The following is a 98,374-nucleotide window of genomic DNA, read 5'->3' on the forward strand; positions in this document are numbered from 1 at the left end:
TTAATTATTTCATTTGTTTTAATATTTGTTGCACGACCAATAGCAGTCTTTTTATCATTAATTAGAATGAAATATTCTTTCAAAGAGAAAATATTTATTTCGTGGGCTGGTTTACGTGGAGCAGTTCCAATTGTATTAGCTACCTTTCCTATTGTGGCAGGTACTGAAAATGCTTCACTATTCTTTAACGTCACCTTTTTCGTCGTCTTAACCTCCGCACTTGTACAGGGGTCTTCAATCAATTTTATTGCTGAAAAATTAGGATTAATGGGACCTGTTAAAGACACACCACACCATTCGATTGAATTAATATCGATTGCAAAAGCGAATGCTGAGATGATTCAATTCCAAGCTAACCGTGATAATGCTGTTGTGGGTCGAAAATTAAAAGATATTGAATTTCCTAAAAAGGCCACAATAAGCGCAATCGTTCGCGGCGATAGGCTAATAACGCCTTATGGCGACACAGAAATCAAACCAGGCGACTTCTTATATATTCTAGTGTCTAGAAAATATAAAGAAGAACTTAGAAAAATGTTAAATGAAAAGAAAGCAGAACCAAAACAACCCAAGGACAAATGATGTCCTTGGATTTATTTTGTCACGGCATACATTTTTAAATTCCTATGTTCACCTTTTACAAAATAACGTTTATGCAAAGTTCCTTCATACGTCATACCAACTTTTTGCATAACACGTTCGGATTGTGTATTTTCTTCCAAACAAAGAGCTTGAATTCTAATTAAATTCATTTTCTCAAAGCCAAATTGGATTAAAGCTTGAACCACTTCAGGTACGATCCCTTCCCCCCAATAATCTGGTGATAATACATACCCAACTTCTGCTGCATGATGGTCTTTTTGCCACCACACAAAGTCTGCTGTACCAATGAGCTTACCGTTTTGTTTATATTCAATTCCCCATGGCGCCACTTTATTTTCTTCATAACGGTTAATTGCGAATCAACAAATTGTAGAGTGTCTTCAATTGTTTTATGTGCTTCCCAAGTCACATTGTCTGAAACTCTACGTTGACTAGCATATTCAAATATATCTTGGGCATCTTCGTATGTAAGTTTTCGCAACCTTACTCTTTCTGTTTCTAATTGTGGAAATGGGCTAAATAAATCGTTCACGAATCAATCCTCCCTTTTATATAAAAAAATTGAGCTATGAACACGGTGTTCACAGCTCTTCAAACGCACTATGTGATTAGGGGGAAATAACCTTTTCAGACTCTTTCTAATTATTAGAATAACACGAGACATAGGGAGTTCATATTACACACCTATTAAATGAATATTACAAAATCATGTCAGGTAAAAATGTAAAAAGCTAAGGCAATAAAGCTTGCAACAATCACAACGGTATAGATGATTAATAGTGAAGGAATATTTTTCTTAAGTGATGATGTCTCATATTCCCAAGAACGTTTTAATTCATCCTTAGCTGTATTGCCTTCTTGTTCATACTTCTTCATTTTATCATTTTCTGACTTCCCTATTAGTAAGGTGCCAACTAATGTTAGTACAAATAATAATCCAATAATAAAATAAATAGCCGTCGACATGTTAATCCCTCCACTTTTATTTTACTACAAAATGATCTTACTGAATAGCCTTCCATATGTTACAAATACTAATTTAAAAAGTGCAACATGAAACGGAGGATTACAATGACACAACAACAATTTCCAGACCAGTCTCACTCAATTTGGTTTGAAGACACATCTATTCCAACTTTTGAACCTTTAACAGAGGATATAACAACAGATGTGGTTATTGTGGGGGGTGGTATTACTGGTATTACAGCCGCCTACCTTCTTTCCCAGCAAAACATTAAGGTGACACTGCTTGAAGCAACTTCACTATTAAACGGCACAACTGGCCATACGACCGCAAAAGTTACGGCTCAACATGAAATTATCTACCAAGATTTGATTAACAAGATGGGCTATAATACTGCTAGACTTTATTATGAAGCTAATACGGATGCTTTGAAGCTAATTGAAGAGCTTGTTAAGAATTATCAAATTGATTGTGACTTTGAGAAACAAGATGCTTACCTATTCTCAACGTCAGGTGAGTATAAAAACAAATTAGAAAAAGAGTATCAAGCTTACGAAAACCTTAATATTAAAGGGAATCTAGAAACAGAAATACCATTTAATATCTCAATTGAGAATGCCCTTTCGATGAAGAATCAGGCTCAGTTCCACCCTCTCAAATATTTATCGCATTTAGTAAAGCTAATCCAGGAAAAGGGTGGCCAATTTTATGAGCAAACAGTGGCTGTCGACGTGGAAGATGCGCACGGGGCGTCCGTCGTGGTTACAAGAGACGGTTTTCGTGTGAAAGCCAATTACGTCTTAGCCTGTTCACACTTCCCTTTTTATGAAGGAACAGGGCTTTATTCCACTCGCATGTATGCAAGTCGTTCATATGTGTTAGCTGTGAAAGCGAATAAGCCTTATCCTGGCGGTATGTATTTAAGTGTTGATAAGCCTGAGCATACCATTCGTAAAGCCACTTACAATGGTGAAGAAGTTTATATAATTGGTGGGGAAGATCACAAAACAGGACAAGGGCAAGGAATGATGGAGCATTATAAGGCGTTAAAAAGATTTTGTAATGACATTTTTACTGAAAATGAATATGAAGTTCTCCATCGATGGTCAGCTCAAGACCTAATAACATTAGATAAGATTCCTTATGTCGGTGCAATCACTAAAAAACGCCAAAACGTGCTCATTGCAACGGGATATCGTAAATGGGGGATGACGAGCGGAACAAATGCAGCCAAATTAATGAGCGATATGGTTTTAGGTGAGATGAACCCGTATAAGGATATTTTCTCCCCTTCACGCTTTTCGCCAGATCCAAGCTTAAAGAAATTTTTCATGGAAAACATAGATATGGCGAAGCACCTAATTAAAGGAAAAATGGAAGTGCCACGAACAAAAATTGAAGACCTAGAACATGATGAAGGTGCTGTCATTCGTATAGATGGCGAACGTAAAGGGGCCTATAAAGATGAAGAAGGACAAGTTCATATTGTCGATACGACTTGCACCCATGCAGGTTGTGAAGTTAATTGGAATGAGTCTGAGCGATCGTGGGATTGCCCATGTCATGGCTCCCGCTTCTCATACACTGGGGAAGTATTAGAAGGGCCTGCTGAAACTCCATTACAAAAGCATGATTTTCATATGGCTGATGATTTTAAGTTTAATGATAAGCGATCTGGTTATTAAATTATTAAGGAGGTATCAAATTGACATACATTAAAGATTACAAAAACGATCAAAACTTAGAAAATGACATTAAGAAATTGTTAGGTAATGGAGTGGATCAAGAAGATATCTACGTGTTAGCACATGATGATGATCACACAGAAGATTTAGCACACAAGACAAGAACTCACAGTATTGAACTTTCTCAAAATGAGGGGTTTGATAAAAAAGGTGACGAATTAAGAGCCAAGTTAGAAGAAGTAGGTGTAACAGAAGAGGCAGCCGATCAATACGAAGCGATGCTGGATCAAGGGAAAATTTTATTAATTGTGAGAGAAGATCGTAACTTTGATGAATTGCTTGATTAAGTTTTTCACTTCTAGATATGTTTTAAAAAATAATCACGTGGTAAACAACTAATGAAACATATTTAAAATGAGTGAACAACAATGCCATTTGTAAAAGAGTATACTAATGATGAACAACTTGTTAATGATGTGCAAAAGCTTAAGAAAAACGGAATAGACAACACTGAAATGTATGTATTATCTCATGATGATGATCGTACTGAGCGCATTGCGAGCAATGCTAGAGCGAATACAATTGGATTTAGCGAGCAAGATATGAAGAACTTCTTAAACAATATGTTCAATAAAAAAGGTGATGAATTAAGAACGAAGCTACAAGAAATGGGCTTAAGTGAAGATGAAGCTGAAGAATACGAAGAAGATATGGATGAAGGTAAAGTGTTGTTAATTGTCAATAGCCAAAAGGCTGTCTCGACAATTTTACAATAAATTGTAACTTACTCCTCCCCCTAAATTTGGACCCCATTGAAAAATGGGGTCCATTTTTTAATAGCTGAGAAATAATAGTGCTTTTCTTAATAGCACTGGAACGAGTCAATTCTTCTCAAGTCTATTCCGTAATAAACCCAGAAGAATCCAGTCCAACGATACCCTGACACGGAGCGTCTGCCTACATACGTTGGATAGAACCAGAAACGTTGACGATTATCTAACCATACATATGTGTAACGATACAAACAGCCACGAATCGAACCTGGATCTACTGCTTGAACGCCAAATTGTCCCCCTTGGCCACCACCTTGTTGTGGTGTGAACGATGGCGGTGGCCCTTGAGGTGGTCCACTTGGTCCTTGCCCTGGTCCACCTGGGCCACCGGGTCCTGGCTGGAAACCACCACCAGGTCCTCCCCCTGGTCCTCCGGGTCCAAAGCCTGGTGGAAAACCTCCAGGTGGACCTCCTTGACCTGGGGTTATACGTGGATCCCCTCCGTACATTAAAGAATTCGTTTCATCAGGCTGTCTATAAGGATTCTGTCCATTATAACCGTACAAATTTATACCCCTCTCTATAAAACGTCCTCACACCTTCATAGTATGTTAATGCCTAGAGCTTAGGTGTCTGTCCACCAAGTGAAAAGCACAAGTGCCTAGATTGGAACGGGCAGAATAGGGATATATTTAGCCAAGCTGACTGTGCTTCAGTCGACCAGAACGCTTCAACTATTAAAAATTCTCAAGTGAAAAGTCATTTTTTTCTATTTCTTTTATTGGTATTATGTTAAATAATGAGGAGGAAAAGATAAGACATAAATTTTTATTGTAACCCGTTACTTAACACAAGATTTAATTCAAGAATGGATTAATTTCAAAGGGGAAAAACAATAATGAAGAATTCTATATTACACATGTTTTGGGGATTTATAATTGTATTAATTGACACTCGCATTGAAACATTTGACGTATTACTTGATCCGGTTGGTTACCTTTTTATATATATTGGGCTAATCCAAGTAAGCAACATATCTCAACGAGCTAAAACCGGTTTAACCGTTGCTTTTATCTTAATCATCATGTCGATACCTGCAATTGTCATGGATCCTAATACAATCATTTTTGGATTCTGGAAGTTTTACTTTTTAGCTGTTAATATATTAGATGTTGTTTTAGTTTATTACATTTTCTTAGTATTGATTGAGTTAGTAGAATCACATAAAGAATTCGAACTAAAAATTCGCACCGAGAAGATAATGAAGGCTTATTTGGCGATTATTCTTACTGTTATATTTTTAAACACTTTTAGTCTTAATTTCAGCTTGTTCATCTGGCTGTTTGCGTTACTGGGTATTGTGGGATTAATTACTCACATCGTGTTCTTAGTATTACTCTTTAAATTTAGAAACTTAGGTGATCAACTTGAGAAGAATACCATGGAAGGATGATTTTGCAAGTGAATAAAGCAGTATTTTTAGATAGAGATGGCGTTATTAACGAGGTCAAAACGGATCGTGTTAAATTCGTTAATCGAAAAGAAGATTTGTATTTTTTAGAAGGTGTAGCCGAAGCGATTCAAAAATTAAATGAAGCTGACTTTAAAGTATTTGTCGTGACCAATCAAGGCGGCGTCGGATTAGGTTACATGACAGAAGAAGAACTAGACAGTATTCATGAACATATGGCCAAGGAACTTGCTAAACAAGGTGCACAAATCAATGAAATTATGGCTTGTACTCATGCTCCACACGAAAATTGTTACTGCCGTAAGCCAGGCTCACAAATGCTTCTTGATTTATTAGACGACTACGACATCGACATTATGAAAAGTTATATGGTCGGTGACCGTGAACCCGATATTGAAGCTGGTAATGCAGTTGGGATTAAGAGCTTAATGGTAGTGAACACTCATCCAGAAGCATATAAGTGTTTTAACAATTTAAGCGAAGCCGTTGAATGGATTTTAGAAGATGAAAAAGCTTGAGGCCGAGGTCTCAAGCTTTTTGTTTAGCTGCAGGTTTTTAAGATATACCTGCATGTTTCTATGTTTTAGCTGCAAGTTTTTCCGATTTACCTGTAGGTTTTTTTAATTTACCTGCAGGTTCTCAACATTTATCAACATGTTTAGCTAATTTACCTGCAAGTTTACATATTCTCAGGAGCACTGATTCCTAGTAATCGAAGCCCCTCTTTAATCACAACACCTGTTGAATTTACTAATGCCAACCGATCTTCTAAATACTCATCTTCACTCAATATTTTGACCTTCCCATAGTATTTATTAAATGCTTGAGACAGATCAATTAAATATTTTGCAATGACAGATGGCTCGTATGTGTTATAACTCTTAAGTACAGCCTCCGAGAACTGATGTAAGAGTTTCACGACTTGCCAAGATTCATCATCTTCTAGCCCAAAGTTAATCTTGGGGCTCGCAGACGTTTTACTTAATATTGACTGTGCGCGAGCGTGAGTGTATTGAACATATGGTCCGGTATTGCCCTCGAATCTCAACATGTCTTCAAGCGAGAATTCAACATTGTTCAAACGATCATTTTTTAAATCGTGGAAAATGACTGCACCTACTCCAACCTGTTGAGCAACCTCCTCCTTGTTACCTAAGTTTGGATTTTTATCTTCTATGTTCTGTTTAGCTAATTCAATGGCTTCTTTTATTACCTCATCAAGTAACACGACTTTCCCTTTACGAGTCGACATCTTCTTACCGTCTTTTAAAATAAATCCAAATGGCACGTGATGCATATGGTCTGCCCATGAATAACCCATCTTCTTAAGGACTAAAAATAATTGTTTGAAATGTAATGACTGCTCATGGCCAACCACATAGATCGCTTGCTCAAATTGGTAGTGTTGTTGTCTGTAGATAGCAGCCGTTAAATCTCTAGTCGTGTAGAGAGTCGCACCGTCTCGTTTTTTGATTAAAGATGGCGGCAAATCATAGTCATCAAGACTGACGACTTCCGCTCCATCTGATTCGGTCAATAAACTTTGATTTTTTAACAACTTAATCGTATCGTCCATTTTATCATTATAAAAAGCTTCGCCATTAAAGGAATCAAACTCCACTCCTAACAAATGATAGATTTTCTGAAATTCTTTCAAAGACTCTTCTCTAAACCATTTCCAAAGTTGGATTGCTTCTCCATCGCCATCTTCTAACTTTTTGAACCATGCTCGACCTTCATCTTCAAGTTCAGGATGGCTTTCCGCTTCTTCATGAAATTTTACGTAAAGCTTTAATAGTTCTTCAATTGGGTTTTCACGGACTGTGCCCTCATCTCCCCATATCTTGTAAGCATGAATGAGTTTTCCAAATTGCGTGCCCCAATCACCGAGGTGGTTGATTTTAACGGATGTATAGCCTATCTTTTCAACGATCAATGCTAAAGACTGCCCAATAACAGTAGACCTTAGATGACCCATAGAAAATGGTTTGGCGATATTTGGTGACGAGAAATCCAATACAATCTTCTTCCCTTCACCAATAGACTGTTTCCCATAGTCTGGTCCTTGCTTCAATATGTCAGTTAATACTGCCTGACTTCCGTGTTTTCGATTAATAAAGACGTTGACATACGGTCCTACTGCTTGAACATGACTAAAACTGCTATGACTTATTTGATTAGCAATTTGCTTTGCAATGTCTTGTGGCGATTTACGCAATAGCTTTGCTAATGCAAAACAAGGAAATGCAAAGTCTCCGTGTTTTTCTACCTTTGGCTTTTCTATTAATCCAGAAACATCTTCAACTGACAAATGCTCATGGACTAACTTATGAATTTCTTCAATCATTACTTGTTTAAGTAGCATCTTAATCCCCCTCTAAATATAAAAAAATCGCCTCTTAATCATTAAGAGACGAGTTGTCGCGGTACCACTCTTTTTGTCCATCACAAAGATGAACCAACTTTAACTTGATAACGGGGCTAATCCCCGGCTCACCCTACTATTTTCAGGTTACTCCTCAGAAGTGCGGTTCACTTAAGTTTCGCTGCTAGGCTCACACCATCCCTAACTCGCTATAAACTACACCTAAATTACTCTCTTCCTCATCGGATGTATGTTTTTCAATATATTATCACAACCGGGTCTAAAATCAACCTTTTAATTCAAAGTACTCTCTTTGCAACAAGCTCATGATATAGATATCATGCCATTCACCATGTCTGAAAAATGCTTCTCTAAGCTTCCCTTCAACTTGGAACCCGAACTTTTCATACATTTGGAATGCTTTTTGGTTAAATGAGAATACTTTCAAACTTACTCTATGTAAATTTAATTCATTAAATGCATAGTTCAATAATAACTTGAACGCTTCCTTTCCGTACCCTTGACCCCAATAATCTTTCTCTCCAATCAATAATAGAACTTCCGCATGGCGCTGCCTGAAGTTCAGCCCAACAAGCGATATGTTCCCAATTTCTTGTTGGCTTTCTTGATCAACAATGATAAAACTTTTCCCCTCTTTGATTTTATCGTAAAACTCTTCAAGTTCATCATGATTGTACAAATCAAGCGAGGATCTCATGTTGGTAAACACTTCGACATCATTGTGCCATTTGTAAAGTGTTTTTATGTCATCTTTAGAAAGTTTACGTAAATAAATACGATCCGTATTGAATATCATGGTTTTCACTCCAATTTAGTCGTGTTGCTAAAAGTTTAACATAGCCCTTTTACTATTATTGATCTTAATCATTTTTTTAACAAAAAAATTACGACCAAAGACTGAGGAAATTTCAACCTTCTTGCCAATGGATAAAATGACCTCACGTAATATACTAAAAGTAACAAAGGAGGCATTCATATGCATTTAGACTACCAATATTTATTGGATGAACATAAAAAAGAATTAACTAAAACGAACCTTGAGGGATGGAAGTTTTCAAAAGTACCTAAGCAATATAATTTGAATAGACAGAAGGACTTCTGTTTCTCTTTAGGAAGAGATTGGTGTATTACGATTCGGTATTCATAGATTGTCTAGTAAAACGCCAAAAGTGTCTAGTAAACCCATGATTTTGTCTAGTAAAAACACCCGCTTCACTGAAATAACAGTAAGCGGGTGTTCCCTTGTTCTACTCTCTTTATTTATTTACCAATGAACATTTGTGTCCAGTAAGTTTTTCCGTTTGCTTCGACGTAGCCAACGCCAATGTGTGTGAAGTCACTGCTTAAGATGTTTTTACGGTGGCCGTCACTGTTCATCCAACCGTTCATCACTTGCTCTGGAGACGTTTGACCCATCGCAATATTTTCACCTGCAGTACGGTAGTCAATTCCGAATTGTTGCATCATATCAAATGGTGAACCATAAGTTGGTGATGTGTGGCTGAAGTAGTTATTCTGAGCCATGTCACGTGACTTTTCGCGTGCCACATCACTAAGTTCAGATGATGCTTCTAGTGGTTGTAAACCATGCTTTTGTCTTTCTTGGTTTACTAATTCGACAACTTGCTGTTCAAACGCTTGTAAGTCTGAAGCTTGTTGTGGTTCTTGTTGTTCTTGCGCTGGTTGTTCAACCTGCTCTTCTTGTTGTGGTTGCTCAACTGGTTGTTCTTGTTGAGGTTCCTCTTGTTCAGCTGGCTGTTCTTGCTTTGGAGCCTCTTCTTTAGGCTCTTCTGGCTGCTCTTGTTTAGGAGCTTCTTCTTTAGGCTCAGCTGGTTGTTGAGGCTGTTCCTGCTCTACTGGCTGCTGCTCTTGAGCTTTATTCCAGTATTCGTTAACAAAATCATTCCAGTTAAATTCAGCATCTTGCTGGACCCACATAGAGAATGGAATTGTAAACGTATATGCTTCACTTGATCCTTGACTATCTGCTTGGCTACTTGCGGCTACTTGTCCAGTAGCTAAAATAATTGACATAATGACTGTAATTAATACAGCCGTAATTGGTCTTAACATTTTCAAGGTATTACCTCCTTAGATGTCTTGACCCCCACACGCACATTATAACAACTCATAATAGTTTTTTAAGAGTTAATATATGCCAGCCTAAAAAAATGGCTTTACAGTCGTAATTATAAGCGTGAATTTTCTAGCAAATAATAAATTTATCTAGTGAAAATATCAAAGACTGACCATCACGATTAGTAACAGTCAGTCTCATTTAATTCGTATTTTAAGCCGTTCGTCTTTAGTTTTACTTGGCTCTTTTTCTTCTTTCAGTAAATCTCTTATCTCCACTAACACCTCATGGTTTGGGTGCGGGGCTTCTTCTAGTTTTACTGTTTCTTTCCCTCGTATGTAATTAAATAGTTTGATAAACATATAAATCGAAAAAGTGATGATGAAAAAATCTAATGCTGATTGAATAAATGACCCGTATCTAATAATCGTTCCATCAATATTTAGCACTAGAAACTTTAAGCTCGTCCCTCCTGCTATAATGCCTAATACAGGAGCCAAGATATCACTGACAAGTGAATCAACAATTTTACTAAAAGCTGTGCCTATAATGACGGCGATAGCTAATTCTATGACATTACCTCGCAAGGCAAACTTTTTGAATTCCTTCCACATGATGGTCACCCTTTCGTTGTTAGATTATATTCATTTGAGTGACGATATATTATGTGTATGGTGAGATTTTTTATAAATGAAAAAGATGATTAAGAATAATGCAACAGCAATTGCTTCAAGAGAGACTATGTACCAAGGATACGGGCCTAGAAAGTCTATAATACTAGCATTACTAGGTTGGTTTGCCAAAAACATATAGTTGGAACCAAGCCATTGATTAACCCAATAGACTACAAAAGCTATGGCATTAAGAATTAGAAAAGCTTTAATCACTGATCGAAAAGTTAGAGCTAACCGCTCCACCCAAAGCATATAAAAACACGACAACACAATGACAATATGTGCGATAAAAAATTGAAAAAACCTAAGATGAGGGAATCCAAAGAACAATTCTGGAGTGATGATCGCAATCGCAGCTCCAGTCATGCTTATAAAAAAGGCCACTTCAAAAACGTTATTGCTCTTTGTGATGAGCATCCAAACACATAAATAAAGTGAAATTGAACACAACTGTAAAGGCAGATTAATGGTAATGTCCCATCTGTCATGGATGATAAACCAGACATGGAAAATGGCTTCACTTAGAATTAGTAGTGTAATTAAAATAAATTTTACTGAACGACGAAACTGATTTCTAATTTCTTCTCGAAAAAAATATAAGCCCATTATTAGTACAACAGTTATGATCAACATCATAATATGCTCAAAAGTAAACATTTCAAATGGATACACTTCACGATTGAAGCTGTATAATTCCCCCATCTTACCTCTCCCTTTTTACCGCTTATCGATCATCTGTGCCTCTCTTAATCTGACTGGTTTGATAAGCAATCTCAAAAATGGATAATAAAATTGCAAACCAAAAGATACCGCTTGCAAACGAAACACCTGGGTTATCAACGGTTCCAATTAACGAGAAGATGATAACCATTGCAACTATGATGACTGTACTCCACACTTGCCAATTCCGAATATGTTCTAATGATTTTTCTTTATACTTCTTGTAATTAAGACTATAAACAATGAAACCTGCAAAGATCCACGCTAAAATATTATGCGGAAACCCACTGACAAAATGATCTACAATGAGTAATACCGCTATACCTACGAGTATCATGTAATCTATTTTCTTGAAATCCATCGAAAATCCTCCTTTTCACTTGTATAAGAACAGCCGAACCACATTCATTGTGATCCGGCTGTTAACTACTTCCCGATAAACATTTGAGTCCAATAATAGGTGCCATTATCTTTAATAAACCCAACACCAATATGGGTGAAACTATCTTGTAAAATATTTTTGCGATGACCTTCACTGTTCATCCAGCCATCCATAACTTGTTCTGGGCTTCGTTGTCCCATGGCGATGTTCTCACCAGCAGCCATGTATCGAAGCCCAAATTCTTGCATCATATCAAAAGGAGATCCATAAGTTGGGGATTCGTGACTGAAATAATCATTGTCAGCCATATCTTGTGATTTAGCACGAGCAACATGACTCACATCTACCGAAAACTCAAGTGGCTCTAAATCATGCTTAGCACGTTCTTCATTCACTAGCTCATGTACCCGACGCTCAAACTCATGAACATGGTCGGCATCACGATCGGTTCCATCCACTTCATCCCCTTGGAACACGGGAACAACGTCAACATTTTCATCGCCTTCTAAATACAATGCAAGCATTGTAGCAGCACGATTTAGCCCGTTAACAGCTTTTTCAGTTACATCCGCCCAATCTACATTGGTAACTAGATGTTGAACACGATTACTGACTTCTTCTATACCTGATGCCTCTTCAGAAACGGCTACATCTTGATTGTCATCTGTAAACATGGACTCAGGTAAAGAATTTATGATAAAACCAATGACCAATAATACAATGGCATATTTAATTAGCTTAAACATCTCTTATGCCTCCTCATAGGAGCTATTCTATTTAATTATAAGACCGATTAACTACATTTTAAACAAAAAACTCTTTCCATAAACCTTTTCCCGATTATAAAGCGACTTAACCTGACATATTTTGCAAAAAGAAGGATTTTTAGCATTCGTAAAGAAACAGTAATGTAATAAGAATTAAAGAAGGTGATGGTATGCCAAACGTCTGGACCCATATATTATTTTGTGAGGATGTTATGGAATATGTTCCAATTAGTTCCAGGATTCGTAAGCACCAACATTATTTCAACTTAGGCGCGCAAGGACCTGATCCATTCTTCTATCATGACCCTTGGCCTTGGACAAAAAGCTCTCCTATTAATGATTTAGGGCTGCTTATGCATCGCAACAAGTGTGGTGTGGTATTACAAGATATGATTGAAGGCGCAAAAGTCGGAACAGACGAAACGAAAGCATATACATTAGGGTTTATCACTCACCACGTTTTAGACCGTGTTACACACCCTTATATTCACTATCGATCAGGATATGACGGCTACAATCATCAAAAATTAGAGACGATTATTGATACACTCATGATGTGGAATTTTAGAAACCTAAAAACCTGGAAGAATCCTGTAAATGATCGGATTGATGTAGGACTACATCTGAATTCATATTTATCTGTGATGATGGAAAAAGTTTTAGCAGATCACTTTGGAGATGATGTTCGCCTTACAGAGGGATTCTTTCAAAAATCTTATCAAGATATGAAACTTGTATTGAGGATTGTCTACGACCCGCGTGGTTGGAAAACGAAACTATTATCTAAGGCGATTCCGCCAATTTCACATAGACCGATTACTGAAGTAACTGATTATTTAAATGAACGAAATGACATATGGCATCATTCAGCAACACAAGAACCAAGTACAGAGAGTTTTATCGATTTATATAAAAATGCTCGGGATGAAGCCGTAACACTTACCAATGCCATTTTACAGTATTGGGAAAAACCAGTTGAAGAAGTTCGAGTAACAGTGCTTGAATTACTTGGAGATATTTCATATGACACTGGCAGGCCATTATCAGAAGGACATGAAAATAAATATGCTGAGCCGATAGTGTAAAAAAATAGTTTGTACTCTGATTCGTTTGACAAACACAACTCTGTATTTCGCTTACACTTATGGCCTTTCTTAGACACACTACTATATGTGGACAACAACAGCGAATTATTTTGACCTAGCTAAAAGTAGAAGCTGAATGTTAAGATATAAAGCAATCTCAACATTCAGCTTTTTTTTATTTCACCTGAACTTTAACAAAATCGCGCGGATCCTCTAATGCCTTAGCTTCTCGCTCGCCTTTTTCAATATTAACAAACTGCAAGAGCACAATACCTATGATAAAGAAAACAATGAGTGAAAGGATGCCCAAACGACTATTGTCGGTTAAGCCTGCTGTAATCCCAAATACGGCCGGACCAATAATTGCCGCAAACTTAGATGTTATACCATAGAACCCAAAGAATTCAGCATGTTTATTATGCGGAATCATTCTAGCAAAAATTGAACGACTCAGAGCCTGAGCCCCGCCTTGAACGGTACCTACACACACAGCAAGTAAGTAAAAGTGTAAAGCACTGGTCATGAAATAGCCTAAAATAACAATAATTACGTAAACCCCAAGAGCTAACGTTAACGCTTTTTTTGCAGTGATCCATTTGGCTAGCTTCGAGAAAAATAATGTACATGGAATCCCGACAAACTGAGTAATTAATAACGCTGCAATTAGATCATTTGTGCCAATTCCAATTGTTGAGCCATAGAACGTCGCCATACGAATAATAGTTGAGATTCCATCAGAGAACATCCAAAACGCGATAATAAAAATTAATAATTGCTTATAGTATTTAAGGGTTTTAAATGTTTCACCGATCCGGCTGAAGCCAATGACAATGTATGGTTTAGACCTTTCTTCAAGCTTTGTGCCAACCTTCTCTTCCTTCAAGTTTTTAAATAAAGGAATGGAGAAAATAAACCACCAGATACCGACCGTTACAAATGACACTTGAGTCGCTTCTTTACTACTTGGGAACCCAAACCACTCGTATTTCATAATCATAACGAGGTTGATAGCGAGTAGGATTCCACCACCTATGTAACCAAATGCATATGCCTTAGTGGACACTCGATCCATGTCCTCTTTTTTCGCAACGTGGGGCAAAAAGGCATCATAAAAAACGTTACCGCTAGAGAATCCGATTGAAGCGATGATAAATAGTAAGGAAGCTAAAAGGTAATTCCCTTCATTAACGGTAAACAGTAACACGCTTCCACCCATCCCCATGAAGGCGAAAAACCTTAAGAACTTCATCTTGGCAGCTGAGTAATCAGCAATGGCTCCTAAGATCGGTGCCATAACTGCTACGATTAAAACGGCAACTGATTGGGTAAAAGAATAGTAGCTCGTAGCAGTCCCTTCAGACAAACCGGAAGCTGCTACACTATTATAAAATATCGGAAATACTGCAGCCATAATGGTCGTTGCAAATGCTGAGTTTGCCCAATCATACATCATCCAACTGCGTTGTAGTTTTGTATCCATGACATCACTCTTTTCACTTTTTCTTTAAGCATATCAAAATTTTCTAATTAAATTCCACATATTTCAGAAAATTTACAATATATAAAGGAGATAACTATGGCAGAAGATAAACAAACACAAGCATACAACAGAAGACAAATGGTCGGATTAATATTAGGTCCTATTCTCTTTATCGTCGTTTTACAATTTTTATCGTTCGATGGAATGTCATCTGAAGCCCAAGCAATTTTAGCAAGCACGTTATGGATTGCCACATGGTGGGTAACGGAAGCTATTCCTATCGCTGCAACGGCCCTCTTACCTATTATTTTATTCCCCTTAACAGGTGGATTAGAACTTGGTGATACGACCTCCGCATACGGGGATGACATCATTTTCTTATTTATGGGTGGTTTCATTATTGCACTAGCGATGGAGCGTTGGAATCTTCATAAGCGAATTGCTTTGACCATTATTAACATTGTAGGGACAAGCTTAAATCGTTTAATTTTAGGTTTTATGATTGCAACGGCCTTTTTATCAATGTGGATTTCGAATACGGCAACGGCGATGATGATGATTCCAATTGGTTCTGCCATTATATATAAAATGAAAGAATCGGCAGAAAGTAAATCTAGCGACGTCAGTCAAAGCGAAACTAAGGAATTTTCCAAAGCTCTCATGTTGTCAATTGCATATAGTGCTTCCATTGGCGGTTTAGGAACGCTGATAGGAACACCACCAAATGCCTTATTTGCAGGGGTTGTCGATAATCTATTTGATGTGACCATCTCATTTGCTACTTGGATGTTGTTCGGTGTACCAATTGTCATTGTGTTGTTGACGATAGCTTGGTTTTACTTAGTGAAAGTGGCATTTCGATTAGATATTGATGAATTCCCAGGCGGAAAAAGCGTGATTAATGAAGAGATGAAAGAAATCGGCGGGATGTCTACTGAAGAAAAAATTGTTCTGACTGTATTCTCGTTCACAGCACTAGCTTGGATTACGCGCTCATTCATTCTTGAGGATTTATTGCCAGGCATAGATGATGCGGTAATTGCAATTGCCGGTGCATTAATCTTATTTTTAATTCCAGCTAAAAATAATAAAGGCGAGTTCATCATGGATTGGGAAACAGCTAAACGTCTTCCGTGGGGTATTCTACTCCTGTTCGGTGGTGGACTAGCCATTGCAGCCGGATTCAGTGACACAGGCTTAGCCCAATGGATCGGTGAACAAATGACCGGCCTTCAAGGGTTAAACTTCGTCTTTATTGTGGCCATCATTACAGCTATAGTCATTTTATTAACAGAAATTTCATCCAACACAGCCACTGCAACGATGCTACTACCAATTATGGCATCATTAGCAGCAGCCATTAACGTTCACCCATACAGCTTAATGATCGCAGGTGCCCTCGCTGCTTCTTGTGCGTTCATGTTACCTGTTGCAACACCACCAAACGCCGTTGTATTCGGTTCTGGTTACTTAAAAATCGAAGACATGGCGAAAGCCGGTATCTGGTTGAACGTCGTTTCTGTCATTATTATTACGGTTGCGATTTACTTGTTACTTCCAATTACCTTTGGTTTAGACTTATTTAACTATCCATTCTAGTTGGGGCACCAACCTGCAGGTAAATTCGTTAAACATGCAGCTATTTCTCAGAAACCTGCAGGTATTTTCGAAAAACTTGCAGATAAAACCCAAAAACATGAAGCTAAATCATAAATACCTGCAGGTAACGCTTTAAAGCCTGCAGGTAAATTTTATTTCAGTTTAAGTTGATATTTATAATGACCATCAGTTAGTCCAACTAGTTCAAAGCCATACTTTTTATAAAAATCATTCAACTTTATATTATCCGCGACACAATCTAATTTGAGAAAATCTTCTTCGCTCACATTGTTGTAAATCCAATCCAACATACTATTCCCCAACCCTTTATTCATATATTCAGGATTAATGGCAAGTCTATGTAGATAAAGCGAATTAGATGAGTCTTCTCCCCAAATAAATATGCTTGTCCCAACCACCTTGGTTAGGTAATAGGGTAAATGTTCCAATTAAACCCACGTCATTCATAATAATATAGGTTTCTTCGTTAGAAATCGCTTGTGCAATCTCTTGGTCATCTCCACCTTCTAACAGAAAACCCCACTGGTCAATACCATTGTCTTTCAACCATTGAGCAACCTCTTTTAGCATCTTAATCACTTCATCGCTATCTTTCTCTTGAGCAATTTTGATTTCAAATTCTTCTAAGTTCATTTAGTGCCCCCCTATTGTTTATAACCTTTCACAACGGCTAAAATCTCAGAAACCCCATCGCAATACTTGCATTAAGCATACCAAATACAGTCCAAATTAATAGCGATCCATCGTTACCTGTAAATAGAGTGACTATGAAAAATAACAAACATGCAGTAAAAATTAATGCGCCAAAGGCAAACAGAAATCCTACCATAAAATCCCCCACAAGTGACTTTTTCTACATTTTTACCATAAAAAACCAAAAAAATGTCTGCAAACTCGGGTTATCAAATTTGCAGCCAACTTTAAACTTATGCTTGTTTCTGTACACTCACATACATTTTCTGGTAGGCTTCAGATTCATCTTTTAAGCCCATCTCTAAATATGTTTTAGACAGCCATTTTAATGGTTTCGCCGCATCGGGTTTTAGTTCAGACTCCATGCTGAAGCATTCTAACGCTTGGTCCCATTGTTCGAATTCGAAGTATAATTCACCTAACGGCTGCATGCTTTCCAAATCCTCACTCATATTAAACATTTTGTCAAATTGTTCAATCGCTTTCGTTTTGCCACATAGTTCTCTAAATGGTCTAATCCAGTCATTCACATCATTCAATTCAGTTGATGCGAGTAATTTGATCAAACATTTAGTTAGTAATGGGTCTGCTTTAGATGGATTGTGTTTTAATAGTTTCAGAATAAAATTTTGTAGGGCTTCTGGTTGCATGTTTAATTCATTAGGGGATATTTCTGACATGGACCTAGTAAGTTGTTCTAAATTATTTGGGGTTAAATCCACTTCTGTTTCAAGCAAGATTAGAGAAATGCGGTCTATTTGTTTTAAATCTAAATACTTTTTTAAGAGGAGTTCTTGTAATGAAGCAAATTTGACTTGTTCAGCTAAACGTTCTAATAGCTGAACGCTCTCATTGTCAGTGAAGTTTTCTTGTAAGGTTTGATGAAGTAAGTCTAATGTAGCTGATGAAGGGGCTTTTTTCATTTGTTCATAAAGTAGCATACTTAATTCTAGAGGACGGTTTTCGGTCATGAGATGTTGCACATACTGATCTTGACATGTCTCAATTTCATGGAACATAATTTTCTCCGCCTCAATTAAATCTTGGCTGAACAGTTCACTATCTCTGTCTCGATACATTTTAGCAAAATCCTTATAAATCAAATCACTAGATAAAGATTTGACTAGACTGTGCTTCGGTGCGAAATCCTTTAAGATTCTGATTAGCTGGTAAGCTGTAAATAACTGTCCACCTCGACGGTCTTCATAAAACATATCTTTAATTTCTTCAAAAAGTTGTTTTTTCGAAATAAAGGATTCAAAAAATGTTAGGATATAGGCTTTTTCTGTTTTAGAATAATGTTGATTTAATTTGCGGAGTAGTTGCTTATTATTAATGATTTTTGCTGAATGGTTTGAAGTTAGAAGGTGATTCATAAAAGGATGTGGAGATTGATAAACATGACCATGCTTAAAGGCTGTTTCAATGAAGGAATGTCGACGTAGCTTGGTTACTTTTTTCGCAGTTAAAAATTCACCTTTATAAAAGAAAAGGTAATATAAGTCGTGTTCATCACTAATCGCCTCAACGATTTGTGCACGCACGTAGTTTGCCATCCGTTCTGCTCGAAGTCTCAATGACTTATTCTTGGCATCTTGAATCGTGAATTGGTTTTCAATCATATCAACCCTCCTAGTTATTACTACTTTATCATAATTATATGTCTAAATGTGTAAAATGATTAACTTTCACTTAAATTTATAAAAGAGGAACCTAAATTGATTCCTCGTTATTTTAACTTGGTAATGGACTTAAATGCTCATGAATTAATAACCAACGATTTGATTTTTTAACAAAAACATTGGTCGCTCTTCCACGCCCACTCGCATATTTATTATTAACGTAACCTTCATAAAAATATGTATAAGTACAAGTTATGGATTGTTCAGATTTAAAGATCCAATTAACATCATGTGCTTCATAGTTCTCATCTTTAACTGTGTTCCAAGCGTTCTCAAAGTAATCTTGAATTTCTCTAACTGTTTTGCAAGTCTTATCAGTAAAGAAGTAGACAGCGTCTGGATGAAGAATCTTTTCAATTTCTTTAAAATCGTGAGAATTAGTAGCTTTAATATAAGTATCTAAAATGTTCATCATACCTCTCCTTTACATTTGAACTGACTTCATTTGTTGGTAAATTTCTTTTTTAAATTGTAAAAATTCCTCCGTCAACAATAGCTCTTCTTGCCTTGGACGTTCAAACGGAACTTTATATTCTTCTAAGACGGTAGCTGGTCTCGGAGACAGAATTATGATTCGGTCTGATAAAAAGATCGCCTCCTCGATATTATGCGTAACAAATAAAATTGACCGCGTGTTCTCCTCCCACATTGATAGTAACCATTTTTGCATATCTGTTCTAGTAAACTCATCCAATGCTGAGAACGGTTCATCAAGCAAGATTAAGGATTGCGGACTAATCACACTTCTTATGAAAGACGCACGTTGCTTCATGCCACCTGACAGTTCATGCGGGTAAGCACCTTCGTAATCTTTAAGCCCTGCTCTTTCAATCATGTTCTTCGCCAAGTTTATATCTTTTTTACCTGATAACTCTTGTCCTAATAATACGTTATCCAAGATCGTCCTCCACGGGAGCAATGAAGATGTCTGAGGTGTATAGCTAATAGATCCACGTTTACCTTTAATAGATTTACCATTTAATAAAATATCTCCGAAGTTTGGATTGATGAGGCCTCCTATAATCCCAAATAACGTGCTTTTCCCACTACCTGAAGGTCCTAAAACCGAAACAAATTCTCCCTCAGATACAGATAAACTTATACCATCTAATACATGGATGTCTCCAAAGGACTGACTAACGTTTTGTATTTCAAGATGCTTCATTCGCCCCACCCTCTCCAGTTGAACGCCATTTGATGACTCGATTCTCAATCCAATTTATTAATATAAAAAATATTAAACTGAGTGCGACTATAATCATTATTGCAACAAACACTCGATCCGTACGGTAAGATGAAGAAGCCAGTGTCATGTAGTAGCCGATCCCCCGACTTGCACCTAACCATTCGGAAATGACGGCCCCCATGACACTGTACGTTGCAGAAATTTTCAGCCCTGAAAATAACGACGGCAACGCATGAGGCCATTCCAATTTCCAAAATAATTGTTTGCGAGTCGCCCCCGCCATTTGCATATAATGCATGAGGTCCCGGTCAGTTTGTCTAAATCCATCAAGTAGTGAAATCGCAATTGGGAAAAAGCAAACTAGTGTAATAACAATAATTTTTGGTAGCATGCCAAAGCCGAACCAGACAACTAATAAAGGTGCTAAGACAATCACTGGAATATTTTGAGATAAAATAATAAGTGGGTATGTTGACTGTCTTAAGAATGGTACGATGTGTAAGGCGATTGCCACTAAAATACCGATACCACTTCCAATCGCAAAGCCAACAATAATCAACTGAACAGTAGCCCACACATGGTGTGAATATTGAGACCACTCCATTACACCAACTTCTAAAATTTGAGTCGGAGCCGGAAGTAACCAAGTCGGAAGCTCAAATAATTGAACACATATTTCCCAAATGACAAATAGAAGGATGATGACCAATAAAGGCCGCCATCCTTGTTTTATTAATGAAATCATGATTGATACTTCTCCGTTAATTGGCCCATGGTAATACCTTCAGGGTGGTAAGCAATTTTCACCTGAGAAATCACACTAGAGCTTCCCATTTCAATCATTCTTTCATTCATTTGTTGAACGATCGACATTAATTCGGAAAATTCACCCTCCATAGTTGTTTCTAAGGCGCTAACCTGATACTTTACTCCAGACTCATCGATTACCTTTATGGCTTCATCGACATAAGGGATTACATCTTCTCCATTTCGAGTCTTGGGAATGATTTGAATGCTCACCAATGCATTTGCCACTTAAGATTCCTCCTCAGGTAAAAACTCATTTGTAAAGGCTGCTTCAGCATCTAATGGCTCTTCCAGTAACTCGTGATCTAACATCCACTCAGCATAGTTCTCCCAAACCTCAAGCTCTTGAACGCCCCACTGCTCTGCATCATCTTGATACTTTGGAGATAACCATTCTTGGCTTGCCTTGACTAATTCAGGATCTAAATCTGGAACTGCTTCTATTAAAATGTCAGCTGATTCTTCTGGATTATCAATCGCAAACTGATAACCTTTCGCCGCTGCATTCATAAACTTCTGAACTGTTTCTGGGTTGTTTTCAATCATTTCCTCGCCTGTAGCAATCACAGGTGTATAGTAATCTAGCTTTTCACTATAATCAGTTAAATAAACCATATTGATCGATTGTCCTCGTAATTCTGCTTCAATACCTGTCCATCCATAATAAATCCAGGTAAAATCAACATCTCTTTCAACAGCTGTAAAGAAATCCGCATCACCTATATTAACAATCTCAACCTCATTAACATCCGCATCCTCTTGTTGCATAAGCGATGAAAGAACAGCCTCTTCTAAAGGTGCTCCCCAACCACCATATTTCTTACCTTCAAAATCTTTTGGTGAGGTGATCCCTTTTTCTTCAGGGGATGCGAAGCCCGAAGTATTATGTTGAATGACTGCTGCAATTGATACGATTGGTACATCTTGAATTCGAGCTTCTGTGATTCCTTCTTGATAGCTGATGCCAAAGTCTGCTTTACCTGAAGCAATTAGCTGATCTGCACTTGCTTCACCCGGCATGATAATCTCAACATCAAGGCCTTCTTCTTCAAAAAATCCCTGATCCTGTGCGACATAAATTCCTGTGTGGTTTGTATTAGGTGTCCAGTCTAAAACAAAAGTAATGTCTTCTAAGTCTTGGCTTTCACTGTCATTCCCACCGCAAGCTGTTAACATTAATAACAAGATTGTAGCTGCAGTTAATATTTTTTTCATGTAATTGTCCCCCTTATGTATTTCATAACTAGATTAGTTGGAGGGATTTAAGTTATATAATGTCATAAAAAATACCCTAGGTTAACCTAGGGTACACGTGTATTTGTATTATATTCATGTGTTCCCTACGCTGGTGTCAACCAGGTCAGGTTCGAAGGGTCAGTATCTTACGGATACAATCTCAACCAGCAACACCGGTCCCCCTACAACTTAATCTAGTTATGCATTTGTCATATTTAGTATGACAAAACTAAAATACTATTGCAACTCATTTTGGTTAGCTGACAACGCACGATCTGCTTGAATATAGCCTGCTCCATACGTATTTCTATCCCCAAAGCCTTTGGCAGTATCCATGAGTAAGTTTTTAACCTCATCAGGTGTTAACGAAGGGTTATGTTCTAACATAAGAGCCACTACCCCTGCACAAATTGGCGTTGCCATGGAGGTACCTGACATTGTGAAGTAATGCTCGCCAACTCTAGCATTTTTCTGTAGTTTATCGATATAAGAATTTGGAGATCTTAATGAAATAATATCAACGCCCGGTGCAACTACATCTGGCTTCATTTCATTAAAAATCGTTGGTCCTCTACTAGAGAATTCAGCAATACGATCATCTTGAAGATCTACTGTTCCACGGTCATCCATTGCTCCGACCGTTATAACTTTATTGCTTATACCAGGACTTGCAATGGATTGATGATCAGGACCTTCGTTACCAGCAGCTATACAAACAACAATTCCTGCATCCCAAGCAGCCTCAACAATTTGAACCATTGGGTCATCATCTTCGGTTGGATATGAACGACTTGCTGGACTACCAAGTGACATTGAAATAACATCAATCCCTACTGAATCCTTATTCTGAATGCACCATTGAACACCTTCCATGACAGTAGTTAAAGAACCAGACCCCATTTTATCTAGCACTTTCACCCCAATAATATTAGCTTTTGGGGCAGGTGCTTGGTACATACCCTCAGACATCACTCCGTTACCTGCCACATCACCTGCACAGTGGGTTCCGTGTCCGTTATCATCGTACGGTTCTTCTCTTCCCTTTACAAGGTCTACGAATTTTATTATTCTTCCTTCTAAGTCTTGATGGGGGGAAACACCCGTATCAACTACTGCGACATTAACCCCTTCCCCAGTCACATCAGAATCATTTCTAACTAAATCTTTTGCCCCTACTGTGGGTGTTGCAATATCTAATAAAGCTTTAATTTCACGATTGGCGTACACCTTCTTTACAGTGTGACAATGGTTTAGTAAATCAACTAAGGCCGCAGGGGTTAACTTTGCGGTACAACACCCAATTTCTAAGAATTTCTTTTCTATTTTACAACCGAAATGTTGATCTGTAATCTTGTAAATGTTATTCATTTCAGCCTCAAGGTCACAATCCTCATCACGGTTGATTTGGATAATAACGTTATATCGCTTCGTATATTTGAAACATTTCTCTAAATACTTGTGAAGAAAGCAAGGTGTGTACTTGAACGGTCGATACATATGAATAAGTTCGTCTCTTAGTACTCGGTCTAATCTATGAGAATGTTGTCTAACCGTTTGAATCATAGCAAATTGAAACATACTCTCACCTCTTTTAATAGATTCGTTATTAATCTATTAAAAAAATGAGAGATTGTACCGGTAGTTGTACCAGTATAAGCAAAATAAAAAAGCACATTCAATAAAATAGAATGTGCTTTCTAATATTCCTTGTTTACAATGGCCTGCTGTACGTCATAATCTTTAATATGTAGTTCCATCTGTTCTCCTACCGCAAGCCTCGCAAGTTCTGCTCCTAAGTAGGGACCACTAGTTAGCCCAGATGCTCCTAATCCATTAGCTACGAGCAATCCTTTAAATTGCTCAACTGGACCAATGACTGGAAGGAAACCAGGTGTATATGGTCTAAAGCCTACTCTAGTTTCAACGACAGAACTATCATCCAAACCTGGTGCTACCTCCAGAGCTTTCCCAAGCATCTCATGAATCGCTCCAGTGGTATTTCGGTAGTCAAATTCCACCTCGTCAGTACGTGTTGCGCCAACGATTATGCGATTTTCGAATGAGAGCAAGTATGAATTGTTAGGCGGCATCACAACTGGCCAATCACCCGTATTCATATTTGGGTATTCTAAGTGGATAATTTGAGCTCGTTGATGCGTGACTTGAAAAGTTAATCCCAATGGCTCCAACAACTGTTTAGACCAAGCACCACTCGTGTCAATGACTTGATCTGCCACTAGTTTTTCACCATTCACCTCAACACCCATGACCCTGTTTGATTTTGTTAAAATATGCGCCGAGCCTTGAATGAGTTTAGCACCATTCTTTTCAGCAGCCCTTAACAATGAATCACGTATTGCTCGTCCATCTACTCGAGCTCCGCCACTGACATACACCGCGCCGTATTCATCAGATAATAATGGAAAATATGACCTAACTTCTTCTGGTGACAACAACTTAATGTCCCCAATCTCAGGGGCATCTTCTCTTCTTGTCTTAGCTCGCTCGATCATTTTTTCAAGTTTCGTTTGATCTGTATGTAAACTAATCGTCCCGACTCTCTTATATCCAACATCGGTTTCACCATCCTTACTTAACGCGTCAACTAACTCTGGATAGTACCTTGCTCCACCTTTAACCATTCGGTACCATGCTTTATTTCGTCTTTGAGAAAGCCACGGGCATACAATCCCAGCTGCGGCATCAGTGGCTTGGCCTATGTCTTTACGATCAACTATGGTGACGTTAACACCTTTTTTTGCAAGATGATAGGCTGTTGATGACCCTAAAATGCCACCACCTATTACGATTATTGACATATATTTCACTCCATCTATTTCCGAATCTTACCGTCATTATAGTATACGAAGCTTTAGTATCAAACTTTTTTCGATTATAATAATATTTACAGAACATTCCTATGGAGGTAACGTGATGCAACAACTTCAGTTTGAAGAAAAATGGGACAAAACATTATCTAACCAAGATCGCCGAAAGATTGAAGAAGTGTTTGATGAAACTAAGGACCAAAATGACAGCGAACTGGACCCTGTCACCTTATGGCATGCGAACAACCATAAGGACGAGTTACTCGTCACAGCACTCTTACACAATCGTAATGATGAAGCCTTTAAATTAAGCGATATCCACTTAGTTTATAAAACATTGGATGAACCGATTGCTGAAAAAGACTTTGACATTCCCAGGCTTGAGATTCCACCTAAAACTAGCATGCCATGGACGTTCATTTTTCCAAATATAAAAGTTGATGACCCGACATTAGGAGTCCTATCAATTACTTAAGCCAGCCTTTTTCCTTAATTTTAGAAACTGCTTCAACACGGTTCGAGACCTCAAGTTTGTCAAAAATAACAGAGATATAGTTTCGAACCGTACCATAGGTTAAATATAAGTTCTGAGCAATTTCTTTTGTACTTAATCCTTCTGCGATTAGTTTGATGACTTCTGTTTCACGATCTGTTAATGGATTGGGCTCTTCAAAAGCAAGATCAATTAACTCAGGTGCGTATACTTTACGTCCTTTCATAATGGAACGAATCGAACTTGCCAACTCTTCACTAGGGCTGTCTTTCAATAAGTAACCACTCACTTGAGCTTTCCTTGCTCTTTCGAAGTATCCTGATCTTGCAAATGTTGTTAAAATAATTTTTTTACAAGGATGATCCATTAATTCTTCTGCCGCGTCTAAACCTGTTTTAATCGGCATTTCAATATCCATTATGCAAATATCAGGGCTTAACTCACGGACTAATTTAACCACTTCTTCCCCGTTTGACGCTTGTCCAACGACTTCCATATCATCTTCAAGATCTAACAGTGAGCCTAGAGCACCAAGTAACATTTGCTGGTCTTCTGCAATGACGATTCTGATCATGTCGCATCCTCCCTTTTTGCCTGTTGAATTACATTTGGAACATATATTTCTAGCCTAGTTCCTTTATGAGATTTGAGCTTAAACTGACCATTAACAAATTCTAACCGTTCAGATATTCCTCTTAACCCATGACCTTTTGATTGACGCGTTTGGTCGATTCCTTTGCCATTATCCTCTACGGTTAATGTCACTTCATTAGAGGTTTCATTTATTTTTATTAAACAATGACTGGCTTCACTATGTTTCACGACGTTTGTTACAGCTTCTTTTAAACACATACTTAAAACGTCTTCTACTAAGGCTGGTGAATGCTTTAAGTGATGTTCCCCTTCGATTTCTACTTCTATGTCAGCTGCTTCTAATAATTGTTTAACGTGCTCTAACTCTTCAATAAGCTTAGCACCACGCATATCTGACAGCATATCTCGCACTTCTTTTAATGCGGTTCTGGCTGTTTTATTGATATCGGCAATCTCACTTTTTGCTTTTAATGTATCTTTGTCCATTAAACGTTTTGCAAGATCACTCTTCAAACCAATTAGTGAAAGTTTCTGTCCTAAGGTATCATGCAAATCTCGAGCAATACGCTGTCTTTCCTCATAGATTAAAAGCTGTGAGATTTTTTTATTCGCATCAACTAATTGTGCCTCAAGCTTTTGACGTTTCAATCTGTTGTATGTATTAATCGGCAACAATATAACGCCTAATACCGCAACAACGATAAACGGCAGCTGATATTCGAATAATTCTTCCTGATAAACCAAACTAAAGCCAGCAGCCACAATCGTTGTAACGATGTGAACGACATATAGCGTTATAAAACCACCTTTATGTCTAACGTTTCCTATGAAAAATGCTAAAAACAATGCAAAATACACGTATCCATACACTAACGACATCCCGATACTAATTAACATCATAATCGAGACACAAACGTATAAAAACCAACCGTTAGAGAGAAATGACAGTCGATATGCAACGAAGAAAATAATAATTAAAAACGTTCCTAATATCACTTCTAACCATGACGTTGAACGAAATATGAAATAAAAGGGCATTAAGCTAAAGATGATCCAAACATAGATGCTTAGACTTAAGTTTTTCGGAAAGATGTTATACCAATTTTGCATATCGTAAATATCCTCTCTTATTAATTACACTCATTATACCAAAGAAGAAGCCTCCAATTAAAAATTGAAGGCTTCACTTTGTGGTTTTATATGCTTTCTTTATGCTTTAAATTTATGCTTTGACTCGATTGATTGAGTAATGGCTTAATCTCTTTAAAGCTTCTGAACAGTTTATGTTCTTCATCAAACAATCTAAACCTTATCGACTTCAAGCTTGATTTTACCGTAATAGTTGTTGCTTGTTGTAACGGTGGCGTTGACTCATGCGCATCCTCTAAATGGTAGTTCGGAACCTTTGGACTTAAGTGGTGCACATGGTGATAACCAATATTACCTGTAATCCATTGTAAAACTTTTGGAAGTTTATAATATGAACTACCGTCGATCGCTGCTTTAACATAATCCCATTCTTCTTCATCTTCAAAATACGAATCTTCAAATTGGTGCTGCACATAAAATAACCAAATTCCAAGACTTCCTGAGACGAACATAATTGGTAAATGGACCATTAAGAAGTTTTGCCAACCAACTAATAAAATAAGTACCGTCACCAAAAATACAATGGATACATTAGTTAAGTATGTGTTACGAATCTCATTCTTCTTTGCTTCTTTACGATTCATACGGTTTGTGACAAGGAATAAATATAATGGTCCTAGCACAAACATAACAAATGGATTTCGATATAATCGATACTGCAAGCGTTCTAGTTTCGATGCATTGATGTATTCGTTAACTGTCATGATCCAAACATCACCTGTACCACGCTTATCTAAGTTACTACTCGTCGCATGGTGGATTGCATGTTCACGTCTCCATTTCTCATAAGGAAACATTGTAATAATGCCTGTAATCGTCCCAACGATATGGTTTGCTTTACGATTTTTGAAAAAAGATCCATGACCACAATCGTGAAAAATAATAAACGTTCTTACAACAAAACCTGCTGCGACGATCGAGCACGCTAATGATAACCAAAATGATACTGAAAGTGAAGCATAAGCTAAATACCATAAAATAAACACTGGTGGAATCGTATTAATCATTTGCCATACACTGGCTTTTGCATCTGATTGTTCAAACTGTTTCATACTTTTTTTAAGTTGAGCTAATTTTGAATGACTCATAAATAGCCTCCTTGAAACTACTTTTATTACCTAGTACTAATATTAAGGAATACTGAGCACTGAGAGTAGTCATGAACGTCAGTAAATATCCCTTACATTTGTCATATTGACGTCATTGTTGGTAATTTTATTGTTTCAATGGAGCTCTCGTATATGAGTGAATCTGATCAAGTTGTGGCAAACATCATATGAAGATATGACATTTGTCATATTGTCTGTTAATCATTAGAAATTGAGGGGATTTTAGGTTTAATATCTTATACGAACTTAGTTTTTTGGGACATTGTTCAGCGTTTTTAGGACACGTAATTTGTCGAATTCGTGCATGTTACTTGATTTTTAAGACATTGCACCCTCTTTTATGAGCCATTGAGAGACATTAGGGCCTTTTAATGAGCCATTGTTGCGTAGTAAAAAAGCTTTTACGCTAAACGCGCAAAAGCTTTTCATTTAATATAAGTTCGGTGCGACTCGTTTATTCGAAGCTTGCTCATAGCTATAAGCAATCTCGATTAAAGTGGGTTCTGAAAATGCTGTGCCAGTAAAAGTGATTCCGACTGGCTCATTTTTTTCTGTTAAACCGGCTGGTACTGTAATCGAAGGATAGCCTGCCTTCGCAGGGATACCAGCGCCAATATTATTAGGAAATACAATCGCATCTAGCTTATACTCATTCAACGTGGCATCGATTCCTTCTTCTTTAGACAAGCGTTGATCTTCCAGTAGTTCTTTTAAGTAAGCTGGTTCCGTTAACAAACCAGACGTTTTTTGCGCTTCTAAGAACCACTTCTGGCCATACTTCAATGCTTCTTCCTCATGTTGCTTATGGAATTCAATCACATCATCAATAGAACGGACTGGCACATCTTCTGAAACTGTTTTTAGATAAGCATTCAAGCTGTTCTTAAATTCATGTATCATAACACCCAATCCCCAGTTATGTTTCGTTGTCGGGATCGTCACGTCAAATACCTCAGCACCTTGAGCTTCTAGTACATTAATTGCTTCATTCATCAATTGACGTTTTTCTTCATCAATGGCATCAAAATAAGTCTCGCGAGCAATGCCAATTCGCTTACCTTTAAGTCCGTCCACCTTTAAATGTTGGCTCAATTTTCGCCTTAAAAATTCTCGCGCCTTACCAGTCGAAGTATCTTCCAAATCTTCACCTATAATTGCTCGAAAAACATGAACCGCATCTGCCACGCTTTTTGCTAATGGTCCTGCAGTATCCTGTGTATGTGAAATAGGAATGACCCCACTACGGCTCACTGTTCCGACAGTTGGTTTAATACCGACTAACGCGTGTTGACTTGCAGGGCTCAAGATTGAACCTGATGTTTCCGTTCCAATCGATACCGTCGCAAAATTAGCAGCGACTGCTGCCCCTGGTCCAGAACTTGACCCACCAGTGTCTAATTTCCCGGGACCATATGGATTTAACACTTGTCCAGCTCTTGAGCTGTATCCATTAGGCATCCCTTCAGTCATAAAATTCGCCCACTCGGTTAAGTTAGCTTTACCTAATATCACGGCACCTGCTTCACGTAATTTTTTCGCAACAAATGAATCATTTTTAGCGACATGGTCTTTTAAAGCCAAAGATCCAGCCGTCGTATGCATTTTGTCGCCTGTATCGATGTTGTCTTTTAATACGACTGGAATTCCATGTAGTGGCCCACGAGCCCCTGTCTCTTTACGTTCTTCATCTAGTGCCTCTGCTATAAATAAAGCGTCTGGATTAATTTCTGCTATTGAATTAATCCTAGGCCCATCCTGATCATAACGAGCAATTCGTTCAAAATAAGCTAAAACCAATTCTCGTGAGGTTAACTCACCATTTGATAACATTTTTTGCAGCTGATCAATTGAATCATTCAAAAATTCGTTCCCCATTTGTCTCCCCCGATTTATTTGAATATTTTTATTTATTTTGACATAATTAATTTCACTGCACAACGATAAAACATTAAAGGAGCAATAAAAATGATCCATAAACTAGAACTAAAAACTGAACATCTACACCGTTCATTCGACCATTCATACAAACCTATTTTGACTATTAACTCAGGTGATACCGTGCAATTAACGACTCCTGATATTCAATGGGGATACTCTCAATCGAAAGACGAACCTAAAATCACTTTCGATTCTCGAGAACAAGAGGACGTAAAAGGACACCCGATTATTGGACCCGTTGAAATTAAAGGTGCCAAACGTGGGATGGTTCTTGAAATTCGAACGAATGACCTTATTCCGGGGTGGTACGGAACAAACTGGGCTGGAGGCGTAAAAGCCTGGCAAAACGATCAACTCGGTATTACAAATGAAGAAAAAATACAACTCGACTGGAAATTAAATGCAAAAACCATGACAGGGACTACCCAAATTGGTGGTCGCGAATTACACATCGGGCTCAACCCGTTTATGGGATTAATGGGTGTCGCACCTGCCGAACCAGGCTTACATATGACACCTCCTCCTCGCCGTGTTGGAGGTAATATTGATTGCAAAGAACTTGTAAGAGGGAGTAGTCTCTTTCTACCAATTGAAGTGGATGGCGCTCTTTTTTCTGTAGGGGATGGTCACGCTGCTCAAGGTGATGGTGAAGTATCCGGAACGGCTATTGAAGCCCCAATGGACTTAGTCGACCTTACGCTTACAGTGCATGAGAACATGAGCTTAAATATGCCTCGCGCCTGGACGCCATCAGGTTGGATAACATTCGGATTTGATGAAGACTTAAATAAAGCAACCGCTACCGCTTTAGATGAAATGGTTCAGCTCATGCAAAACTTATATAATGTTAAGAAAACTGAAGCGACAGCATTTGCCAGTACTGTTGTGGACTTGAGAATCACACAAGTTGTAAACGGCGTAAAAGGTGCACACGCTGTATTACCACATGGGGCGATTAGATAAAAAATAAAACCTCCAACCTAAGTCGAATTAGGATGGAGGTTAGTTTTTTATCGATCTGTTGCTGGAATATCGTCATACTCATCTGGGTCAATTTCGTAAACGGACCCATCAGCGACACCTTCGACAATACCGTATAAACCTGTTTCTACTGCTTTAACTAGCTGTCCTTTTTTCTTCTGACCGAAAGATTGTGTTTGTCCTGTTACTTCGAATAGGACTGAGCCACTTCCGTTTAATGCAAATGATCCTAGTGCTGTGCCTGGTAAATCTAGATCTTGAGGGTATAACGAGATATTGTTAAAAATAGAATTACCTACACCTTGTAGAGCATCATATGCGGCAACATTTAATTGTTTAGCAAAATCTCCATCGTAAACATCCGTATATTCACTATATTTAGCTCCTTCCTCTGAGCTAGGGTCTGGCACAAATTGACCTGATAGAGATAACGTCACTTCATCTTCCGTGCCTTCAACCAAATACTGACCTTGGTGATGAAGGTCAACGAATACGTCAACTTTGCCAAAATCCTCTTGCGCTTCTTTATAAACATCTCTTACTGTTTGCGCTTCAGGTGTGATAAACCAGCCCGGGCTAGCAGAATCACCTGGGAAGTCACTTGCTTGAGGAACATAGTCTAAATCAGGGTTAAAGTCACGGTTCACATCAAATCCTGGGTTTGATGCATAATCCCAATACCTATTTTGATAAGTATAGTAGTTCCAAGAAGGAGATGCTTCTTCTAACTGTGGAAAGTCTTCTACAACTTCATCCCAAGATAAAATGTTCCCTCTTCGGTTAGCATCAGAGGCATCTGGATTCATCATAGGCATAGCGATGACCGTAAGCTCCTCGCGTAACTGCTGATATTTTGGTGAATTATTCGTTGCTAATTGTTTAAGCATATTCACTAAAGCAACGGTGCCTGTTTTTTCATTTCCATGAATCTCACTTTGAATTAAGACAACTTTATCACCATGTCCAACAGTTGCTTTATAAATTTCAAGTCCTTGATTGGAGTGACCAGCCACTTCAAGCTCCAAATTACCTTGACTCGTCTTTTCAATTTGTTGAAGCTTTTGGGATAATTCATCATGATCTGTGAACCCAGATACAGAATAAACTTGTTGGTCTGGGGTTCCTGGTGACATCGAGGCAGATGCTGCAGTTGGAACTATTAAACTCGTTCCCACCAATACTGAACTACAAAGTAATGCAACACTTTTACGTTTTTTCGACAAACTCATACAATCCCTCCTAAATTTTTTGTGCTAACTAAATTTCTGAGGGTTAACAATTAAAACCTTCAATATTTTGAATATTGAAACAATAGTCTGAGACAAATGAGTCCTAGGTTATATTTTTAAAAATGGTCAACTAAACCATTCGACTTATGATATAGTATTAAAAAGTCATTAGGGGGAATTGTAGTGAACTTGAATCTATTTACTGAACGACTTCAACTAAGACCTTTCACATTAGAAGACACACCACGCGTTTATGAGCTTGCGAAAGACCCTGCTATCGCTGAAACGACACTTAATATACCTAACCCTTATACATTAGAAATTGCCGAAGATTGGATTAAGAAACATGATGAATTAAGGGAAAGTGGTATTTACCCATTTGCTCTGGTCCTCAAAGAAGAGCATGAAGTCATCGGCGCCATGTCCATCCGTGTTGACCAACGGCATAAACGCGGTGAACTAGCCTACTGGATCGGTAAAAACTATTGGGGCAAAGGCTACGCAACGGAAGCTGCTCAAAGGATTGCAGAATTCGGGGTAACTGATCATTTATTACATAAAATTTGGGCTCAAGCACTTACGTTTAACCCCGCTTCGGCTAGAGTCATGCAAAAAATCGGCATGACGAAGGAAGGAACATTGGTTGATCACTTTTACAAAGATGGAAAGTTTTTAAGTGTGGATGTTTATGGAAGGTGTTATTGATTTTTGGCCAAAAATAAAAACCCTTAATGATAAGGGTTTAAAATGGAGCATATCGGGCTCGAACCGATGACCTTCTCACTGCCAGCGAGACGCTCTCCCAGCTGAGCTAATGCCCCTTAACAAGATTTATTATATCAAAATCTTGTTAGGTAGAAAATAGAATTTTAATCTTCTATAAATCGAGCAACTTGACCTCCGCATTCTTTACAACTGCCTTTTAAAACGATACCAAACTTCTCATCTAATACGCTATAATCAACGATCGTTGTTTCGCCACAAGATCGGCAAAACACATTACTTATTAATTTCTTTTGTAGATCTTTAGGAAGACTTCTCCACTTCTTTTCTGCGTTAAAATCTGATACTGACAATATATAGCCCCCAATCTAGTTAAAGTGTAACATACAAATCGACATGATATGATAAGATTATACTTTTTCTGACAAAAATCTATTATTTTCCTGAGGTGATAACATGTTCGACCAACATACTGTAGAGCTAATAAGAACTCGTGCTCGAGACACTGAACAAAAAGGAGAACTACCACAAGAAGTGCTAGAAATTATATATGACAAGCAGCTTTTTAAGTTGTATGTTCCTGATGAGTTAAACGGGCGGATGACGTCGTTCACAGAAGCTATTAAGGTGTTCGAAGAGGCTGCATGGATTGATGGGAGTTTTGGTTGGTTAGTTCAAATTGGATCTGGTGCCGGTTTCTTTGTCACAACGATGGAACCAGATTGGGCTCGTGAGGTGTTTAGTAAACGTGAAGTCTATATCGCAGGAAGCGATCGTGCATCTGGGGAGGCCGTGCCCGTTGATGGAGGCTTTTTGGTGACAGGGAAATGGAAGTTTTGTAGTGGTTCAAAGCATGCAACAGCTTTCACCGCCAATGCTCACATTAAAGGTGCTAACGTGACACGCGCTTTTACCTTTTTACCAGAACAAGTGGAAGTGATTGAAGACTGGGATGCGTTCGGACTAAAAGGTACGAATAGTCATACGTTCAAGGTAGACGATGTTTTTGTCCCTAACAATCGGACGTTTGATGTGTTAAAACCTCACTTTCATTATGACGACCATGTTTATCATTATCCCTTCCTGCCATTTGCGGCTGCGAATATTGCCGCTACCACAATTGGCATTGCGAGGCACTTTTTTGATGAAGCAAAATCACAAATAAAAAGTAAAAAAGAATTATGGAATCAGTATGAGCCAGGTCGCTTTGATAATGTGATGAACAAAATCTTAGAAATGGAGAAGCCTTTTATTGAAGCTGTTGAAAAATTCTATTCCTCAATAGAACACTCTTGGGATCAACATGTGAATGGTGAATTGGTTTCCGATCTGGATTTGATTGATATCGAGGATGCTTGTAAAACTGTCGCAGAACATGCTGTTCATGGTGCACAGGTTATTTATCGTTATCTTGGCATGGGGGCGATTATGGAGAGCTCGGACATTAACCGAATTTACCGTGACTTGCATACAGCGTCACAGCACAAATTATTGATTTAATAGAAAAGCATCAAATCGCACTTCACGATTTGATGCTTCTTTTTAAAATCCCTTTTTTTGGTGCGCAAAAGGGATTTTAGTTTAGTTCACATCACGGGTTATGAACTTTTTGAACGGGTTCCCGGACTTTATGAACGGGTTTTCAAACTTTATGAACGGGTTTCCATACTTTTTGAACGGGTTTTCAAACTTTATGAACGTATCTTCACAACTTATAAACGGGTTTTAGCAAATTATGAACGTAACTCATCAATCAGACTTTATCCTTCTCAAACAACACAATCAGCCCCGGAAGTAAAATACCTCTTATGATGAAGGTGTCGATCAAAATTCCCACCGCGACGATAAAACCAAAGACGAATAGCAACTGAATGGGTTGCGTCATTAAAACTGCGAAGGTGGCTGCTAATATTAACCCTGCTGACGAAATCACGCCGCCCGTATTGGCAACGGCTAATTCGATTGCCTTTTTCACTGAGTGTTTCTCACGTTCCTCTTGGAATCGGGAAACGAGCATGATGTTGTAATCTATGCCTAGTGCAACTAAGAACACGAAGGCGTACAACGGAACTCGGTTACTAATCGTATCAATATCAAAGAATAATTCTGTCAAGAACATACCAAGTCCAAGTGCTGCTAAGAACGAGACTAAGATCGTGCCCATCATATAAATTGGCATTTTGAATGAACGGGTCAAGACCACTAACATACCAAAAATTAGAACCGTCTCTAGAATTACAATCACAATGACATCTCGGTTATTCACTTGGCGATCGTCTACAACTCTAGCGGTCTCACCTGAAAAATATACGTCTCCTTCCACACCAACAGCAGATAAAATGTCGTCAGATTCATTTATTGTTTGTTCCAACGCATCAATAGACTCTGTCTCGTATGGATTTTCAGAATAAGTTAAAGTAAAGCTGATGACTTCTCCATCTTCTGCCATTCCATCAACTCTAACGTTGTTCACTAACGGTTGAGTGCTTAATTCATCAACAAACGATTGCTGTTGCTCTTCGGTAATCGCTTCGTTACCTTCAATTAAAACCGTTGTTGGAGCTAATTGTCCTGGGTCAAAATTGTTCTCTAGCACTTCATATCCTTCACGCGATGGCATATCTTCTGGGAACGAATTTAACGTGTTAAATTCGTACTGTAAATTAAACATATTTAGCGCTGAAATCACTAAGAAAATCCCTACTGCTAAGACTGAAATGACTGGTCGTTTAACAACCCCACGTCCGATTTTACTCCATATTGAGTTACTTTTTAGTTTCTCATCCCCAACTTGAGGAATTTTTGGCCAGAATGAACGGCGACCAAATAATGTAAACAATGCTGGTACTAGTGTGATTGATGCTATCATAATAATTGCCAATGCCGTTGCAAAGGTTGGAGCAAAGTTACGATAGTCACCTGATTCTGCAAAAAACAACACAAGCATGGCTGCTAATACAGTTCCACCAGAGAAAAACACTGGTATCCCTGTGTGTCTCATCGCCAAACGCATCGCATCAAATTTATTTTCATGCTCTTTCAGTTCTTCACGATACCTTGAAAACACAAATAATGAGTAATCAATAACTGCCGCAAATAATAAGATTGACATAATTGATGTGGTTTGTGACGTTAAGGCGAGTCCATTTGCCCCCATAATACCAAGCGTCTGCATGATTGCTTCATACACAAAGGCAGCTGCAAGTAATGGGATTAACGCTAATAATGGTGAACGATAAATTACCACAAGTAATATTAGAATAATTCCAACCGTTGAAAAAATTAATACTAAGTCAGCTCTAGAGAACAAATCGACTGAGTCAACGGAGATCCCAGCAGGGCCTGTTATGTAAAGTGTCAAATCGGTTTCGTTGTTTACAATTTCGTATACTTGTTCATTTGCAACTTTGAGGTCATCTGCCTCTAGAGTAGATTCATATGTCATAGGAATAAATGCAGTTGATTGATCGTCTGATAAAAATTGTCCTGTTGCTTGAGGTGGCATTTGATCAAATGGAACAATATCTTTAAAGCCTTCAATTTCTTGGCTTCTAATTTGATCTACTACATTTGATAACTCTTCTTGATCCAATTCGCCATTTCCTTCAAACACTAATAGAGCCAAGATGCCATCATCATCTGAGAAATATTCATCTACTTTCTTTTCAGCAATGACAGACTGTTGATCTTCAGGTAGAGCTTGAATGCTTGGCACTTCATAATCTTTTGGGTTCGGTGCAAACACAGCTAATAACATTGTTGCAACAACCCATATAGCAAGCGTGATCCATACGCCTTTTTTAGTTACGACTCGATCTGTAATATACTGCAAGAAATTTTTCACTTACTAGTCTCCCTCCTTAGAAAAGCGCAAAAGCCCGTTTAACCACGCAGTGACTGGACCGACTAAACTGAGATAAAGGAAACACGGCGAGCATTGCGAGTCGATGTTGACTTATCGCAGGTTTAGACGGGAAGTCACCCAGTGGTTGGGCGCATTGTGCTAGACAATGCTTCGTACCGTAGTCTTTCAAAACTCAAATTAAAAATTTAATACCTTCTTACCACAAGTAAAATGACACTAATGTCACTTTATAAAAAAATAAAATGACACAACTGTCACTTTCATTATCTATTATGAAAAACAGCGTGTCAATTTAAGTCTTTGAACATTCCGTGGCGAATAATCTCCTTAATCGATTCAACCCATTGATTATGGGGTACACCGAAGTGATTGGGAATTGCAATTGATTGAAAGACAAACCCTAAAACAAGAGAATCTGGTAGTTCTTCTTTTACCTTACCCTGTTTCTTCCCCAACTTAACCATGTCTTGCAAATTTTGATACATTTCAATGTGAAGTGCTTCTAACTTCTCATGATTCTGTTTTGCTTGTTCACTATTTTGAACAGGAATGTGTTGACCCATCTCTATTAATTGTTGTAGTTCATGGTTACGAAACATAAGGTCCAATACGAAATCTAGCTGATCTTCAAATTTTTGATACTGTTCAATCTTCGTTAAGTCCTCTAAATACCTATTCATTTCATACAACATATATTCCGTTACAAGGTCTTCTTTGTTTTCAAAATACTTATAAATTGTACCTCTTGAAACGTGTAAATGCTCAGCTAATAAACTGAAGGAAAAACCTTTATAGCCGTGGTCTAACAGGAGACGTCTGGTCATTTGGAATAGTTCTTCTGTTGTAAATTTCTTTTGGCGTGCCATCTCATCACCTCACGACTATTATACCATTTTTGCGTTAAACCAATTGTCCACTTGTTTGGTAAAGTTCGGGTCCCTCCAAGCAACAATCGCATCCATTTCGCCTAACTTTATTATAAATTCTTGAAAAAAAGCATCACCTATAAAGTAGGCTAAACGTGTGTGGCCATACGTTTGCCCACCGTTAATTGAAAACCACTCTTTAAAAAGGTCTCTAGTTGATACGTTCTTGTAATCTTCATAAAAGCTTTGAATAATCTCGCTTTTGTTTTCATTGAAAAATAATAGGCGTTTCTCACCATTATCATTATAAGAAAAGTATGTAGTCGGCTTTAATCCAGGAACAATTTGTCTCGACAGATGGGTCGCAACCCCTTCTGCAAAAATCCAATTTAACGGACTTTCCCATTGGACATTTTTCCAATCGATTCCTTTCTGATCAGAAATAATTTGATGAGCAGCATGACCAAACTCATGAGCCACGATGACTTTTAGATGATTTTCAACAGGTGATAATCTTTCTAAAGAAAAGCTCACATCCGGAATATACTGTCTATGTGTGTAAGCATTCGAACCATAACATCCAACGAACAAGTTCACGTTCACAGGAAAATCAACACTGTACAGCTCCTGGTAACGTGAATTCACCTCAGAAATGATTGGTTTAATTCGTTGATGGACTATTTTAATGGAGCTTAACGATTGTGGGTATTTTTTAATCGATTGTTCGTGTCTTTCCGTTGTGTTTTTAGCGTGATATGTAAAATAGTAATCAAAAATCTCAGGGTATTCTTGGTGATATTTTTCCATAAAACTTAAAGTCGGTTCATAGTTTTCAAGGAAAAAGTTAACCGTATCAATAACTTTCATCGCCTTCCCCTCCTTTGTTTAACATACCCCTATCTCACAAAACTTTCAAATAATTTTAACGAATTTATTTTTGACAAACGGAAATTTTTCTTGTAAATTATCAATGTACGAACAATTTATTTAATTTTGCTTTAAATATTCGTTTTTAGGAGAGATATCCATGGAAAATGTTTTCGATTATGAAGATGTACAACTAATTCCCGCAAAATGCATTGTTGAAAGTCGTTCGCAATGTGATGCATCAGTGGAGTTTGGCGGACATCATTTTAAATTACCGGTTGTACCAGCAAATATGCAGACGATTATTGATGAGAACATCGCAACTTACTTAGCTGAAAATGGCTATTTCTATATTATGCACCGCTTCGAACCAGAGAAGCGCATACAATTTATCCAAGACATGCAAGAACGTATGTTAATTGCCTCAATTAGTGTTGGCGTAAAACCAGAAGAATTCGAATTCGTTAACCAGTTAAAAGAAAAAGGTTTAACACCTGACTTCATTACGATTGATATCGCTCATGGCCATTCTGATTCTGTTATTAATATGATCAAACATATTAAACAACAGTTACCAGGAAGCTTCGTGATTGCTGGTAATGTTGGAACACCAGAAGCTGTTCGTGAACTAGAGAATGCTGGGGCTGACGCAACAAAAGTTGGGATTGGTCCAGGGAAAGTTTGTATCACCAAACTAAAAACAGGTTTTGGTACAGGTGGCTGGCAGTTAGCTGCAATCCGACTATGTGCAAAAGCTGCCTCTAAACCAATCATTGCAGACGGCGGCATTCGTACGCATGGTGATATCGCAAAATCCATTCGTTTCGGAGCATCAATGGTTATGATTGGGTCATTATTTGCAGGCCACGAGGAATCACCTGGAGAAACGGTTGAAATTGACGGTAAGCTTTATAAAGAATATTTCGGGTCAGCTTCAGAATTTCAAAAAGGTGAGAAGAAAAACGTTGAAGGTAAAAAAGAATGGGTTAAACACCGTGGACACTTGCAGGATACGTTAACGGAAATGGAACAAGATTTACAATCAGCCATTTCTTACGCTGGTGGCACACAACTAAACGCTATCCGCCATGTCGATTACGTCATAGTTAAGAATTCAATCTTTAACGGAGATAAGGTTTACTAATATAAAACCAAGCCTTATATAGAAGGTAATAGTTTGTAAAAAACGAATTTAATAGTGGTTCGCATAGTCAAAATGCGAAGACTCCAGCAGGAACAGCACGAGCTGAAAATCACACCATACGAATGGGAAATGAGTTTGGGGAAGTTGAAGCCGTGCCTGCGGAAAGCGAAGCATTTTGACTTAGCTGAAATTTAAAAAGATACTTTAAAATCCTGCGGCAACAACCGCAGGATTTTGTCTCAATCATCTTTTTTCAATTTTTTATTTGCCTCAATCTCACCGATCCCTAACTCTTTACCTTCTCTAAATATCGCTTTGATAAAGCTAATGGTCATGAGTAGCATGATGACCGAAAATGGCAGAGCGGCGACGATCATCGTATTTTCGAGCGCTTGTAAACCGCCTGTATATAATAACGCAAGCGCTGTTGCGGACAGCAGTGCACCCCAAACGATTTTCACTCGTTGTCCAGGTTGATGAGAGCCACCTGTTGTCATCATTCCTAATACGAACGTTCCAGAATCGGCTGATGTAATAAAAAACGTTCCGATTAATGTCATCGCTACAATCGATGCCACTAAGCCTAACGGGAAGTTAGAAAAAACTCCGAATAAGGCTTCTTCTGTTGCTAGCTCAGAGATCACATCAACTCCATTATGCTCTAATGAAATCGCCGTTCCTCCGAATGTCGAGAACCAAAGGAACCCTATTAAAGAAGGTAAAATTAACACCGTAAATACAAACTCTCGAATAGTACGACCTTTTGATACACGGGCAATGAATATTCCCACAAATGGAGACCACGCAATCCACCAAGCCCAATAGAATACGGTCCACCCATTAATCCACTCACGTAATTCTTCATCAAGCGGAGCAATTCTGAAACTCATAGCAGGTAAGTTTTGTACATAAGTACCGATTGAGTTTGTAAATATGTTTAAAATAAATAACGTCGGTCCTACAATAAACATTAACAAGAATAATAATACCGCCAAAATCATGTTCACATTACTTAGAATTTTGATCCCTTTACCCAAACCAGTCCAAGCTGAAATCATAAATAGTACCGTTACAATTGATATAATAATCAGTTGCATCCAGAAATTTGTCGGCATATCAAATAAGAACGATAAACCACCATTAATCTGAACGGCACCAAACCCTAAAGTTGTCGCAACCCCAATAACCGTTGCGATTACAGCAAGTACATCTATTAGTCTGCCGAAATTACCTTCCATACTTTTTCCAAAAAGAGGATGAAGCGTAGCACTAATTAAACCCATTTTATCGTGCCTAAAGTTAAAATAAGCGAGCACTAGAGCAACAATGCCATAAATAGCCCAAGCATGAATGCCCCAATGGAAGAATGTGAACCTCATCGCATCTTTGATCGCTTGGTCTGTCCCGGTCTCTAAAGTTGGTGAACTGACCGCATAGTGACTAATTGGCTCAGCTGCTCCCCAGAAAACAAGCCCAATCCCCATTCCGGCACTAAACAACATGGCTATCCAAGTTGGTCTTGAGAATTCAGGCTTTTCCCCTGGCTTACCTAAGCGAATTTTCCCTAATGGTGTAATTAAAAATACTAAACAAACAAGCACGAAAAACGTCACAACAATTAAATAATACCAACCGAACGCATCTGCAATAAAACCCTGAACATTTGTTGTGGTTTCCTCTAACCAATCCGGCCAGACCATACCGACAATCACTAATATAAGCAAAACCCCTGCTGAGAACTTAAACACAGGTGTTAATTTACTTAACATAAAAAAGCCCCTTTCATGATGACTATGTTTTTATTATCTATAGGACTCTTCTATTTATTCCAAAATTAAAAAGAAAAGCATTGCTTCAAACACAATGCTTTTTTTAGATTAAATTTAATTGTTTCAAACCATTATAAATTCCATCTTCATCGACTCTCGTCGTTATATATTTAGCTGTATGTTTCACTTGATCCATGCCGTTTCCCATCGCAAAACTGTGTTCGATTTGCTTAAGCATCTCTAAGTCGTTCAAAGCATCACCAAACGCAACTTGTCGTTCAGTTGGAGTGCCAAGGTGTTCAATGACTTTTTCTATCCCTTCAGCTTTTGAACCACCAGCAGGCAAGATATCAACCGACACTCGATGCCACCTAATAAAATCAAATTCTTTAAACTCATCAATATAAGGCCGCTCTTCCCCTTTAACACAGAACAATAGCGACTGATATAATTCGCGACTAATATAATCAGGGTCATGACTTGGGTACTGGTCAATTTTTAATGTTGAAATGCTTTCTGTGATAAAGTCATGCTCTGGCACGTTCGCCTTCATATCTTCTGCATCCATAAAAACAACAGGGTGTTCGTTCTCAAGTGCCTTTTTAGTCAATGATTCAAGCGCTTTTTGATCTAAAGGATTTTTATAAATGACCTCTCCATTTAAAACGACGTATTGACCGTTATAGCTAACATACGTATCAATCCCTAACTCTTCACGCAAGTTTTTAAACATAAATGGAGCTCGTCCAGTTGCGATGGCTGCTTCGTGTCCATTTGCTTGTAATTGTTTGATCGCCTCTTTTGCACTAGCCGGTAACTTTTTATGTTGATCTAATAAGGTTCCATCTATATCAAAAAACACAATATGCTGATCCATCTAATCCTTCCTTTCTCTATAGAATGATACCATTTAACCGTATAAAATGTAACGAAAAATGTTAAGATGGTAATAGTGCAAAAAGTTAGGGTGAGTGAGAGATGTTAACGAAATTAGAAGTTGCCAATATGTTTTCTAATCAAATATATAATCGGGGTAAACGTTACTATAATCAAGGTGCCGTAAGAAATCTTGAGTTTAATCCCGAAGATAATACCTGGGAAGCCACGGTATTTGGTTCAAAGACCTATTTAGTAGATATAAAAATTTATAAAGAGGGAGTCGCTTTTACTTGTTCATGCCCTGCTTATGATACGTATGAGGAATGCAAGCATGCTGTGGCCGTCCTTCTGAAAATTACAGATAAAATTAGCCCTCAACAAGAAATGAAAAAATTAACTCAAAAACAACACCTATACCAAACTTTAATAGGAAATAATGATTACTCACAACATCTGGACCATTCCAGTATCTTAATTGATGCTTTTGCTGATTCTTTAACATCTGAGCATCAGTCACAGCATCTCGATATTCTTGAAACGGAGTATACATTAATGTTAAATCAAAAGCTCTGGTTAGGGTATCAATTCTCGGTCGAGATGAAAGTCGGGGTTGGTCGTAAATACGTGGTAAAAAACTTAAAACGGTTTATCGAAAGTGTCTTCAAACAAGAAGAACACATGTTTACGCCCAAGTTTTCTTATTTACCGGACCAACATAAATTCATTGGCAGTGACGCTAAAATCATTAATCTATTAATAGATATTTACCGAAATGATGAATTTTATGATACAAGATTTAATCAACCATCGTCACCTAAAGCCATGGCCATTCCTCCTGCCTTCGCGGATCAGCTTCTACCTTTACTAGCGGATGCAGGGGCACAGTTTAAAGATGACATGAGGAGTTTCTATGATTTTGAATACTATAAAAACCTTGAGCCATTTAACTTTCAATTAAACCATACTGCTGAAGGGTATGAGCTCAATCTGAGTCATCTATCCTATTCAAACCATATCAAGAACTATGATTTGATTCAGTTAGATAACTCTCTATATAAACTAACTGAACAACAAAAAGAAGTGGTAGACCGTTCTTATCGACATATCCAAGGACTGGATCGAGTTCGTATAAAACCACAACAAATAGACACATTCATTTCAAAAGTACTACCTAATTTAGAACAGGTTGGGAAAGTTGAACTGTCTGAAAAAGTTTCAAATTCTATTGTTAAACCAACCCTTAGGACAACCATGCATTTAGATTGGGATGGGTTACGTTTGACCGCACAAGTGACGTATCACTATAACAATATTGCCATCGACCCTATGAAACCAGAAAGTGAACAGAAACCTAAGGACAAAATACTAGTACGTGACCATGCTCAAGAACAACGAGTCATGCGCGTGATTGAATTTGCCGGATTTAAGTACAATGGTGACGAGCTTTATTTAGATACTGAATTAGATGTGTTCAGCTTTTTATATGAACAATTGCCTGAGATTGAAGATGAGGTTGATGTTTACCTAACGCAGGCTGTGAAAAATCTTTTATTTGAAGAAGTGGAATTCCCTACGATTAATGTGGATTACGATTCCGATCAAAATTATTTAGAAGTTAATTTTGATATTGGTGACATTGACCAAGAAGAGATTAGCCATTTATTGCAATCAGTCATTGAAAAAAAGCGCTATTACCGCCTTCCTAATGGTTCTTTTGTGCCACTACAGGATGAATCGTTGACACAAATGACGCATTTACTTCAAGATCTTGATTTAAAACCTAGAGATGTCGAAAGTGGTTCGGTGCAGCTTCCTTCATATCGTGGGTTACAGCTAGAAGATGCAGTCTCTCAAGGCATGAAGAAGAAGTACAATGAAGCTTTCCAACAATTGATTGATGATATAAAAACACCTAGTGAAGCGACGACTCCTTTACCAGATGGTTTAAATGCTGACCTTCGTGACTATCAGAAAACAGGCTTTCAATGGTTGTCGTCATTGAGCCGATATGGTTTTGGCGGGATTTTAGCAGACGACATGGGGCTAGGAAAAACGTTACAAAGTATCGCCTTTTTGCTATCTCAACGCGAAAAGAACCCAGAGGCTAATCCTGCTTTGGTCGTCTCACCTGCATCACTCGTATATAACTGGCAAGCTGAGTTTGATAAGTTTGCTCCGACCATGAACGTTAAAATTATAAGCGGGACAGCAGCTGAGCGAAAGCTACTTTTAGAAGATTTAGAAGGGGTAGATGTTGCAATTACATCATACCCACTCATTCGCCAAGACAGTGAAGCTTACGAAGAGTTACAGTTTTCTACATTGATTTTGGATGAAGCTCAGGCCATTAAAAACCATTTAACGAAACAAGCGAAAGCCGTTAGGTCGATTCGAGCTAGAGAGCGCTTTGCGTTAAGTGGCACACCAATCGAAAATTCGCTTGATGAGCTTTGGTCTATTTTTGACGTGATTCTTCCCAAGTTTTTCCCTAATAAGAAAGACTTTAAGAATTTATCGCAAGAGCGCATTTCCAAAATGAGTCGACCGTTTATTTTGCGCCGCGTAAAGCAAGATGTGTTAAAAGAGTTGCCGGATAAAATTGAGTCAGTTCAGTATTCGGAGCTAACAAAACTTCAAAAAGAGCTCTATCTTGGTTATTTGGATAAAATTAAAAACGAAACGGCAGATGCAATATCTGAAGGCTTACAAAAGAACCGCATGAAGATCTTAGCTGGACTCACTAGACTGCGTCAGTTATGCTGTCACCCATCATTGTTCATTGAGGGTTATGAAGGCGAGTCTGGTAAAATGAATCAACTGTTAGACATGGTCGAGAGTGCTAGAGAAAATGGTCACCGTATATTGATTTTCTCCCAGTTTGCAAGCATGCTGAAATTACTGAGAAACGAATTTGAGGAACAAGGAATTGATGTCTTTTATTTAGATGGTCAAACACCTTCTAAAGACCGAGTTGAGTTGGTCAATCGCTTTAACGAAGGTGAAAAAGAAATTTTCCTTATCTCATTAAAAGCTGGTGGTACAGGGCTGAACTTAACTGGTGCGGATACCGTCATTTTATACGACCTATGGTGGAACCCAGCAGTTGAGGAACAAGCCGCTGGACGCGCCCATCGAATCGGACAGAAGAATGTCGTCCAGGTGCATCGTCTAATTACGAAAGGAACGATTGAGGAGAAGATCTACTCCTTACAACAACGTAAACGTGAGTTGATCGAAAATGTCATCCAACCAGGCGAAACGATGTTTAGTAGCTTGAACGAAGATGAAATTAGGGAATTGTTGAGTATCTAGCGAAGATATCGACCCCTTTTTGGGATTTATCGACCCCTTTTTCGAAAATATCAACCACGAAATTTGTCGACGAGGTAAAAAACGCTAATTTATCGACCCCAAAATGAAATTTATCGAACCTTTTATATAAGAAAAGCTATTGCGAACGAGTCGCAATAGCTTTTTTAGTTATGTCTAAATATTGCAAAGCGCTTTCGGTGGACGCTTTCCGCGGGCACGGCTTCAACTTCCTAAAACTCTCTCACGTTCGTTTTAGGGGATTTTCAGCTCGTGCTGTTCCCGCTGGAGTCGCCACCTTCGCTCATTTCAATTCAACAACACTTTGTCTATAATATTGTTAAATCTTAAATTTAGATGCGGTTTCTTGTAATTCAACGGCCATGTCCGCTAAGACGGAGCTTGCGGATGTGACCTCTTCGACAGAAGCTGTCTGCTCCTCAGCAGCACTCGCAACTTCTTGTGCTAAGCCTGATGTGTTTTCAGTATAATTATTAAGCTCTTCCATCGTTTGAACGAGTGAACCATTTCGTTCTTCAATATGGCTGATCGACTCATTCACTTCTTTCATACGAGATGATACTTGCATAACGGCTGCTGAAATTTCATTAAACGACTGTCCTGCTTGGTTAACTAAAGTGCGACCTTCATCCACTGAAATGACGCCTTGTTCAACAGACTCAACCGCTTCTTTAGTTTGATTACGGATTTCATAAATAATTTTCGAAATCTCAACCGTTGAATTCGTCGATTGTTCAGCTAGCTTTCTGACTTCATCTGCGACAACCGCAAACCCTTTACCATGCTCACCAGCACGCGCCGCTTCAATCGCTGCGTTTAGTGCTAATAAGTTCGTTTGTTCTGAGATATCGTTAATCATTTTAATAATATCCTCAATCTCATTCGAACGTTGATCAAGCTCCTTAATCACACCACCTATGTTTGAAACATTAGAGCTAATGTTTTCCATTTGGCTTACAGCTTGATTCACAACCTGCTCACCTTCTGCAGCTTTGTCTGACGTTTCAACAGAAGATTGAGTAACACGTTCCGTACGTTTAGAGATTTCATTAATGTTCTCTGAAATCTCGGATACAAAATTCCTTGAACGATTAACATTTTCAACTTGTTTTTCGTTCCCGCTTGAAACTTCTTGAATCGAACTTGAAATTTGTTCTGAAGCTGTCGTCGTTTCATCAGCGTTAGCACTTAATTCCTCTGATGATGCCGCAACTTGTTCAGATGTTTCAATCACATTAGAAATCAAGTTCCTCATATTTTCAACCATTTGATTATAACTCTCAGCAAGTTCACCAAGCTCATCCTTACTGTTCACATCAACAGGTTGAGTTAAATCACCGTTCGCGACACTCGATAACCCATCACGTACAGCGCGCAGTCTTTTTGTAATATAGCGTACAAAGAAAATCACCGCTAAAGTTCCAATGACAATTGCAATAGCTGAGATGATTATAGTTGTTGTTAAAGTCTGATTTCGTAACTCTGTAGCCAACGCACTCATTTCAAAATCGATTCCATAAACACCAATAACGTCACCCTGCGAGTCAGATACAGTCGTCGCAAGTGTGATCACGGACCCTCCTGTTACAGCATCAAGGTAAGGCTCTGTCCAATAAACTTCCCCTGGTTCTTCATTCGCGCCTGTAAACCACCCACGTGTAGTTGCATCAAACTCTGATAAGTCCGACTCACTTGATGGAACTGACGAAAAATAAATCGCTCCATCCGGTGTAGCTAAATAAGAATTTAATATGTACTGATGATTAGAAACTTTTTGAGACAAAAACTCTTCATAAAACTCAACCAATTCCGGTTCATTCGCACCCGGTAAATGATCGTAGGTCTGATCTGTCTCTACACCTGCTTGGTTTTCGTACTGCATTTCTTCTGCTTGGGCTATGTCTCTCAAGATTATTTCATACTCATCAAATGTTTGTTTGAACTCACGATCCGTTTGTTCTAACACGTGTTTTGGTATAATCGACTTCTCTAAAACTGACGTCTGACTGTAATTAATTACACCGACAATGACTAGAGGAATAATCAATAACAACAGCATCATTACAATTAATTTTGTTTTAATAGATTGAAAAAATTTCAATATAACCCCTCCCCCTCAATAAATATCTTTATATCTTTATATATTTATTTATCGGATAGAAATTATAATCATTAAGTGAAAATAGTAGATTTATTAGTACTTAAATAAGGATTGTTTTAATCCGATATTATTAACAGGTATATAAAATTTAACAGTACTAAAATGACGTTGATAACTTATCATTGTAAAAGTGTATATGGAGAGGATAATATTGGAAGTGAAAGGGATTAAAGGGTTAAAAAGTGCAATATGGTATTTTAAATATAAGCTATTTCGTGAGTAAGAATATCATAAGTTAGGTGGATGGCTGTTTACGTTAGTGTTTTTTATGTTCATGAACGGTATGATAACATTATGGAATATATCAATTTTCTGGCAATATGATTTTGAGAAAATTATTGTAGACTGGAATATTAATAAAAGTGAGTATTATTATTTAATGTTAAATGAATATGCATATCTAACCCTTATAACTATATTAATCATCCTATTCTTGAAAAGGGTTAGATACGCACCTATACTATTTATTAGTTATGAAATATTAACCATTATAGAAAGGATTAATTACTATTACATATTTGAAGATAATTACTTATTAAGAATGTCTTTTGTGTTCCTAATTTTTAGTTTAGTTATAAAAGCAAGCTGGATTCTTTATTTCATTTTTTCAAATAGAGTGAAGGTCTATTTTAGTTAAAACCCTTACTATTTAGAAGCTTTTAGCTAAAGTAACCAAGGTCCATTAATGATATAAAGTTAAGGGACTTAAATTTATTCTAAGTCCCTTTGTGTATTGATGTCTAATGAAGTTCTAACCTGGGATTCTCTTAAAGTAATTCTTCTGCTAATAATCGATAGACATTTAAACGCTTCTCTTGTGAGTGCGGGATGCTGACAATCATCGCTTCATCAAATCCGTACTTCTCTTTTTCCTCTTGAAGTTGTTGGGCAACGTCTTTCGCTGAACCGACTAAATGCAGCTTACGAGCTTCTTGAATGCGTATGCGGTCCATCTCGGTTAATGGATATTCCTGAGCCTCTTCTGGGGTGATGTTTTGTGAGATCTCACCCTTCATGAGTTTCAGTCTTGAGATATCCTGTGGACCCGCTTCAAATTCAGCCTCTTCTTCCGTCTCAGCAACCGTCACCATGTACGACACGTTGATTTCTGGATTCTCCATAAACTCAGTCGGGATAAAATTCACTCGATACGTATCTAAAATCTCTTTTGATAATTCACCATTAAAAAACTGAGCAAACGAGTAACCAACACCGATTTCACCAGCCTTCATCGCGCTATTGCCACTCGAACCTAACAACCACGCTTCAGGTAACTGTATACCTGTTGGGGCCGCCATTGTACGGCTATAAAGTTCTTCACTAGGTACTTGATCACTAATGTATTGAAGAGCTGTCTCAAATTTCTCGTACATATTATTGAGCATCGGCTGGCGGCCTTCAGACATCGCATACATACTGAAATGATCTCCACCCGGTGCTCGGCCGACACCAAAATCAATTCGTCCTGGTGAAAAGGCACTTAATGTTTTAAATACTTCTGCTAACTTTAGCGGCGAATAATGCATCATCATCACACCACCTGTCCCAAGACGAATTCGATCCGTTTTGGCTGCTATATGTGCAGTTGTAATCTCAGGAGCTGAACTTGCTAGAGCATTGGTGCCATGGTGTTCAGCCATCCACATTCTGTAATAGCCTAACTCTTCACCTAATTGAGCCAATTCCTCAGCATTCTTCAAAGCTTGTTCTGCTGTATTCCCTTTTGTCACTGGTGCTTGATCTAATATGCTTAACCTCATTTATATATCTCCTTACTTTAAATTCACTCATTACTTTTTTATAGTAAATCAATTATTGGGATGAAGTCTAATCATGAGTTTTATCTGTTTAATTTTGACAAGAAATAAGTTATAGTAATTTACGTTGAATAAAAATTAGAAACAGAGGTTTACCTATGACAGATCAACAATCATTAACACCACTGAAAACCTTATTGTTCGCGTTTCACGCAACAAATACGATTATTATCAGTTATTTACCTGTTTATTTGGAAGGAAAAGGGTTAACAGGCTCACAAATTGGCTGGGTTCTAGCAGTCGGCCCACTCGCCTCCATATTGGCTCAACCTTTTTGGGGATATTTAAGTGATAAATATAAAACTGTTAAGAAAATCCTGTTAATATGTGTATTTGGATTAATTATCTTTAGCTCAATATTCTTAAGTATGTCTCACTTCTTATGGATTATGTTTGTTGGGTTTTTCTTCTATTTCTTCGCCACACCAGTGGGAGCATTAGGTGATAGCTTAGCGCAAAGGAGAGCCGATGAAGTAGGAGTATCATTTGGTACCATTAGAACATGGGGGTCAGTCGGTTTTGCAACCTCATCCCTTGTTATTGGACTAGTCTTAACCTATACAGGCGTAGAGTACATGATATGGCCATACCTTGCTTTCGCGTTTATTGCCTTATATGTCACGTTTAGGGTTAAAGATGTTGAAGTTTCAAAAGAACCAGTTAGTTTTGAGGACTTCAAACGACTTGTTTCCAATAAACCGTTTGTGATTTTCTTATTTTTTATGATGTTCCTGACCATTTCGCACCGTGCGAATGATAGTTTTATCGGACTTTACATTAATCAGCTCGGCGGGACGAACTTCGTCATTGGGTCTGCATGGTTCATTGGGGTCATCAGTGAAGCCATCGTGTTCGCGACAGCCGGATGGTGGTTTAGAAAATATCACACTTTAATCTTTGTTATTTTAGCAGGTGTAATCTATAGTTTCCGTTGGTTCTTGTTCGCAACAGCGGATTCATACTGGTTAGTACTTGCCCTGCAGTTCACGCACGGTCTTACATTCGGGATCCTTTATTTAGCATCCCTTGATTATGTCACGCGATTAATTCCGAAGCTTACGCAATCAACTGGACACTTGTTGTTCTACGCGGTGTTCTTTGGTATCTCAGGAATTATCGGATCGTTAATTGGGGGAGCACTGATTGATGTTTACGGCGGTGGCACTTTATACTTCGTCTTAGGAATCATCGCAGTAGCCGGAACCATCTTTATGACGCTATATCATATTCTTCCATACGGTAAAAAAGCTTAACGAGCAGGACTCCCTGCTCGTTATTTAATGTCGTTCTAATCGTTTGGCAGCTGTTCGCTTCTTCGGTTCCACTTTGTGATGACCAAGCGCTTTTCCCATACCATAGGCTGGCATATTGCCATAAATCGTTTCGTATTGTCCTGGGCTTAACACATACGTTTCGTGAAAAATCCCAACATCTTTCGTGTGGCCTATTTTTCGGTTAAAATTTCTCCATGCTTCTAGATGAAGTTCGCCTTTTGAATAATTTAAGAGCTCGTCCAAGGAACGCCAATACTGAACAAGCTTAATCGTGCGTGTCCCCATCGTCATCTCATGTGAGTAAAAGCCGAGTTCCTCCTGATGCTCGTACAATTCTTTTAACATCTTCGGCATCGCCCTAAACACAGGCCACCATTTATGTACTTTCCGATATTTATTAATCCTCATTCCAATAGTAAATACGACAACTTCTTCATTATTGTCAGTTGTAAATCTTCCAGTATATATCCGTTCTCCCATCATTCTCCCTCCTCTATTCTAATATATAATTGTGAGTGAGAGATTATAACAGAAAAAAAGGAGTAAGACCCCCTTACTCCTAATAATCATAGAAATAGCAACAGACTATTTTAGGTTTTTTCTTGTGGCATTTATGACAGCCACATCCGCGATGAACGTCATCATATTTCTCAAAACAACAGACCTTTTTCACATGTTTGGGTTTAGAGCAAGGGCATGTACCTTTATGATAGCCTAATAACATATCTAGATATATATTATGATCATGATGGCTCTTTCTGCGGCATGAATCACACATAGGGCATTTCCTTTCCAAGAATAGACTTATATGATTAATTTATTAAAAATCTATTAAAAGGAAACGGCCTCTGACCTAAATCTATTATTTTTCACAACTTACCTTTGCTACATTGAAAAATCCATCATCTTTTTCAATAACAGCCTTACCACCCTTATCTAAACACTCTTCAAGGATTTCACCATTTTGTTCACTAGCTAAATCAATGCGAATAAACTGAATCACAATCACTGACATGGCCACGATTAATGTGCTGACCGTTACGATTCCTAATAGTTTTGATAGATTAATTGGTTGTTGCTTCTTTTTTGAAAAGTTATATGTTCCTTGCACAAACTGTCGCATGTCTAAGTAGTAAATTAGGTTATGAATGATGAGTAACGCGAAAACCATTAGGATGTAAAAATATCGGTCTAATGGAAAGAACATCGTCATGACAATTATTGGTAAAGCGTTGGTATATAATGTGTAGACCTTTCTTGTTGCGTTCTGAGTTACCCGATTAAGTAGCTCATCATCCTCAATGAACTCTCCTGGCTTAATCGTTAAAAAAGGCATTTTTTGATTAGGATTGGCCTTGTTATGTTTTCTCCATTTTATCGTATAAAGTAAGAAAAATAAGGTAAACAAACCTAACCCCGCTATGGTTGAAAACACAACTCCGATATTCCAAACCGACCCCTCTTCTGTAAATTGAACCACAATCTCAGAGTCGTACCAAAGCGCATCAACCCAATGAACGACTCCATAAGCAAAAATCATAAATATCAGAAATAACGCGACGTTCCATAACGGATACTGGACCCTTAAATCTTTAAGACTCATCTTATTCCCCCTCTTCTAGCCAAAACAAATCATCCACTGACGTCTGAAGCGACTGAGCAAGACTTAATGCTAGGGTAATCGATGGCGAGAAATCACCTTTTTCAATAAACCCGATTGTCTGCCTAGTCACTCCTACTTGGTTGGCTAACTCTGTTTGCGAAAAGCCATGCCTTGCCCTCAGTTCCCTCACTCTGTTTCCTAGCATTCCATTCCCTCTTTTGTTAATTATAATATACATAATGTAAACTATACTTAACATTTTGTCAACTACATCTAACATATGGAGTTCTTGTCTTATTAATTCGTAAGTTTTCTAGTATTTCATATTTTTTTCTAGTAAAACTTCAAAATTATCTAGTAAAATCCGGATATTGTCTAGTGAATTTTCAAAATTGTCTAGTAAAATCTCGATATTGTCTAGTAAACTTCAAAATTGTCTAGTAATAAGTAATTTTGTCTAGTAAATTCGTGTTTGTGATCATCTTAATTAGAAATACACGTCATCCTATAAAATCAGAAAGCAAATAAGAGACATACGTAAAACTGCCGCGTACATCACCGCGGCAGTTTTATAAATTCAATTAATCTTTCTTAACCCTTTTCCGTCTAAAACCTCCTGCACCCCTTCTTCACAAACACCATATGTACGCCAGGTGCAAGATTCACAGATGGACATGATATCCGAGGGGACAACATTCTCAGTAATTTGTTGTTCTACCTCTTCCCAACTGATCACTTGTCCAATCTTTAAACCTAATCTTTCTAAAATCACAGCATCCCGATCATAGATGTGTTCATCCTGACAGTGCTGCTCACCATCATTGGGGTATTTTGCACAAAGGTGATCGGGCCCTTTTACTAATTTAATTAAGGTTTGGGGATTATTCCTAAGTTTTTGATGAACATGAGTCATATTTTTCACAAACTCTTGAGAGTAGCCCATGCCTCTATAACCAAGTAAGCAGAAAAGATGGTGCCCTCTTAACTCATACATGAAAATGCCTCCAATTGTTAACTCGTTTTTTTATTTAGTTAACATTTATTTTAACATATTAAAAGGGACTTGAATGTTCAAGCCCCTAAACAATTAGTGATGTTCTTCAGCTTCCATCGCATCCTGCTTTGTTTCATGTACAGTGCCAAAAGGATGTTCTGGCGGTGCATAGATGGAGTAAAGCTTCAGCGGTTTATTGCCTGTGTTAATTAAATTATGATACTTTCCTGCCGGGATCATGATGGCGTCATCCGCAAAGACAGGTTGACGGAAATCGAGTTGATCTTCGCTGTCTCCCATTAATGTTAACCCTTGACCCTCCTCAATTCTTAAAAATTGATCCGTTTCAGGGTGGACTTCAAGACCTATGTCTTCACCTACGCCAATACTCATGAGTGTTACTTGTAAGTACTCACCAGTCCATAGTGCGCGTCTGAAAAACTGATTATTCGTTGTCGCTTTTTCTATATCAACTACAAACGGTTCTCCTCCAAAATCTTCTCTTCCACTCATGACATGTTGTTTGTTCATTTGATTTGGCATCTGTTGATTAGGCATCATTTGCGCATTTGATTGATTCTGATTCCAGTTGTTATAACCCCAGTTATTATTAGGTCTCGCTTGGTACCATGGGTTAAACCCATTAGGATAATGATACATACGAGTATTCCCCTTTCACATTTTTACTCATTCACACTATCCTATGCCATTGCCTAATAATGTGTAAATTATTTTTAAATAAATTGGGCCCAAAACCCAGTTCATTTAAATAAAATAAAGTCCATATACAATCTCCTAAAACTCTTGATACAACCAATCTACTCAGACAACCCCTTATATATGTTACATAAGAAAAGTAGCTCAACTGGTTTCCCAATTGAGCTACTCGACTTAATATTATGAATTTGCGATTTCTTTAGCTTGATCGAATTCATCTTGAATTTCTTTAGAAGGCGCTTTTCCTAACAAGCTAACCACGATTGCGACCGCACCAGCTAAGATAAATCCTGGAACTAATTCGTATAAGTCACTTGGCACAAATTCCGCCCAAACAACGACTGTTACGGCACCTGTGATGATACCAAGTAGTGCTCCATCTCGTGTCATGCGCTTCCAGAATAATGAAAGCAAGATAATTGGTCCAAAGGCGGCACCAAATCCTGCCCACGCATAGGCAACTAATTCGAGTACTAGCTTTTCATTTGCCGATGCAATCCATACCGCAAGTAAGGCAATCACGATAACAGATATACGCGCAACCCATACAAGCTCTGTATTAGAAGCATTTCTTCTAATAAAACCTTTGTAGAAGTCCTCTGCTACAGCAGAAGATGATACTAATAATTGAGAGTCAACGGTACTCATAATAGCAGCTAAGATTGCTGCCAATAAAATACCTGCGACAATTGGATGTGTTAATAATTGAGTTAATGCAATAAATACTGTCTCTTCATCAGCTAAGACTCCACCAGACATTTCAATACCACGTTCAGCTAGGGCAGCAGATACATCAGCCGTCGCAATATAAGCATAACCCGCTATCCCGACAAACACAGCACCGAATAATGACAGAACCATCCACGACATACCGATAAATCTAGCGGTTGGTACATCTTTCGTTGAGCGGATTGCCATAAATCTAGCTAAGATATGAGGCTGACCAAAATATCCAAGCCCCCACGCAAGGGACGAAATAATCCCAATCGTTGAAACTCCTTGGATCATCTGAAGATTTTCACCTTCTGTTAAGCTTCCGACGACATTAACAGCTTCGTTCCAACCACCTGCATTTTGAATGGCTAAGAATGGTAAAACAATTAACGCTAAGAACATTAATAACCCCTGGATAAAATCAGTCCAACTTACCGCAATAAAACCACCTAAGAATGTGTAACCAATAATAACAATACTTCCGATAATTAGTGCGTTAGTAGTCGATAAGCCAAAACTACTGCTAAATAATTTCGCTCCACCTACTAAACCAGACGCGGTATAAAACGTAAAGAATAATAAAATAACTGCTGCAGAAGCGATACGTAATGAACGAGATCGATCTCTAAAACGTTGTTCAAAAAAATCCGGAATCGTAATGGCATTGTTTGATACTTCTGTGTATACGCGTAACCGTTTCGCGACAAACTGCCAATTCAAGTAGGCACCAATCGTTAAACCGACTGCAATCCAAGCCTCAGCCAGCCCAGAAATATAAATGGCACCTGGTAATCCAAGAATGAGCCAACTACTCATATCTGAAGCACCAGCACTAAGCGCAGCAACACCCGGGCCTAGCTTTCGTCCACCAAGAAAATAGTCTGATAGGTTCGTCGTTAGCTTGTAACCAACTAGACCAAGGACTAACATACCAACTATGTAAATAATAAACGTCATTAAAATAGCCGTATCCATTATTTATTGCCACGCTCCTTCCAATACGAAATAAATGATAGAATAACCACTGCTGACATTGGCACAAATAACCAGAACCAAGTGCCAAATGATAGACTATACTCTTCCATTTACCTTCCTCCTTCTATTTTGTATAACTAATAATTCTACACTAATTTTCGGAATATTCAAATTTTAGTCCTAGTATAAAGTATTCAATAATCTTATGGACATGCGAAAAAATAGTTATTCCCAACCCTTACAGAATTTGCTACAAAAGCTTTACTTCCCAAGTTTCCCCTGTCTGTTCATAGAAGAATTCACTTAGGTCTTTAGACTCAAACACTTTAAACATATCCTCAAAGTCATTGGCAAGTTGATAGTTTTTCAGTTCATTCTTATGTATCCAGAAAACCTCACCTTCATCAGATGAGACCAGGTCACCGTCGTACTGATCCGTTTTATAAAAGAACACGATGTAACGTTCTTGATTTTTAGTCTGAAACTGTTTCACGCCACACAGTTCTGGATTTCTTACAGCTAATCCCGTCTCCTCATAAACTTCCCTAATAACAGAATCTGCAAAAGACTCTCCACGCTCTATATGCCCACCTGGAAAAGTAATGCCTGGCCATGATTTACCGACTCGATCTTGAACTAAAATATGGTCTCCATCGTATACCATACACATATTGGTCAGAATCACTTGCTCACTTTTACCCATACTCAATTACCCCTTTTTATTTTATACTATCATATTAACAGTACATCTATTAAATTGACAGAAGACTAGAAGGAATCTAATAATAAAGAGAGAGCTAAAATTAGCCAATAAAGGAGTTAAACATGAGAAAAGTTGTGAAGATCGTGATCATCATCTTAACACTTATTGTTTTAGTCGGTTATTCCATTAACGCATTGTCAAAACATCGATCGTTTGCATTGTTCGGTGACGTTGTGACACACGCTCCAACTGAAGAGAAAGTTGTAGCCCTGACGTTTGATGATGGCCCTGGCCCAAATGCTGATGAAATTTTATCCATACTAGATGAACAGGATGTAAAAGGAACTTTTTATTTAGTAGGAGAAGAAATAGAAAAGAACAAAGAGGCATCGCGTAAAATTGTGGAAGCAGGACATGAGGTCGGCAACCATTCTTATACTCATAGAAGAATGATTCTCAAATCATATTCATTTGTAGAAGAAGAAATCGAAAAAACAGATGAATTAATACGTGAGATAGGTTACGAAGGAGAAATTACCTTTCGACCACCATACGGCAGAAAACTTGTATCACTTCCACTTTATCTATCAAATCATGATCGGCCAGCAATCATGTGGAATTTAGAACCAGATTTCATGCCTGACATCTCTGATGACCCTGAGGGGATCGCCAATTATGTCGCAGAAAACATCGAACCTGGTTCTATCATCTTGTTACATGTCATGTATGAACATAGAATTCCGTCCCTTGAATCTGTTAGTAAAATCATCAGCTCACTAAAGGATCAAGGGTACGAGTTTGTGACAGTAAGTGATTTGTTGGAACAAAAACAACCTTAATTATTAGTAGAAATAGTGGCAGCCGTGGCAGCCCCGATACTCGCGAAGATGGCTACTTGCATTTCTTGAATCGTATCATTAACAGCCTTACTGTGAGCGTTGTTTTTCATAATAAAATTAATTTGTTTCTTGGCCTGTTTAAGCTCATGACTTGAAAAAACCATCTTTTCAAGGCTACATGCTTTAATGAGTCCAATGAGCACAGCCATTTTCTCATCCACCTCTTCATCTTGTAAGACGACTTTGTGAACACGCTCACGTATGGCATTTTCTTTCCCAGTGTTCTGAGATGGATAGATATCTTTAGTAAAGAAAAAGAACACTTTCTTTTCACTTTTGGTTAAAAAACCCCGTTCCACTAGCCTCTCTATGAATAAGCGGTGTTTCTTACGATACTGAATATGTCCGCCTAGTTTTTGTACCCAATATTTTAATTTTCTTGGCCGCCCATTACTCTTTTCGTGCATATATCTAATTAGTTCATCTAAAGTTGGGTCTTCAGAATGGCGGCCATCCTTCAATTCAATATTTTTACCATCAAAATTTAAACAATCCTCTAACATTAATTCAAGCAGCGCCGCCCCTGCTAAGCCGTAATAAATAGATTGGGAGGCATTGAAATTGATTTCACCTGTCTCATCATCTAGCGCAATTAATAATAACTGATCCGTTAAACGTAACATGCTGAGGTCTCCTTTAGAAAAACACGTGATATGCTTTATACGTATTCGGTGTCCTTAAGGTTTCAAGTAGTCCTCAATGTCCGAGACTTTATAGTTATTTTTGCTAAAAAGTTCATTTAAAATATAAGCATGACCAAACCCGTAAATGACACATATACGTTCATCTTTTGATTCTACTAATTCATTTATATTTTCATAGATTCGTTTATTTCGATACTCCCAATACTTCTCTACCCACAGCTTGCCAACCGGTTCATCTAACGTTCCAACATGTTTTAATAGCTTGTATAACTTCTTGTTATGCTCATTAATTTCCATGCTTAAAGCTAATAGATAATCTTTAATCGTAGAATTGGCTAGGAGCTCAGCTGACTTGCTCTCCATTATTTGTCCAATTTTCATAACCTCTTCAAATGATAGAGAGCCGTTTTCTCCAGCCCATTGTTGAGGGTCAGGTACACCTTCAACATCTTCATTCCAATCGACAGCGTAAATCTTTTTGTGACCCACCATTAGTGCCAATCTGAAACCTAGTTGATAGATTTCATTACGTCTTAACTCAAATTCTTCGTTTATATATTGTTGATACTGTTCATTTAAAAGGTGTTGAGATTCCTTTGGAGCTTCGACAACAATTTTAGTCGGTTGATAGTTAGAAATGGCACTAACGACATCTAAGATCTCGTTCTGCCTCCGGTCACTCAACACATCATCAAATTCTGTATTAAATACATCATTGTTTGGATTGCCGAAGTGCCCTGTGCCTAGGATTAAAACATCAGGTTGAGTCATTAAAATTTTCCCCTTCTCACAAAAAATGTTAATAAAATGATAACATATTAAATTACTAGCAGAACCTTACATTTATATAATTTACATAATAAAAACGCTCAAGGACTAGTGCCCTAAGCGTTTACATGGTGCGCTCCCATCTGATCTCTCATATCAAATAGCAAATGAATTAAAGAATGGTAATAAGGAAGAAACAAACCTTCATCTATTTTTAATAAAATCTCTTCTTTTGATGCCCATTTAACTGTTTGAACCTCTTCAGTCGGTATAGGAAGACTTGATAGATCAACATCAGTTTTTACAATAAATATGTCATCAAACCCGTTATCAAAATTAATCGTTAATGAAGGGCGTTTTTGACTTAAATCTATGTGGTACCTTAACTCCTCAAACACCTCACGTTCAGCCGCTTGTTGAGGATTTTCACCAGCTACCGCACTGCCCCCAACAGTTAAATCCCACATGCTAGGCCAATGCTCTCGATTGGACTGTCGCTGTTGAATAAGCATCTCACCCTTCTCATTAAACATGCAAACATGAACCACTAGGTGCAAGTCTCCCTGTTTAAAAGCGTCACCTCGAGTCATCTTTCGACCTGTATTATTTCGTTGTAGGTCATACACATCCCAGATCTCCATCGAATTCCCCCAAATATAATAATAAAAGCAAATTTACGCTTAAACCATTGAATTGTCAATATAAAAAAAGCACTAAACCGCTGTGGATTTAGTGCTCTCATCTTAATTATTAAACTGTTACTTCACTTTTTCTAACTGATTTTAATGCTCCGCTCCAGCTGTTTACCTGATCGAGTAGCATATTTACATTATCTAAATGAAGGTCTTGAGGCTTAAATGTGGTTCCATCCACAAAGTCTGTAAATAATGATAGTGTTGGATGAGCACGCACGTCAGCCACCATTAATTCACCTAAGATTCCACGTAGATGCTCCGCTGCACGGGCACCACCTGTAGAACCATAACTCACGATTCCAGCAGCCTTATTGTTCCAAGGTTCTCTCGCTAAGTCTAACGCGTTTTTCAGTGAAGCTGATAAACTATGATTATATTCTTGTACAATGAAGATAAAACCATCTAGACTATCTAATTTTTCATTCCATTTAACAATCCCTGGTGCATCCCCTTCGCCAAGTAAAGGCAACTCATAATCCTTAATGTCTACAATTTCATAGTTTGCATCGTTACGTTGGTCCGCGATACCTTTTACCCATTCACCAACTTGCGGGCTCACACGACCTTCTCTAGTACTTCCTAAAATAATACCAATATTTAAATCCTGACCCATATTATTTTCCTCCTCAGTATTGTTTTTAAATAATTTAGTTAAAAGACTCATATTATGCACCTTCCAAAAATGATATTTTTATCTAAGCATTAAATAGCTTTTGATCTAACGATAAAGTTGGTTTGTCAGCGAAAACGAAGTATAGTGACATAGCTAATAACAATAGCTCTAATTCGTAGCCTGCCATTTGTCCATCGCCTAAGAAACCAAGTGGAAATTTTGCTATAACAATGGCTCCAAGCATAATCACTGCAAGCGCACCACTAATCGTTCTCGTCGCAAAACCAAGGATTAAGGCAATTCCACCTACTAATTCAATAGTTGCAACAAGATAGGCTAATGCGCCAACCAGGCCTAGGCTGTCAAAATAACCTACTGTATTGGAAATACCTCCCTGAAACTTAACCCTAAAACCAACCTTAAAATGAGCTGGCCAATTTCTTGCTTGTTCATGTTATCTCCCCCTTAACTTACTTTATGTAACTAACTTTATATTAGTTAGTAACTTATGTCAAGTAAATAACTACAACTCCATAAAAAAACTGAGTTCGAAATTTCGAACTCAGTTTTCGGATCCAAACTTTATTTTCTCCAAAACGTCGTGTAGTCTGCCTTATCTATAATATTAAAATCAATTATTTTCTGTAGTAGAGAATAATTCACTTCATCTTTCCAAGGAATAGGGATCATATGCTTTGTGTAATCGTATCCTGCCTGCTTTATGTCTTCTTCTAAATGTTCAATGGTGACCGTTTCAGGAGCTACTGCCATGTGCTTTTTTGAGACACTAAAGGCAATAATAAACGTTCCATGATCCTGGAACATCGGTTGATTCCACTTCACAACCGGCTCTAATTTTGGATAACTCTCTTGAATCCAATCCAAAACTTTCTTCAATCTTTCACGGTGTGAAGTATCACTTATAGTTTCTAAAAAATCTTTATGAGTTTCCATTCCCCTTACCTCCTATTAATCGTTCATGCCCTTACCATCAAGTATTTTTTGTATATATTTTTCAACTCTAGCTTGTCGGGTATCAGATTTTTTGGCTTTAGAAAAATGCAATAGATAAGCTCTTTGTCGCCCAGGAGTTAATGACTCAAACGCTGTTTTTAATTCTGGCATTTCATCGAATTTGATTTGTAGCTCTTCAGGTACCGTGTATTGTGTTGTATCTTTAAAATCTACCTTTAAACCAGCTTTCTCTACTTCAATGGCCTGATGAATATAATGTTTAATCTTGTCTTCATTGTCCACAATTTCTTGAACATCCGTAAAACGAATTTGACGGGCTGATTGAGTGTTTTCCGTTTGTTGAATTAACATGTTATCTAGATCCTTTAACAAGGCACCTTTATGAAACAACAACGCACAATAATGCTTAAAGCCATGAATAAGCACAACATTGTTCCCATCGTATGTATAACAAGGATGATTCCATTTAAAGTCTTCCGTTAAGTCACAGTCCAGAACAATCTGTCTTAACTTCGTAAACTCATCTTTCCACTTCTTCTCATTCGTTAAAAATTCATCAACCTTATGTGTTGTATATGTTTCTGACATTTTGATACACCTCACATTTTTAAAAATTAAACAAACGTTTGTTTTAATTTGATTCTGATTTAATAGTCTTAATTATAACAAATAATTAAGAGGCGTTTGCGCGTGCAAACGCCTAATTTTTTTGAAGATGGTAAACCACCAACGTAGATATCGACCCCTCTTTCTAATTTATCGACCCTATTTTGGGAAATATCGACCACGAATTTTGTCGACGCGGTAAAAATCGTCTTTTTATCGACCCCTAAAACGATTTTATCGACCTTTATACTAAAAAAAGAGCAAACCCTCGTAGGACATGCTCTTCATAACTATTATATTAGCGCACAGGTTCTTTATAATTGCTTTCATAAGCATCAAGCAGTTCGCGAACTTCATCTGTCGATTCCGTGCTCATCAACTTGTTTCTAAGCTCACTCGCCCCTCGGAAGCCTTTAACGTAAATTTTAAAGAAACGGCGAAGTGGCTTAAACACTCTTGGTTCAAGTTCTTCAGAATATTTATCATGAAGATCGAGCTGTAGTCTAAGTAGATCAAGTAATTCCTCACTTGTGTGCTCTTTCTTCTCTTTTTCAAACGCAAAAGGATTATGGAAAATCCCACGCCCGATCATAACACCATCTACACCATACTTCTCAACGAGTTCAAGTCCCTTCTGACGATCTGGAATATCACCGTTGATGGTTAGTAACGTGTGAGGTGCTACTTCGTCACGAAGTTTTTTAATCTCAGGGATTAGCTCCCAGTGAGCCGGCACATTACTCATTTCCTTCTTCGTTCGAAGGTGAATGGATAAATTCACAATATCCTGTTCTAATAAATGCCTTAACCAATCGTGCCATTCATCGACTCTTGAATAACCAAGTCTGGTTTTAACACTAACAGGGAGTCCACCGGCTTTAGCTGCTTGGACAATGTCAGCTGCGACGTCTGGACGACGGATTAATCCGCACCCCTTACCTTTTGTCGCTACATTTGGTGCAGGACAGCCCATGTTAATATCTACCCCACGATAGCCCATTTCAGCCATTCCGATACTCATTTGACGGAAATATTCAGGTTTATCACCCCAAATATGAGCGACAATGGGTTGTTCGTCTTGAGTATATGTCAAACGACCACGCAAGCTATTGCGCCCTTCCGGATGACAATAACTTTCGGTATTCGTAAACTCTGTAAAAAACACGTCTGGTCTAGCCGCTTCAGTGATTACATGACGAAACACCACGTCCGTCACAGCTTCCATAGGCGCTAGCACAAAAAACGGCTTCGGCAGCTCATGCCAAAAATTTTCCTTCATCATATTTCGAACCCTTTCCTTACAAATCTATATCAATTATATTTGTATAATCTTTAGCCATTATATAATGTAATAGCAATCAGCAAAAAGTGCAAGGAAATTTAATTAGAAAAATATTCTTTTCACTTTAGTTCTAATAACGCCACATTCTCAATATGACTCGTCTGTGGAAACATATCTACAGGCTGCATTCGTTTTACGTCATAACCTTTTTTCGTTAAATACTTTAAGTCACGTACTTGTGTCTCTGGATTACAGGAGATGTACACGACTCGAGACGGTTTTAGTTTTACTAAACTAGATAAAAAAGCTTCATCACTTCCGCTTCGAGGTGGATCTAAAAAGACAACATCTACTTTCTCGCCTTTTGCTGCTAGTTGCGTCATGTACTCTCCAGCATCAGCTTGGTAAAACCGTGCATTCTGTATGTTGTTACGCTTAGAGTTTCGAATCGCATCTCGAACCGCACCTTTGTTTAATTCAATTCCGATCACTTTTCCTGCTTGTTTACTTGCGACAAGTCCAATAGTTCCAATTCCGCAGTAAGCATCCACCACTTTTTCTTTACCAGTAAGCCCTGCCATCTGAATAGCTTCGTTATAAAGCTTTTCGGTTTGTACAGGGTTAATCTGATAAAAAGATTTAGCTGAGATTTCGAAATCTAATTCACATAACGTGTCAGTAATCGTCCCTTTTCCGAATAATACTTTTTCTTGATCACCTAAAACCATGCTGTCGCTTCTTTGGTTAATGTTCAGTAAAATAGTCGAGATGTCAGGATGCTCTTTTCGTAAAGCTTTCACGAAGTTCTTCTTTCCTTTGAATATTGGAGAAGCAACGACAATCACAACCATAATTTCCCCACTCTTCTTACCGACTTTGACCATAACGTGTCGTAAAAAGCCTTGCCCTATATCTTCGTTATAAGGTTGTAGCTTAAACGACTTCGCTAAATCCGTGACGGTCTGGATAATTTCATCTGCCTTCGGGTCATGAATAATGGAGCCTTTCATTGGAATGATTCGATGCGAATTGGGAGCATAACGTCCACTAATAATCTGACGCTTTTTGTTCAGACCAAACGTCATGACATTTTTGTTTCGGTAATCATAAGGATGGTCCATCGTTATAATCGGTTCTGGCTTACCGTAAGGCTTCATCAGATCATCTACGACCTTTTGCTTGAAACGAGTTTGCGCTTCATAGGTCATGTGCTGAATCTGACAACCACCGCATTCATCATCAAACTTTTTAGGTGGTCTCGCCCGATCTTCTGAGGAATGAATCAGACGCTTAACTTCAGCATTGAAATAGCGTCCTTTTTTATAAATCGCTACTTCAGCCTTTTCACCCGGAAGTAGTTGTTCAACCTCAAGCTGCTTCCCATCCCAGTGAATAATGCCTTTCCCTTCATTCGTAAGCCCCTGACAAGTGACTTCAACCGTAGTACTTTTCTTTCCTCGGCTTTGGTTACTTGCACCAGGCTGTCTGCTTTGTTTTTTAACTTGTTGATTGGGTTTATTATGCGGTCGTTTTCTAGACCGATTGTTATGACGTTTTGACATTTAGATCTACCAACTTTTCTTCTATGTTTGACACTCTATTATAAGCTACCCAAAGCATTGAGTAAAATATACGTTAACAAAAATAGAGAGACCCTTAATGTAGGTCCCCCTGAATGATTAATTTTCCTGTACAACCATAAAAAACTCTTGTAAAAATTCACCCTTTAAACCCGCATTCGACCGTTCGCTTATTAAAAAAGTCTTGAATCAAATCGGTGTTTTTATCAATTTCTTTCCTCACACATGTTACAAAACTTTATTAATACCATAATAAACTCTTGTAGAAAAACAAGGGAAACCCCTGATATAAAAGGATTTCCCATTTTTCTTCACACGCTCTTACAAAACTTTTTTCTCATTATTTCGTGTGTTTTTACAACACTTTATTCTTCTTACAAGACTTTATTATGGGGCTACATTTCCAACACCAACTCCGTCACGCTCTCAATGTGATTGCTCTGAGGAAACATGTCGACTGGTTGGATCTGTTTCGCGCTATATCCACCTTCAGCAAGTATTTTAATATCGCGAGCTAATGTTGAAGGATTACATGAAACATAAACAATTCTTTTTGGTTTCATATCGATCATGGCTTTAAGTAATTCTTCATCACAGCCTTTACGAGGTGGATCCACGACGATGACGTCTGGTCCTAGTCCTTGCGCTTTCCACCAAGGCATTACTTTCTCTGCTTCACCAACAAAAAACTCTGCATTATCAATATGGTTTCGTTTCGCATTATCCTTCGCGTCGTCAACTGCTTGTGGTACGACTTCGACGCCATAAACTTTCTTCGCATGCTGGGCTAAGAAAAGTGATATGCTTCCAATCCCGCAATAAGCATCAATGACCGTTTCATTACCGGTTAAATTCGCAAACTTTAATGCTTGGTCATAGAGGCGCTCGGTTTGTTCAGGATTCACCTGAAAGAATGAATGAGCTGAAATTGCAAACTCTAAGTCACCTATTCGATCGATGATGACATCTTCTCCCCATAACGTTTTAGACTCGCGACCCATGATGACGTTCGTCTGCTTTGGGTTATAGTTGTGGATGATTCCTTTGATATTAGAGTCCAATGCTTTTATTTTATCAACAAGCTTGTCTTGATGAGGAATTTTCTTCGTTTTTGTTACAAGCACTACCATTATCTCGCCTGTATGGTAGCCGGAACGGACGACGATATGACGAATCACACCACGGTGCGTTTCTTCATCATACGGCTCGATACCAAGTTCTTCTATAATACCGCTCATTTCACGGACGATATGATCATTCGCCTCGTTTTGAACTGGGCAAGTATCCATATCTATTATACGGTGACTGCGTTTTTGATAAAATCCTGTTAACACCTTCCCATCTCGTTCGCCAACAGGAATTTGGACTTTATTACGATAACTCCATGGTTCGTCCATCCCAATGACAGGGTGCACAGGTACATCCGACATATGCGCAATTTTGTGCATTACATCTTGCACTTGTTTTTGCTTCATCTTAAGCTGGCGTTCGTAAGTCATATGTTGAATCTGGCAACCGCCACATTGGTAAAACACTTCACAAGGTGGCTCGATTCTGTCTTCGCTTGGTTCAATTAATTCAATTAGCTTGCCAAAAGCTATATTTTTCTTTACTTTTACGATTTTTACTTTAGCTTTCTCACCCGGCAATCCGTACGGGACAAACACTGGATAACCGTCGATTTTCCCGACGCCATTCCCTTCATGGGTCAGGTCGACAAATTCTAAATCTATGTATTCATTTTTCTTAACTGGAGCAGCTTTTTTCGCCATTTAGATCCGTCCTTCTATCTTTATTACTTAAACATTATACGTTAAGACAGGAATTGATTTAAAGTAAGAGCCGCTACATACCGTTAAAATAATTGACAATCACTTAGTCTTGATTATAATTATAAGTAAATAGTATGATTTTGTATGTGTCACTTTTATGTGGCATATACTTAAATAAGGTGAGATGCTCCAACATCCCACCTCACGCAGTCCTTTAGCAAGATAAGGCTGTTTTACTCTAATAGTTGTTTTTTTCTTCACTACCTTGCTTCCCCTTTAAGCAAGGTAGTTTATTTTTGTCCGAAGTACTGATCCAAATAAATGGAAGGACAAAAATTTGAGCATCTAATATTCACGAACATATATTCGGTTTTAGTAATAAAAAAGCAATTCATTAGGGCCACTATCTCCCCCAAAATGAATTGCTCTTTTTTTATTCTATCTCTTCTTTTGGTAAGAAAAATTCAATATGTTTGTGTAAAACTTCGAATGTTCCTGGTAAGTTGCCACCATACTCACCATCTAAATTAAGCTGCATCGTTTCAGCTGCTGGTGTGACTTTGATTCGATTCGCGTGTGCATAGATGACGTGATCATCATCAATATGCTGACCTCGTAACGCTTTATTGGCAAGTAACACAAACTCAGCGAGATTAATTTTCCTTAAAATCATAAGGTCAAAGTACCCATCATCCATCGTTGCATGTGGCGCCAACTTCTCAAATCCTCCAACTGAATTCGAGTTTGAGACTAAGAACAACATAATTTCGTCTTCGAATACTTGATCGTCGTATTCAATACGAACTTTGGTTGGCCTTAATGATGGAAGCATTTCAATTCCTTTTAAGTAATAAGCCAGCTGGCCAAGTACTGTCTTAAGCTTACTTGGAACTTCATACGTTAGTTCTGTCAACTTACCGCCACCTGCGATGTTCATAAAGTGGTGGTCATTAACACGGCCGATATCTAATTGTTTCGTGTGGCCTTCAACAATGATTTTTAACGCACGTCTAAAATCACGTGGAACGCGAATTGCTCTTGCGAAATCATTTGTAGTCCCCATTGGTAAAATCCCTAGCTTCGGTCGGTGCTCTGCTCTTGCCATGCCGTCCACGACTTCGTTCACGGTACCGTCCCCACCTGCTGCTACGATTAAATCAAATTCTCGTTCACAGGCAAGTTTTGCAGCATCTCTAGCGCACCCGTCCCCTGTTGTTGCGTGAGCGGACGTTTCAAATCCGGCAATTTCTAATGTTTCAAGAACTTCTGGCAATGCTTTTCGCATTGCTTCTCGACCTGAAGTTGGGTTGTAAATGATTCGAGCTCGTTTCATACTCTCACCTTCTGTCACAATTGCTTATCTCTCTCAAGCATACTCCTATTTTATAAATAATGGAAGTACTTTTTACTGCCATTCTAAAATCTCAATCCGATTTCCAAATGGGTCTGCGACGTAGATTCGGTCTGCACCTGGCAGCTTATCATCTTGTTTATAAGCAATGCCTTGTTGGTCGAGATGACCCATGAGCCCCTTTAGTCCGTTTATTTCTAATGCTGGGTGTGCTTTCTTAGCTGGGTTAAACGGTTCTTCAACACCGATGTGAATTTGAATGTCACCACGTTCAAACCAAACTCCACCGTTTTTCTTCAGTGCTTCTGGCTTCTCAACTTCTTCAAAACCTAACGCATCAATAAAAAACTTTCTAGCTTCGTCTTCTGAACCTCGTGGTGCCGCTAATTGTACATGATCGATTTGCTTGAATGTAAAACTCATTCCCCAGCATCCCCTCTCAAATTTGAATTAACGTTTATCCAATTCTTCTACTAAAATCTTATTAACCATTGGCGGGTTGGCTTGCCCTTTAGTTTTCTTCATCACTTGACCAACTAAGAATTTAATGGCTCTGTCTTTACCATTTTTGTAGTCTGTAATCGACTGTTCGTTTTCATCTAAGACGCCAGTGATAATGTCGCGTAACTGACCTTCATCTGAGATTTGAACGAGACCTTTTTCCTTAACGATTTTCTCAGGATCTCCGCCATTTTTAAGAAGCTCTGTAATGACTTTTTTCGCAAGCTTAGATGATAGAGTACCTTTTTCAATTAGGTCGATCATTTTAGCTAGACTTTCAGGTGTTAATGGTAAGTCATTAAGTTCAACTTGTTGCTTATTCATGTAACCTGAAATGTCACCCATTAGCCAGTTGGTCGTCTGTTTCGGATCTGCTCCTTGATCAATTGTTGCTTCAAAGAAATCGGACATTTCTTTTGTATTTGTTAAAACTTGAGCATCATAATCATCAAGTCCTAATTCATTAACGTAACGATTACGTCGAGAGTCTGGAAGCTCTGGGATAGACTGACGAACGCGTTCTTTCCACTCTTCATCAATATAAAGAGGGACTAAGTCAGGTTCTGGGAAGTAACGGTAATCATCCGAACCTTCCTTAACACGCATCAAGATTGTCTCTTTTGTTTTCTCATCATAACGTCTAGTTTCTTGTAAAATTTCGCCGCCTTGGCGTAGAACTTTTTCTTGACGTTTTTCTTCAAACTCAAGTCCTTGACGTACGAAGTTAAATGAGTTTAAGTTCTTAAGCTCCGTTTTTGTACCAAACTGTTCTTGTCCAATTGGACGAAGTGAAATGTTCGCGTCACAACGAAGTGACCCTTCCTGCATTTTCACATCTGATACACCTGTGAACTGTATGATATTGCGTAATTTTTCTAAATAAGCATATGCTTCTTCAGGTGTGCGCATATCCGGTTCAGAAACGATTTCGATTAGCGGTGTACCTTGACGGTTGTAGTCTACTAGTGAATAACCATCGTCACCGTGTGTTAATTTACCTGCATCTTCTTCTAAATGAAGTCGAGTAATACCGATTCGTTTCTTCTCACCGTTAACTTCAATTTCAATCCAGCCGTTTTCACCGATTGGCTTATCAAACTGCGAAATTTGATAAGCTTTCGGGTTGTCTGGGTAGAAATAGTTTTTACGGTCAAACTTTGTATCTGTTGCGATTTCACAGTTAAGCGCCATCGCTGCACGCATTGCGTAATTAACCGCTTCTTCATTTAAGACTGGTAAAACTCCAGGGTACCCTAAGTCGATTGGGTTTACGTTAGAGTTCGGTTCATCACCGAAAGCGTTCGAGCTTGGGCTGAAGATTTTTGATTTCGTTTTTAATTCTACGTGTACTTCTAAACCGATTACTGATTCAAAATTCATTACTTGGCACCTCCAAGCTGTGGCTTTTCTTTATAGTATCCTGCTGCTTGTTCATACGCATGAGCCACTCGATAAACTGTGCTTTCATCGAAGTGCTTACCGATAATTTGTAGACCAATCGGCATGTTGTTATCTGGGTGGAATCCACATGGAACTGTGATTCCTGGGACACCCGCTAAATTAACGGGAATCGTCATAATATCGTTTGCATACATCGTTAATGGATCATCAATTTTCTCGCCAACCTTAAAGGCTGTTGTTGGCGCAGTTGGTCCAATCACGACATCGTATTTTTCAAAAATTTGATCGAAGTCCTGCTTGATTAATGTACGTACTTGCTGAGCTTTTTTGTAATAAGCATCGTAATAACCAGAACTTAAAGCGAACGTTCCAAGCATGATACGACGTTTTACTTCATCGCCAAAGCCTTCGCTACGTGACATCTTGAACATGTCCATCATGTCTTTAGCGTTTTCTGAACGCTTACCATAGCGGACGCCATCAAAACGAGCCAGGTTTGCTGATGCTTCAGATGAGGCAATCATGTAATACGTCGCAACAGCGTATTTTGAATGAGGAAGCGATACTTCTTCCCATTCAGCACCCAACTCTTCTAATTGAGCAAGTGCTTTACGAACGCTGTCTTTAACTTTTTCATCGACACCTTCGCGGAAATATTCTTTTGGCACCGCAATCTTAAGGCCTTTTACATCACCTGTTAAGGCATCGCTATATTTAGGAACATCAACATTGGCACTTGTTGAGTCCATTTGATCTTGACCCGCGATGACTTCTAAAATGCGCGCGTTGTCTTCAACCGTTCTTGTGATTGGTCCAATTTGATCAAGTGACGACGCAAAGGCCACTAAACCGAAACGTGACACACGTCCATATGTAGGCTTCATTCCAACAACACCACAGTAAGATGCTGGCTGACGAACCGAACCACCTGTATCAGACCCTAATGAGAATGGCACTTGGCCTGCTGCAACTGCAGCTGCCGAACCACCACTTGAACCACCTGGGACATAATCTGTATTCCATGGGTTACGCGTCTTTTTCATGCTCGAGTTTTCAGTTGATGACCCCATCGCGAATTCATCCATGTTTAATTTTCCAATATTAACAGACTTAGCGTCATTAAGTTTCTTGACCACTGTCGCGTCATATAGTGGGTCATCTAGGTTGGATAAAATTTGACTCGCACAAGTCGTACGCAGTCCTTTTGTAACGATGTTATCTTTAATTCCAATCGGCATTCCGAATAACGGGAACGAATCAGCATCAACACCCGCTTCATCTAATGCCTTTGCACGATTTAGCGCCTCTTCTTCATTTAGAGTTAAAAACGCTTGAACGTCATCGTCCGTTTTACGAATTTGTTCGTAAGACTCTTTAACTAAATCCGTAACGGTGATTTCTTTATTAGCTAACTTTTCTTGTAGTTCTTTAATTGTGTAATCGAATAACGACATCTGACCTTAACCTCCTTAATCTAGGATCGATGGCACGCGGAACTGACCATCCTGTTGATCCGGAGCATTCTTAAGAGCATCTTCTTTTGAAATCCACTCTTTCGGCTCATCTTTACGTAAAACATTTTTCATATCTAAGACATGCGTCGTTGGCTCAACACCCTTTGTGTCGAGTTCATTTAACTGTTCACTGAAATCAATGATCGCACTAAGCTGCTCACTGTACTTTTCAGCCTCTTCTTCGTTAATTGCCAGTCTCGCAAGGTTAGCTACGTGCTTGACCTGGTCTTTAGAGATTTTTGACAATGTTCTGCACCTCCGTACAAATTAACTCACTATAAAATAAACTCGTCGATTGACAAGCCTTTAGGCGAAGTCATAGACGTATTTGCTCTTATGTAGGTAGGTTAATTTTTTCACTTCCCTACCTGCTAAATAATAGCAAATCATGACTTGCTGTGACAATCTTTTCCCCAATATCATTCTAACACTAAACGCGGATTAAATAACATGATTTGCTAATCTGAATGGGAATTTTATTTGACAAATTGTTGTGGTTTTGAACGTAACCCTTGGATTTATGAACGGGTGTTTCAAACTTATGAACGTATCTTTTAACTTTTTGAACGGCTTTCTCGATTTTTTGAACGTAACTTTTGGATTTATGAACGGCTCTTTAAATTTTTTGAACGTAACTTCCAAACTTATAAACGGCATTCGCAACATTATAAACGTAACCTTTACATTTATAAAACGGTTTGGAAAAAACAATCCCCAACTCTAGTTGGGGATTGTTTTTTATTCGCATGTGACTGCTAATTGTTTCACCAGTAACGACGGAGCGGCTACACCATGCCCTTTAGCAAAATCTAAATCGTTTGCTATATCTTCAACATCTTTTAGTAAGTCAAAAAAGTTTCCGGCGATCGTGAGCTGATTGGTAGCTATTTTCACTTGCCCACCTTCAACCACGAATCCTTTCGCTGCGACCGAAAAGTCACCTGATATTTCATTGACACCTGAATGTAGACCTGACAGTTCAGTAATCATGACGCCATCGCCTAAGTCCTGCAGTAACTCATCAAGACTTTTTTTATCTGGCTCTATATAAAAGTTCGACGGCTGCACGGTAAGGGCGTCCTTATAGGATTCACGAAATCCGTGTCCCGTTGACTCAACGGCATCTTTCTTAGCCGTCTTCAAGTTATGAAGTAGCGTTTTTAATTCACCTGACTCTACTAAGCTGAGTTTCTTAGATGCGACCCCTTCATCATCAAAGTTTCGGCCCATTAGAGCATCAGATGATTTCAGAGGGTCATCCAAGATACTAACTTTGGAGTTTGCGATTCGTTCACCGACTTTTTCACCTAAAAGTGACAATCCTTTCTGTACATTCTCTGCAGAAAAAATTGGCGTGAATGCTTGAAGGATTGAAGAAGATGCATCATTCCGTAACACGACTGGGTACGTTTTATTAACAATTTTCTCTGTTTTTAAATAAGATAACGCTTCATTTACCATTTTCTCAGCTATAGCCTTGGCTCTCTCTAAAGACAGATCCTTCAAATATTCATTGTGAGAACCCGTCTTCGTGACCTCGCCCTCCTTAACAATCACAGCTCCACCAAAGATTAAATGACTCTTAGCTTCATTTAACTCTAGCCCTTTACTGTTAAACAAGGCTTTCTCACGCTTTTCTTTAAACGCTGCTATATAGTACGTTCTCGTTACTCGTGGGTCTACAGCATACACTTGCTTCTCGGCCTCTTTAGCAAATTCTACAATCTCATCATTATCTACATTTACCATGTCATCTTCAAAATTCTCATCTGGATATGACGAGCTACCTTCAAAGATAGGTGAAAAGTCCTTTTCCTCAATGATTCTCGCATTTTCTTTAGCACTGTCTAGTAAAAATTCTACCGACGTTTCATCGAGCTTTTCACTGTACGCATAGCCCATTCGCCCATCGTAAAATCCTCTAAAAGATACGCCAGCTTCTTCAGACATCGTATATTCATCGACTTCACCTTGGTCGATCATACAAACAAAGCTTTCAGACTTCTGATAAAACAACTCATAATCTGTAAAACCGAATTTACTAGCTTTTGAGAATAATTGGTTTTTAAACTCATGAATATTCATCTACGCTTCCCCCTTTGTTCCACCGACTGTAAGTTCACTCACTCTTAACGTCGGCTGACCAACGTTGACCGGGATAGACCCTGAAGATGCGCCACACATTCCAGCTCCATGACCAAGATTATTCCCGACCATATCAACTTTTTTAAGCGTATCAGCACCATTTCCAATTAACGTTGCACCGCGTACTGGGCGATCGATTTTTCCATCCTTAATTAAGTAAGCTTCTTCAGCTGCAAAATTATAATCACCAGTGGCTGGATTCACTTGCCCACCTCCCATGTACTTGGTGAAAATTCCATACTCCGTATTTGAAATAATCTCCTCACGAGTGGATTCGCCTGGCGCGATAAACGTATTCGTCATTCTCGACGTTGGGGCAAAACGGTACGACTCGCGACGGCTTGATCCCGTCACATCTTGATCCATGATTCTAGCATTTAATTTATCTACTAAATAACCTTTTAAAACGCCGTCCTCAATTAGCACGTTACGCTTCGCAGGTTCACCCTCATCATCGATATTAATCGAGCCCCACTCATTTTGTAGCGTTCCATCGTCAATATACGTCACTAAATCAGAAGCGACTTTTTCACCAACTTTATTAGAAAAAATAGATTTATTTTTCGCAACGGCCGTTGCCTCTAAACCATGACCACACGCCTCATGGAAGATGACACCGCCAAATTTTTGATCAATAACCACTGGAAAATTTCCACTCGGACACGGATCAGCTCCTAAATTCGTTACCGCAATTCGAGACGCTTCATTGCCGTAAAAATCAGCATTCAAGTTTTCTAGGTGCTCTAATCCACTTAAAGCACCCGAGTTCATATAACCTGTTTCCATACGACTGCCATTAGACGCAACCGATTGGACGGTAAGAATGTTCCTCACGCGTTGGTCCTCTACAAATGTTCCTTCAGAATTCGCGATTAAGACGTTCTGCTCTTCATCTTTTAATCGAATCCGAACTTGTGAAATGGATTCATTATATCGAGTGGCCGCTTCATGAACTTTTCTCAATACGTTCACTTTGCGTGTTTTATCAACCGTTTGTGGCATTTCGATGACCGGGTGAAGCACGTTAGCTTGTTGGAGTTCCAATTCTGGTAATGTAAGTTTTGATTCACCCTGAATTGTTTGCGCCACCTTTTTCGCTGCTTTCAACAATCCTTCCTTGGTAAAATCTGTTGTGTATGTATACGTGCTTTGTATTCCTTTAAACACACGAATGCCAACACCGAAGTCTCGACCAGATAAACTATTTTCGACTAACCCACCTTGTAAGGATAAATTATTCGTTAACCGATCTTCGACGAAAATTTCTGCAAAATCCCCACCAGTACTTAACGCTTCATTCAGGACATCTTGCACGATTGCTTTATTTAGCATCAACCTTCCCCCTTTTTACCAACTACAGCCATTATAACTTAATTTTCCAAAAAATCCGCCCCTTTCAAGTTGGAAAACCTCTCAGTCTAGGGACGGAATTTTACTGAATACTATAATTTCTTATAAAAATTCTGTCACTTTTAACACAACGACTCAATTTTGTTTTATAATACTTAGTAATCCGAAATAATTTTATGGGGAGGAACCAAGATGGCCAAAACTAGATTACAGCGTCATGAAGTACCTGTTGAACAAACATGGAAGTTAGATGATTTATTTCAAACGACTGAGGAGTGGGAGCAAGCTTTAAAAGACATTGAGAACTCTGTTCCAAGTGTGACTCAATACAAAGGCAAGCTTCACGAGGGACCTGAAGTTCTTTACAATTGTTTAGAAGCACAAACTGCTTTACAAGAAAAAGTCATTCCAGTTGCAACGTATGCCAACCTTCGTTCATCTGAAGACGGCACAAATCCTGATAATCAAGCAAACTCAGGAAAAGTCGCATCAACTTTAGCACAAGTTGGAGCTGCCCTTTCGTTTGTCGATTCTGAGATTCTAGCATTACCAGAGGGTACAGTGGAAAAATACCTTGAAGAAAACGATGATTTAAAAGTTTACGAGAACCTATTAAAAGATCTACTCAAATATAAGCCTTATACGTTAGCACCTGAAACCGAAGAAGTGCTAGCATCCCTAACTGAAGTGCACGGTGCGCCGTATACGATCTATCAGCGAAGCAAATCATCTGATATGCAGTTTGATGATTTCGAAGCAAACGGCGATACGTACCAGAACTCATTCGCTTTATTCGAAGATGAGTACGAGCTTTCACCTGATACGAATGTGCGACGCAACGCCTATGTTTCTTTCGTTAACACGCTTAAACAATATCAAAATACGTATGCAGCAACATACGCAACGGAAGTTAAGAAACAAGTTCAGTTAGCTAAAGTGCGCGGTTATGACAACGTCACTCAAATGTTACTTCAACCACAAAAAGTGACCGAAGAAATGTACCATAATCAGCTTGATGTCATTCAAAAAGAATTAGCACCACACATGCGCAAGTATGCGAAATTGAAAAAAGAAGTCCTAGGCTTAGATAAAATGACATTTGCGGACTTAAAAGCACCACTTGATCCGGAATTTAACCCAACCACGACTTATGAAGAGGTTAGCGAGACGATTTTAGAAGCATTATCCGTCATGGGCACTGAATACACGGAGATTATGAAAAAAGGGTTAACGGAACGCTGGGTAGACTACGCTGATAATGTTGGGAAATCAACCGGCGCATTCTGTGCAAGCCCATACGGTTCTCACCCATACATTCTATTGACATGGACAGGTGCGATGCGTGGTGGCTTTATTTTGGCACACGAATTAGGCCATGCAGGTCACTTCTACTTAGCTAACAAAAACCAGCGCGTCTTCAACACACGTCCATCAACTTACTTTGTGGAAGCACCATCGACAATGAATGAGATGCTACTGGCAGACCATTTACTCGAACAACATAAAGACGACAATCGCATGCGCCGTTGGGTGATTTTACAATTACTCGGCACATACTATCATAACTTTGTCACTCACCTATTAGAAGGTGAGTTCCAACGCCGCGTTTACGACTTAGCTGAACAAGGCGTCCCTTTAACAGCTAACGTTCTGAAACAACAAAAACGCGAAGCCCTTGAAAACTTCTGGGGCGATGCAGTCGAACTAGATGAAGGTGCTGAGCTAACATGGATGCGCCAGCCGCATTACTACATGGGACTATACCCATACACTTATTCAGCAGGCCTAACCGCGTCAACACTCGTCTCGCAAAAGATTAAGGAAGAAGGCCAACCCGTTATAGATCGTTGGTTAGAAGTCTTAAAAGCAGGCGGAACGAAAACACCTCAAGAACTCATGGAGTATGCAGGCGTTGACATGACGTCTCCTGAACCCATCAAAAAAGCTGTCGATCACGTCGGTTCACTCGTTGATGATCTCGTCAACAGTTTTGAGACAGCTAAATAATAGGTTATTGGGTGTCCCAAGTTTGGGGCACCTTTTTATTATCTAATTTTAGGATTTATTATCTTAAATCCGGAGTTTATTATCTATTTTTTAATTTTATTATCTAAAATTGGGAGTTTATTATCTAATTTCAAGTTTTATTATCTAAAACGAGTGGTTTATTATCTAATTTTGAATTTTATTATCTATTTTTAACAATAGAGTCTTTTTGACGTATAATAGTCATCAATAGTGATTGTTGGGGGGCTAGCACTTGGAATTAAATCTAAATGAGGTTTCCTTTTCATTATTTTAGGACGTGAGGACCTCATTCAAGCTATAATAACGTCTTTAAAGGACTACCCTTCCGTCAAAGTAGATGACACGTTCACTGGTAGTTATCCATATACAGTGTAGGCGATTATCTCGAATCACGCGCACATACCAACGATTCAAATTGAAATCAATTGGAACATTATCGATACATTTGAGAAGACACATGTGCTTATCAATCACATGGTTCTAGCATGTCAAAAGTTGGAGGAAATGTTATGAACGGATGGCTGATCTATAATGGCAGTTTAAAAATAAAGAAGTTTGAATTGCTTACAGAGCGACTTGTTGCTGAAGCTAATAAAAAAGGCATTGAACTTACGGCCATTGCAAACAACGAACTGTTCCCAACGATCAATTCGAATGGTGAGCTGGACTTGAATTCTTTACAGCCTTTAACGGATCCTGACTTTATCATTTTTTGGGACAAGGATGTTTATTTGGCCGAGCACCTTGAGTTAATGGGCTACCGCCTCTTCAATTCGAAAGATGCAATTGAGCGATGTGACCATAAATCATTAATGCACTTACAATTGGCGAAACAAAAAGTTAAAACGCCTAAAACGATTATAGGTCCGTTTTCATTTAACGAACATGAGGTCTCAGACGATTATGCTGATTACGTGATGGAACAATTAGGTGAAGAGGTTATCTTAAAAGAAGCTTACGGCTCGTTTGGCATGCAAGTTTATAAATTGACTAGCAAAGAAGAGCTTAAGCAAAAAATGAAAGATATTAATGGACGCGATTTCATTTTACAAGAACCGATCAAAACTTCTTTCGGGCGTGACTTGAGAGTGAATATTATTGGCAATGAAATCGTTGGAGCGATGCAACGAGAATTCGAATTAGACTTTAGAGCCAACATCACATTAGGTGGTCAAGGAACACTTACGACACTGACACCAGAGCAAGAAGAACTGGCATTGCAAGCCCACCGAGCATTAGGCTTAGATTTCAGCGGAGTCGATCTATTGTTTGGAGAACAGGATGAACCCATAGTTTGTGAGGTCAATTCGAACGTGAATTATTTAAGCTTTGAAGACATTTCTGGTGTGAACTTTGGAAGTCTATTATTGGATTATATTATAGGAGACATTTCATGAACGGCATTTTAATTTACAACCAACAAGATTACGAGCGTAACTCACATTATGCAGACTGGTTAATGGATTGTGCTCGAGATCAAGGATTGCAGATTGAATTGGTATTCGCTGAGGATCTTTTTAAAAATGGTTTAAATCAAGAAATAACCTTCGCGATTAACCGTAGCCGCAGTTATCAGCTATCGATGTTACTAGAGCTGAACGACATACGGGTATTTAATCAGTCAAGCGTAACCCTTTTAGGAAACAACAAAACAGCCGCTTACTGGCATGCGAAGAAAAATGACGTGCCTTTTTCACCTGTTTTGCTTAATTCCAAGAGTAGGGCACCTATCATTTCAAAGCCTATCCATGGATTTGGCGGGGGGAATGTAAAAGAAACTAATACCGTGTCAGACCTTCAATCGACGATCAATCAAGAAAAGGTAACGAATTTAGTTGGCGACATTCGTTTTTACATCGTGAACAATCAAATCATTCACGCGGTCATTAGAAAAAATAACGGCGAGTTACTTTCTAATTTTAACAAAACCAACCATTGCGAGATATTTAATTACGCCAAGGAACATCAGGCCATCGTCGAACAGTTCATGACTGGTTTAAATATCGATTACGCCGGAGTCGATTTTTTCTTAACAGAGGATGGTAAGCTTTTATTCAACGAACTTGAAGACGTCGTGGGCAGCCGAATGCTCAGTCACCTTAACATTAACAATACAACCGAATTATTAATCAACCATATTAAACAAGAGATCACTTAATGTTTTCCAAGTAAAACTCTAAGTAGGTCTCTACTTTTTTGGCCAGGTCCATAGAATCAACAGACTCATAAAACGCAATCACTTCTCTTATGCGTTTCTCCCCTTGGCTGATCTGCCCTGTCTTCATGTTATAATAGCCTCTTACAACCCTCTTCTCCACCTTTTCATACAGATCTCGATCATCAAGGCCGAGCTGGTCAAGTTTTTCTAAAAACTCCTCGGCATAAGGGTGAACCTGTTCATTTGGGATGCTAGTTAAGTAGATTAACGTATTCAAAAGTACACCCACAATCGTGCTAGCACCATTTTTTATCCCACGATATCGTTCGCTTTTATGGACGGCTGTCCGTGATAACGTGACGACCATGTCGAGCGGAAGTAAGTGCATCGTTAAATTATAAAGATGAGTCTCATACTTCCCCCATACCTCAACATTAAACAAATACTCATATAGAAACTGCAAATCCTCTTCTGAATTCGAGGGTGGTTCGTACTTAATTAAGTCAACGATACGGTCAATTGCAATTTTATTGCACCGTGCTGTTCTAGATCGCGTCTCATTCCACTTTGCAACCTCAGCTTCCTTCATTTGTTTCAAAGTTAGCAGATCATTTTTAATAAAGCATTCTGAGACGCTATCAAAAAAAGCCTCAAAATCATCAGCCTGGTCATTATGTATATAAAAAAATTCATCAAAACTCACCGCTAAACGCGCTAGCAACTGCTTGAATAGACTTAAGGAAATTTCCGATTCATCACGTTCAAATTTTGATAAAAACGAAACAGAGCAGATACCACCCGCTAACTCTTGCAGCGTGTACCCCTTGTGTTTGCGGACCTCTCTTAACGTTTTTCCGTAATTTTCATTCATTACATTCACCTTTTTCCACTATATGAAAATTTTATAACAGTTCACTTCCTTACGTCTATACTTAAGTTAGAGTTTTCACAAAACACGCTCGACACATAGTTTATAAGTGTTTAACTCGAATATATCGACCCCTATTTCAAGTTTATCGACCCCATTTTTAAAAATATCAGCCACGAAATTTGTCGACTCGGTAAAAAACACCATTTTATCGACCCCTAATTCAGATTTATCGACCCTTGCTAGATTAAGTTTATTAAAAAGGAGTGTTCAAATTGAGTTTACTTTTAAAAAACGGGCAAATCTTAGATGTTGAAACTGGTGAAATTGCAGAAGGATCCATACTAATTGAAGGTGATCGAATCGTCGAGATTGGCGACATACACATCGAAGCCGACCAAATCATCGACTTAAAGGGACAATACGTCATACCAGGTCTAATTGATATGCATTGCCATATTAAAGAAGGGTTTGCCCACTTATTCACTGCAGCAGGAGTTACTACCGTAAGAAATACAGCCGGAAATGTTATAGAACTAAGAGACATGATTGACGCACCACCCCAAGCTCATACACCGAGAGTTTACTCTGCAGACAGACTAATAGATGGACCTCCTGGGCTTTGGGGGCCGACCAGTCCATATAGTTTAAACGTAACAGACCCAAATGAAGCAAGGTCTGAAGTTCGCAGACAAGCCCAACAAGGCACTGATTTTATTAAAGTTTATGGGTGGTTGAGTCCTGAGGCCATGGAAGCTGTGACAGATGAGGCAAGCCAGTTAGGATTAGAAGTGATCTGTGATTTAATTCACTCATCACAAGTTAACGCTCTTCAAGCAGTAGAGATGGGCATCAAATGGTTCGAGCATAATTCTGGAGTGATTCAAGCCATCTACCCAGGATGGACACCTTCAAATGACGAAGAATTTCAAATAAATTGGGAGAATCCAAACGTAGAGAAAATTCGTGAAGTGTGCCAAGAATTAATTAAATACAACGTCAACCTATGCCCAACTACTGTCGTTTTTGACCTAGCCAATCAAGCTCACAAAAATTGGTTAGAGGATGATCGTTTTACAAACAATACCTTACAAACTCAATGGACACAAATGACACAACATGCAGATGCTCTCAAAAGTCAGTTAGGCACCCAGACAGAATACATTAAAAGGATTACGAAAACTTTTTATGATTTAGGTGGGACCGTTGTCGCTGGAACAGATACTCCAGGCGGCGTTTGGACTTATCCAGGGATGGCGTTACACCAAGAGCTAAAGTTACTTGTAGATTCAGGATTAACCGAACTTCAAGCTTTACAATGTGCGACCGATACTGCGGCGAAAGCGATGGAAAACGCAGATATAGGCACGATTTCAAAAGGAAAAATAGCTGATTTACTTATTCTTAACTCTAATCCTTTGACAGATATTCGTCATACAAGAGATATAGATTTTATCATAAAAGGCGGCAAAGCCTATACACAAGATGAACTGATTAGGATGCAACCAGATGAGGAAACCCTTAAATATAAACAGGAGTCTTTTCTAGAAGAGTTCGATGCGCAAATGGTAGACTAATAGTAATACTAACACGATGAGGTGAACCAATTGAATAAGGTGATGCTATCCTTTAGCGGAGGAAAAGATTCGGTTTTAGCCCTTCATAAACTAATGAAAGAACCAAATTATGAGGTTTCCTATTTATTAATCACAATGAGTTCAGATTATAACAGAAGTAGCATACATGGTATTAGAGATGAGCTGATTGAAGCACAGGTTAAGGCTCTTAACGTTCCAGTAAAAAAGGTGTTTCTACCAGATCCTTGTCCAAATGAGGTGTACGAGGAAGCTATGAACGATGCCATGGATGAGGCTCTTCAAAGTGGTATCACTCATGTAGCCTTTGGCGATATCAACCTTAAAGACATTAGGGATTATCGCGAAAAACAACTTGAACCCTTGCCGGTCGATGTCATTTTCCCATTATGGGGACACCCCACGAATCATTTAATCGACGAATTTGTTGATTTAGGATTTAAAACTGTCATCACGACCATTGATCCTAACAAAGTTCCAGAAGCATTCTTAGGACAAGTAATAGATAAAAACCTATTAAATAAACTTCCTGATGGTGTTGATCCATGTGGAGAAAATGGTGAGTTTCATACATTTGTGTATGATGGACCATTGTTCAGAGAACCTGTGAAATATAAATTAAAAGATGACGTCGTTAAAGGGGAATTTTACTGGTATCGAGATTTTGACTTAAAATAAGATATCTTAAAATTAAAATTTTACCCTAACTACTATCATTATCCAATACCTTTTTTACTAAATAGGTCTAAGGTTACATTCACATCAACAATGTAATATCACTCACAAAAATTAGGCTATCTTAACTACATTTATCCTATTTCAAAGTTAGTTAGTCTAAAAAACGCCTAAATATCAATGTTTTCTAGCGAAGAAAAATATAACTCTAGTTATAATTGCAGTATGGTTATTTTTACCCGTTAAGTAAAAACTTAATATATAACCATACTATTTTATCATGTCCAATTATCAGAATATTGTTATAATTAACGCGAGCAGTTTATAAAGCAAGGTAGTGGTTGGCCCTTGTCCTGTCTTTGGCGAATAGGAACGATGAAAGGAGGGGTGTTCAGTGAAGTATTACGAAAGTATTTTTGTAATACTGGCGGTGATTGGTGGGCTGACAACTATGTCAGATACACCTGTGATCGTCTTGCCAATGGTCGTATTTGTTGGCAAAAAAGAAGCTGCCTTGCTTTTGGCGGAAGCAAGACAGCGCGTCACTTTTGCGTAATGGGTTTTCGTTAGCCACAACCCTTGTGGCATAAACTGCGGGAGGGGTAGAGAATTGATTTTTCAATTCCTACCCTCTACCCATTTTATACATCTCTATAGAGAATATAACCTTAAATTTAAGTTCTTAATCTCTTTTTATAACATTTCTGAATAAGTCTTACCTTGTAGGAAGTTGTAAAGGTAATCTGGTCCACCAGCTTTAGAGTCTGTACCTGACATATTGAAACCACCGAATGGGTGATAACCAACGATTGCTGCTGTACAACCACGGTTGAAGTATAGATTACCTACGTGGAAGTCCTCTTTAGCCATTTCGATGTGGTTACGGTTATTTGTAATAACAGCACCTGTTAGACCATAGTCTGTGTTGTTAGCGATATCTAGAGCTTCATTGAAGTCTTTTGCTTTAGTGAACGCAACAACTGGTCCGAAAATTTCCTCTTGCATAATTGTAGCTTCTGGGTCTACATCCGCAAAGATTGTAGGGTTAAGGAAGAATCCTTTAGAGTCATCTCCATCTCCACCTAATACAAGCTTACCTTCATTTTTACCTGTTTCAATGTAACCAGAGATCTTATCAAATGCACCCTTGTCTACTACAGGACCCATGAAGTAGTTCTTCTCAGTTGTGTTACCAACTGTGATGTCTTTAGTTAGTTCTGTAACACGCTCTAGTAAATCATCGTAAACGTCTTCATGTGCTACAACGCGAGAGCATGCTGAACATTTTTGACCTTGGAATCCGAATGCAGAGTTCATAATTGATTCTGCTGCTAATTCTAGGTCACTATCGTTATCAACGATAATCGTGTCTTTACCACCCATTTCAGCAACAACGCGTTTTAACCATTTTTGACCTGGTTGAACTTTTGCAGCTTTTTCATAGATTCCAACACCTACATCACGAGAACCTGTGAAACTGATGAAACGAGTTTTAGGGTGTTCAACTAAATAGTCACCGATTTCGCTTCCGCTACCAGGAATGTAGTTAATAACGCCTGCTGGCATACCTGCTTCTTCTAATACTTCCATTAACTTATATGCAATAACAGGTGTTGCACTTGCTGGTTTTAGTAATACTGTGTTACCTGTTACCATTGGTGAAACAGCTGTACCACACATGATAGCGAATAGGAAGTTCCAAGGAGAAACAACAAGGCCTACTCCTAATGGAATGTAACCAAAACGGTTATTTTCAACTGTACGGCTGTTAATTTCTTTACCTTCAGCAATTTCTAGCATTTGACGACCATAATACTCTAGGAAGTCAATACCTTCTGCGATATCTGCATCCGCTTCTTTCCACGGCTTACCGCCTTCATAAATAATCCATGCATTAAATTCAAATTTACGACGACGAACAATTGCCGCTGCACGGAATAGAATGTCCGCACGCATTTCTGGAGTTGATTTTCTCCACCACTCGAATGTTTCGTCGGCAACTTGCATAGCTTTTTCAGCTAATTCTTGATCAGCTTTTGATACATAACCAACTATTTCGTCTTTTTTAGCTGGGTTGAACGATTCAATCTTTCTATCTGTATAGATACGTTCTCCACCAATAATGAGTGGGTACTCTTGACCGAGTTCACTCTTTACTTGGCTAAGAGCTTCTTCCATTGCTTTTTTGTTTTCTTCAACTGTAAAATCTGTGAATGGTTCGTGACGATATGGTTGTACCATATTAAAGCCTCCTTAAATCGTTTTTGACCGCTATTGTAGCGCTTCCATTGTCTATTCTAAACGAAATATGGCAGTCAATCAAATCAAAAATTTTAGATTATTCGTAAATGTGTACACTCGGATCATTTTGGCCAGCTTTACGATAGATTAACGCCTCTTGTTGGCTAGCTGATTCAACAGTAATCTCAACATCATAATCACTAGGGAAATATTCAATTAATAAACTATATAAATGTTGAGAAAATGCGACAACTTCTTGTTGACCGTAAAATTCAATCGGAATGTTGATCGACATTTTTCGTAATTCGTCACCTTCATAAAAACCTCGTCCAATTACACCTGTGTAATTTGGGAAAAAGTTCTGAACTTCTTGAGTAAATTCATTCATCAGCTCATATTGATCATAATAATCTCTTTCGGCTTCATCAGAAGGAAATAACACATGATTTTCATTAATACCGTCCCATCCTTCAACAGATGTTGATAATGGTTCTACGACCGTTTTGGCAACGAAGTTACCAGGTACAATCGCATTACTACTGTTCTCTCTATATAACGCAACCATTACTGGTACACCTTCTAATTCCTCAATATCTCTTATTCTTTCTAAAAGTGAGTCAGCTACCTCTTTCCCTTCTTCTAACATTTCATCATAGCTAATGTCGACTGAATAAGATGGCCCACCTATTTCTGTTCTAAACCTATATTCAGATTTCAACGCGATTCCAATTGCTATACCGCCTAGTTCTACACGTTTATCTTCTGCTCGAACTAAATAATTGTGTTCTAAGACGTGAGAGAAGATCCTTGGATTTTCTTCATGATACTCGCGGTTAGGATTATCTTTATCTGGAGGATTTAATGAATCAATCCAGTCTAGGACTAACCCTTGGTCTAAATATTGCCCCTCCTGAAATAAGTAATCATCAGGATGAAATGTGTCTTTGGCGTGCCGTAATAGTCCAAGTTCCAATTCATCGACATCATAAGAATTGGATATCTGACTAGTAATCGTTCCTCTAGCTACACTTGGTTTATAAGGGACGATTGTTTGATAATCATCTTCATTGTAACGGTTCGGTATAATTTGTGTGACTTCTTCTTCCTCTTGTTGTTGTTCTTCTTCCTCTTGCACAACCTCCTCATCAGACTCATATTGAGGTGTACATGCAGATACGATAAGAAGGAAGATTAATAATACTGCTAACTTCTTCATGTTTTCCACTCCCTATGCATCGAGTGCATCCATCAATTGTTGCTCATTCCAAACTTCAACGTCTAGTTTCTTCGCTTTATCAAGTTTCGAACCGGCATCTTCCCCCGCTATAAGGAGATCTGTTTTCTTACTAACGCTTCCTGTGACTTTCCCACCTAACGCTTCGATTCGTTCCTTCGCTTCACCACGTGATAATTGCTCAAGTTTCCCCGTTAAAACAATTGTTTTTTCAAAGAAAACTGAATCCGAGCTTACTTCAACGCTCATACCGAGATAATCCATGTTCAATCCCAATTCTTTTAACTCGTCAATTAGCTCTTGTACTTGTGGCTTATCAAAATATGTTGCAATGGACTCTGCCATCTTTGAACCAATTTCAGGTACTGCTTCTAATTCCTCTACAGATGCATCCATTAAATGGTCCATCGTTTTAAAATGTGACGCTAACGTATCCGCTGCCTTACTACCGACATAACGTATTCCGAGTCCAAATAACAATCGCTCAAGTGAATTTTCTTTAGAAGCATCAATGGCTGTTAATAAATTCGAAACTGATTTTTCACCCATTCGCTCAAGTTGAATTAAATCTTCATGGTTTAATTTATAAAGATCAGCTATGGTATGAATTAAGTCATTATCAAAAAGTTGTTCAATGACTTTCTCGCCAAGTCCATCAATATTCATTGCATTCCGCGATACAAAATGAATTAGACCTTCTTTTAACTGAGCTTCGCAATTCGGATTTAAACAACGATAAGCAACTTCATCATCGACTTTCTCAATCTTGCTACCACAAACAGGACAGTTTTCAGGCATTCTAAAAACTTTCTCATCTCCAGTGCGTTCTTCATCAACGACACGCACCACTTCAGGGATAATGTCACCTGCCTTTTTAATAACAACCGTGTCACCAATACGGATATCTTTTTCAATAATTAAATCTTCATTGTGTAAGGACGCTCTAGAGACCGTTGTGCCCGCCACTTGTACTGGTTCTAAAATCGCTGTTGGTGTAATGGCACCTGTTCGGCCGACACTTAACTCAATCTCATAAAGCTTTGTCACTGCCTCTTCTGCTGGAAACTTATAAGCAATGGCCCAGCGTGGACTTTTAGCAGTAAATCCGAGCTCTTCTTGCTGATCGATTGAGTCAACTTTAATGACAATTCCATCGATTTCATAATCTAATTCACTACGCTTTAACGTCCATTCTTCTGTGTATTTAATAACATCTTCAATGCTATCAAACGTACGAGTTTCTGGGTTTGTTTTGAAGCCAAGCTTTTTCAAGTATTCTAAACGCTCACTATGGCTACCGATCGAACCTGCTTCCCATTTTCCTACACTATAGACAAACATACTTAAATTACGTTTAGCGGCAATCTTTGGATCGAGTTGACGTAACGATCCTGCCGCGGCGTTTCTTGGGTTAGCGAAAACTTCTAACCCCTCAGCTTCACGGGCTTCATTTAACGCAAGAAATGATCGCTTTGGCATATAAGCTTCCCCACGAACTTCAATCGTTTCGTTTTCTTTGATTTTTAGCGGAATACTTTTAATTGTTTTTAAGTTATTCGTGATGTCCTCACCAGTCTTACCGTCACCACGAGTTGCACCTCTAACGAACTTACCATCCTCATAAGTTAGAGAAACAGCAAGTCCATCTATTTTAAGCTCACACACATAACGATAATTGTTTACCTGCTCACGAATTCGTCGGTCAAAATCGCGTAAATCCTCTTCACCAAACGCATTACCGAGACTTAGCATTGGAACTTCATGGTCCACTTTCACAAATTTATCTAACGGCTCTCCCCCAACGCGCTGACTTGGAGAATCATCCGTTAATAAGTCTGGAAACTGTGTTTCAAGCTCTATTAGTTCATGAAGCTTTTTGTCATAGACATGGTCAGGCACAGATGGGTCATCTAATACGTGATATTCATAGTTATATTGATGTAGTTCATCTTTAAGTTCTTCAATTTTCTTCGTAGCTTCTTCACGATTCATGAAAGGCCACCTCTTTTATTCGATTTTATTCACAGGAGCAAAGTTGGCTAACAACCGCTTAACGCCGACTGGTGATGGAAACGCGATGTCTAACTCTTGGTTATCCCCTTCACCTACAACCTTCACAATGGTACCGACTCCCCACTTCTTGTGCTCAACTTTATCACCAGGAGACCAGTCTTGTGGTGTTGATGGCTTCGGATTAATCTTCTTAGCTCGGCGTTTAGGTTTTGGTTGTACTTCTTTAGATGACAGCTGATTTATTGCTTGATCAAAGCTACCACCAGCTTGGAACGTCATATTACTTAACGTTCCTTCTCGCTCCATTAATTCTTCTGGAATCTCATCGATAAATCGACTACGTTGGTTGCTTTGGCGACGTCCAAAGAACGTACGCGATGAAGCGTAAGTGATATAAAGAAGCTGTTCAGCACGTGTGATTCCAACATATGCCAATCGACGTTCTTCTTCCATTTCCTCTTCATCAAATAACGAACGACTATGAGGGAAGATATTTTCTTCTAATCCTATTAAAAAGACAATTGGAAATTCTAGACCTTTTGCTGAGTGTAACGTCATTAGCGTAACCTTGTTATCCGTCTCTTCATCCGTTGAATCCAGGTCTGACACCAGTGCTAAGTCAGTAAGAAACGCAATGAGTGATTGGTCCTCTTCGTTCGTCTCCTCGAATTGTTTTGTTACGGTTTTGAACTCATCTAGATTCTCTAACCGGCCCTGAGCTTCTAATGATTTATCTTTATTTAACTCCTCTTCGTAACCAGAGCGTGTTAACACTTCTTGGACAAGCTCTGTGACAGTTAAAAATTCCTGCTGCTTACGCCACTGCTCAATTAACGTTCTGAAGTTATGAAGTTGATTGACAGCTTTCTTTGAGATACCGGTAAAATCAGATTCTAATATAGCATCATAAAGCGATTGATCGCTCATTTCCGCATGCATTTGTAGTTTTTCAACTGACGTTTTTCCAATTCCACGCTTCGGGACGTTAACGACACGTAAAAAACTAATATCATCATGTGGATTGGCAATTAACCTTAAGTAAGCTAACAAATCCTTAATCTCTTTACGATCATAGAACTTAGTGCCGCCAATAATTTGATAAGGGATGTTAGACTTCATTAGAACATCCTCCATAGCACGTGACTGAGCGTTCGTACGATAAAGAATGGCAAAATCACGATAATCGCGCTTACCTTCATCTATAATTTCTTGTATTTGATCAATAATGTACCGGGCTTCTTGGCGCTCATCATATGCTTCGTATAGACGAATTTTAGTTCCATCAGGGTTGTCCGTCCATAAATGCTTTGGCTTTCTAGATGTATTCTGCTCAATCACTGTATTGGCCGCATCAAGAATTGTTTTCGTTGAACGGTAGTTTTGTTCCAACAGAATAACTTTGGCATTCGGATAATCTTCTTCAAACGATAAAATGTTATAAATATCTGCGCCGCGCCATTTATAAATCGACTGATCAGAGTCACCTACAACACATAAGTTTTTAAACCGGGAAGCTAATAACTTGACTAGCTGATATTGGGCACGGTTCGTATCCTGATACTCATCGACATGTATGTATTGAAATCGGTTCTGATAAAATTTTAATGTCTCAGGCACACGATCAAATAAATGGAACGTCTCCATGATGAGACCGTCAAAATCAAGTGCTTGGTTTTTCCTTAAAATAGCTTGATACGTTTCATATAACTGGGCAATGACTTCTTCATAATAATTGTTCGCTTCATTTTTAAGTTGTTGAGGTGTTTTGAGTTGGTTTTTTGCACCACTAATCGCGAATAAAACAGACTTTGGATCGTACTGTTTCGAATCAACATTATTCATTCGGAGAGATTCTTTTACTGCTTGAAGTTGGTCTGTCATGTCATAGATGGCAAAGTTTCGGTCAATACCAATTCGGTCACCGTCACGGCGTAAAATCCTAACACATAACGAGTGGAATGTTGACATAATAATGTCCTTTGCATCATCCCCGACTAGACGCTCAACACGGTCTTTCATCTCGCGTGCTGCTTTATTCGTAAATGTAATCGCTAATATGTTGTATGGATTCACATCTTTTTCTGCAAGTAAGTAAGCAATACGGTGTGTTAATACTCTCGTCTTACCACTACCTGCACCGGCCATAATGAGTAATGGCCCTTCTGTATGTTGAACCGCTTCTTGTTGCGGTTGATTCATGCCACTTAATATTTCATTGGCTGTTAAACTCAACTTAGACCCACCTTTATTTCGAATTCACTTTTTTGACAGCATGTACCGTTCGGAGTGCTGCTTTTATATCGTCATAAATGACATTGCCGACAACGACAATGTCAGAACGCTCAGCCATTTCTGTTGCTTGTTCTTTAGTGGTAATGCCACCACCATAGATTAACACAGCCTCATCTAGGGCATCATGAACATTTTTAACTAATTTAGGGTCCCCATAGGTACCGCTGTATTCTAAATAGACAAATGGAAGACGCATTAACTTTTCAGCTGTCTGAGCATAAGCCACAACATCTTCTTCATCTAATCGAATTGAATTAGTATATTGATAAGCTTTTGAATCTGGGTTCAGCATTATGTACCCTTCAGTTAATAGTTCTTCCCAATCAATGAACTCACCATAAGCTTTGACAGCTTCCTGGTGTAATCCTACAATCCATTTACGGTCTTCACTATTTAACACCATTGGAATGAAATAAAAGTCAAAACCAGGTGTTACGGACTCTATATTGGATACTTCTAAAATGCACGGAACTGTAAAACGTCTTACACGCGCAAGCATGTTCAGCACGTCATCTAACGTCACATCATCTGTTCCACCAACGATAATCGCATCTGTGCCAGATTCACAAAGCGCTTCTAGATCATCATCGGAAATTTTTTTGTTCGGATCAAGCTTAAATATGTGTCTCCATTGTCGATAATCTTCAATCACGATTAATTCCTCCAACTGACTTCTTCGCCTTCTCATTATATCAGAAATTAACCAGGAGTTTGAGAGTTTCATCCCTCGTTATAAAGTGTTAATTTTTTGTTAATATGAATGAAGGGATTTTAGGCTTTATTATCAGATTAATAAAGTATAAACGGGCGCTTTAGCTTTTCTTTAAACACTTCATAAAAGTTGAGAAACGTGGTACAATATGCTAATATAAGATATCAATTACATAAAACGTTGAAGGGTTAATAGTAGCTAAGCTCGATGCTACAAGCGATTCAGGGATAGTGTGAGCCTGAAAGTATGGTTTAGTGAAACGGCGACCTGGAGTTTTCGTTCTGAAAGAGGGCATGTGTGTAAATGCGTGTCAATCAGGGTGGAACCGCGGGAGGTCTACTCTCGTCCCTGGGCTGATTAAGGCCCAAGTGGACGAGAGTTTTTTAGTTAAATGTTCAAATATGAGCTACAGGCGGACGCTTTCCGCGGGCACGGCTTCAACTTCTCCGAACTCGTACAACTCGTTCGGAGTGATTTTCAGCTCGTGCTGTTCCCGCAGGAGTCGCCGCCTTTCGCCCATCCCCACTTTCAAACTAACTTAAATTAATAATTAAAAAGGAGGCCAATTACAATGGCAAAAGATATGGAGCAATTAGTGAATCACGCTAAGCATCGTGGATTTGTTTTTCAAGGCTCAGAAATCTATGGTGGCCTAGCGAACACTTGGGATTACGGCCCATTAGGTGTTGAAGTGAAGAAAAACTTAAAAGACGCATGGTGGAAAAAATTCGTCCAACAGTCACCATACAACGTCGGCCTAGACGCAGCTATTCTAATGAACCCAAAAACGTGGGAAGCATCTGGTCACTTAGGTAACTTTAACGACCCAATGATTGATTGTAAAGATTGTAAGTCACGTCACCGCGCTGACCATCTAATCGAAAATCATTTTGAAGCAAAAGGCGAAGAACGTGTTGTCGACGGATTACCTTTTGACGAATTAGAAAAAATCATCCAAGAAGAAGGTATTACGTGCCCGAACTGTGGCTCAAGCAATTTCACAGACATTCGTCAGTTCAACTTAATGTTCAAAACTCACCAAGGCGTCACAGAAGATTCTTCAGACGAAATTTACATGCGTCCTGAAACAGCGCAAGGTATTTTCGTCAACTTTAAAAATGTTCAACGCTCTATGCGTAAGAAGCTGCCTTTCGGTATTGCGCAAATCGGTAAAAGTTTCCGTAACGAAATTACACCTGGCAACTTCATTTTCCGTACGCGTGAGTTCGAACAAATGGAGATGGAATTTTTCTGTAAACCAGGAGAAGAGATGGAATGGTATAACTATTGGTTAGACTTCTGTCACAACTGGTTAACGGATTTAGGGTTAGACAATGACAGAATTCGTCGCCGTGAACATGACGCAGACGAATTATCACACTATAGTAACGCTACAACTGATTTAGAGTATCAGTTCCCATTCGGCTGGGGCGAGCTATGGGGCATTGCGTCTCGTACAGATTACGACTTAAGTAAACATGCCGAGCACTCTGGAGAAGATATGCAGTATATTGATCAACAAACCAACGAACGCTATGTACCGTATGTTATCGAGCCAGCATTAGGCGCAGACCGTTTAGCGTTAGCCTTCTTATCTGATGCATATGAAGAAGAAGAGCTTGAAGATGGTTCGTCTCGTACAGTGATGAAATTCCACCCAGCGATTGCACCATTTAAAGCTGCGATCTTCCCGTTATCTAAAAAGCTAAGTGAAGAGGCTCAGGAAGTTTTCGCTGACTTATCTCAAGACTTCATGGTCGACTACGATGAATCAGGTTCGATCGGTAAACGTTACCGCCGCCACGATGAAATCGGAACGCCATTCTGTATTACGTATGACTTCGATTCAAAAGAAGATGGTCAAGTAACCGTGCGGGACCGTGACACGATGGAACAAAAACGTATGCCAATTTCTGAACTAAAAACTTTCTTACAAGACAAAGTGAAATACTAAACTCTAAAGCCTCTACATCAAGTAGGGGCTTTAAGTATACGGAGGAATCATGATGAAAGCACGTCTATCGGATTGGCTGTGGGTAGGCTTAGGTGGTGCTATAGGGACACTAGCTAGAGGAGGTATCACTGAATTTTTTAGCTTTTCCGCTTTCCCAACAGGCACCTTAATCGTCAATTTAGTCGGAAGTTTACTTTTAGGAGGTTTTACAGCCTACTTATATTTTAAGAAAAACAATACTTTGCACTTATTATTTGGCGTCGGATTTTGTGGATCTTTTACAACCATGTCGATGTTCGCAGCCGATGCCACTCTGTTGTTAGAGAGCTCTGGCGGCCAATTTTTGGCGTATGCTCTAGCTTCAGTAATTGGTGGTATTTTATTAGCCATGCTGGGCTTTTGGATTATTAAAAACCTATACGAAAGGGGCCAAACAGCATGAACCTATTGATTTTAGCCCTAGGCGGCACACTTGGAGCGATTAGTCGTTTTGAAGTTGTCAACTTGTTCGAGAAAAAGCACCCCTTCCCTTTTTCGACACTTGTTGTCAACCTAATCGGCTCAGCACTTCTCGGCATTGTCATGGCCATTTTCGTAGAAACTCAATATGTCTTTACGTTTTTCGCTATCGGCTTTCTTGGTGCGTTTACAACCTTTTCTACCTTCAGCGTTGAGTCCATAAAGCTCATTCAGGAACAACAATGGATTACCTTCATATTATATCTCACCACTACTATTCTAGGCTCAATCCTAGCCTTCACCCTTACATTTTTACTATTTTAAGCAAAACACTTACCACCTTGGGTGAAGTGTGTTATTATTTATTTATAATTATTATAAAGTAATAACTTTTACAATTAAGTGTTTACCTGCAAGTTTTTCAGATTTAGCTGCAGGTTTTAATGAATTACCTGCAGGTTATTTGAATTTACCTGTATGTTTTCTTAATTTACCTGCAGGTTTTTCGAATTTAGCTGCATGTCCTTGACTTTTACCTGCAGGTTTTGTCACTCACACATAAATTGGAGGGGAATGTGATGGAATTATCCAATACGTATAAACAACCATTTTTAGAGAAAATATCCGTTCATAAAGAGCTCGTTTTTGCTATTGTTGGTGGACTTTTACTATTACTTGCTTACTTAAGTGAAATGAATCAAGCAAATGGCATTTGGGTAGCCATGCTTTATACTCTCGCCTACATAATAGGCGGATACTATAAAGCAAAAGAAGGCATTGAAGACCTCATTTATGATAGAAGCTTAAACGTTGAAATTTTAATGATCATAGCAGCTGTTGGAGCTGCATCAATTGGTTATTGGCATGAGGGTGCTATCCTGATTTTCATCTTTTCATTAAGTGGAGCGCTGGAAACTTACTCTCTACAAAAAAGTGAAAAAGATCTATCCAAACTTATTAAACTAGCACCAGAAGAAGCAAACCTAATAACCGAGCATGATACAGTCACGCCAGTTCGGGTAAGCCAGCTTAAAATAGGAGATAGAATTTTAATTAGAAATGGTGAGCGTGTCCCTGCAGATGGAAAAATTATGAGCGGGATCACATCCATTGATGAGTCTACGATTACAGGTGAATCGATGCCTGTCAATAAAGACGTTGGGGATGAGGTGTTTAACGGGACAATGAACGGAAGTGGTTCAATTGTTGTTGAAGTGACTAAAAAGGATGAAGATTCGCTATTTCAAAAGATGATTCGTCTTGTTGAAGAAGCTAAAGGAAATCGCCCTCCTTCTCAACAATTGATAGAAAAAATTGAAGGCCCGTATGTTGTGACTGTATTACTCGTCGTATCACTCATGCTCGTCATACCACCATTCGCTTTTGATTGGAGTTTTGACCAAACCTTTTACCGAGCCATGGTGTTACTAGTAGTTGCATCACCTTGCGCAGTCGTCGCCTCCATCATGCCTGCCTTATTATCCGCAATCAGTTCAGGAGCAAGAAATGGCGTCTTAATGAAAGGCGGCACCTATTTAGAACAGCTATCTAAAGTTAAAGCTGTTGCTTTTGATAAGACAGGAACGATTACAAAAGGCGAGCCGGAGGTTACGGACTTTGAAACTGTAATAGATGACGAAGACATTTTACAAAACATCCTAGCGATTGAAAAACAGTCGAGTCACCCATTAGCACGTGCGATCGTCTCATTTGCTGAAGCTGGTGATAGTACTGGGCAAGTTTCTGTACAGTCAACTGAAGACTTACCTGGCCAAGGAGTTAGAGCTATGATTGGCGAAAGTGTATGGATGCTCGGAAACGAACGACTTATTGAGAAGGTGGATGTTTTTCCAGATGTATTACGTAAAAAACGTGAATTACTTCAAAGTGAAGGCAAAACTGTTGTCTATGTGGCTAAAGATGATAAGTTGGTTGCTGTAATTGGCGTCAAAGACCAAATTAGACCAGAAGCCAAGGCACTCATTCAATTTTTAAATCAACAAGGTGTTAAAACAATCATGATTACTGGTGACCATGAACAGACTGCCGCCTCAATTGGTCATGAAGCTGGTTTGACCGAATGGATTTCGGAATGTTTACCAGAGGAGAAGGTTTTACAAGTTGAAAAACTTAGAGAAGCTTACGGGTCTGTCGCCATGGTCGGCGATGGTGTAAATGACGCACCTGCTATAGCGAAAGCCGATATTGGAATCGCAATGGGCAATGGAACAGACGTTGCGATTGAAACATCGGACTTAGTCTTGATGAACAGCGAACTTCACAAAATTGAACGTTCTTACAAACTATCAACAAAACTGAACCGAATCATTAAACAAAATCTCATATTTTCAATTGCTGTTATTATACTATTAATCACAGCTAACTTTGCCCAAAACTTAACACTTCCACTAGGCGTCATCGGCCACGAAGGCAGTACAATTCTCGTGATCTTGAATGGTCTTCGTCTACTAAAAGGGTAATCGGGAGGAACCTCTTGCGTGAGGTTCTTTTTTATATGATGTTTGTGTAAGATAAACATAAAGTTTAAAGGAACTAACAAATAAAGTACTGTAGGTTTAGTGATCTAATTATGAAAATGCTTAGATAATAAAAAGGCGGTGATTGAAATAACGAGCTTAATAGCCGGATATGGTCTGGATAAGCGTGGTTACATTATAAGTGATGTTAGTAAAGATAAAATTAATGAGGTTTTTAACCGGGCGTTAAAAAGGTTAGAAACAGCTTCTCATGAAGAAGACTTTATAACATATACACAGAATTTCGCTCGTAAACTCATTCGAACATATTATTCAATGGTGATGGCGCGTTCCCAAATTTGGACCACACGCCTCCACGAACAGGCTGAAGTCTTCCTTATTTACTTCACTGAGAAAGAACCAATCGTACGAACTCTCCTAGAGTGGGTAGATCAACCACCAAAGGATTTTAATGTTGTATATGAGTTGTTTAAACGTGAAGGAGAATGGGCTAGTGCGAATTTTATTAATGAAGCTCAATTTCATTAAGGGTTCATAAAAAGCTTTGGCCCTGCCCAAGCTTTTTTGTGTTTGATTAAATCAATAAATTAATAGTAAACTCGTAATTTTATTCAATAACTTTTTATTGATAAACGATAAATTTTATAATAAAATATAATTATTAACACAAGTGAGGTGCTCTTATGAGAAATGGATCAACGTTGTTTTTAAGATTAGCTGTTATTCTCATCGGTCTTCCGATTTTAGCTTTGTGTATTTTCTTAGTACCAAAGATAGGTGAGTTTGCAGCTGAGCTTTATCCTGAAATGTCATACATTAAATATTTAATCATGCTATTATTTTATACTACGGCTATCCCTTTCTATTATGCTTTGTATCAAGCTTTCAAACTGTTAAACTATATTGATAAGAATAAAGCTTTCTCCGAGTTATCTGTGAAAGCCTTGAAGTTGATTAAGTACTGTGCCATTTCGATTAGTGGATTGTATGCGATTGGCATGCCGCTTTTTTATCTAATAGCGGAAAGAGACGATGCGCCCGGCATTATCCTAATAGGAATGATTATTATTTTTGCTTCAATGGTGGTTGCCGTGTTCGCGGCTCTATTACAAAAATTATTACATGAAGCTTTTTATATTAAATCTGAGAACGAGCTAACGGTTTGAGGTGAAAAACATGGCGATTATAATCAATATCGATGTCATGCTAGCGAAAAGGAAAATGAGTGTAACAGAACTATCTGAACGAGTAGGGATTACGATGGCGAACCTATCGATTTTGAAAAACGGTAAAGCAAAAGCAGTGCGTTTTTCAACTTTAGAGGCAATCTGTAAAGCGCTAGATTGCCAGCCCGGGGATATATTAGAGTATCGTGACGATGAAGAAGCACCTGACCAGAAGGGATAAAATGTGTGGGGATTACATCAAAAAATGAAGACGAATATTGGGTGATAGTATATCACCTAGTATTCGTCTTATTTATGGTGGCGTCATCTGTTGCCCCACTTCTTATTTTATTTACCTAAGCTGAATTTCTTCACCACAGGCCGTAGCTAACTTTTGAACTCTTGAAAAGCCTTTTGAATCAGTTAGAAGTATCTGAACGGATTGAACCAATTAAATTATTCACCTTCAAAAATCGTGATGAGTGATGAATAAATAGTAAAAAGAATGCCAAACAAATAATGGATACAACTATTGCAAAAAATGGGCTGAACAACTCAGAGCTCGGATCCTTGCCTACTAAAAATAAGTTCACGAGCGAGAAGATAAACCCAAATGAGAAAACACCTAAAACGTGTTGGGTCACCCGGCTTTTCATAAAATCTTGTAAAGTTCGTGGAGAAAATTGCGTGCTATACGTAGATAAAACAACCATGATGGTAGAGAAGCTAATCGTTGTCATCGTTAGAATGGCTGTTACCATAGATCCATAAATCGTCTGAGTAACACTTTTTTCAGTTAAAAATATAGATGGAATATCGTTTTTTATGGCCGATAAAACCCATTGATCCATTAAACTGATAACTGCTACAGCTAATAATGATAACATGCTATATATGGCTGGTAGGAACCAGAAACTATCTCTTACATTAATCCAGATCTTGCCTTTATTCATTAGAAGTCCTTCTTTCTTGTCTTTGGCATAGTTAATTCATTCCCCTTCACAGCAGTTTTAAAAGTGCAATTTTTTCCTTTTTGAATATCATTAAATGAGTTTTGTCTAATATTTCAAAAAATCTTCTAGTAAAATTCAAATTTTGTCTAGTAAATTTGTGATTTTGTCTAGTAAAAGCAATGAATTGTCTAGTATACAAAAAAATGTCTAGTAAAATTGCACTTAAGGAAAGAGCGCGATGTCCCTTGACCCACTAGATAAAACTTAAAAGACAAGGATAAAAATGCTAACATAAGAAAAACCGGACGTAAAAACCACGTCCGGTCCTCTTTTGGGTTAGTGCTTACCTTTGAATGTATGCGTTTTACCTCTAACATCAATATATTCAACAGGATACATTTCTCCATTACATTGCTCAC

General features: G+C 38.5%; 95 protein-coding genes, 1 tRNA gene, 2 pseudogenes, 1 riboswitch and 1 other annotated feature (1 of these 100 running past the window's edge). Of the genes and pseudogenes, 31 read left to right on the forward strand and 67 right to left on the reverse strand.

Translation table 11 applies throughout. The annotated features are described in order from the left end of the window. Window positions 1–582: the final stretch of a potassium/proton antiporter gene (locus tag ACTWQB_RS04235; RefSeq protein ID WP_443137937.1), read on the forward strand. It extends 918 nt beyond the left edge of the window; the window shows 582 of its 1,500 coding nt (coding positions 919–1,500); the start codon falls outside the window, past its left edge; its stop codon occupies window positions 580–582. Window positions 583–593: 11 nt separating this feature from the next. On the opposite strand, the gene ACTWQB_RS04240 is transcribed toward ACTWQB_RS04235, so the two are convergent. Beyond that, on the reverse strand, window positions 594–932 hold the full coding sequence (locus tag ACTWQB_RS04240) for a GNAT family N-acetyltransferase (RefSeq protein WP_443137938.1): 339 nt from the start codon (window positions 930–932) through the stop codon (window positions 594–596). A gap of 382 nt (window positions 933–1,314) precedes the next feature. After that, window positions 1,315–1,569: a hypothetical protein gene (locus ACTWQB_RS04245; protein WP_443137939.1), complete on the reverse strand. Its 255-nt coding sequence runs from the start codon at window positions 1,567–1,569 to the stop codon at window positions 1,315–1,317. A gap of 105 nt (window positions 1,570–1,674) precedes the next feature. Here ACTWQB_RS04245 and ACTWQB_RS04250 point away from each other — a divergent pair, with 105 nt between their 5' ends. The 3 genes from ACTWQB_RS04250 (at window position 1,675) to ACTWQB_RS04260 (ending at window position 4,028) form a co-directional block, all read left to right on the forward strand. After that, window positions 1,675–3,252: an FAD-dependent oxidoreductase gene (locus ACTWQB_RS04250; protein ID WP_443137940.1), complete on the forward strand. Its 1,578-nt coding sequence runs from the start codon at window positions 1,675–1,677 to the stop codon at window positions 3,250–3,252. Window positions 3,253–3,272: 20 nt separating this feature from the next. Further along, on the forward strand, window positions 3,273–3,599 hold the full coding sequence (locus ACTWQB_RS04255; protein ID WP_443137941.1) for a general stress protein: 327 nt from the start codon (window positions 3,273–3,275) through the stop codon (window positions 3,597–3,599). 81 nt (window positions 3,600–3,680) lie between these two features. Continuing rightward, complete coding sequence (locus ACTWQB_RS04260; protein WP_443137942.1) at window positions 3,681–4,028, forward strand: general stress protein; 348 nt, start codon at window positions 3,681–3,683, stop codon at window positions 4,026–4,028. Between the two features lie 86 nt (window positions 4,029–4,114). Here the strand turns inward: ACTWQB_RS04260 and ACTWQB_RS04265 are convergent, their stop codons facing one another. Then, the gene (locus ACTWQB_RS04265) at window positions 4,115–4,534 is read right to left on the reverse strand and encodes a transporter (RefSeq protein WP_443138028.1); all 420 of its coding nucleotides are present in this window, start codon (window positions 4,532–4,534) and stop codon (window positions 4,115–4,117) included. A 389-nt stretch (window positions 4,535–4,923) separates the two neighbouring features. Here ACTWQB_RS04265 and ACTWQB_RS04270 point away from each other — a divergent pair, with 389 nt between their 5' ends. Both ACTWQB_RS04270 and ACTWQB_RS04275 read left to right on the forward strand, forming a co-directional pair. Next, window positions 4,924–5,478: a hypothetical protein gene (locus ACTWQB_RS04270; protein ID WP_443137943.1), complete on the forward strand. Its 555-nt coding sequence runs from the start codon at window positions 4,924–4,926 to the stop codon at window positions 5,476–5,478. A gap of 8 nt (window positions 5,479–5,486) precedes the next feature. Then, window positions 5,487–6,014, forward strand: coding sequence for a D-glycero-alpha-D-manno-heptose-1,7-bisphosphate 7-phosphatase (locus ACTWQB_RS04275; RefSeq protein WP_443137944.1), 528 nt, complete (start codon window positions 5,487–5,489; stop codon window positions 6,012–6,014). Window positions 6,015–6,175: 161 nt separating this feature from the next. Here ACTWQB_RS04275 and argS read toward each other — a convergent pair whose 3' ends face one another. Beyond that, window positions 6,176–7,861, reverse strand: coding sequence for an arginine--tRNA ligase (gene argS / locus ACTWQB_RS04280; protein WP_443137945.1), 1,686 nt, complete (start codon window positions 7,859–7,861; stop codon window positions 6,176–6,178). Between the two features lie 41 nt (window positions 7,862–7,902). Continuing rightward, window positions 7,903–8,113, reverse strand: a binding site (T-box leader). A 34-nt stretch (window positions 8,114–8,147) separates the two neighbouring features. Continuing rightward, window positions 8,148–8,675 carry a GNAT family N-acetyltransferase gene (locus ACTWQB_RS04285; RefSeq protein ID WP_443138029.1) on the reverse strand — a complete coding sequence of 176 codons (528 nt, stop codon included), beginning with the start codon at window positions 8,673–8,675 and terminating at the stop codon, window positions 8,148–8,150. A gap of 183 nt (window positions 8,676–8,858) precedes the next feature. Between ACTWQB_RS04285 and ACTWQB_RS04290 the strand changes: the two genes are divergently transcribed. Further along, window positions 8,859–9,029 carry a hypothetical protein gene (locus tag ACTWQB_RS04290; protein ID WP_443137946.1) on the forward strand — a complete coding sequence of 57 codons (171 nt, stop codon included), beginning with the start codon at window positions 8,859–8,861 and terminating at the stop codon, window positions 9,027–9,029. A 113-nt stretch (window positions 9,030–9,142) separates the two neighbouring features. Here ACTWQB_RS04290 and ACTWQB_RS04295 read toward each other — a convergent pair whose 3' ends face one another. The 5 genes from ACTWQB_RS04295 to ACTWQB_RS04315 form a co-directional block, all read right to left on the reverse strand. Continuing rightward, on the reverse strand, window positions 9,143–9,955 hold the full coding sequence (locus tag ACTWQB_RS04295; RefSeq protein WP_443138030.1) for a CAP domain-containing protein: 813 nt from the start codon (window positions 9,953–9,955) through the stop codon (window positions 9,143–9,145). A gap of 201 nt (window positions 9,956–10,156) precedes the next feature. Next, window positions 10,157–10,573: a large conductance mechanosensitive channel protein MscL gene (gene mscL, locus ACTWQB_RS04300; RefSeq protein WP_443137947.1), complete on the reverse strand. Its 417-nt coding sequence runs from the start codon at window positions 10,571–10,573 to the stop codon at window positions 10,157–10,159. Between the two features lie 30 nt (window positions 10,574–10,603). Beyond that, window positions 10,604–11,335, reverse strand: a complete 732-nt coding sequence (locus tag ACTWQB_RS04305) for a YwaF family protein (RefSeq protein ID WP_443137948.1) — start codon at window positions 11,333–11,335, stop codon at window positions 10,604–10,606. Window positions 11,336–11,357: 22 nt separating this feature from the next. Continuing rightward, window positions 11,358–11,714: a hypothetical protein gene (locus ACTWQB_RS04310; protein ID WP_443137949.1), complete on the reverse strand. Its 357-nt coding sequence runs from the start codon at window positions 11,712–11,714 to the stop codon at window positions 11,358–11,360. Window positions 11,715–11,779: 65 nt separating this feature from the next. Next, the gene (locus tag ACTWQB_RS04315) at window positions 11,780–12,481 is read right to left on the reverse strand and encodes a CAP domain-containing protein (protein WP_443137950.1); all 702 of its coding nucleotides are present in this window, start codon (window positions 12,479–12,481) and stop codon (window positions 11,780–11,782) included. A gap of 191 nt (window positions 12,482–12,672) precedes the next feature. Between ACTWQB_RS04315 and ACTWQB_RS04320 the strand changes: the two genes are divergently transcribed. Next, entirely contained in the window at window positions 12,673–13,587 is a 915-nt protein-coding gene (locus ACTWQB_RS04320) for a zinc dependent phospholipase C family protein (RefSeq protein WP_443137951.1), read from the forward strand. Window positions 13,588–13,762: 175 nt separating this feature from the next. Here the strand turns inward: ACTWQB_RS04320 and ACTWQB_RS04325 are convergent, their stop codons facing one another. Then, window positions 13,763–15,067, reverse strand: a complete 1,305-nt coding sequence (locus ACTWQB_RS04325) for an MFS transporter (protein ID WP_443137952.1) — start codon at window positions 15,065–15,067, stop codon at window positions 13,763–13,765. A 96-nt stretch (window positions 15,068–15,163) separates the two neighbouring features. Here ACTWQB_RS04325 and ACTWQB_RS04330 point away from each other — a divergent pair, with 96 nt between their 5' ends. Further along, complete coding sequence (locus ACTWQB_RS04330) at window positions 15,164–16,666, forward strand: SLC13 family permease (RefSeq protein ID WP_443137953.1); 1,503 nt, start codon at window positions 15,164–15,166, stop codon at window positions 16,664–16,666. Between the two features lie 152 nt (window positions 16,667–16,818). Here ACTWQB_RS04330 and ACTWQB_RS04335 read toward each other — a convergent pair whose 3' ends face one another. From ACTWQB_RS04335 to ACTWQB_RS04380, 10 genes are all read right to left on the reverse strand, one after another. Beyond that, window positions 16,819–17,085, reverse strand: a complete 267-nt coding sequence (locus ACTWQB_RS04335; RefSeq protein ID WP_443137954.1) for a GNAT family N-acetyltransferase — start codon at window positions 17,083–17,085, stop codon at window positions 16,819–16,821. Next, on the reverse strand, window positions 17,042–17,320 hold the full coding sequence (locus tag ACTWQB_RS04340; RefSeq protein WP_443137955.1) for an acetyltransferase: 279 nt from the start codon (window positions 17,318–17,320) through the stop codon (window positions 17,042–17,044). The genes ACTWQB_RS04335 and ACTWQB_RS04340 overlap by 44 nt, the downstream gene beginning before the upstream one ends. A 293-nt stretch (window positions 17,321–17,613) precedes the next feature. Continuing rightward, window positions 17,614–19,002 (reverse strand): hypothetical protein, encoded by a 1,389-nt coding sequence (locus ACTWQB_RS04345; protein WP_443137956.1) that lies wholly within the window; start codon window positions 19,000–19,002, stop codon window positions 17,614–17,616. 112 nt (window positions 19,003–19,114) lie between these two features. Then, window positions 19,115–19,474 (reverse strand): YybH family protein, encoded by a 360-nt coding sequence (locus ACTWQB_RS04350; protein ID WP_443137957.1) that lies wholly within the window; start codon window positions 19,472–19,474, stop codon window positions 19,115–19,117. Between the two features lie 12 nt (window positions 19,475–19,486). After that, window positions 19,487–20,227, reverse strand: a complete 741-nt coding sequence (locus ACTWQB_RS04355) for an ABC transporter ATP-binding protein (RefSeq protein WP_443137958.1) — start codon at window positions 20,225–20,227, stop codon at window positions 19,487–19,489. Then, window positions 20,214–20,993, reverse strand: a complete 780-nt coding sequence (locus ACTWQB_RS04360; RefSeq protein WP_443137959.1) for an ABC transporter permease — start codon at window positions 20,991–20,993, stop codon at window positions 20,214–20,216. The genes ACTWQB_RS04355 and ACTWQB_RS04360 overlap by 14 nt, the downstream gene beginning before the upstream one ends. After that, a complete protein-coding gene (locus ACTWQB_RS04365) occupies window positions 20,990–21,283 on the reverse strand; it encodes an MTH1187 family thiamine-binding protein (protein WP_443137960.1) in 294 nt (97 codons plus the stop codon). Before ACTWQB_RS04365 ends, ACTWQB_RS04360 begins: the two co-directional genes overlap by 4 nt. After that, on the reverse strand, window positions 21,284–22,270 hold the full coding sequence (locus ACTWQB_RS04370) for an ABC transporter substrate-binding protein (protein ID WP_443137961.1): 987 nt from the start codon (window positions 22,268–22,270) through the stop codon (window positions 21,284–21,286). A gap of 105 nt (window positions 22,271–22,375) precedes the next feature. After that, window positions 22,376–22,485: riboswitch (TPP riboswitch) on the reverse strand. A 43-nt stretch (window positions 22,486–22,528) separates the two neighbouring features. Further along, window positions 22,529–23,869: a S8 family peptidase gene (locus ACTWQB_RS04375; RefSeq protein WP_443137962.1), complete on the reverse strand. Its 1,341-nt coding sequence runs from the start codon at window positions 23,867–23,869 to the stop codon at window positions 22,529–22,531. A gap of 119 nt (window positions 23,870–23,988) precedes the next feature. Then, window positions 23,989–25,110 (reverse strand): NAD(P)/FAD-dependent oxidoreductase, encoded by a 1,122-nt coding sequence (locus tag ACTWQB_RS04380; protein WP_443137963.1) that lies wholly within the window; start codon window positions 25,108–25,110, stop codon window positions 23,989–23,991. A gap of 115 nt (window positions 25,111–25,225) precedes the next feature. On the opposite strand from ACTWQB_RS04380, the gene ACTWQB_RS04385 reads away from it, so the two are divergent. Then, entirely contained in the window at window positions 25,226–25,594 is a 369-nt protein-coding gene (locus ACTWQB_RS04385) for an SLAP domain-containing protein (RefSeq protein ID WP_443137964.1), read from the forward strand. On the opposite strand, the gene ACTWQB_RS04390 is transcribed toward ACTWQB_RS04385, so the two are convergent. The 4 genes from ACTWQB_RS04390 to ACTWQB_RS04405 form a co-directional block, all read right to left on the reverse strand. Beyond that, on the reverse strand, window positions 25,587–26,186 hold the full coding sequence (locus tag ACTWQB_RS04390) for a response regulator (protein ID WP_443137965.1): 600 nt from the start codon (window positions 26,184–26,186) through the stop codon (window positions 25,587–25,589). The two genes, ACTWQB_RS04385 and ACTWQB_RS04390, sit on opposite strands and share 8 nt — an antisense overlap. After that, on the reverse strand, window positions 26,183–27,316 hold the full coding sequence (locus ACTWQB_RS04395) for a sensor histidine kinase (RefSeq protein ID WP_443137966.1): 1,134 nt from the start codon (window positions 27,314–27,316) through the stop codon (window positions 26,183–26,185). Before ACTWQB_RS04395 ends, ACTWQB_RS04390 begins: the two co-directional genes overlap by 4 nt. Window positions 27,317–27,402: 86 nt before the next feature. Further along, window positions 27,403–28,443: a fatty acid desaturase gene (locus tag ACTWQB_RS04400; protein ID WP_443137967.1), complete on the reverse strand. Its 1,041-nt coding sequence runs from the start codon at window positions 28,441–28,443 to the stop codon at window positions 27,403–27,405. A gap of 450 nt (window positions 28,444–28,893) precedes the next feature. Further along, complete coding sequence (locus ACTWQB_RS04405) at window positions 28,894–30,339, reverse strand: amidase family protein (RefSeq protein ID WP_443137968.1); 1,446 nt, start codon at window positions 30,337–30,339, stop codon at window positions 28,894–28,896. 90 nt (window positions 30,340–30,429) lie between these two features. Between ACTWQB_RS04405 and ACTWQB_RS04410 the strand changes: the two genes are divergently transcribed. Further along, window positions 30,430–31,365: an acetamidase/formamidase family protein gene (locus tag ACTWQB_RS04410; RefSeq protein WP_443137969.1), complete on the forward strand. Its 936-nt coding sequence runs from the start codon at window positions 30,430–30,432 to the stop codon at window positions 31,363–31,365. 47 nt (window positions 31,366–31,412) lie between these two features. Here the strand turns inward: ACTWQB_RS04410 and ACTWQB_RS04415 are convergent, their stop codons facing one another. Beyond that, window positions 31,413–32,612: a M14 family zinc carboxypeptidase gene (locus ACTWQB_RS04415; protein WP_443137970.1), complete on the reverse strand. Its 1,200-nt coding sequence runs from the start codon at window positions 32,610–32,612 to the stop codon at window positions 31,413–31,415. 183 nt (window positions 32,613–32,795) lie between these two features. Here ACTWQB_RS04415 and ACTWQB_RS04420 point away from each other — a divergent pair, with 183 nt between their 5' ends. Then, a complete protein-coding gene (locus ACTWQB_RS04420; RefSeq protein WP_443137971.1) occupies window positions 32,796–33,317 on the forward strand; it encodes a GNAT family N-acetyltransferase in 522 nt (173 codons plus the stop codon). Window positions 33,318–33,360: 43 nt separating this feature from the next. Here ACTWQB_RS04420 and ACTWQB_RS04425 read toward each other — a convergent pair. Together ACTWQB_RS04425 and ACTWQB_RS04430 are read right to left on the reverse strand one after the other, a co-directional pair. Continuing rightward, window positions 33,361–33,433 (reverse strand) — tRNA-Ala (locus ACTWQB_RS04425). A 48-nt stretch (window positions 33,434–33,481) separates the two neighbouring features. After that, a complete protein-coding gene (locus ACTWQB_RS04430; protein WP_443137972.1) occupies window positions 33,482–33,688 on the reverse strand; it encodes a hypothetical protein in 207 nt (68 codons plus the stop codon). A 103-nt stretch (window positions 33,689–33,791) separates the two neighbouring features. Here ACTWQB_RS04430 and ACTWQB_RS04435 point away from each other — a divergent pair, with 103 nt between their 5' ends. Then, on the forward strand, window positions 33,792–34,835 hold the full coding sequence (locus ACTWQB_RS04435; protein ID WP_443137973.1) for an acyl-CoA dehydrogenase family protein: 1,044 nt from the start codon (window positions 33,792–33,794) through the stop codon (window positions 34,833–34,835). A gap of 253 nt (window positions 34,836–35,088) precedes the next feature. Here the strand turns inward: ACTWQB_RS04435 and ACTWQB_RS04440 are convergent, their stop codons facing one another. The 3 genes from ACTWQB_RS04440 to ACTWQB_RS04450 form a co-directional block, all read right to left on the reverse strand. Continuing rightward, complete coding sequence (locus ACTWQB_RS04440; RefSeq protein WP_443137974.1) at window positions 35,089–37,179, reverse strand: MMPL family transporter; 2,091 nt, start codon at window positions 37,177–37,179, stop codon at window positions 35,089–35,091. A 308-nt stretch (window positions 37,180–37,487) separates the two neighbouring features. Continuing rightward, window positions 37,488–38,066, reverse strand: a complete 579-nt coding sequence (locus tag ACTWQB_RS04445; RefSeq protein WP_443137975.1) for a TetR/AcrR family transcriptional regulator — start codon at window positions 38,064–38,066, stop codon at window positions 37,488–37,490. A gap of 18 nt (window positions 38,067–38,084) precedes the next feature. Beyond that, a complete protein-coding gene (locus ACTWQB_RS04450; protein ID WP_443137976.1) occupies window positions 38,085–38,933 on the reverse strand; it encodes a hypothetical protein in 849 nt (282 codons plus the stop codon). A 160-nt stretch (window positions 38,934–39,093) separates the two neighbouring features. Here ACTWQB_RS04450 and guaC point away from each other — a divergent pair, with 160 nt between their 5' ends. Then, window positions 39,094–40,077 (forward strand): GMP reductase, encoded by a 984-nt coding sequence (gene guaC, locus ACTWQB_RS04455; RefSeq protein ID WP_443137977.1) that lies wholly within the window; start codon window positions 39,094–39,096, stop codon window positions 40,075–40,077. Between the two features lie 239 nt (window positions 40,078–40,316). Here the strand turns inward: guaC and ACTWQB_RS04460 are convergent, their stop codons facing one another. Further along, window positions 40,317–41,846 carry a glycine betaine uptake BCCT transporter gene (locus ACTWQB_RS04460; protein ID WP_443137978.1) on the reverse strand — a complete coding sequence of 510 codons (1,530 nt, stop codon included), beginning with the start codon at window positions 41,844–41,846 and terminating at the stop codon, window positions 40,317–40,319. Window positions 41,847–41,949: 103 nt separating this feature from the next. Then, a complete protein-coding gene (locus tag ACTWQB_RS04465) occupies window positions 41,950–42,723 on the reverse strand; it encodes a Cof-type HAD-IIB family hydrolase (protein WP_443137979.1) in 774 nt (257 codons plus the stop codon). Between the two features lie 101 nt (window positions 42,724–42,824). Between ACTWQB_RS04465 and ACTWQB_RS04470 the strand changes: the two genes are divergently transcribed. Beyond that, window positions 42,825–46,037 (forward strand): DEAD/DEAH box helicase, encoded by a 3,213-nt coding sequence (locus ACTWQB_RS04470; RefSeq protein WP_443137980.1) that lies wholly within the window; start codon window positions 42,825–42,827, stop codon window positions 46,035–46,037. 337 nt (window positions 46,038–46,374) lie between these two features. On the opposite strand, the gene ACTWQB_RS04475 is transcribed toward ACTWQB_RS04470, so the two are convergent. Beyond that, on the reverse strand, window positions 46,375–48,156 hold the full coding sequence (locus ACTWQB_RS04475) for a methyl-accepting chemotaxis protein (RefSeq protein ID WP_443137981.1): 1,782 nt from the start codon (window positions 48,154–48,156) through the stop codon (window positions 46,375–46,377). A gap of 301 nt (window positions 48,157–48,457) precedes the next feature. Here ACTWQB_RS04475 and ACTWQB_RS04480 point away from each other — a divergent pair. Next, window positions 48,458–48,853: pseudogene (locus tag ACTWQB_RS04480) on the forward strand (hypothetical protein); the annotation flags it as partial. 130 nt (window positions 48,854–48,983) lie between these two features. On the opposite strand, the gene ACTWQB_RS04485 reads toward ACTWQB_RS04480, so the two are convergent. Continuing rightward, window positions 48,984–49,976, reverse strand: a complete 993-nt coding sequence (locus ACTWQB_RS04485) for an MsnO8 family LLM class oxidoreductase (protein WP_443137982.1) — start codon at window positions 49,974–49,976, stop codon at window positions 48,984–48,986. 155 nt (window positions 49,977–50,131) lie between these two features. Between ACTWQB_RS04485 and ACTWQB_RS04490 the strand changes: the two genes are divergently transcribed. After that, entirely contained in the window at window positions 50,132–51,286 is a 1,155-nt protein-coding gene (locus tag ACTWQB_RS04490) for an MFS transporter (protein ID WP_443137983.1), read from the forward strand. A 24-nt stretch (window positions 51,287–51,310) separates the two neighbouring features. On the opposite strand, the gene ACTWQB_RS04495 is transcribed toward ACTWQB_RS04490, so the two are convergent. From ACTWQB_RS04495 to ACTWQB_RS04525, 7 genes are all read right to left on the reverse strand, one after another. After that, the gene (locus tag ACTWQB_RS04495; protein WP_443137984.1) at window positions 51,311–51,787 is read right to left on the reverse strand and encodes a DUF4188 domain-containing protein; all 477 of its coding nucleotides are present in this window, start codon (window positions 51,785–51,787) and stop codon (window positions 51,311–51,313) included. Window positions 51,788–52,169: 382 nt separating this feature from the next. Then, entirely contained in the window at window positions 52,170–52,910 is a 741-nt protein-coding gene (locus ACTWQB_RS04500; protein ID WP_443137985.1) for a hypothetical protein, read from the reverse strand. A gap of 1 nt (window position 52,911) precedes the next feature. Further along, a complete protein-coding gene (locus ACTWQB_RS04505) occupies window positions 52,912–53,115 on the reverse strand; it encodes a helix-turn-helix transcriptional regulator (RefSeq protein ID WP_443137986.1) in 204 nt (67 codons plus the stop codon). A 372-nt stretch (window positions 53,116–53,487) separates the two neighbouring features. After that, window positions 53,488–53,904, reverse strand: a complete 417-nt coding sequence (locus ACTWQB_RS04510; protein WP_443137987.1) for a DUF1284 domain-containing protein — start codon at window positions 53,902–53,904, stop codon at window positions 53,488–53,490. 93 nt (window positions 53,905–53,997) lie between these two features. Then, window positions 53,998–54,564, reverse strand: a complete 567-nt coding sequence (locus ACTWQB_RS04515) for a cupin domain-containing protein (RefSeq protein ID WP_443137988.1) — start codon at window positions 54,562–54,564, stop codon at window positions 53,998–54,000. Window positions 54,565–54,801: 237 nt separating this feature from the next. After that, window positions 54,802–56,310: a sodium/proline symporter PutP gene (putP, locus tag ACTWQB_RS04520; RefSeq protein ID WP_443137989.1), complete on the reverse strand. Its 1,509-nt coding sequence runs from the start codon at window positions 56,308–56,310 to the stop codon at window positions 54,802–54,804. A gap of 250 nt (window positions 56,311–56,560) precedes the next feature. Continuing rightward, complete coding sequence (locus ACTWQB_RS04525; RefSeq protein ID WP_443137990.1) at window positions 56,561–57,013, reverse strand: 8-oxo-dGTP diphosphatase; 453 nt, start codon at window positions 57,011–57,013, stop codon at window positions 56,561–56,563. A 122-nt stretch (window positions 57,014–57,135) separates the two neighbouring features. Between ACTWQB_RS04525 and ACTWQB_RS04530 the strand changes: the two genes are divergently transcribed. After that, window positions 57,136–57,852 (forward strand): polysaccharide deacetylase family protein, encoded by a 717-nt coding sequence (locus tag ACTWQB_RS04530; protein WP_443137991.1) that lies wholly within the window; start codon window positions 57,136–57,138, stop codon window positions 57,850–57,852. Here ACTWQB_RS04530 and ACTWQB_RS04535 read toward each other — a convergent pair. The 18 genes and pseudogenes from ACTWQB_RS04535 to ACTWQB_RS04620 all read right to left on the reverse strand — a co-directional run bounded on the left by ACTWQB_RS04535 (window position 57,849) and on the right by ACTWQB_RS04620 (window position 75,091). Then, window positions 57,849–58,535 carry a GOLPH3/VPS74 family protein gene (locus ACTWQB_RS04535; protein ID WP_443137992.1) on the reverse strand — a complete coding sequence of 229 codons (687 nt, stop codon included), beginning with the start codon at window positions 58,533–58,535 and terminating at the stop codon, window positions 57,849–57,851. The two genes, ACTWQB_RS04530 and ACTWQB_RS04535, sit on opposite strands and share 4 nt — an antisense overlap. Before the next feature lie 54 nt (window positions 58,536–58,589). After that, window positions 58,590–59,327 (reverse strand): DUF5694 domain-containing protein, encoded by a 738-nt coding sequence (locus ACTWQB_RS04540; RefSeq protein ID WP_443137993.1) that lies wholly within the window; start codon window positions 59,325–59,327, stop codon window positions 58,590–58,592. Window positions 59,328–59,440: 113 nt separating this feature from the next. Next, window positions 59,441–59,965 carry an NUDIX hydrolase gene (locus ACTWQB_RS04545; protein ID WP_443137994.1) on the reverse strand — a complete coding sequence of 175 codons (525 nt, stop codon included), beginning with the start codon at window positions 59,963–59,965 and terminating at the stop codon, window positions 59,441–59,443. Window positions 59,966–60,074: 109 nt separating this feature from the next. Continuing rightward, the gene (locus tag ACTWQB_RS04550; protein WP_443137995.1) at window positions 60,075–60,683 is read right to left on the reverse strand and encodes an NADPH-dependent FMN reductase; all 609 of its coding nucleotides are present in this window, start codon (window positions 60,681–60,683) and stop codon (window positions 60,075–60,077) included. Between the two features lie 31 nt (window positions 60,684–60,714). Beyond that, window positions 60,715–60,882 carry a hypothetical protein gene (locus ACTWQB_RS04555; protein WP_443137996.1) on the reverse strand — a complete coding sequence of 56 codons (168 nt, stop codon included), beginning with the start codon at window positions 60,880–60,882 and terminating at the stop codon, window positions 60,715–60,717. A 30-nt stretch (window positions 60,883–60,912) separates the two neighbouring features. After that, a pseudogene (locus tag ACTWQB_RS04560) lies at window positions 60,913–61,020 on the reverse strand (DoxX family membrane protein); the annotation flags it as partial. A 194-nt stretch (window positions 61,021–61,214) separates the two neighbouring features. Next, window positions 61,215–61,586 carry an iron chaperone gene (locus tag ACTWQB_RS04565; RefSeq protein WP_443137997.1) on the reverse strand — a complete coding sequence of 124 codons (372 nt, stop codon included), beginning with the start codon at window positions 61,584–61,586 and terminating at the stop codon, window positions 61,215–61,217. Between the two features lie 15 nt (window positions 61,587–61,601). Then, window positions 61,602–62,195 (reverse strand): YdeI/OmpD-associated family protein, encoded by a 594-nt coding sequence (locus ACTWQB_RS04570; RefSeq protein WP_443137998.1) that lies wholly within the window; start codon window positions 62,193–62,195, stop codon window positions 61,602–61,604. 316 nt (window positions 62,196–62,511) lie between these two features. Then, on the reverse strand, window positions 62,512–63,492 hold the full coding sequence (locus ACTWQB_RS04575) for a tRNA dihydrouridine synthase (protein WP_443138031.1): 981 nt from the start codon (window positions 63,490–63,492) through the stop codon (window positions 62,512–62,514). Window positions 63,493–63,614: 122 nt separating this feature from the next. Next, window positions 63,615–65,057 carry a 23S rRNA (uracil(1939)-C(5))-methyltransferase RlmD gene (rlmD, locus tag ACTWQB_RS04580; RefSeq protein WP_443137999.1) on the reverse strand — a complete coding sequence of 481 codons (1,443 nt, stop codon included), beginning with the start codon at window positions 65,055–65,057 and terminating at the stop codon, window positions 63,615–63,617. 413 nt (window positions 65,058–65,470) lie between these two features. After that, entirely contained in the window at window positions 65,471–66,847 is a 1,377-nt protein-coding gene (gene rlmD, locus ACTWQB_RS04585) for a 23S rRNA (uracil(1939)-C(5))-methyltransferase RlmD (protein ID WP_443138000.1), read from the reverse strand. Between the two features lie 433 nt (window positions 66,848–67,280). Next, the gene (locus tag ACTWQB_RS04590) at window positions 67,281–68,180 is read right to left on the reverse strand and encodes a diacylglycerol kinase (protein WP_443138001.1); all 900 of its coding nucleotides are present in this window, start codon (window positions 68,178–68,180) and stop codon (window positions 67,281–67,283) included. A gap of 72 nt (window positions 68,181–68,252) precedes the next feature. Next, the gene (locus tag ACTWQB_RS04595) at window positions 68,253–68,621 is read right to left on the reverse strand and encodes a VOC family protein (protein WP_443138002.1); all 369 of its coding nucleotides are present in this window, start codon (window positions 68,619–68,621) and stop codon (window positions 68,253–68,255) included. 27 nt (window positions 68,622–68,648) lie between these two features. Then, complete coding sequence (gene gatB, locus ACTWQB_RS04600; RefSeq protein WP_443138003.1) at window positions 68,649–70,079, reverse strand: Asp-tRNA(Asn)/Glu-tRNA(Gln) amidotransferase subunit GatB; 1,431 nt, start codon at window positions 70,077–70,079, stop codon at window positions 68,649–68,651. Further along, window positions 70,079–71,554, reverse strand: a complete 1,476-nt coding sequence (gene gatA, locus ACTWQB_RS04605; protein WP_443138004.1) for an Asp-tRNA(Asn)/Glu-tRNA(Gln) amidotransferase subunit GatA — start codon at window positions 71,552–71,554, stop codon at window positions 70,079–70,081. The genes gatB and gatA overlap by 1 nt, the downstream gene beginning before the upstream one ends. A gap of 15 nt (window positions 71,555–71,569) precedes the next feature. Then, entirely contained in the window at window positions 71,570–71,860 is a 291-nt protein-coding gene (gatC, locus tag ACTWQB_RS04610; RefSeq protein ID WP_443138005.1) for an Asp-tRNA(Asn)/Glu-tRNA(Gln) amidotransferase subunit GatC, read from the reverse strand. Window positions 71,861–72,352: 492 nt separating this feature from the next. Further along, window positions 72,353–73,699: a TldD/PmbA family protein gene (locus tag ACTWQB_RS04615; RefSeq protein ID WP_443138006.1), complete on the reverse strand. Its 1,347-nt coding sequence runs from the start codon at window positions 73,697–73,699 to the stop codon at window positions 72,353–72,355. Next, window positions 73,700–75,091, reverse strand: a complete 1,392-nt coding sequence (locus ACTWQB_RS04620; RefSeq protein ID WP_443138007.1) for a TldD/PmbA family protein — start codon at window positions 75,089–75,091, stop codon at window positions 73,700–73,702. A 210-nt stretch (window positions 75,092–75,301) separates the two neighbouring features. Here ACTWQB_RS04620 and pepF point away from each other — a divergent pair, with 210 nt between their 5' ends. From pepF to ACTWQB_RS04635, 3 genes are all read left to right on the forward strand, one after another. Further along, a complete protein-coding gene (gene pepF, locus ACTWQB_RS04625; RefSeq protein ID WP_443138008.1) occupies window positions 75,302–77,116 on the forward strand; it encodes an oligoendopeptidase F in 1,815 nt (604 codons plus the stop codon). Between the two features lie 506 nt (window positions 77,117–77,622). After that, window positions 77,623–78,534 (forward strand): ATP-grasp domain-containing protein, encoded by a 912-nt coding sequence (locus ACTWQB_RS04630; RefSeq protein ID WP_443138009.1) that lies wholly within the window; start codon window positions 77,623–77,625, stop codon window positions 78,532–78,534. Next, window positions 78,531–79,295: an ATP-grasp domain-containing protein gene (locus ACTWQB_RS04635; protein WP_443138010.1), complete on the forward strand. Its 765-nt coding sequence runs from the start codon at window positions 78,531–78,533 to the stop codon at window positions 79,293–79,295. Before ACTWQB_RS04630 ends, ACTWQB_RS04635 begins: the two co-directional genes overlap by 4 nt. Here ACTWQB_RS04635 and ACTWQB_RS04640 read toward each other — a convergent pair. Beyond that, window positions 79,288–80,166, reverse strand: coding sequence for an Rgg family transcriptional regulator (locus ACTWQB_RS04640; protein WP_443138011.1), 879 nt, complete (start codon window positions 80,164–80,166; stop codon window positions 79,288–79,290). The two genes, ACTWQB_RS04635 and ACTWQB_RS04640, sit on opposite strands and share 8 nt — an antisense overlap. Before the next feature lie 272 nt (window positions 80,167–80,438). Here ACTWQB_RS04640 and ACTWQB_RS04645 point away from each other — a divergent pair, with 272 nt between their 5' ends. The 3 genes from ACTWQB_RS04645 to ACTWQB_RS04655 all read left to right on the forward strand — a co-directional run bounded on the left by ACTWQB_RS04645 (window position 80,439) and on the right by ACTWQB_RS04655 (window position 82,989). Beyond that, on the forward strand, window positions 80,439–81,740 hold the full coding sequence (locus tag ACTWQB_RS04645; RefSeq protein WP_443138012.1) for an amidohydrolase family protein: 1,302 nt from the start codon (window positions 80,439–80,441) through the stop codon (window positions 81,738–81,740). Window positions 81,741–81,782: 42 nt separating this feature from the next. Continuing rightward, window positions 81,783–82,436: a diphthine--ammonia ligase gene (locus ACTWQB_RS04650; protein ID WP_443138032.1), complete on the forward strand. Its 654-nt coding sequence runs from the start codon at window positions 81,783–81,785 to the stop codon at window positions 82,434–82,436. A gap of 391 nt (window positions 82,437–82,827) precedes the next feature. Beyond that, the gene (locus ACTWQB_RS04655) at window positions 82,828–82,989 is read left to right on the forward strand and encodes a hypothetical protein (protein WP_443138013.1); all 162 of its coding nucleotides are present in this window, start codon (window positions 82,828–82,830) and stop codon (window positions 82,987–82,989) included. Between the two features lie 137 nt (window positions 82,990–83,126). Here the strand turns inward: ACTWQB_RS04655 and pruA are convergent, their stop codons facing one another. The 5 genes from pruA to ACTWQB_RS04680 all read right to left on the reverse strand — a co-directional run bounded on the left by pruA (window position 83,127) and on the right by ACTWQB_RS04680 (window position 90,862). Continuing rightward, window positions 83,127–84,674, reverse strand: a complete 1,548-nt coding sequence (pruA, locus tag ACTWQB_RS04660; RefSeq protein ID WP_443138014.1) for an L-glutamate gamma-semialdehyde dehydrogenase — start codon at window positions 84,672–84,674, stop codon at window positions 83,127–83,129. 97 nt (window positions 84,675–84,771) lie between these two features. After that, on the reverse strand, window positions 84,772–85,890 hold the full coding sequence (locus ACTWQB_RS04665) for a CamS family sex pheromone protein (RefSeq protein ID WP_443138015.1): 1,119 nt from the start codon (window positions 85,888–85,890) through the stop codon (window positions 84,772–84,774). A gap of 12 nt (window positions 85,891–85,902) precedes the next feature. Further along, the gene (gene ligA, locus ACTWQB_RS04670; protein WP_443138016.1) at window positions 85,903–87,900 is read right to left on the reverse strand and encodes an NAD-dependent DNA ligase LigA; all 1,998 of its coding nucleotides are present in this window, start codon (window positions 87,898–87,900) and stop codon (window positions 85,903–85,905) included. A 15-nt stretch (window positions 87,901–87,915) separates the two neighbouring features. After that, a complete protein-coding gene (pcrA, locus tag ACTWQB_RS04675) occupies window positions 87,916–90,153 on the reverse strand; it encodes a DNA helicase PcrA (protein ID WP_443138017.1) in 2,238 nt (745 codons plus the stop codon). Window positions 90,154–90,166: 13 nt separating this feature from the next. Next, window positions 90,167–90,862 carry a heptaprenylglyceryl phosphate synthase gene (locus ACTWQB_RS04680; RefSeq protein WP_443138033.1) on the reverse strand — a complete coding sequence of 232 codons (696 nt, stop codon included), beginning with the start codon at window positions 90,860–90,862 and terminating at the stop codon, window positions 90,167–90,169. A 634-nt stretch (window positions 90,863–91,496) separates the two neighbouring features. Between ACTWQB_RS04680 and ACTWQB_RS04685 the strand changes: the two genes are divergently transcribed. The 7 genes from ACTWQB_RS04685 to ACTWQB_RS04715 all read left to right on the forward strand — a co-directional run bounded on the left by ACTWQB_RS04685 (window position 91,497) and on the right by ACTWQB_RS04715 (window position 97,243). Next, window positions 91,497–92,879 carry a glycine--tRNA ligase gene (locus tag ACTWQB_RS04685; protein WP_443138018.1) on the forward strand — a complete coding sequence of 461 codons (1,383 nt, stop codon included), beginning with the start codon at window positions 91,497–91,499 and terminating at the stop codon, window positions 92,877–92,879. A 52-nt stretch (window positions 92,880–92,931) separates the two neighbouring features. Beyond that, a complete protein-coding gene (locus tag ACTWQB_RS04690; protein ID WP_443138019.1) occupies window positions 92,932–93,321 on the forward strand; it encodes a fluoride efflux transporter FluC in 390 nt (129 codons plus the stop codon). Next, entirely contained in the window at window positions 93,318–93,662 is a 345-nt protein-coding gene (locus ACTWQB_RS04695) for a fluoride efflux transporter FluC (RefSeq protein ID WP_443138020.1), read from the forward strand. Before ACTWQB_RS04690 ends, ACTWQB_RS04695 begins: the two co-directional genes overlap by 4 nt. Window positions 93,663–93,916: 254 nt before the next feature. Next, complete coding sequence (locus tag ACTWQB_RS04700) at window positions 93,917–95,818, forward strand: heavy metal translocating P-type ATPase (RefSeq protein ID WP_443138021.1); 1,902 nt, start codon at window positions 93,917–93,919, stop codon at window positions 95,816–95,818. Between the two features lie 138 nt (window positions 95,819–95,956). Next, window positions 95,957–96,364 (forward strand): hypothetical protein, encoded by a 408-nt coding sequence (locus ACTWQB_RS04705; protein WP_443138022.1) that lies wholly within the window; start codon window positions 95,957–95,959, stop codon window positions 96,362–96,364. Between the two features lie 155 nt (window positions 96,365–96,519). Beyond that, window positions 96,520–97,002, forward strand: coding sequence for a DUF2975 domain-containing protein (locus ACTWQB_RS04710; protein ID WP_443138023.1), 483 nt, complete (start codon window positions 96,520–96,522; stop codon window positions 97,000–97,002). A 10-nt stretch (window positions 97,003–97,012) separates the two neighbouring features. Continuing rightward, window positions 97,013–97,243, forward strand: a complete 231-nt coding sequence (locus ACTWQB_RS04715; protein WP_443138024.1) for a helix-turn-helix domain-containing protein — start codon at window positions 97,013–97,015, stop codon at window positions 97,241–97,243. Between the two features lie 178 nt (window positions 97,244–97,421). Here ACTWQB_RS04715 and ACTWQB_RS04720 read toward each other — a convergent pair whose 3' ends face one another. After that, window positions 97,422–97,955, reverse strand: coding sequence for a DUF2254 family protein (locus ACTWQB_RS04720; protein ID WP_443138025.1), 534 nt, complete (start codon window positions 97,953–97,955; stop codon window positions 97,422–97,424). Window positions 97,956–98,374: the final 419 nt, after the last annotated feature.

The organism is Piscibacillus sp. B03 (assembly GCF_052246295.1).
GTDB lineage: Bacteria > Bacillota > Bacilli > Bacillales > Alkalibacillaceae > Piscibacillus.

Excerpts from the sequence above, each read along its gene's own strand:
- ACTWQB_RS04245 (WP_443137939.1), bottom strand. The coding sequence starts at position 1,569 with ATGTCGACGGCTATTTATTTTATTATTGGATTATTATTTGTACTAACA.
- ACTWQB_RS04250 (WP_443137940.1), top strand. The coding sequence starts at position 1,675 with ATGACACAACAACAATTTCCAGACCAGTCTCACTCAATTTGGTTTGAA.
- ACTWQB_RS04260 (WP_443137942.1), top strand. The coding sequence starts at position 3,681 with ATGCCATTTGTAAAAGAGTATACTAATGATGAACAACTTGTTAATGAT.
- ACTWQB_RS04265 (WP_443138028.1), bottom strand. The coding sequence starts at position 4,534 with ATGTACGGAGGGGATCCACGTATAACCCCAGGTCAAGGAGGTCCACCT.
- ACTWQB_RS04270 (WP_443137943.1), top strand. The coding sequence starts at position 4,924 with ATGAAGAATTCTATATTACACATGTTTTGGGGATTTATAATTGTATTA.
- argS (WP_443137945.1), bottom strand. The coding sequence starts at position 7,861 with ATGCTACTTAAACAAGTAATGATTGAAGAAATTCATAAGTTAGTCCAT.
- ACTWQB_RS04290 (WP_443137946.1), top strand. The coding sequence starts at position 8,859 with ATGCATTTAGACTACCAATATTTATTGGATGAACATAAAAAAGAATTA.
- ACTWQB_RS04295 (WP_443138030.1), bottom strand. The coding sequence starts at position 9,955 with ATGTTAAGACCAATTACGGCTGTATTAATTACAGTCATTATGTCAATT.
- mscL (WP_443137947.1), bottom strand. The coding sequence starts at position 10,573 with ATGTGGAAGGAATTCAAAAAGTTTGCCTTGCGAGGTAATGTCATAGAA.
- ACTWQB_RS04305 (WP_443137948.1), bottom strand. The coding sequence starts at position 11,335 with ATGGGGGAATTATACAGCTTCAATCGTGAAGTGTATCCATTTGAAATG.
- ACTWQB_RS04310 (WP_443137949.1), bottom strand. The coding sequence starts at position 11,714 with ATGGATTTCAAGAAAATAGATTACATGATACTCGTAGGTATAGCGGTA.
- ACTWQB_RS04315 (WP_443137950.1), bottom strand. The coding sequence starts at position 12,481 with ATGTTTAAGCTAATTAAATATGCCATTGTATTATTGGTCATTGGTTTT.
- ACTWQB_RS04320 (WP_443137951.1), top strand. The coding sequence starts at position 12,673 with ATGCCAAACGTCTGGACCCATATATTATTTTGTGAGGATGTTATGGAA.
- ACTWQB_RS04325 (WP_443137952.1), bottom strand. The coding sequence starts at position 15,067 with ATGGATACAAAACTACAACGCAGTTGGATGATGTATGATTGGGCAAAC.
- ACTWQB_RS04330 (WP_443137953.1), top strand. The coding sequence starts at position 15,164 with ATGGCAGAAGATAAACAAACACAAGCATACAACAGAAGACAAATGGTC.
- ACTWQB_RS04340 (WP_443137955.1), bottom strand. The coding sequence starts at position 17,320 with ATGAACTTAGAAGAATTTGAAATCAAAATTGCTCAAGAGAAAGATAGC.
- ACTWQB_RS04345 (WP_443137956.1), bottom strand. The coding sequence starts at position 19,002 with ATGATTGAAAACCAATTCACGATTCAAGATGCCAAGAATAAGTCATTG.
- ACTWQB_RS04350 (WP_443137957.1), bottom strand. The coding sequence starts at position 19,474 with ATGAACATTTTAGATACTTATATTAAAGCTACTAATTCTCACGATTTT.
- ACTWQB_RS04355 (WP_443137958.1), bottom strand. The coding sequence starts at position 20,227 with ATGAAGCATCTTGAAATACAAAACGTTAGTCAGTCCTTTGGAGACATC.
- ACTWQB_RS04360 (WP_443137959.1), bottom strand. The coding sequence starts at position 20,993 with ATGATTTCATTAATAAAACAAGGATGGCGGCCTTTATTGGTCATCATC.
- ACTWQB_RS04370 (WP_443137961.1), bottom strand. The coding sequence starts at position 22,270 with ATGAAAAAAATATTAACTGCAGCTACAATCTTGTTATTAATGTTAACA.
- ACTWQB_RS04375 (WP_443137962.1), bottom strand. The coding sequence starts at position 23,869 with ATGTTTCAATTTGCTATGATTCAAACGGTTAGACAACATTCTCATAGA.
- ACTWQB_RS04380 (WP_443137963.1), bottom strand. The coding sequence starts at position 25,110 with ATGTCAATAATCGTAATAGGTGGTGGCATTTTAGGGTCATCAACAGCC.
- ACTWQB_RS04385 (WP_443137964.1), top strand. The coding sequence starts at position 25,226 with ATGCAACAACTTCAGTTTGAAGAAAAATGGGACAAAACATTATCTAAC.
- ACTWQB_RS04390 (WP_443137965.1), bottom strand. The coding sequence starts at position 26,186 with ATGATCAGAATCGTCATTGCAGAAGACCAGCAAATGTTACTTGGTGCT.
- ACTWQB_RS04395 (WP_443137966.1), bottom strand. The coding sequence starts at position 27,316 with ATGCAAAATTGGTATAACATCTTTCCGAAAAACTTAAGTCTAAGCATC.
- ACTWQB_RS04400 (WP_443137967.1), bottom strand. The coding sequence starts at position 28,443 with ATGAGTCATTCAAAATTAGCTCAACTTAAAAAAAGTATGAAACAGTTT.
- ACTWQB_RS04405 (WP_443137968.1), bottom strand. The coding sequence starts at position 30,339 with ATGGGGAACGAATTTTTGAATGATTCAATTGATCAGCTGCAAAAAATG.
- ACTWQB_RS04410 (WP_443137969.1), top strand. The coding sequence starts at position 30,430 with ATGATCCATAAACTAGAACTAAAAACTGAACATCTACACCGTTCATTC.
- ACTWQB_RS04415 (WP_443137970.1), bottom strand. The coding sequence starts at position 32,612 with ATGAGTTTGTCGAAAAAACGTAAAAGTGTTGCATTACTTTGTAGTTCA.
- ACTWQB_RS04435 (WP_443137973.1), top strand. The coding sequence starts at position 33,792 with ATGTTCGACCAACATACTGTAGAGCTAATAAGAACTCGTGCTCGAGAC.
- ACTWQB_RS04445 (WP_443137975.1), bottom strand. The coding sequence starts at position 38,066 with ATGGCACGCCAAAAGAAATTTACAACAGAAGAACTATTCCAAATGACC.
- ACTWQB_RS04450 (WP_443137976.1), bottom strand. The coding sequence starts at position 38,933 with ATGAAAGTTATTGATACGGTTAACTTTTTCCTTGAAAACTATGAACCG.
- guaC (WP_443137977.1), top strand. The coding sequence starts at position 39,094 with ATGGAAAATGTTTTCGATTATGAAGATGTACAACTAATTCCCGCAAAA.
- ACTWQB_RS04460 (WP_443137978.1), bottom strand. The coding sequence starts at position 41,846 with ATGTTAAGTAAATTAACACCTGTGTTTAAGTTCTCAGCAGGGGTTTTG.
- ACTWQB_RS04465 (WP_443137979.1), bottom strand. The coding sequence starts at position 42,723 with ATGGATCAGCATATTGTGTTTTTTGATATAGATGGAACCTTATTAGAT.
- ACTWQB_RS04470 (WP_443137980.1), top strand. The coding sequence starts at position 42,825 with ATGTTAACGAAATTAGAAGTTGCCAATATGTTTTCTAATCAAATATAT.
- ACTWQB_RS04485 (WP_443137982.1), bottom strand. The coding sequence starts at position 49,976 with ATGAGGTTAAGCATATTAGATCAAGCACCAGTGACAAAAGGGAATACA.
- ACTWQB_RS04490 (WP_443137983.1), top strand. The coding sequence starts at position 50,132 with ATGACAGATCAACAATCATTAACACCACTGAAAACCTTATTGTTCGCG.
- ACTWQB_RS04495 (WP_443137984.1), bottom strand. The coding sequence starts at position 51,787 with ATGGGAGAACGGATATATACTGGAAGATTTACAACTGACAATAATGAA.
- ACTWQB_RS04500 (WP_443137985.1), bottom strand. The coding sequence starts at position 52,910 with ATGAGTCTTAAAGATTTAAGGGTCCAGTATCCGTTATGGAACGTCGCG.
- ACTWQB_RS04505 (WP_443137986.1), bottom strand. The coding sequence starts at position 53,115 with ATGCTAGGAAACAGAGTGAGGGAACTGAGGGCAAGGCATGGCTTTTCG.
- ACTWQB_RS04510 (WP_443137987.1), bottom strand. The coding sequence starts at position 53,904 with ATGTATGAGTTAAGAGGGCACCATCTTTTCTGCTTACTTGGTTATAGA.
- ACTWQB_RS04515 (WP_443137988.1), bottom strand. The coding sequence starts at position 54,564 with ATGTATCATTATCCTAATGGGTTTAACCCATGGTACCAAGCGAGACCT.
- putP (WP_443137989.1), bottom strand. The coding sequence starts at position 56,310 with ATGGATACGGCTATTTTAATGACGTTTATTATTTACATAGTTGGTATG.
- ACTWQB_RS04525 (WP_443137990.1), bottom strand. The coding sequence starts at position 57,013 with ATGGGTAAAAGTGAGCAAGTGATTCTGACCAATATGTGTATGGTATAC.
- ACTWQB_RS04530 (WP_443137991.1), top strand. The coding sequence starts at position 57,136 with ATGAGAAAAGTTGTGAAGATCGTGATCATCATCTTAACACTTATTGTT.
- ACTWQB_RS04535 (WP_443137992.1), bottom strand. The coding sequence starts at position 58,535 with ATGTTACGTTTAACGGATCAGTTATTATTAATTGCGCTAGATGATGAG.
- ACTWQB_RS04540 (WP_443137993.1), bottom strand. The coding sequence starts at position 59,327 with ATGACTCAACCTGATGTTTTAATCCTAGGCACAGGGCACTTCGGCAAT.
- ACTWQB_RS04545 (WP_443137994.1), bottom strand. The coding sequence starts at position 59,965 with ATGGAGATCTGGGATGTGTATGACCTACAACGAAATAATACAGGTCGA.
- ACTWQB_RS04550 (WP_443137995.1), bottom strand. The coding sequence starts at position 60,683 with ATGAGTCTTTTAACTAAATTATTTAAAAACAATACTGAGGAGGAAAAT.
- ACTWQB_RS04565 (WP_443137997.1), bottom strand. The coding sequence starts at position 61,586 with ATGGAAACTCATAAAGATTTTTTAGAAACTATAAGTGATACTTCACAC.
- ACTWQB_RS04570 (WP_443137998.1), bottom strand. The coding sequence starts at position 62,195 with ATGTCAGAAACATATACAACACATAAGGTTGATGAATTTTTAACGAAT.
- ACTWQB_RS04575 (WP_443138031.1), bottom strand. The coding sequence starts at position 63,492 with ATGAAGGAAAATTTTTGGCATGAGCTGCCGAAGCCGTTTTTTGTGCTA.
- rlmD (WP_443137999.1), bottom strand. The coding sequence starts at position 65,057 with ATGTCAAAACGTCATAACAATCGGTCTAGAAAACGACCGCATAATAAA.
- rlmD (WP_443138000.1), bottom strand. The coding sequence starts at position 66,847 with ATGGCGAAAAAAGCTGCTCCAGTTAAGAAAAATGAATACATAGATTTA.
- ACTWQB_RS04590 (WP_443138001.1), bottom strand. The coding sequence starts at position 68,180 with ATGAAACGAGCTCGAATCATTTACAACCCAACTTCAGGTCGAGAAGCA.
- ACTWQB_RS04595 (WP_443138002.1), bottom strand. The coding sequence starts at position 68,621 with ATGAGTTTTACATTCAAGCAAATCGATCATGTACAATTAGCGGCACCA.
- gatB (WP_443138003.1), bottom strand. The coding sequence starts at position 70,079 with ATGAATTTTGAATCAGTAATCGGTTTAGAAGTACACGTAGAATTAAAA.
- gatA (WP_443138004.1), bottom strand. The coding sequence starts at position 71,554 with ATGTCGTTATTCGATTACACAATTAAAGAACTACAAGAAAAGTTAGCT.
- ACTWQB_RS04615 (WP_443138006.1), bottom strand. The coding sequence starts at position 73,699 with ATGAATATTCATGAGTTTAAAAACCAATTATTCTCAAAAGCTAGTAAA.
- ACTWQB_RS04620 (WP_443138007.1), bottom strand. The coding sequence starts at position 75,091 with ATGCTAAATAAAGCAATCGTGCAAGATGTCCTGAATGAAGCGTTAAGT.
- pepF (WP_443138008.1), top strand. The coding sequence starts at position 75,302 with ATGGCCAAAACTAGATTACAGCGTCATGAAGTACCTGTTGAACAAACA.
- ACTWQB_RS04630 (WP_443138009.1), top strand. The coding sequence starts at position 77,623 with ATGTCAAAAGTTGGAGGAAATGTTATGAACGGATGGCTGATCTATAAT.
- ACTWQB_RS04635 (WP_443138010.1), top strand. The coding sequence starts at position 78,531 with ATGAACGGCATTTTAATTTACAACCAACAAGATTACGAGCGTAACTCA.
- ACTWQB_RS04640 (WP_443138011.1), bottom strand. The coding sequence starts at position 80,166 with ATGAATGAAAATTACGGAAAAACGTTAAGAGAGGTCCGCAAACACAAG.
- ACTWQB_RS04650 (WP_443138032.1), top strand. The coding sequence starts at position 81,783 with ATGCTATCCTTTAGCGGAGGAAAAGATTCGGTTTTAGCCCTTCATAAA.
- pruA (WP_443138014.1), bottom strand. The coding sequence starts at position 84,674 with ATGGTACAACCATATCGTCACGAACCATTCACAGATTTTACAGTTGAA.
- ACTWQB_RS04665 (WP_443138015.1), bottom strand. The coding sequence starts at position 85,890 with ATGAAGAAGTTAGCAGTATTATTAATCTTCCTTCTTATCGTATCTGCA.
- ligA (WP_443138016.1), bottom strand. The coding sequence starts at position 87,900 with ATGAATCGTGAAGAAGCTACGAAGAAAATTGAAGAACTTAAAGATGAA.
- ACTWQB_RS04685 (WP_443138018.1), top strand. The coding sequence starts at position 91,497 with ATGGCAAAAGATATGGAGCAATTAGTGAATCACGCTAAGCATCGTGGA.
- ACTWQB_RS04690 (WP_443138019.1), top strand. The coding sequence starts at position 92,932 with ATGAAAGCACGTCTATCGGATTGGCTGTGGGTAGGCTTAGGTGGTGCT.
- ACTWQB_RS04695 (WP_443138020.1), top strand. The coding sequence starts at position 93,318 with ATGAACCTATTGATTTTAGCCCTAGGCGGCACACTTGGAGCGATTAGT.
- ACTWQB_RS04700 (WP_443138021.1), top strand. The coding sequence starts at position 93,917 with ATGGAATTATCCAATACGTATAAACAACCATTTTTAGAGAAAATATCC.
- ACTWQB_RS04710 (WP_443138023.1), top strand. The coding sequence starts at position 96,520 with ATGAGAAATGGATCAACGTTGTTTTTAAGATTAGCTGTTATTCTCATC.
- ACTWQB_RS04715 (WP_443138024.1), top strand. The coding sequence starts at position 97,013 with ATGGCGATTATAATCAATATCGATGTCATGCTAGCGAAAAGGAAAATG.
- ACTWQB_RS04720 (WP_443138025.1), bottom strand. The coding sequence starts at position 97,955 with ATGAATAAAGGCAAGATCTGGATTAATGTAAGAGATAGTTTCTGGTTC.